This window comes from Streptomyces sp. NPDC006012 (assembly GCF_042871185.1).
Classification (GTDB): Bacteria; Actinomycetota; Actinomycetes; order Streptomycetales; family Streptomycetaceae; genus Streptomyces.
Map to the genome: position 1 here is coordinate 85,439 of NZ_JBIAIE010000002.1, position 113,546 is coordinate 198,984.

At 69.9% G+C, this 113,546-nt stretch carries 98 protein-coding genes, 2 tRNA genes and 3 pseudogenes (1 of these 103 cut by a window edge); 34 read left to right on the forward strand and 69 right to left on the reverse strand.

What is annotated here, in order from left to right; all coding sequences use genetic code 11:
• Positions 1-130 precede the first annotated feature (130 nt).
• The 4 genes and pseudogenes from ACFYPJ_RS04535 to ACFYPJ_RS04550 all read right to left on the reverse strand — a co-directional run.
• Positions 131-463, reverse strand: a pseudogene (locus tag ACFYPJ_RS04535) (ABC transporter permease); the annotation flags it as partial.
• Positions 464-704: 241 nt separating this feature from the next.
• The gene (locus tag ACFYPJ_RS04540) at positions 705-1,346 is read right to left on the reverse strand and encodes a PadR family transcriptional regulator (protein WP_389010380.1); all 642 of its coding nucleotides are present in this window, start codon (positions 1,344-1,346) and stop codon (positions 705-707) included.
• A 38-nt stretch (positions 1,347-1,384) separates the two neighbouring features.
• Positions 1,385-1,609 (reverse strand): DUF397 domain-containing protein, encoded by a 225-nt coding sequence (locus ACFYPJ_RS04545; protein WP_389010382.1) that lies wholly within the window; start codon positions 1,607-1,609, stop codon positions 1,385-1,387.
• Complete coding sequence (locus tag ACFYPJ_RS04550) at positions 1,602-2,396, reverse strand: helix-turn-helix domain-containing protein (RefSeq protein WP_389010388.1); 795 nt, start codon at positions 2,394-2,396, stop codon at positions 1,602-1,604. The genes ACFYPJ_RS04545 and ACFYPJ_RS04550 overlap by 8 nt, the downstream gene beginning before the upstream one ends.
• A gap of 165 nt (positions 2,397-2,561) precedes the next feature.
• Here ACFYPJ_RS04550 and ACFYPJ_RS04555 point away from each other — a divergent pair, with 165 nt between their 5' ends.
• Together ACFYPJ_RS04555 and ACFYPJ_RS04560 are read left to right on the forward strand one after the other, a co-directional pair.
• Positions 2,562-2,912, forward strand: a complete 351-nt coding sequence (locus ACFYPJ_RS04555) for a hypothetical protein (protein ID WP_389010391.1) — start codon at positions 2,562-2,564, stop codon at positions 2,910-2,912.
• On the forward strand, positions 2,909-3,079 hold the full coding sequence (locus tag ACFYPJ_RS04560) for a hypothetical protein (protein WP_389011643.1): 171 nt from the start codon (positions 2,909-2,911) through the stop codon (positions 3,077-3,079). The genes ACFYPJ_RS04555 and ACFYPJ_RS04560 overlap by 4 nt, the downstream gene beginning before the upstream one ends.
• 331 nt (positions 3,080-3,410) lie before the next feature.
• Here ACFYPJ_RS04560 and ACFYPJ_RS04565 read toward each other — a convergent pair whose 3' ends face one another.
• Together ACFYPJ_RS04565 and ACFYPJ_RS04570 are read right to left on the reverse strand one after the other, a co-directional pair.
• Complete coding sequence (locus tag ACFYPJ_RS04565) at positions 3,411-4,871, reverse strand: aldehyde dehydrogenase family protein (RefSeq protein ID WP_389010394.1); 1,461 nt, start codon at positions 4,869-4,871, stop codon at positions 3,411-3,413.
• Positions 4,872-5,060: 189 nt separating this feature from the next.
• Complete coding sequence (locus ACFYPJ_RS04570) at positions 5,061-5,885, reverse strand: helix-turn-helix domain-containing protein (protein WP_389011578.1); 825 nt, start codon at positions 5,883-5,885, stop codon at positions 5,061-5,063.
• A 335-nt stretch (positions 5,886-6,220) separates the two neighbouring features.
• On the opposite strand from ACFYPJ_RS04570, the gene ACFYPJ_RS04575 reads away from it, so the two are divergent.
• Complete coding sequence (locus ACFYPJ_RS04575; RefSeq protein ID WP_389010397.1) at positions 6,221-6,712, forward strand: ATP-binding protein; 492 nt, start codon at positions 6,221-6,223, stop codon at positions 6,710-6,712.
• 111 nt (positions 6,713-6,823) lie between these two features.
• Here ACFYPJ_RS04575 and ACFYPJ_RS04580 read toward each other — a convergent pair whose 3' ends face one another.
• The 4 genes from ACFYPJ_RS04580 to ACFYPJ_RS04595 all read right to left on the reverse strand — a co-directional run bounded on the left by ACFYPJ_RS04580 (position 6,824) and on the right by ACFYPJ_RS04595 (position 8,462).
• The gene (locus ACFYPJ_RS04580) at positions 6,824-7,042 is read right to left on the reverse strand and encodes a DUF397 domain-containing protein (protein WP_389011580.1); all 219 of its coding nucleotides are present in this window, start codon (positions 7,040-7,042) and stop codon (positions 6,824-6,826) included.
• Between the two features lie 197 nt (positions 7,043-7,239).
• On the reverse strand, positions 7,240-7,716 hold the full coding sequence (locus ACFYPJ_RS04585) for an SRPBCC domain-containing protein (protein WP_389010400.1): 477 nt from the start codon (positions 7,714-7,716) through the stop codon (positions 7,240-7,242).
• Complete coding sequence (locus ACFYPJ_RS04590) at positions 7,713-8,066, reverse strand: ArsR/SmtB family transcription factor (protein WP_389010402.1); 354 nt, start codon at positions 8,064-8,066, stop codon at positions 7,713-7,715. Before ACFYPJ_RS04590 ends, ACFYPJ_RS04585 begins: the two co-directional genes overlap by 4 nt.
• A 24-nt stretch (positions 8,067-8,090) precedes the next feature.
• A complete protein-coding gene (locus tag ACFYPJ_RS04595; RefSeq protein WP_389010405.1) occupies positions 8,091-8,462 on the reverse strand; it encodes a VOC family protein in 372 nt (123 codons plus the stop codon).
• Between the two features lie 201 nt (positions 8,463-8,663).
• Here ACFYPJ_RS04595 and ACFYPJ_RS04600 point away from each other — a divergent pair, with 201 nt between their 5' ends.
• Together ACFYPJ_RS04600 and ACFYPJ_RS04605 are read left to right on the forward strand one after the other, a co-directional pair.
• Entirely contained in the window at positions 8,664-9,155 is a 492-nt protein-coding gene (locus tag ACFYPJ_RS04600; protein WP_389010408.1) for a hypothetical protein, read from the forward strand.
• A gap of 252 nt (positions 9,156-9,407) precedes the next feature.
• Positions 9,408-9,926 (forward strand): DUF4232 domain-containing protein, encoded by a 519-nt coding sequence (locus tag ACFYPJ_RS04605; protein WP_389010411.1) that lies wholly within the window; start codon positions 9,408-9,410, stop codon positions 9,924-9,926.
• A 230-nt stretch (positions 9,927-10,156) separates the two neighbouring features.
• Here ACFYPJ_RS04605 and ACFYPJ_RS04610 read toward each other — a convergent pair whose 3' ends face one another.
• The gene (locus ACFYPJ_RS04610) at positions 10,157-11,341 is read right to left on the reverse strand and encodes a DUF2786 domain-containing protein (RefSeq protein ID WP_389010414.1); all 1,185 of its coding nucleotides are present in this window, start codon (positions 11,339-11,341) and stop codon (positions 10,157-10,159) included.
• A gap of 203 nt (positions 11,342-11,544) precedes the next feature.
• Between ACFYPJ_RS04610 and ACFYPJ_RS04615 the strand changes: the two genes are divergently transcribed.
• Together ACFYPJ_RS04615 and ACFYPJ_RS04620 are read left to right on the forward strand one after the other, a co-directional pair.
• The gene (locus ACFYPJ_RS04615; protein WP_389010417.1) at positions 11,545-12,309 is read left to right on the forward strand and encodes a Clp protease N-terminal domain-containing protein; all 765 of its coding nucleotides are present in this window, start codon (positions 11,545-11,547) and stop codon (positions 12,307-12,309) included.
• A gap of 150 nt (positions 12,310-12,459) precedes the next feature.
• A complete protein-coding gene (locus tag ACFYPJ_RS04620; RefSeq protein WP_389010420.1) occupies positions 12,460-14,145 on the forward strand; it encodes a bifunctional 3'-5' exonuclease/DNA polymerase in 1,686 nt (561 codons plus the stop codon).
• Between the two features lie 26 nt (positions 14,146-14,171).
• Here the strand turns inward: ACFYPJ_RS04620 and ACFYPJ_RS04625 are convergent, their stop codons facing one another.
• Both ACFYPJ_RS04625 and ACFYPJ_RS04630 read right to left on the reverse strand, forming a co-directional pair.
• Positions 14,172-15,065: a glycosyltransferase family 2 protein gene (locus ACFYPJ_RS04625; protein ID WP_389010422.1), complete on the reverse strand. Its 894-nt coding sequence runs from the start codon at positions 15,063-15,065 to the stop codon at positions 14,172-14,174.
• A gap of 358 nt (positions 15,066-15,423) precedes the next feature.
• A complete protein-coding gene (locus tag ACFYPJ_RS04630; protein WP_389010425.1) occupies positions 15,424-16,107 on the reverse strand; it encodes a TetR family transcriptional regulator in 684 nt (227 codons plus the stop codon).
• A gap of 151 nt (positions 16,108-16,258) precedes the next feature.
• On the opposite strand from ACFYPJ_RS04630, the gene ACFYPJ_RS04635 reads away from it, so the two are divergent.
• Positions 16,259-17,698 carry an aldehyde dehydrogenase gene (locus tag ACFYPJ_RS04635; protein WP_389010428.1) on the forward strand — a complete coding sequence of 480 codons (1,440 nt, stop codon included), beginning with the start codon at positions 16,259-16,261 and terminating at the stop codon, positions 17,696-17,698.
• Between the two features lie 113 nt (positions 17,699-17,811).
• Here ACFYPJ_RS04635 and ACFYPJ_RS04640 read toward each other — a convergent pair whose 3' ends face one another.
• Positions 17,812-18,579 (reverse strand): class I SAM-dependent methyltransferase, encoded by a 768-nt coding sequence (locus ACFYPJ_RS04640; RefSeq protein ID WP_389010431.1) that lies wholly within the window; start codon positions 18,577-18,579, stop codon positions 17,812-17,814.
• A gap of 263 nt (positions 18,580-18,842) precedes the next feature.
• Here ACFYPJ_RS04640 and ACFYPJ_RS04645 point away from each other — a divergent pair, with 263 nt between their 5' ends.
• Positions 18,843-19,868: a 6-phosphofructokinase gene (locus ACFYPJ_RS04645; protein WP_389010434.1), complete on the forward strand. Its 1,026-nt coding sequence runs from the start codon at positions 18,843-18,845 to the stop codon at positions 19,866-19,868.
• Between the two features lie 8 nt (positions 19,869-19,876).
• Here ACFYPJ_RS04645 and ACFYPJ_RS04650 read toward each other — a convergent pair whose 3' ends face one another.
• From ACFYPJ_RS04650 to ACFYPJ_RS04660, 3 genes are all read right to left on the reverse strand, one after another.
• On the reverse strand, positions 19,877-20,314 hold the full coding sequence (locus ACFYPJ_RS04650) for a hypothetical protein (protein ID WP_389010437.1): 438 nt from the start codon (positions 20,312-20,314) through the stop codon (positions 19,877-19,879).
• 314 nt (positions 20,315-20,628) lie between these two features.
• The gene (locus ACFYPJ_RS04655; RefSeq protein ID WP_389010439.1) at positions 20,629-20,907 is read right to left on the reverse strand and encodes a hypothetical protein; all 279 of its coding nucleotides are present in this window, start codon (positions 20,905-20,907) and stop codon (positions 20,629-20,631) included.
• Positions 20,908-20,989: 82 nt separating this feature from the next.
• A complete protein-coding gene (locus tag ACFYPJ_RS04660; RefSeq protein WP_389010442.1) occupies positions 20,990-21,610 on the reverse strand; it encodes a hypothetical protein in 621 nt (206 codons plus the stop codon).
• Between the two features lie 467 nt (positions 21,611-22,077).
• Between ACFYPJ_RS04660 and ACFYPJ_RS04665 the strand changes: the two genes are divergently transcribed.
• On the forward strand, positions 22,078-22,554 hold the full coding sequence (locus ACFYPJ_RS04665) for a hypothetical protein (RefSeq protein ID WP_389010444.1): 477 nt from the start codon (positions 22,078-22,080) through the stop codon (positions 22,552-22,554).
• A gap of 207 nt (positions 22,555-22,761) precedes the next feature.
• Entirely contained in the window at positions 22,762-23,049 is a 288-nt protein-coding gene (locus ACFYPJ_RS04670; RefSeq protein ID WP_389010447.1) for a hypothetical protein, read from the forward strand.
• A gap of 292 nt (positions 23,050-23,341) precedes the next feature.
• On the opposite strand, the gene ACFYPJ_RS04675 is transcribed toward ACFYPJ_RS04670, so the two are convergent.
• The 23 genes from ACFYPJ_RS04675 to bldG all read right to left on the reverse strand — a co-directional run bounded on the left by ACFYPJ_RS04675 (position 23,342) and on the right by bldG (position 50,735).
• Positions 23,342-23,686, reverse strand: a complete 345-nt coding sequence (locus ACFYPJ_RS04675; RefSeq protein WP_389010449.1) for a hypothetical protein — start codon at positions 23,684-23,686, stop codon at positions 23,342-23,344.
• 204 nt (positions 23,687-23,890) lie between these two features.
• Positions 23,891-24,169 (reverse strand): hypothetical protein, encoded by a 279-nt coding sequence (locus ACFYPJ_RS04680; RefSeq protein ID WP_389010452.1) that lies wholly within the window; start codon positions 24,167-24,169, stop codon positions 23,891-23,893.
• A 178-nt stretch (positions 24,170-24,347) separates the two neighbouring features.
• A complete protein-coding gene (locus ACFYPJ_RS04685) occupies positions 24,348-24,689 on the reverse strand; it encodes a hypothetical protein (RefSeq protein ID WP_389010454.1) in 342 nt (113 codons plus the stop codon).
• A 150-nt stretch (positions 24,690-24,839) separates the two neighbouring features.
• Positions 24,840-25,091, reverse strand: coding sequence for a hypothetical protein (locus tag ACFYPJ_RS04690; RefSeq protein ID WP_389010457.1), 252 nt, complete (start codon positions 25,089-25,091; stop codon positions 24,840-24,842).
• Between the two features lie 275 nt (positions 25,092-25,366).
• The gene (locus tag ACFYPJ_RS04695) at positions 25,367-26,779 is read right to left on the reverse strand and encodes a condensation domain-containing protein (protein WP_389010460.1); all 1,413 of its coding nucleotides are present in this window, start codon (positions 26,777-26,779) and stop codon (positions 25,367-25,369) included.
• Positions 26,780-27,270: 491 nt separating this feature from the next.
• On the reverse strand, positions 27,271-27,717 hold the full coding sequence (locus ACFYPJ_RS04700) for a DUF6924 domain-containing protein (RefSeq protein ID WP_389010463.1): 447 nt from the start codon (positions 27,715-27,717) through the stop codon (positions 27,271-27,273).
• 304 nt (positions 27,718-28,021) lie between these two features.
• Positions 28,022-29,404, reverse strand: coding sequence for a hypothetical protein (locus ACFYPJ_RS04705; protein WP_389010466.1), 1,383 nt, complete (start codon positions 29,402-29,404; stop codon positions 28,022-28,024).
• 438 nt (positions 29,405-29,842) lie between these two features.
• Positions 29,843-30,511 (reverse strand): hypothetical protein, encoded by a 669-nt coding sequence (locus ACFYPJ_RS04710; protein WP_389010470.1) that lies wholly within the window; start codon positions 30,509-30,511, stop codon positions 29,843-29,845.
• Between the two features lies 1 nt (position 30,512).
• Positions 30,513-31,178, reverse strand: a complete 666-nt coding sequence (locus ACFYPJ_RS04715) for a hypothetical protein (RefSeq protein WP_389010473.1) — start codon at positions 31,176-31,178, stop codon at positions 30,513-30,515.
• Positions 31,175-32,017, reverse strand: a complete 843-nt coding sequence (locus ACFYPJ_RS04720) for a hypothetical protein (protein WP_389010476.1) — start codon at positions 32,015-32,017, stop codon at positions 31,175-31,177. Before ACFYPJ_RS04720 ends, ACFYPJ_RS04715 begins: the two co-directional genes overlap by 4 nt.
• A 244-nt stretch (positions 32,018-32,261) precedes the next feature.
• Entirely contained in the window at positions 32,262-32,573 is a 312-nt protein-coding gene (locus tag ACFYPJ_RS04725) for a hypothetical protein (RefSeq protein WP_389010477.1), read from the reverse strand.
• A 201-nt stretch (positions 32,574-32,774) separates the two neighbouring features.
• A complete protein-coding gene (locus ACFYPJ_RS04730; protein ID WP_389010479.1) occupies positions 32,775-32,960 on the reverse strand; it encodes a hypothetical protein in 186 nt (61 codons plus the stop codon).
• A 95-nt stretch (positions 32,961-33,055) separates the two neighbouring features.
• Positions 33,056-33,129, reverse strand: a tRNA-Thr gene (locus ACFYPJ_RS04735).
• A gap of 107 nt (positions 33,130-33,236) precedes the next feature.
• Positions 33,237-34,823: an alpha/beta hydrolase gene (locus ACFYPJ_RS04740; protein ID WP_389010482.1), complete on the reverse strand. Its 1,587-nt coding sequence runs from the start codon at positions 34,821-34,823 to the stop codon at positions 33,237-33,239.
• A gap of 107 nt (positions 34,824-34,930) precedes the next feature.
• Positions 34,931-36,136, reverse strand: coding sequence for a DNA polymerase III subunit delta' (locus tag ACFYPJ_RS04745; protein WP_389010485.1), 1,206 nt, complete (start codon positions 36,134-36,136; stop codon positions 34,931-34,933).
• 447 nt (positions 36,137-36,583) lie between these two features.
• Positions 36,584-39,754 (reverse strand): dTMP kinase, encoded by a 3,171-nt coding sequence (gene tmk / locus ACFYPJ_RS04750; protein ID WP_389010488.1) that lies wholly within the window; start codon positions 39,752-39,754, stop codon positions 36,584-36,586.
• A 428-nt stretch (positions 39,755-40,182) separates the two neighbouring features.
• Positions 40,183-43,029 carry a type I DNA topoisomerase gene (gene topA, locus ACFYPJ_RS04755; protein WP_389010491.1) on the reverse strand — a complete coding sequence of 949 codons (2,847 nt, stop codon included), beginning with the start codon at positions 43,027-43,029 and terminating at the stop codon, positions 40,183-40,185.
• 245 nt (positions 43,030-43,274) lie between these two features.
• Positions 43,275-43,472, reverse strand: coding sequence for a hypothetical protein (locus tag ACFYPJ_RS04760; RefSeq protein ID WP_389010493.1), 198 nt, complete (start codon positions 43,470-43,472; stop codon positions 43,275-43,277).
• Positions 43,473-43,822: 350 nt separating this feature from the next.
• Entirely contained in the window at positions 43,823-45,421 is a 1,599-nt protein-coding gene (locus ACFYPJ_RS04765) for a methyltransferase (protein ID WP_389010496.1), read from the reverse strand.
• Positions 45,422-45,540: 119 nt separating this feature from the next.
• The gene (locus tag ACFYPJ_RS04770; RefSeq protein WP_389010499.1) at positions 45,541-46,176 is read right to left on the reverse strand and encodes a small secreted protein; all 636 of its coding nucleotides are present in this window, start codon (positions 46,174-46,176) and stop codon (positions 45,541-45,543) included.
• 212 nt (positions 46,177-46,388) lie between these two features.
• Positions 46,389-48,797: a sodium-translocating pyrophosphatase gene (locus tag ACFYPJ_RS04775; protein WP_389010501.1), complete on the reverse strand. Its 2,409-nt coding sequence runs from the start codon at positions 48,795-48,797 to the stop codon at positions 46,389-46,391.
• Between the two features lie 1,004 nt (positions 48,798-49,801).
• Complete coding sequence (locus ACFYPJ_RS04780) at positions 49,802-50,239, reverse strand: ATP-binding protein (RefSeq protein WP_389010503.1); 438 nt, start codon at positions 50,237-50,239, stop codon at positions 49,802-49,804.
• Between the two features lie 154 nt (positions 50,240-50,393).
• Positions 50,394-50,735, reverse strand: coding sequence for an anti-sigma factor antagonist BldG (gene bldG, locus ACFYPJ_RS04785; RefSeq protein ID WP_009189842.1), 342 nt, complete (start codon positions 50,733-50,735; stop codon positions 50,394-50,396).
• 82 nt (positions 50,736-50,817) lie between these two features.
• Here bldG and ACFYPJ_RS04790 point away from each other — a divergent pair, with 82 nt between their 5' ends.
• Positions 50,818-53,469: a DEAD/DEAH box helicase gene (locus tag ACFYPJ_RS04790; protein WP_389010506.1), complete on the forward strand. Its 2,652-nt coding sequence runs from the start codon at positions 50,818-50,820 to the stop codon at positions 53,467-53,469.
• Here the strand turns inward: ACFYPJ_RS04790 and ACFYPJ_RS04795 are convergent.
• The 7 genes and pseudogenes from ACFYPJ_RS04795 to ssd form a co-directional block, all read right to left on the reverse strand.
• A pseudogene (locus ACFYPJ_RS04795) lies at positions 53,408-53,770 on the reverse strand (Rv3654c family TadE-like protein); the annotation flags it as partial. The gene ACFYPJ_RS04790 and the pseudogene ACFYPJ_RS04795 sit on opposite strands and share 62 nt — an antisense overlap.
• 278 nt (positions 53,771-54,048) lie before the next feature.
• Positions 54,049-54,396 (reverse strand): TadE family type IV pilus minor pilin, encoded by a 348-nt coding sequence (locus ACFYPJ_RS04800; protein WP_389010509.1) that lies wholly within the window; start codon positions 54,394-54,396, stop codon positions 54,049-54,051.
• Between the two features lie 28 nt (positions 54,397-54,424).
• Positions 54,425-54,625, reverse strand: a complete 201-nt coding sequence (locus ACFYPJ_RS04805; RefSeq protein WP_389010511.1) for a DUF4244 domain-containing protein — start codon at positions 54,623-54,625, stop codon at positions 54,425-54,427.
• A gap of 90 nt (positions 54,626-54,715) precedes the next feature.
• Positions 54,716-55,519: a type II secretion system F family protein gene (locus tag ACFYPJ_RS04810; RefSeq protein WP_389010513.1), complete on the reverse strand. Its 804-nt coding sequence runs from the start codon at positions 55,517-55,519 to the stop codon at positions 54,716-54,718.
• Positions 55,516-56,376 carry a type II secretion system F family protein gene (locus tag ACFYPJ_RS04815; RefSeq protein WP_389010516.1) on the reverse strand — a complete coding sequence of 287 codons (861 nt, stop codon included), beginning with the start codon at positions 56,374-56,376 and terminating at the stop codon, positions 55,516-55,518. Before ACFYPJ_RS04815 ends, ACFYPJ_RS04810 begins: the two co-directional genes overlap by 4 nt.
• Complete coding sequence (locus tag ACFYPJ_RS04820) at positions 56,369-57,583, reverse strand: TadA family conjugal transfer-associated ATPase (protein WP_389010519.1); 1,215 nt, start codon at positions 57,581-57,583, stop codon at positions 56,369-56,371. Before ACFYPJ_RS04820 ends, ACFYPJ_RS04815 begins: the two co-directional genes overlap by 8 nt.
• On the reverse strand, positions 57,580-58,683 hold the full coding sequence (ssd, locus tag ACFYPJ_RS04825; protein WP_389010522.1) for a septum site-determining protein Ssd: 1,104 nt from the start codon (positions 58,681-58,683) through the stop codon (positions 57,580-57,582). Before ssd ends, ACFYPJ_RS04820 begins: the two co-directional genes overlap by 4 nt.
• 583 nt (positions 58,684-59,266) lie before the next feature.
• Here ssd and ACFYPJ_RS04830 point away from each other — a divergent pair.
• Positions 59,267-60,097, forward strand: coding sequence for an HAD family hydrolase (locus ACFYPJ_RS04830; protein WP_389010525.1), 831 nt, complete (start codon positions 59,267-59,269; stop codon positions 60,095-60,097).
• Positions 60,098-60,555: 458 nt separating this feature from the next.
• On the opposite strand, the gene ACFYPJ_RS04835 is transcribed toward ACFYPJ_RS04830, so the two are convergent.
• Complete coding sequence (locus tag ACFYPJ_RS04835; RefSeq protein WP_389010528.1) at positions 60,556-61,380, reverse strand: Fic family protein; 825 nt, start codon at positions 61,378-61,380, stop codon at positions 60,556-60,558.
• Positions 61,381-61,520: 140 nt separating this feature from the next.
• Here ACFYPJ_RS04835 and ACFYPJ_RS04840 point away from each other — a divergent pair, with 140 nt between their 5' ends.
• Positions 61,521-62,501: an ATP-binding protein gene (locus ACFYPJ_RS04840; protein ID WP_389010531.1), complete on the forward strand. Its 981-nt coding sequence runs from the start codon at positions 61,521-61,523 to the stop codon at positions 62,499-62,501.
• A 3-nt stretch (positions 62,502-62,504) separates the two neighbouring features.
• Here the strand turns inward: ACFYPJ_RS04840 and ACFYPJ_RS04845 are convergent, their stop codons facing one another.
• Positions 62,505-63,770, reverse strand: coding sequence for a hypothetical protein (locus ACFYPJ_RS04845; RefSeq protein ID WP_389010534.1), 1,266 nt, complete (start codon positions 63,768-63,770; stop codon positions 62,505-62,507).
• 330 nt (positions 63,771-64,100) lie between these two features.
• On the opposite strand from ACFYPJ_RS04845, the gene ACFYPJ_RS04850 reads away from it, so the two are divergent.
• From ACFYPJ_RS04850 to ACFYPJ_RS04875, 6 genes are all read left to right on the forward strand, one after another.
• Positions 64,101-67,334, forward strand: a complete 3,234-nt coding sequence (locus ACFYPJ_RS04850; RefSeq protein ID WP_389010537.1) for a bifunctional SulP family inorganic anion transporter/carbonic anhydrase — start codon at positions 64,101-64,103, stop codon at positions 67,332-67,334.
• A gap of 671 nt (positions 67,335-68,005) precedes the next feature.
• Positions 68,006-69,967 carry an acetate--CoA ligase gene (gene acs / locus ACFYPJ_RS04855; RefSeq protein ID WP_389010540.1) on the forward strand — a complete coding sequence of 654 codons (1,962 nt, stop codon included), beginning with the start codon at positions 68,006-68,008 and terminating at the stop codon, positions 69,965-69,967.
• A gap of 512 nt (positions 69,968-70,479) precedes the next feature.
• Positions 70,480-71,916 carry a Na+/H+ antiporter NhaA gene (gene nhaA, locus ACFYPJ_RS04860; RefSeq protein ID WP_389010542.1) on the forward strand — a complete coding sequence of 479 codons (1,437 nt, stop codon included), beginning with the start codon at positions 70,480-70,482 and terminating at the stop codon, positions 71,914-71,916.
• 90 nt (positions 71,917-72,006) lie between these two features.
• Positions 72,007-72,495, forward strand: a complete 489-nt coding sequence (locus ACFYPJ_RS04865; RefSeq protein WP_389010545.1) for a phage holin family protein — start codon at positions 72,007-72,009, stop codon at positions 72,493-72,495.
• Complete coding sequence (locus ACFYPJ_RS04870) at positions 72,492-73,415, forward strand: alpha/beta fold hydrolase (RefSeq protein ID WP_389010548.1); 924 nt, start codon at positions 72,492-72,494, stop codon at positions 73,413-73,415. The genes ACFYPJ_RS04865 and ACFYPJ_RS04870 overlap by 4 nt, the downstream gene beginning before the upstream one ends.
• Positions 73,416-73,543: 128 nt before the next feature.
• A complete protein-coding gene (locus ACFYPJ_RS04875) occupies positions 73,544-73,723 on the forward strand; it encodes a hypothetical protein (protein ID WP_389010551.1) in 180 nt (59 codons plus the stop codon).
• Between the two features lie 150 nt (positions 73,724-73,873).
• On the opposite strand, the gene ACFYPJ_RS04880 is transcribed toward ACFYPJ_RS04875, so the two are convergent.
• The 3 genes from ACFYPJ_RS04880 to nth all read right to left on the reverse strand — a co-directional run bounded on the left by ACFYPJ_RS04880 (position 73,874) and on the right by nth (position 77,447).
• The gene (locus tag ACFYPJ_RS04880) at positions 73,874-75,073 is read right to left on the reverse strand and encodes a MarP family serine protease (protein ID WP_389010554.1); all 1,200 of its coding nucleotides are present in this window, start codon (positions 75,071-75,073) and stop codon (positions 73,874-73,876) included.
• Between the two features lie 98 nt (positions 75,074-75,171).
• The gene (locus ACFYPJ_RS04885) at positions 75,172-75,852 is read right to left on the reverse strand and encodes an NUDIX hydrolase (protein WP_389010557.1); all 681 of its coding nucleotides are present in this window, start codon (positions 75,850-75,852) and stop codon (positions 75,172-75,174) included.
• A gap of 413 nt (positions 75,853-76,265) precedes the next feature.
• The gene (gene nth, locus ACFYPJ_RS04890; RefSeq protein ID WP_389010560.1) at positions 76,266-77,447 is read right to left on the reverse strand and encodes an endonuclease III; all 1,182 of its coding nucleotides are present in this window, start codon (positions 77,445-77,447) and stop codon (positions 76,266-76,268) included.
• A gap of 308 nt (positions 77,448-77,755) precedes the next feature.
• Here nth and ACFYPJ_RS04895 point away from each other — a divergent pair, with 308 nt between their 5' ends.
• Together ACFYPJ_RS04895 and ACFYPJ_RS04900 are read left to right on the forward strand one after the other, a co-directional pair.
• Positions 77,756-78,430, forward strand: coding sequence for a Crp/Fnr family transcriptional regulator (locus ACFYPJ_RS04895; protein ID WP_030734182.1), 675 nt, complete (start codon positions 77,756-77,758; stop codon positions 78,428-78,430).
• Between the two features lie 30 nt (positions 78,431-78,460).
• Entirely contained in the window at positions 78,461-79,420 is a 960-nt protein-coding gene (locus ACFYPJ_RS04900) for a nucleotidyltransferase (protein WP_389010562.1), read from the forward strand.
• Between the two features lie 176 nt (positions 79,421-79,596).
• Here ACFYPJ_RS04900 and ACFYPJ_RS04905 read toward each other — a convergent pair whose 3' ends face one another.
• Genes ACFYPJ_RS04905 through ACFYPJ_RS04920 form a run of 4 tightly spaced genes read right to left on the reverse strand, consistent with a single transcriptional unit; the run spans position 79,597 to position 81,977 of the window.
• Entirely contained in the window at positions 79,597-80,427 is an 831-nt protein-coding gene (locus tag ACFYPJ_RS04905; RefSeq protein ID WP_389010564.1) for an MBL fold metallo-hydrolase, read from the reverse strand.
• Positions 80,424-81,302, reverse strand: coding sequence for an NUDIX hydrolase (locus ACFYPJ_RS04910; protein WP_389010566.1), 879 nt, complete (start codon positions 81,300-81,302; stop codon positions 80,424-80,426). Before ACFYPJ_RS04910 ends, ACFYPJ_RS04905 begins: the two co-directional genes overlap by 4 nt.
• 55 nt (positions 81,303-81,357) lie before the next feature.
• On the reverse strand, positions 81,358-81,822 hold the full coding sequence (locus ACFYPJ_RS04915) for a RidA family protein (RefSeq protein WP_389010568.1): 465 nt from the start codon (positions 81,820-81,822) through the stop codon (positions 81,358-81,360).
• Positions 81,822-81,977: a DUF4177 domain-containing protein gene (locus tag ACFYPJ_RS04920; protein ID WP_376524819.1), complete on the reverse strand. Its 156-nt coding sequence runs from the start codon at positions 81,975-81,977 to the stop codon at positions 81,822-81,824. Before ACFYPJ_RS04920 ends, ACFYPJ_RS04915 begins: the two co-directional genes overlap by 1 nt.
• Before the next feature lie 71 nt (positions 81,978-82,048).
• Here ACFYPJ_RS04920 and ACFYPJ_RS04925 point away from each other — a divergent pair, with 71 nt between their 5' ends.
• A complete protein-coding gene (locus ACFYPJ_RS04925; protein ID WP_389010571.1) occupies positions 82,049-83,026 on the forward strand; it encodes an ArsA family ATPase in 978 nt (325 codons plus the stop codon).
• Positions 83,023-84,375 (forward strand): ArsA family ATPase, encoded by a 1,353-nt coding sequence (locus ACFYPJ_RS04930; RefSeq protein ID WP_389010573.1) that lies wholly within the window; start codon positions 83,023-83,025, stop codon positions 84,373-84,375. The genes ACFYPJ_RS04925 and ACFYPJ_RS04930 overlap by 4 nt, the downstream gene beginning before the upstream one ends.
• A 76-nt stretch (positions 84,376-84,451) precedes the next feature.
• Here ACFYPJ_RS04930 and wblA read toward each other — a convergent pair whose 3' ends face one another.
• Positions 84,452-84,790: a transcriptional regulator WblA gene (gene wblA / locus ACFYPJ_RS04935; RefSeq protein WP_389011582.1), complete on the reverse strand. Its 339-nt coding sequence runs from the start codon at positions 84,788-84,790 to the stop codon at positions 84,452-84,454.
• 1,065 nt (positions 84,791-85,855) lie between these two features.
• Between wblA and ACFYPJ_RS04940 the strand changes: the two genes are divergently transcribed.
• A complete protein-coding gene (locus ACFYPJ_RS04940) occupies positions 85,856-88,144 on the forward strand; it encodes a transglycosylase domain-containing protein (protein WP_389010576.1) in 2,289 nt (762 codons plus the stop codon).
• Between the two features lie 359 nt (positions 88,145-88,503).
• Here ACFYPJ_RS04940 and ACFYPJ_RS04945 read toward each other — a convergent pair whose 3' ends face one another.
• Positions 88,504-88,971, reverse strand: coding sequence for a GatB/YqeY domain-containing protein (locus tag ACFYPJ_RS04945; protein ID WP_389010579.1), 468 nt, complete (start codon positions 88,969-88,971; stop codon positions 88,504-88,506).
• A 96-nt stretch (positions 88,972-89,067) separates the two neighbouring features.
• On the opposite strand from ACFYPJ_RS04945, the gene ACFYPJ_RS04950 reads away from it, so the two are divergent.
• From ACFYPJ_RS04950 to ACFYPJ_RS04960, 3 genes are all read left to right on the forward strand, one after another.
• A complete protein-coding gene (locus tag ACFYPJ_RS04950) occupies positions 89,068-89,994 on the forward strand; it encodes a metallophosphoesterase (RefSeq protein WP_389010582.1) in 927 nt (308 codons plus the stop codon).
• A 279-nt stretch (positions 89,995-90,273) separates the two neighbouring features.
• Entirely contained in the window at positions 90,274-91,065 is a 792-nt protein-coding gene (locus tag ACFYPJ_RS04955) for a Pr6Pr family membrane protein (RefSeq protein ID WP_389010585.1), read from the forward strand.
• A gap of 33 nt (positions 91,066-91,098) precedes the next feature.
• A tRNA-Pro gene (locus tag ACFYPJ_RS04960) sits at positions 91,099-91,172 on the forward strand.
• A 1,797-nt stretch (positions 91,173-92,969) separates the two neighbouring features.
• Here the strand turns inward: ACFYPJ_RS04960 and ACFYPJ_RS04965 are convergent.
• On the reverse strand, positions 92,970-93,218 hold the full coding sequence (locus tag ACFYPJ_RS04965; RefSeq protein WP_389010588.1) for a hypothetical protein: 249 nt from the start codon (positions 93,216-93,218) through the stop codon (positions 92,970-92,972).
• Between the two features lie 718 nt (positions 93,219-93,936).
• On the opposite strand from ACFYPJ_RS04965, the gene ACFYPJ_RS04970 reads away from it, so the two are divergent.
• Together ACFYPJ_RS04970 and ACFYPJ_RS04975 are read left to right on the forward strand one after the other, a co-directional pair.
• Entirely contained in the window at positions 93,937-94,383 is a 447-nt protein-coding gene (locus ACFYPJ_RS04970; protein ID WP_389010590.1) for a hypothetical protein, read from the forward strand.
• Between the two features lie 454 nt (positions 94,384-94,837).
• Positions 94,838-95,386, forward strand: a complete 549-nt coding sequence (locus ACFYPJ_RS04975; protein ID WP_389010593.1) for a class IV adenylate cyclase — start codon at positions 94,838-94,840, stop codon at positions 95,384-95,386.
• A gap of 566 nt (positions 95,387-95,952) precedes the next feature.
• Here ACFYPJ_RS04975 and ACFYPJ_RS04980 read toward each other — a convergent pair.
• The 6 genes and pseudogenes from ACFYPJ_RS04980 to ACFYPJ_RS05005 all read right to left on the reverse strand — a co-directional run.
• A pseudogene (locus ACFYPJ_RS04980) lies at positions 95,953-96,347 on the reverse strand (replication initiator); the annotation flags it as partial.
• A gap of 346 nt (positions 96,348-96,693) precedes the next feature.
• The gene (locus ACFYPJ_RS04985; protein ID WP_389010596.1) at positions 96,694-98,751 is read right to left on the reverse strand and encodes a fibronectin type III domain-containing protein; all 2,058 of its coding nucleotides are present in this window, start codon (positions 98,749-98,751) and stop codon (positions 96,694-96,696) included.
• 837 nt (positions 98,752-99,588) lie between these two features.
• The gene (locus tag ACFYPJ_RS04990; RefSeq protein WP_389010599.1) at positions 99,589-99,963 is read right to left on the reverse strand and encodes a transcriptional regulator; all 375 of its coding nucleotides are present in this window, start codon (positions 99,961-99,963) and stop codon (positions 99,589-99,591) included.
• On the reverse strand, positions 99,960-100,688 hold the full coding sequence (locus ACFYPJ_RS04995; RefSeq protein WP_389010602.1) for a hypothetical protein: 729 nt from the start codon (positions 100,686-100,688) through the stop codon (positions 99,960-99,962). The genes ACFYPJ_RS04990 and ACFYPJ_RS04995 overlap by 4 nt, the downstream gene beginning before the upstream one ends.
• Positions 100,689-101,190: 502 nt before the next feature.
• Complete coding sequence (locus tag ACFYPJ_RS05000; protein ID WP_389010604.1) at positions 101,191-102,786, reverse strand: cation acetate symporter; 1,596 nt, start codon at positions 102,784-102,786, stop codon at positions 101,191-101,193.
• A complete protein-coding gene (locus ACFYPJ_RS05005) occupies positions 102,783-103,175 on the reverse strand; it encodes a DUF485 domain-containing protein (protein ID WP_389010607.1) in 393 nt (130 codons plus the stop codon). The genes ACFYPJ_RS05000 and ACFYPJ_RS05005 overlap by 4 nt, the downstream gene beginning before the upstream one ends.
• A gap of 778 nt (positions 103,176-103,953) precedes the next feature.
• Between ACFYPJ_RS05005 and ACFYPJ_RS05010 the strand changes: the two genes are divergently transcribed.
• The 4 genes from ACFYPJ_RS05010 to ACFYPJ_RS05025 all read left to right on the forward strand — a co-directional run bounded on the left by ACFYPJ_RS05010 (position 103,954) and on the right by ACFYPJ_RS05025 (position 108,568).
• Complete coding sequence (locus ACFYPJ_RS05010; RefSeq protein ID WP_389010610.1) at positions 103,954-106,869, forward strand: nitrate- and nitrite sensing domain-containing protein; 2,916 nt, start codon at positions 103,954-103,956, stop codon at positions 106,867-106,869.
• The gene (locus ACFYPJ_RS05015) at positions 106,866-107,300 is read left to right on the forward strand and encodes a roadblock/LC7 domain-containing protein (protein WP_389010613.1); all 435 of its coding nucleotides are present in this window, start codon (positions 106,866-106,868) and stop codon (positions 107,298-107,300) included. The genes ACFYPJ_RS05010 and ACFYPJ_RS05015 overlap by 4 nt, the downstream gene beginning before the upstream one ends.
• Before the next feature lie 16 nt (positions 107,301-107,316).
• Positions 107,317-107,913 (forward strand): DUF742 domain-containing protein, encoded by a 597-nt coding sequence (locus ACFYPJ_RS05020; protein ID WP_389010616.1) that lies wholly within the window; start codon positions 107,317-107,319, stop codon positions 107,911-107,913.
• A gap of 148 nt (positions 107,914-108,061) precedes the next feature.
• Complete coding sequence (locus ACFYPJ_RS05025; protein WP_389010619.1) at positions 108,062-108,568, forward strand: hypothetical protein; 507 nt, start codon at positions 108,062-108,064, stop codon at positions 108,566-108,568.
• A gap of 23 nt (positions 108,569-108,591) precedes the next feature.
• On the opposite strand, the gene ACFYPJ_RS05030 is transcribed toward ACFYPJ_RS05025, so the two are convergent.
• The 4 genes in view from ACFYPJ_RS05030 to ACFYPJ_RS05045 are tightly spaced (at most 25 nt apart) and all read right to left on the reverse strand, a layout consistent with a single transcriptional unit that may run on beyond the window.
• The gene (locus tag ACFYPJ_RS05030) at positions 108,592-110,673 is read right to left on the reverse strand and encodes a hypothetical protein (RefSeq protein ID WP_389010622.1); all 2,082 of its coding nucleotides are present in this window, start codon (positions 110,671-110,673) and stop codon (positions 108,592-108,594) included.
• Positions 110,670-111,656 (reverse strand): hypothetical protein, encoded by a 987-nt coding sequence (locus ACFYPJ_RS05035; RefSeq protein ID WP_389010625.1) that lies wholly within the window; start codon positions 111,654-111,656, stop codon positions 110,670-110,672. The genes ACFYPJ_RS05030 and ACFYPJ_RS05035 overlap by 4 nt, the downstream gene beginning before the upstream one ends.
• A 25-nt stretch (positions 111,657-111,681) precedes the next feature.
• Positions 111,682-112,680, reverse strand: coding sequence for an AAA family ATPase (locus ACFYPJ_RS05040; RefSeq protein ID WP_389010628.1), 999 nt, complete (start codon positions 112,678-112,680; stop codon positions 111,682-111,684).
• Positions 112,673-113,546: the 3' portion of a toll/interleukin-1 receptor domain-containing protein gene (locus ACFYPJ_RS05045; RefSeq protein ID WP_389010631.1), read on the reverse strand. It continues 479 nt past the right edge of the window; the window shows 874 of its 1,353 coding nt (coding positions 480-1,353); the start codon falls outside the window, past its right edge; its stop codon occupies positions 112,673-112,675. The genes ACFYPJ_RS05040 and ACFYPJ_RS05045 overlap by 8 nt, the downstream gene beginning before the upstream one ends.

Here is a 113,546-nt window from a genome sequence, read left to right on the forward strand (position 1 = left end):
GACGCTCCGCTGGGGAAAGCCGTGTTACGTCGTCGGTCGTCCGCGGCCAGCGTCGTGGCTCGTCGCGCAGTTCCCCGCGCCCCTGACGGGGCGTCGGCCCTCGCCGGAGTCGAAAGTTTCCCGGTGGGGCTCAGTGGCTGAGGCGAGTGAATCTGTGGATCGCCAGGGGGAAGAACACCGCGAGCAGGGCGAGCGGCCAGAGCGCCGCGGGCAGGGCGTGTCCGGGTTCGCCGGCCGGGCCGCCGAGGAGTTCCCGTACGGCGGTGGCCGTGTGGGACAGCGGGTTCCACCGGACGGCCGTGCCCAGCCAGCCGGGCATGGCCTCCGGCGTGGCGAAGGCGTTGGAGAGGAAGCCGACCGGCCAGACGAGGATCTGCACGGCCTGCACCAGTTCCGGTTTGCCGGCGACCAGGGCCAGGTGGATGCCGATCCACAGCATCGCGAAGCGGAGAAGGAGCAGCAGGGGCGGACATCGCGCTGCGCAGGCCGACCCTGGACGAGGTGTTCCTGCACCTCACGGGACGCGAGAACCGTACGGACCGGATGAAGGAGAACGTGTGAGCAGCCACGCCCTGGCCGACTCCTGGACCATGACCCGCCGCGAACTCGCCCACTGGGCAGGCGATTGGTCAAACTTGATTACTGCGGCGGCTGCGTCCGGGGAACAGCCGCCCCGCCGGCCGAGGCGGTCCCGGGTGGGTGCCTCAGCGTGCGTCTTCCGGATGCTGTTGGGTCGTGGCGTACGGGTTCTCCTGCCCGTCGACGAGGACGCCCACGAACGGCTCGCCCTCCCCGGCGAACGTGTAGGCACCGCTCTGGACCCGCTCGATCAGCCCGCGGGTCCACTCGGCGCCCGTGTCGGCGGCGTGCACCCAGAGGTTCATGATCTCGCCGATGTGGCCGAACTGGCCCGGACCGTCCTCGGGCGTGTAGTGCTCGACGACGGTCCTGCGCCACGCCTCGATGGCCCGTACCCGCTCCTCCAGCAGGTCGAGGGCCTCCTCGCGGCGGAGGTCGACCATGAAGCCGAGGGCCGCGGTGAGCACGTCCGGCCGCTGGTCGTAGGCCGTGAGGTAGGTCCGCAGCAGCGAGAAGTACTCCGCGGTGCCCGCCTCGGTGACCTCGTACTCGGTGCGCGGCGGCCCGCCGGCCGTGGACGGCGCGATCTCGTGCGCGAGCAGCAGGCCCTGCTTGGCCATCTGCTTCAGGGCGTGGTAGATCGAGCCGGGCTTGGCGTTGGACCACTCGTGCGCGCCCCAGTACTCCAGGTCGTTGCGCACCTGGTAACCGTGGGCCCGCCCGTGCTGGCGGACCGCGCCCAGCACGAGGAGACGGATCGCTGACATGTGATCCAGGTTATTGCCCGGCATGAACGACGCGACGGTCAGGGACGGAGCATCCCGCTCCGGACCCCGCGGACGAACGACGACCACGCCGAGCGCGGGAGCAGCAGGGCGGGGCCGTGGGGGGTCTTGGAGTCGCGGACGGGTATGCCGGAGGGGTGGTCGTCGAGGACTTCTAGGCAGCTACCGGCTTCACTCCCGCTGTAGGACGACTTGCGCCAGCCACTCAGCAGGGCGGCGTTCGGGACGGTGCGGTCGTCAGTCATGGTCTCCGTAGTCCTTCGCTGTTGTCCTGAGCAGGGTCAGCGACTCCTTCAGCGGCAGCGCGTCGCTCAGCGCGAGATCGTAGCGGCCCTGCAATTCGTGGACCACGGACGGAGAGTCGTGCAGTTTCCCCACCCGTTGTCCCTCGGCGTACCCAACAGGAGGCTGGTCCTCGAACCACATCAGCGTGAGCATGCTCTCCATCATGGGATGAATGCCCACACCGAACGGCAGTAGGTGCACTCGGATACGGTCGGTCTCGGCGAGGCGGACGATGTGCATGATCTGCTCTGCCATGACGCCCTCGCCCCCCACTGGACGGCGCAGCACCGCCTCGTCCAGCAGCGCCCAGACTACGGGTGTCAGCGGATCGTCGAGGATCTTCGCGCGCTCAAGGCGTGTGACAACGCGCCTGTCACATTCCTCTTCACCCACCGGAGGGAACGCCGAACCCAGAACCGCACGGGCGTACCTTTTCGTTTGCAGGATGCCCGGCACGAAGGACAGCGCGAACTCCCTGATCATCACCGCCTGTTGTTCGAGCGCCAGCGCCGCTCCGAAGTAGTCGGAAACCGCCGCGTCATCCTTGGGCAGAAAGCTGCTCAGCACATCCCCCGTGTTCAGAACGCTGTCGAGTCGCCGCGCATCCTCCTTCGACGGCACCCGGCGCCCGGCCTCGATGTGCGCGATGTACGAACGGGTCATCACCGCCAGGTCGGCCAGTTGCTGCTGGGTCAGGCCCGCCGACTCGCGCTGTTGTTTGAGCCAGTCCCCGTAGATGTTGCCCATCGGATCAACTCCCTTGTGACAAATGCTCTGTCACACGCTTCCCTCTGGCGAGCCTAGCCCCGACAGCTCCAGGCTGTAACCGCATCGCCACACAAAGCGAAACCCCCGCGACCGCGCGACCGGTCCGGGGGCATGGCCGCCAATGAACAGAAGGAAGTTGACGACGTGAGTCACCGTATCGCCCGCCGTCTCCTGGAACCGCTGCTTCGTCTCTTTCTGCCCGGGACGGGACGTCGACGACGGAGCAGCACGACCAGTAGGGAATGGGAGGAAGACCGTCCGGCCGTCACCGCGCCCGTCGGCGCCGGCGGGCCTGCGCCTCGCAAGGAGACCCATCCGCTGTGCGGTGAGGACCACGCTCTGGTCCGCCCCTACCTCCTCGCCCACGAGCGACGCCAGGACGCACAGCGCCAGGAAGTACGACGTCAGCGAGCCCGGCGGCGTGCGCTCTGGCTCGCCGTGCACGGCATCGACGTCGGACCGCGCGTGATCCACGGCGTGGAGGTGTCGGCATGAAGGACGGCATCGCCCGGCCGACGCGGCTGCTGCCCTGGACGGGTCCGGAGGGCAAGCCCTGCTATCTCGCGACGGACGGAACGACCCGTACCGACGGTCTCTCCCGGGTCGCCGACGCCGTCGAGAGCGTGCAGCTCGGCATGGCCGGTGACCTCCTCGGTTCCTGATCAGCGAGTTGAACCGGTCCCCCTCTCGGGCACGTTGTCCGATGCAAGGGTCACGGGGAGTTGACGGGCCGAGTTCCGGGCGGCACGTCCGGCACGCCGCGATCTCCGTCGACGTCCGTATAACCAACGGCAAGGGACAAGGAATCCGCCACCGCAACAAAACAACGGATACAACGGACACTCACCGGGCGGACCAGGTCAGCAGTCTCGCCCCGCACGCGGCCGATAACGCCATTTCTTCCGCTTTCCGAGCGGAGTTCTCGCCCGTCCCGTTCCAAACGGGCACGCTCGGAAAACGAATGGCATCTGCGACAGTTTCGGGGTCATGGGGTCAGAACGGGAACCGACTCCTGCCGTGCTGCACCGAGATCCACTTCAGGGTGGTGAAGGCGTCCAGCGTCGTCTCGCCGTTCAGCCGGCCGAGGCCGGAGTGCTTCTCGCCGCCGAAGGGCACGATCGGCTCGTCGTGCACGGTGCCGTCGTTCACGTGGAACATGCCGGTGTCGATCCGCTTGGCGAACGCCACTCCGCGCTCGATGTCGCCCGTGTGCACGGCGCCGCTGAGGCCGTACGGAGTGTCGTTGGCGATCCGGACCGCCTCCTCCTCGCCGTCGAAGGGCACGAGGAAGACGACCGGGCCGAAGATCTCCTGCTGGAGCAGGGCCGAGTCGGCGGAGAGGCCGGTGAGCACGCTGGGCTCGACCAGGTTGCCGGTGACGGCGCCGCGCACCAGGGCCGTGGCGCCCTCGGCGAGGGCCTGCTCGACGGTGGCGGACATGGCGGCGGCCTGGGTGGAGTTGATCACCGGGCCGATGACGGTCTGCGGGTCGCGCGGGTCGCCGGCCTTGAGCGTCCTGACCTTGGCGACGAACTTCTCGGTGAACTCGTCCGCGACGGAGCGGTCCACCAGGACCCGGTTCGCGGCCATGCAGACCTGGCCCTGGTGGACGAACCGGCTGAAGACCGCCGCGTCGACCGCGTAGTCGAGGTCGGCGTCGTCCAGGACCACCAGCGCGCTGTTGCCGCCCAGTTCGAGCACCGAGCGCTTGAAGTTCGCGGCGCAGACGGAGGCGACGTGCCGGCCGACCTTGTCGGAACCGGTGAAGGAGATGACCTTCGGGACCGGGTGCTCGATGAAGGCGTCGCCTATCTCCGCTATGTCGGTGATGACGACGTTGAACAGACCGCCCGGCAGCCCCGCGTCCTCGAAGATCTTCGCGAGCAGGGTGCCGCCGGCGATCGGCGTGTTCTGGTGCGGCTTGAGCACCACGCCGTTGCCCAGGGCGAGTGCCGGGGCCACCGATTTGAGCGACAGCAGGAACGGGAAGTTGAACGGGCTGATCACGCCCACCACGCCCACCGGGATCCGGTAGAGGCGATTCTCCTTGCCTTCGCCCGGCGAGGGCAGGATCCGTCCCTCGGGGCTCAGCGCCAAGTGGATCGACTCGCGCAGGAACTCCTTGGCGAGGTGCAGTTCGAAGCCCGCCTTCACCCGCGTGCCGCCCAGCTCGGCGATGATCAGGTCGGCGATCTCCTGCTCACGGTCCTCGATCAGCCTGAGCGCCCGCTCGAAGACTCCGCGACGGGTGTACGGACTGGTCTCGGCCCACTGCTTCTGGGCCCGGGCCGACGCCCGGTACGCCTGGTCGACCTCGTCGACGGTGGCCACGGTGATCGAGGCCAGCTTCGTGTCGTCGTACGGATCGAGGTCGATGACGTCCCAGGCTCCGGTGCCCGGGCGCCACTCACCGTCGATGTACTGCTGGGCCAGGTCGGTGAAGTAGGACGACATGTGATCCCTCGATCCCCTCGCTGCCGGAGCAGCCGCTCAGACACCCAATCAACTTCACGGTCTGTTCACGTTCACGGCCGGATGACACTGATCACACGTCATCGTACTTGTGTTGATTGTGAGTTGGGGTGGCGCCTGGGAACAGGATTTCCCGCGGAGGGCGGATCCGCACGGGCGGACAGGGCGGAATCAGGACAGTTGGAGCAGCCCCCGCAGCAGATCACGGCTCTCGTCCGGCCCCGGGCTGTCCTGCTGCAACTCCTTGAGCGCGTGCTCGTACTGAGTGACGTCCTCGCGCTTGTCCAGATACAGCGCGCTGGTGAGCTGCTCCAGATAGACCACGTCGGACAGATCGGACTCGGGGAAACTGAGGATGGTGAAGGCGCCGCTCTCACCGGAGTGCCCGCCGAGACTGAACGGCACGACCTGGAGACGTACGTTGGGCCGCTCGGAGATCTCGATCAGGTGCTGGAGCTGGCCGCGCATCACCTTCCGGTCGCCGTACGGGCGGCGCAGGGCGGCCTCGTCCAGGATGATGTGGAGGTCGGGCGCGCTCTCGGAGACGAGGTACTTCTGCCGCTCAAGGCGCAGCGCGACGCGCCGCTCCACGTCGGCGACGCTCGCTCCCTTCATACCGCGTCGCACGACCGCCCGGGCGTACTCCTCGGTCTGCAACAGCCCGTGCACGAACTGCACCTCGTACACCCGGATGAGGGAGGCGGCACCCTCCAGGCCCACGTAGGTGGGGAACCAGTTGGGCAGCACGTCGGAGTAGCTGTGCCACCAGCCGGCCACGTTCGCCTCCCTGGCCAGGGAGAGCAGCGACTCGCGCTCCGCCTCGTCAGTGATGCCGTACAGCGTCAACAGGTCTTCCACATCCCGTGTCTTGAAGCTCACCCGGCCCAGCTCCATCCGGCTGATCTTCGACTCCGAGGCGCGGATGGAGTACCCCGCGGCCTCGCGTGTGATGCCGCGGGACTCGCGCAGTCGCCTGAGTTGCGAGCCGAGCAGCATGCGTCGCACCACCGATCCGGGCTCTCCCGCGCTCACGTTCGCCAGCCTCCCCAGCCGTCTACAAGCCCCGAAGTCTGCCACTAAAACACTTCGAGCAGTACTCGTCCGGTTACGGAAAGGGAAAGGACATCAAAGCTTTCCCGCAGGGTGGCGCAAGAGTCAGGTGAGCCAACGTACGCGAAGGTGGCGGAAAAAATGGCCAACAAGTAGTACGTGAGGGCTCATTTCGGTCCCGTGCACGTGCATCTGCCCTTGCATCTGCTCTGCGCATCCGAAACCATGGTCCCGCGCCACCGCTGCATCGCAACGACCGCGAATTCCCGGGAGTGCCTCGCATGGGGACGAATGGATCGACCATGCTCAAGCCGCTACGGCAGGGCCTTCCTCCGCTGGACCCCGCGGCCGTGTCCAGCGCCGCTTCCTGCGCCCTGCCACCGCGGTACGAAGCCGTCCGCGAAGCCCGTCGGTTCACCCGTGGCACCCTTGACCAGTGGGACGTCGGCGACCGTTTCGACGACATATGCCTGGTCGTCTCGGAGCTGGTCACCAACGCCCTGCGGCACACGCTGCCCGGCGACCCCGGCACCGACCCGTCCGCGGCGGTGCGGCTGCACCTGATGCGCTGGACCGAGCGGCTGGTGTGCGCGGTACGCGACCCCAGCCACGAGACCCCGGTCCCGCACACCTCCGAGGACTACGTGGCCGAGTCGGGGCGCGGCCTGTTCCTCATCGAGTCCTTCAGCGACAGCTGGGGCTGGCACCCGCTCGCGGGCACCCTCAGCGGCAAGGTCGTCTGGGCGATGTTCCGGCTCCCGCCGGTCGATTGACACGACCGCGCCGCCAGAGGGCGTTCCTCTACGCGCGTTCCCAGCCGTTCACCCACACGTGTCAACACCGGCCGGCCCGGCCCTGGACGACGTCCGCGCCGGGCGCCCGTGTCAGCCCGCTATCAGGTGGTCGAACTCGCCGTTCTTGACCCCGAGCAGCATCGCCTCGATCTCCGCACGCGTGTAGACGAGCGCGGGACCGTCGGGGAAGCGCGAGTTGCGCACCGCCACGTCCCCGCCCGGCAACCGGGCGAACTCCACGCAGGAGCCCTGCGAGTTGCTGTACCTGCTCTTCTGCCACGCCACTCCGTCCAGCTGCGTGGCAGCCATGCCGTTGTACACGTCGTACCCCCCGTACACGCCGTCAACGTCGAGGTTCACAAGCTGCTCCCCGCTGGTGCACTGGCTGGTGTGGCCATTGATGCAGTGGTCAACTGACCGGGATCATAACCCTGATCATGTGCAGATGCATGGGCAGATGCACGTGCACGGAACGTGCCCTTCCGGTTACAGCTTTGACGCCCCCTTTACCGAAGCCCCTCAAGCGTGTGCCCCAGACTTCGCATGACATGCGTCCGCCAGCCCCCGCCCATGATCTTCCGCGCCAGCATCTGCGCCGGGTCGTCCGGATCGAATCCCTCGTGCACTAGGAACAGACGCGTACCGCGCCCTTCCTGTTCCAGTGTCCATGTGATGGTCCAGTCCGCGGGATTGGCGGGATCGGTGTCGACCCACCTGACGGACAGCATCCGCTCGACGTCGTAGGCGAGAACCTGCACGTCAACGACGCCGGAGAAGCGGGAATTGGGGCGCGGGACGGACGTCATCCGGTACCGGTGGCCGACTTCGAGGCGGAAGTCCTGCGAGCCGGGCATCTGCCACTGCACGAGCAGTTGGGGCTCGGTGAGGGCACGCCAGACCTTGGCGGGCGGGTGCGGAAGGAACTGGTCGACGCGGACGGTGGTGAGGTCGTCGGCGTCGCCGTCCGGGGTGTGCGCATTCATGGGCGGCCCTCGTCGGGCAGGCGGTCGAGCAGTTCACCGAGGCCCTTCAGGCGGTCGCGCCAGAACACCTCGTACGGGTGAAGCCAGTCCTGCAACTCGGCGAGCGGCGCCGCCTCCAGGCGGTAGATGCGCTGCCGGCCGGAACGCTCCTCGGAGACCAGGCCGGCCCCCCGGAGCACCTTGAGGTGTTCCGAGAGGCTGGGACGCCGTATGGCGAAGTGGTCGGCCAGGGCCTGGACGGGCTGCGGTCCGCCGTCGCGCAGCAGGCGCAGCACCTCGCGCCGGGTGGCGTTGGCGAGCGCGGCGAAGACGCGGTCCTCGGTGTCCTCACGGGCCCCGGTCGTCGTCATGCGTTCCTTCCCGTCCCTTCCCGCCTAGGACTGAGCCTCCGCGAGCAGCATCAGAGCGTTGCCGTCCGGGTCCCGGAAGGAGGCCATCCGGCCCCACGGCAGGTCGTCCGGGCCCTGCACGGCGGCGCCCGCCTCGGCGAGCCGCGCGCAGTCGGCGTCGACATCGGTCGTCACCAACATGATCCCCCGGGTCGAACCGGGTTCGAAATCGCCCATGCCCGGCCCGGAGAGCGTGAAGACGGTCTGGGCACCCTCGGGGGCGACCTGGAGCCAGCGGCCCTGCGGCATGTCCAGGTCGGCGGTGACCCGGAAGCCGAGCACACCGGTGTAGAAGCGCAGGGCCCGGTCCTGGTCGGTGACGGGGAGTGTGACGAAGGAGGCGTGTGTGATGTTCATGCACTCGATGATAGGTAGGAGATTCCCTACACGTAAACCGTAGGGAATCTCCTACGTGTTTTTATGGGGGTGTCACAGAGGTGGGCGTGTCACAGAGCAGGTGCGTCGCGGACACCTGCCCGACCTACGGGAGTCCTCCTGGTCGGTCCTGATAGCTTGCTGCGGTCGTTCGGCAGGCCGGCTACAGCTTGGGAGCTTCCAGTGACGTGGGCGACTAGGACGGTGCGGATCGCGGCCGCGGCCGCGGGGCTGACGGGGGCGCTCACGCTGACCGCGTGCAGCCGCGGCGGTGACTCCGCGAGCGGCAGCACGCCGCGGTCGGGCACATCGGCGGCCACCGGGTCCGCGTCGGCCACCGACGGCGCCAGGGCCTCGTCCGGCACCTTGCAGGGCAGTTGGCTCACCACGAGCGGCGGCAAGGCCGTGGCCCTGGTGGTCACCGGCAAACAGGCCGGTCTCTTCACGACCGGCGGGTCCGTGTGCAGCGGGACGGCCGGCGAGGAGTCGGGCATGCAGATGATCCACCTGACCTGCACCGGGGACACGAACGACCGGGAGACCGGGATGGTCGACTCGGTGGGCGGGGACACCCTGAAGGTGACCTGGTCCGGCAAGCTCGGCGCTGAGACCTACACCAAGGCGGAGGGCGGCAAGCTCCCTGAGGGGCTGCCGACGGGGAACCTCGGTTCTTGAGGGGCCCGGTCACGGGGGCCGGTCACGGGGCGCTGTCTGTTCGTGCAGATTCTCGGTCCGTGCAGGTTCTCGGTCCCTGCGGGTTCCCGGTCCGTGCGGGTACGGGTTTTTGAGAGCCTGGTTCTTCAAAGCTCGGTTTCTGATCCATGGCCGGACTCTTGCCCGCGATCCGGAGGGCCGCGTGACGAGAAGCCCGCGCCACGCGTGATGATGCTGGCTACACCGTCACGACCTCGACAGGAACCCACACACATGCGCGTCATTCCGCTCAGCGTCACCCTCCTCGCCGCTGCCCTCACCCTGACCGCCTGCAACGACGGGGGCGGCTCCACGAACAGCAAGGGCGACTCGGGCTGCAAGATCGGCGGGGTGTCCGTGCAGATCGGGTCGGCGAGTGTGGCCCCGGGCGCCGGTGACACGGGCGAGGTGCCCGTGAGCATCACCAACCAGAGCGCCCCGTGCACGCTGGACGACTTCCCCGGCGTCGAGCTGGTCACGGGCGGCAGCAAGGTCGCCGTTCCCGTCAACGAGGGCGCGAAGGCGCAGAAGCTGAAGCTCGCCAAGGGGGACTTCGCGGCCTTCACGATCACCTACGTGCGCGGTGCGGCAGGCGACGGGACCAGCCTGGCGGCGAAGACGGTGGAGATCAGCCTGCCCGGCGCGAAGGACACCGAGAGCTTCCCGTGGTCGTACGGCCCCGTCGCGGGCAAGGGCGGTTCGGACAAGGTCCCGAACGCCTCCGTCAGCGCCTTCCAGCAGAGCGGCGACTGAGACCGGCAGACGCGGGGCGGGCGGGCCCGGGCTGCATGTGGGCGCGGGCGTGACCCGGGCTGCGATCAGGCGTGGTGCGGGCTGCGAGTTCGCGTGGCGCGGGCTACGCGTAGGCGTGGCACGTGCTCGGAGGGGACGACCCGGCGAACGGAAACCGGCAGACGGAAACCGCCGGTCAGGACCCGGCGAACGTAACCCAGAACGCCCCGGACCGGCCGGATCCGCCATCCTCACTCCAGCCCGGTCCGGGCCGCGACCTGGGCCCGGTCCGCCGCCCGTCGGCCCTCCGTCCAGCCCGCCGCGTCGCTGACGCCGCGCAGACGGGTCGAGGTCGTCCGCGGGAACATGCGCTCCAGGTGCTCGCTGACCGCGACCTCCCGGGTGGCCAGGACCGGGAGCAGGTCGGGGGCGGCCTGGGTCGCGGCGGCGGCCGTGAGGCGGTCGCCGACGCGGTGCGCATAGGCCGCGAGGAACGACTGCCGGAAGGTCTTGGTCCGCTTGCGTCCGCCCGCCCGCTGCGCCGCCTCCGCCTTCGCCATCGCGCGTGTGGCCTGCACCAGGAGCGAGGTGTAGAGCAGTTCGACCGCTTCCAGGTCGGCCGCGAAACCGACGACCGTGGAGAAGCCGAGCGACTCGTCCCACACGGCACGGCAGTGGTTCGCCGTGGCGACCGCGTCCAGCAGCACCGCCTTGGCCTGCTCGTACGGCGGCTCGACGCCGATCCGCCAGGCCCCGGGCGCGTCCGGAGCGGGTGCCTCCGCCGCCAGCAGCGCTTCGTCGACGCTGTGCCGGGCCATCAGCTCCTGCGCCTTCGCGCTCAGCGCCTCCGCCTCCTCCGGAAACCCGGTCGCCTCAGCCTTGGCGAGCAGCGCGCGGATGCGGGAGAGCATGCGGGCGGCCGGGCGGCCCTGGTCCGGCGCCGCCGCCCCGTGCGGGTCCCCCGGAGTGCCCGGACCCGGACCCCGCGGAGCGCCCGGACCCCGCGGAGTGCCCGGGGGATCCGCCAGCGGCTCCAGGGCGGGCAGTCGCAGCAGCAGCCGGTACAGCTCCAGGACGGCGGTGGCATGCGAGAAGCGGTCCGTCCCGTGCTCCGGGGCGGCCGGGAGGGCGGCGAGCTGTGCCGCCCAGCGCGGACCGCGGGGACGGTCGGCCAGCGCCTGCGCCCGGATCAGTACCGCGGCCAGCCGGACGTGCGCGTCCTCCAGGTCACGCCGCACCATCCGTACGACGTCGGCGGGCTGCCAGCCGCGCCGCCAGGCCGCCGCCACGAACTCCCCGCCGCGCCGTGCGAGTTCGGCGTCCGCGGCGGGATCGGCCGCCAGGAGGGACGCGCCGGCGTCGAGGCCGGAATCGGTGCCGTCGTAGAGGGCCGCCTGGAAAGCTCGCTCCACGGTGCTGGTCGTATTGCTGCTCACCCGTCGATCGTGCCACGAGCCACCGACAGCGGGCCGCCCTGTCCACACCCTGTGGACAACTCCCGCCGCCCGGCCTCCGGTTCACCTCACGACCACCCGGAAACCCAGAAGCGAACCCGTAGGTGTCAGTAGACCCCGGCAGGGCCCGGAAAGAGTGTCAACTCGAAGTTGACACCCCCTCTCTGTCAACCTACGGTTGACACATGACGACCAATTCCGCGGGCAGCACGCCCATCCGTCTCGACGACCTCATCGACGCCATCAAGAAGGTGCACAGCGAACCCCTCGACCAGCTCCAGGACGCGGTGATCGCCGCCGACCACCTCGGTGACGTGGCGGACCACCTGATCGGCCACTTCGTCGACCAGGCGCGGCGCTCGGGCGCCTCCTGGACCGAGATCGGCAAGAGCATGGGGGTGACCCGGCAGGCGGCCCAGAAGCGCTTCGTACCGAAGGAGTCGGCCGACCTCGACCCCAACCAGGGGTTCAGCCGCTACACCGTGCGCGCCCGGAACGTGGTGATGGCCGCCCACGCCAAGGCCAAGGAAGCCGGCAACACCGAGGGTCTGCCCGAACACCTCGTCCTCGGTCTGCTCACCGAGCCGGACGCCCTCGCCGCGAAGGCGATCACCACACAGGGCGTGTCGCTGGCGGCGGTCGGCGAGGCGGCGGGCGCGGCACTCCCGCCGGCCGCCGACCGGACCCCCGAGCTGATCCCCTACGGCGCGGGGGCCAAGAAGGTCCTGGAACTCACCTTCCGCGAGGCCCTGCGGCTCGGCCACAACTACATCGGCACCGAGCACATCCTGCTGGCCCTGCTGGAGCACGAGAACGGCAAGGGCGTGCTCAACGGCCTCGGCATCACCAAGGCGACGAGCGAGCAGTACATCGCCGAGGTGCTGGCGGTGCTGGTTCGGGAGCGGGCGGAACAGCAGGACGCACCGGAGACCGAACCGGAGAAGGGCTAGCCGGAGCCGAAGGACCAGACGTGCCCGAAGGGCCAGCGGGACCGAGGGATCGGTGAAGCCCGAAGGAACAGAAGGGCCAGAAGGGCCAGAAGGGCCACTGAAACCGCAGGTCGCGGTGGATTGTCAGACCTCCCTGCCACACTCTGCGACATGACCGATCGGTGGGCACTCGCTCCGGCCGAGGACGGTGGCGTGGACGTCGCCCCCCTCGGCCCGGACGGGCTGCCCGCCGGTCCGGTGCGGCGGGAGCCCGATCTCGCCGGGGCGGTGCGGGACCGCCCGGAGGTGACGCGCTGGGTGTGGCGGTCGACCCCCGAGGTGTACCCCCGTCTGCTCGCCACGGGGGTGCGAGTGGACAGGTGCTACGACATCGAGGACGCCGAAACACTCCTGCTGGGCCACGAGGGGCGGTACGGCGAACCACGCTCGGCGGCCGCCGCCCTGGCCCGGCTGCGCGGCGGTCCCGTGCCGCCCGATCCGCCGCTGCGCCCCGCCGAACCGGGCGCGCAGTCACCGCTGTTCGAGCCACAGGGCGCCCGCCTGCCGCTCGACGACCTGCTCGCGGTCTACGCCGACCAGCAGCGCCGGCACGGCAGGACCGCCCGGCCCGACCGGATGCGGCTGCTGACGGCGGCCGAGTCGGCCGGGATGCTGGTGGCCGCCGAGATGAACCACGCGGGTCTGCCCTGGCGGGCGGACGTGCACCGCGAGGTGCTGGACGGCCTGCTCGGGGAGCGGTATCCGGGCGGGGGCGAACCGCGCCGGCTGGCCGAGCTGGCGGACGAGGTGTCGGCCGCCTTCGGGCGGCGGGTGCGGGCCGATCTGCCCGCCGACGTGCTCAAGGCGTTCGCCCAGGCCGGGATCAAGGTGAAGTCCACCCGCCGCTGGGAGATCGAGTCCGTCGACCACCCTGCGGTCGCACCGCTGCTGGAGTACAAGAAGCTGTACCGCGTCTGGGTGGCGCACGGCTGGACGTGGTTGCAGGACTGGGTGCGGGAGGGGCGGTTCCGGCCCGAGTTCCTGGCGGGCGGGACAGTCACCGGGCGCTGGGTGACCAACGGCGGGGGCGCGCTGCAGATCCCCAAGGTGATCCGGCGGGCGGTGGTCGCCGATCCCGGCTGGCGGCTCGTCGTGGCCGACGCCGACCAGATGGAACCGCGCGTGCTGGCCGCGATCTCCCGCGATCCGGGCCTGATGGAGGTGGCGGGACGCCCGGCCGATCTGTACCAGTCCGTCTCCGACCACGCCTTCTCCGGCGACCGCGAACAGGCCAAGCTCGCCGTGCTCGGCGCGGTCTACGGCCAGACCTCCGGCGACGGCCTGAAGAACCTCGCCGCGCTCAGACGCCGCTTCCCCAGGGCGGTGGCGTACATCGACGAGGCGGCCCGGGCGGGTGAGGAGGGCCGGCTGGTGCGGACCTGGCTGGGACGGACCTGCCCGCCCGCGGCCGGGTCCGGGAGCGCCGAGGAGGCGGGTCTCCCCCAGGACGACGACCCGGGCGAGCAGGCCGACGAGGGCTGGGCGCCGGGGTACGCCTCCACCAACGTGCGCGCCCGGGGCCGGTTCACGCGCAACTTCGTCGTCCAGGGCAGCGCCGCCGACTGGGCTCTGCTGATGCTCGCGGCGCTCCGCAGAACCTGCGCGGGCATGGCCGCCGAACTGGTGTTCTTCCAGCACGACGAGGTGATCGTGCACTGCCCCCGGGAGGAGGCCGACACCGTCGTCGCGGCGATCGCGGAGGCGGCGGAGACGGCGGGGAAGCTGACGTTCGGCGAGACACCGGTGCGGTTTCCGTTCACGACGGCCGTGGTGGAGTGCTACGCGGACGCCAAGTGAGCGGGGGCCGGTCAAGCCGGGCCCGGTCAGATGACGGGCGGGCGGCCCAGCCGGGTCAGCCGCCACACCGTCCGCCACCGCATGGGCCGACGCTCACCGGCCGGTTGCCGCACCCCCTCGACGAACCCGCCGAACCAGGCCCGTAGCCCGGCCGCCGACCGAGTGCGGAGGAGGGTGAGCAGCGTCCACACCGCGAGATGGACCGGGATCAGCACGAGCGGCAGCCGGCGCCGGGCCAGCCAGACCCGGTTGCGGGCGGTCACCCGGTGGTAGATGGCGTGCCGGGCGGGTGAGGTCTTCGGGTGCCGCAGGAGCAGTTCGGGCGCGTAGAGGATCTCCCAGCCGGCATCGGCGGCCCGCCATGCCAGGTCCGTCTCCTCGTGTGCGAAGAAGAACTCGGCGGGCCAGTCCCCGGTCTGGGCCAGCATCGCCGTGCTCAGGGCGTGCGCGCCGCCGAGGAAACCGGTGACGTAGCCGCCGCGCATCGGATCGGAGGTACCGACCCGGGGTACGTGCCGCTGCTGGGTCTCTCCCTTCTCGTCGGCGATGCGGAAGGCGACGATGCCCAGCCGGGGGTCGGCGGCGTACAGGTCCCGCACGCGGCGCAGCACATCGGCGTCGACGAGCAGCCCGTCGTCGTCCAGTTCGACGACCACGTCGATGTCGCCGTACTCGCGCAGCCGGGCGAGCGCGACGTTGCGGCCGCCCGGGCAGCCCAGGTTCTCCTCGACGTCCACGGTGGTGACCTCGCCGGGCAGTGACAGCCGCCGTGCGAACTCGGGCAGCCGGCACCCGTTTCCGACGATCACGATCCGGGCGGGGGCGAGGTCCTGCTTGGCCACGGATTCCAGCAGGGCATCGACCTCGGCGGGGCGATTTCCCATGGTCACCACGGCGACGGCGATCCTCGGCTCCACCACGTCTCTCACCCCATCCGGCCGACGGCGGCGCCCGCGCCCGGCCGCGCGGCGCCCACCGTTCACCAAGATGTTGCCTCAGATCCTCCGATACCTCTGACCCAGCTTCACTTTCCCGCCCTTTTACTCCCCTTTTGCTGTCGATTTTCCGGCGGGGATCCTGCCGGGTTTCCAGCCGGGACCCCAGCAGATTCCCCGGCCGGAGCCCAACCGGATTTCCGGCCAGGGCCCAGCACGACTTCCCGCCGGGACTCAGCACGACCTCCGGCCGGGACTCAGCAGGGTTTCCGGCCGGGACCCAGCACTGCTTACGGCCGTGGCCCTCTGGCTCCACGACCGTCACACCCGCGCGTCGCGCCGGTCAGGGAGCCACGCGGCCCCGCAGCGCGTTGGTGAGCAGCTCGATCATGCGGCTGAAGCGGGCGGGGAAGTCGACGTGGGCGGCGAGGAGCGCGGGATCCTCCACGGCCGCGGTGACGGTGGGTCCGGGATGGGCGAGGGGCCACAGTCCCGCGATCAGTACGCTGGTCGCCGAGGCCAGTTCCTTCGCGGCCGCCGGGTCCAGGCCCGGGACACGGGCGTGGATGAGGTCGGCGAGCCGGTCGTTGTTGTCCAGCGCGTCGCGCTTGAAGGTACGGACCGTCTCCACCGAAACCGTCCGCTCCAGCACGCTGGCCAGCACACTCGCCAGCTCGCACAGCACCGGACGGGCGGCGAGCGAGGCGGCGTACGCATCGGCGAACCGTCGGGTCGCCGTCGGCCCGCCGTCCTCCGCGTCGACGGGGGCGAGGTCCGCCGGGAGCGAGTCCAGCCAGGCGCGGTACTGCCGGTTGAAGAGTTCCAGGAACACCGCCTCGCGGTTCTCGAAGTACCGCAGCACGTTCGAGGTGGCGATCCCCGCCTCCCGGCCGATGTCGCGCAGGGTGATGTCGGCGACCTGCGCCTTGCTCAGCAGGCACCCGGCCGCGTCCAGGATCGACTGCCTGCGCAGTTCCCGGTTCTCCGGGCTGCGCGCGCGAATGAACCCCTGCCCGGTCTCGCCCATGACCCTCTCTCCACGCCCCGGCTACGCCGCTCGCCGTGTCACTGCGGTCAGGATACCGGCCGCGCTCGATAAGAGAACTGCGTTCTGTTATGATCCTTGGCGTAAGAGAACGACGTTCGGCTAACTGCCCGAACCGGTTTGGGAGGACATCGTGATCACGTACGACAAGCTGCTCGTGGGCGGCGTCTGGACCACCCCGGCCACCAACGACGTCCTGCGGGTGCACTCCCCGCACGACCAGTCCCCGGTGGGCGTGGTGCCGCAGGCGTCCCGCGCCGACGTGGACCGCGCGGTGGCCGCGGCCCGTGAAGCCTTCGACCACGGGCCCTGGCCGCGGCTCTCACCCGAGGAACGCCGCGAGGTGATCGCGCGCTTCAACGAGCTGCACTCCGCGCGCGCCGACGAACTGGCCGCGCTCATCACCTCGGAGAACGGCTCGGCCACCTGGTTCACCACCTGGCTGCAGCACAGCCTGAAGGACTCCGTCGACGACTTCATCGACATCGCGGCGGGCTTCGACTGGGAGACCGGTCTGCCCGCACCGGACGGCCACCGCACCGTGGTGCGCCGCGCTCCCGTGGGGGTCGTCGCGGCGGTGATCCCGTGGAACGCTCCGCACCAGTCGGCCCTGGTCAAGATCGTCCCGGCACTGCTGGCCGGCTGCACGGTCGTCCTCAAGCCGTCGCCCGAGACCGCCGTGGACGGTCTGCGGCTCGGCGAGATCCTGGCCGCGGCGGGGTTCCCCGAGGGTGTGGTCAGCGTGCTGCCCGCCGAACGCGAGGTCAGCGAGTACCTGATCGGACACCCCGGCATCGACAAGGTCGCCTTCACCGGCTCGACCGCGGCCGGCCGCCGTATCGCCGCCGTCGCCGGCGGCCAGTTCAAGCGGGTCAGCCTGGAGCTGGGCGGCAAGTCCGCCTCCATCGTCCTGCCGGACGCGGACGTGGACCGGGTCGCGGCGGGCCTGAAGGGCCTGTCGCTGGGCAACAACGGCGAGGCGTGCATCGCCCACACCCGCATCCTGGCCCCGCGCAGCCGCTACGCCGAGGTAGTCGACGCCGTCGCCGCCATGATGAGCGGCCTCACCGTGGGCGACCCCGCGGACCCCGGCACCTGGATCGGCCCCATGGTCAAGCGGGCACAGCAGCAGCGCGTCCAGTCCTACGTCGAGGCCGGCCTCGCCGAGGGCGCCCGCGTGGTGGTCGGCGGCCCCGGCGCACCGGACACCCCGGGCCTGGAGAAGGGCTTCTACGTCCGTCCGACCCTCTTCGCCGACGTCGCCAACTCCATGAAGATCGCCCAGGAGGAGATCTTCGGCCCGGTCCTGGCGGTCATCCCGTTCGACACCGAGGACGAGGCCGTCGCCCTCGCCAACGACTCCGCCTACGGCCTGTCCGGCGGCGTGTGGACGGCCGACCCGGAGCACGGCCTTGCGGTGGCCCGCCGCATCCGCACGGGCACGTTCTCCGTCAACGGCGCGGCCCGCGACCCGCGCTCCCCCTTCGGCGGCTTCAAGGCCAGCGGCTTCGGCCGCGAGTACGGCGCGGTGGGACTGGGCGCCTACACCGAGTACCAATCGATCGCCGTGTGACCGGGGGCCCTACCGCCTACGGTCTGCCACTCCGCCTGCGACCCACCGTCTGCCACCTGTCCGTCTGCCGCCTGCCGCCTGCCGCCTACCGCCTACCGCCTACCGCCTACCGCCTACCGGTCGGCATACGCCGTGAGCACCGGCTGGAAGAAGCCTGTCTCCTCGGGCATCCGCCACACGGGGTCCATGAACCCGGCAGCGGTCACGAGACCGGCCAGCCGGTCCCGGCCGAGTGCCCAGTAGGCGGTCCGGCGGACCCGGACGCGCCACTCGCCGTCCTCCGGCAGCAGTTGGAAGTGCTCCAGGTCGTAGTGCTCGCCGTCGTCGTGCCAGTGCCAGAGCTGGAAGGTGACGGTCCGTTCTCCCCCGTCCGCGGGCTGGTGGAGTTGCGGAGGCGCCGAAGCGGGACGGGTACGCAGCAGGTCGTCGTAGGGGCGGGTGCTGATCACCAACTGCCCCGCGCTGCGCAGCACGCGGCGCATCTCCGCCAGAGCGGCACCGATGTCCTGCTCCGTCAGCAGATGGAGCAGGGAGTTGTCGGCGCAGATCACGGCGTCGAACCGGGCATCGGGGAACGGGAGCCACCGCATGTCGGCGGCGGCCGCGCGCAGCGTGACGTCGCGCCGGGCGGCCTCCCGGGCTGCGCGGGCGGCGGCACGCGGGCTCAGGTCCGTCCCGGTGACCTGGTGCCCGCGCAGCGCCAGACCGATGGCCTGGGTACCGATGCCGCAGGAGCAGTCGAGCACCGCCGCGCCGTCCCGGCCCATCAGGGCGTGCAGGGCGTTCCCCTGCCGGCGGACGCTCGCGTCCCAGTCCGCGTAGATCAGGTGGTAGTCGTCGGCCAGTTCGTCGTAGAAGCGCGCCACCGAATGCTCGGACATGGCCCGAGGCTACTGCCGCAGCACGGTTCCGCGAAGGCATCCCGCGACATCGGCGGGACGGTCCGCGCAGACCGCGGCAGGTGCTCGGTCGACGTTCTGCCGGTTCTGCCGGAGTGGACCACTCGCCGTGCCGAGCAGGTGGACGGAGGCTGGGAGGGAGGGGAGAGAGAGCCAGGCGAGCGAGGGCGACGAAGCCAGCGAGGAGGCCGCCGCAGACGGACGGGGGCCCGGCCCGATGGGTGCCTGACGCAAGGGAGAAGGCCATGAAGGTCGGCATACTGACCGGAGGCGGGGACTGCCCCGGCCTGAACGCGGTGATCCGCAGCGTCGTCCGCAAGGGCATCGAGCAGTACGCCTTCGAGTTCGTCGGACTGCGCGACGGCTGGCGCGGAGCGCTCCAGAACCGCGTCGTCCCGCTGGACGTGTCCAGCGTGCGGGGGATCCTCCCGCGCGGCGGAACCATCCTCGGGTCCTCCCGGACCAATCCGTTCCAGCACGAGGACGGAATTCGACGGGTGCAGGACACCCTCGCCGCGCACGACGTGGACGCGCTCGTCGTGATCGGCGGCGAGGACACCCTCAGCGCGGCCGCCGGGCTCAGCCGTGCGGGGATCGCCCTGGTCGGCGTGCCGAAGACCATCGACAACGACGTGTGGGGCACGGACTACACCTTCGGCTTCGACACCGCCGTAGGCATTGCGACCGAGGCCGTCGACCGGCTGCACACCACCGCCGAGTCCCATATGCGCACCCTGGTGATGGAGGTGATGGGGCGGCACTCCGGGTGGATCGCCCTGTACTCGGGCGTCGCGGGCGGCGCCAACGTCATCCTCGTGCCGGAGCGGCCGTTCGACATCGACGAGGTCTGCGGGTGGGTGAACAGCCGCTTCAGGATCAACTACGCGCCGGTCGTCGTGGTGGCCGAGGGCGCGGTCCCCAAGGAGGGGAAGATGATCCTCAAGGACGACTCGGTGGACGAGTTCGGCCACGTCCGGCTGTCCGGGGTGGGCGAGTGGCTGGCCCGGGAGATCTCGCGGCGTACGGGCACCGACGCCCGCACCACGGTGCTCGGTCACGTCCAGCGTGGCGGCACCCCGAGCGCCTTCGACCGCTGGCTGGCCACACGATTCGGGTTGCACGCGGTGGACGCGGTCAAGGACGGGGACTTCGGCGTCATGGTGGCGCTGGACGGCACGCGGATCGTCCGCGTCCCCCTCGCCGACGTCACGGGCCGGGTCAAGACGGTCGATCCGTCGCTGTACGACGAATTCGGGGTGTTCTTCGGCTGACCCGCTGCCTAGGGGGAAACAGCGGCATGCAGTTCGGTCACGGTGGCGCCGCCGCCCAGCCGGACGGCTGCCACCGCCGCCTGGTGCAGGTCGCGGCTGTGCCGTTCGGAACGGCACAGAACCGGGCTGCCGGTCATGGTCAGCCACGTCGACGTGCCCGTGTACCTGACCGTCACGTCGGCCGCCCTGCCGTGCCAGGTGGTGTGAACGGTCAGATCGCCCGTGACGATCCCCGCCTCGTCCGTACGAATGCCACCGCTGCCGGTGAAGACCCCCGGCGTCGTCCAGGATGCCCGAACCATGACACCAGCCCTTCCTGTCCGATCCCTCAGATCCGCCTGATCCCTCGGATCCTTCTGGGCCCGCTGATCCGCCCGATCCCTCCAGGCCCTCTGGGACTCTTCCTCCATGATGCCCGATTGCACCATTTTGCCCGGTTCCTTCACGGCATCCGGTTCTTCCGGTCCTTCTGGGATGTCCGGTCGCTCCATGGTGTCCGGCCGGTCGTGTCCGCGCTTGGGCCGCAGGTCCCGATTCCGGGGTACGACCGGACTCGGCGGCGTCCGCGTGACCAGGTCAGGTGCCGAGATCGGGGGCGAGGTCGAGGGGCGCGAGGTCGAGGTCAGAACACCCCGGCTCCGCCGCGCCTACCTCCGAGCCGCCCCCGGGCCGGAAGGGAACGAGGGTGGACGGGACCGGCGGACGGGGTGCGCGGCCCGGAGGCGCAAGGGGGTTCGGCGGCCGGGATCGGCGCGGCCGGTCAGAACGCCTGGCTGTTGCACCCCATGTCCGAACCGAGGTGGCTCTGCTGCGCACCCGGGGACCCTTCGCCGTTCAGCAGGTTGCCGGCCAGGCCGGTGAGGGCGCTGACCCCGCCGAGCACCTCGATGTTCATGTCGTGCGAGCGGCACTCGGTACCCTGCGTGATGTCGAACTCGTCGTGGCCACGCTCACCGCCCGCCAGGGCGGTGCCGCCGCCGAGGGTGCCGACACTGCCGAGGATGGCGCCCACGAGGACTGCCTTGTGAAACATGCGCATTGGTTCTCCGTTGGTCGAGCGGACGGCACATCCGCGTCGGATCGAATCGGGTCGGGATTGCGGAACGAGTGCGGGCGGGTCGTCAGCCGAGTCGGGGAAGCCCGAGCTGGCCGACGGGCGGCGCCGCGATTTGTCCCAGGCCGACCGGCGCCAGCCCCGGAATGCTCGGCGGCCCGACCAGCGGGTTCACCTCGGGGTTCACCTGCGGATTGAACTGCGGGTTCACCTGCGGCGCGACACGCAGCGGGGGCTCCGGGCCGAACGCCTGGGGCACCGCCACCTGCGGGGCGACCTGGGGCATGACCTGCGGCATGACCTGCGGCACCACCTGGGCCGGCGGCGCGGGGACGGCCTGCTGCGGATACACAGGGGCGGCCTGTTGCGGGTACGCAGGGGCGGGCTGCTGCGGATACGGCGACACGTACGACTGTGCCGCGCCCTGCGAGGAGGCCGAGGCGGATGCGTAACCGGTCTGCTGCGGCGCCTGCGCGACGGGTTGCGGGGCAGGTGCCGGGGCTGCCTGCACGACTGGCTGCGGAGCCTGCGCCGGGGCTGCGGCCTGGGGCGCAGGATACTCAGGAGCCGGCGCCGGAGTGGCACTGCCGCCTGCGACGGACGAGTCGGCGGCATGGCTGACGCCACCCCCGATGGACAGACCACTGGCCGCTGCCATGACGAGCGCGACCCTGTGAAGCTTGCGCATGAAACCTTCGGCCCTTCGATACCTGAAAAGGGAAATCCATTGCATTCAGTGCGGTCGCACGCGCGGTCGGTGCGATATTCGCACCGCACCACCAACAGCGGTACTCCTGAGCTGCACGCGGACGTCACTTCGGAGCCGGCAGCGAATTCCCTCATCCCTCTTCAGGTCCTACGGTCGCTGCCCTCTCCCCGTCGGAACGACGATTCCCCGGCCGCGGTCACGGCACCCGAAAACCCGTCACCCATTTGCCGCCCACCGGCCGGATATTGCGCCCCGTACGCCCTTGCGGCAAATGGGTGACCACGGTCCGGCACCCGTATCTGCGTCCGCGCGCACTTCGTTCCCCACAAGGCAAGAGCGATGGTCCAGCGCAGTCGTACGGACCAGCAAGATATGCGACAACTGCGCTGCGTCGTCAGCCATTTCACCAAGTTCCGTCACAAGGTCAATGAAGGGCCGAGGATTCCATGCGCAAGCTTCGCAGGGTCGCGCTCGTCGTCGCGGCAGCCGGCGGCCTGTCCGCCGTCGGCGCCGGCCCGAGTTCCGCCGCACCCGCCACCTACAACGGGGCTGTGCCGCCTCCCGTTTCACAGCCGGACGCCCAGGCAGCCGCGGCCTCCTCCGCCCAGGCGACCGCGCAGACCTACGGCTCGCCGGCCCAGCAGCAGGCGGCCCCGCAACGGGGCACTGAGGTCTCCCCGCAGGTCAACCCCCAGCTGAATCCGCAGATCAGCCCCCAGATCGCACCGCAGCCCCCGCAGCCGGCAGCGGGCGCCCCGGTGACCCAGAACAACTTGTTCCGCCCGTACCAGGAGTGCAGCCCGCAAACCCTGCTCGACGCGAACGTCCCGGTCGCGCTACTCGCCGCCGCCGAGACCAGGGGCGTCGACTGCACCCAGGCCAACAGCCAGTCGAACTCCCTCGCCAGCGCGCAACAGCGCTGACGGCCGGGCGCCGACAGACCGCACGGGCCCGGTGAGGATCGCGACCGACGGGCCCGGCGGTCTTCGCTACGGCTTTCGGGTGCTTCTGCCACGTGATCACAAAAGCGGCGCGTCGCTGCCCGTTTTAGGGCATTTCATACTAATCTCCCGTAATTGTAAAAAGTCGATCTGCCACAGATCGCACCCACTCACTCCACCGGAGATGACATGCGCAAGCTTCGCAACGTCGCCGTCCTGATCGCCGCGCTCGGCAGCATCGGACTCGTGGGCGGCACGGCCCACGCCGACCACGGCAAGGGCGGCGACGACGGCGGCGACAAGTTCGGCATCCAGCAGAGCTCCAACTGCAAGTCGCACGACCTGAACCTTGACCTTCTCGGCGAGGTCGGCCTGCTCAACGGCGTGCTGGGCAACGCCCTGAACGGCGAGGGCAACCCGGGCGCCCAGGCCACCGACATCGGTTCCTCGATGGACTGCAGCAACAGCGCGTTCTGAGGCGACGACCGGCGCGCAGACGCCGGTCGACAAACGGTCCCGGTATCGGCCCGCAGAACCCAAGGGCATGGTGCCGGGACCATTTGTGCGCGTGGTACGCGCCGGCAGGCCCCCGAGAGACGAAGAAGACCGAGAGGTGCTCCTTCGGGCCGGCCGCCGGCAGGGCGAAACGGCGATCCCCGGTGTCCCGGCCAGCGGTCGGGACACCGGGGATCGCCGTTTCCCCACCGGCCCGCATTCCGAAAAGCGAAGAATCGGCCGGGAATTCCGGGAGGGCATTCTCCCAGTGTGCTCAGAAATCGACGTGCGGCTTCTTGAACCCCTTGGGCAGCTTTGCCGTGTTGGAACAGTCCACTTTCTGCCCGACACTGGCGGATCCGCCGCCCATCACCTGCTCCTCCGGAAACACCACGCGCGGACGGTCGGCCATCGAGCAGTCCTGTTCCTGCTTGACGACGTGCGTGCCGTCCTTGTCGATGCGGGTCTCGCTCTTGTGAATGCAGACGGTGCCGCCCTGTTCGGTGCTCTTGCAGTCGTCCGAGGGTCCGTGCGCGTACGCGTGTCCGGCGCCGACACAGAATGCGGCGAGACTTCCGATGAGCCCCGAAACGGTGGCGATCTTCCGCGAAGTGAACATGTGCTGTATTCCTTTACGACGGAGGCCCGGGCGCCTGTGCCGTTGATCGGCGTGCGCCCGGGCCCGAGAAGGTCAGACAGAGAATGCTGCGCCGAGCCACGTCGTCAGCCGCGTCCGACGGCGGGTTTGCCGCAACCCGGACGCGCGACCTGGTGAACCGCCGCGCGTCCGGGCTGCCTTCGCCGATGAGCCCTCGGTACGTCTTTACTCGTCCTCGTCGCCCTGCTGCGGACCGTCGCCCTGCTGCGGACCGTAGCCCTGCTCGGGACCGAAGCCCTTGTGCCCGTCCGGCCCGCCGTGCGGCTGAGCGAAGAAACCGCCCCCGACGGCAACGGCGTTGGCCGACGAGTTGGCCACCGCGGTGACTGGCGCCCTGCCATCGAAACCGCCGTCGAAGCCGCCGGCGGAGCTGACCCCGGCGCCCAGGGCGGACAGCCCCGCGACGGCCACCGCTACGACTGCAGCGCGCTGAAATTTACGCATGGTTCGACCCTTTCTTGCTCAGGCGTCAATGCCTGACTTGACTACTCAACGTGAGCATAACCACACATTTCGTAGTTACTCAGGATCTCTGCGTCGCACATGGCGCGTCGGCCCCTTCTGCCGTATCGGCGCAAGGAGCCGTCGCCCGGAAGGCGGCCGCGCGCGGGACTCAAGGGGCTCAGCCCAACAGGCCGGCCGCCCCCTGCCCGCCGCCGGTGCCGCCCGGCGCCCCCGACGCCGCGGGGGAACAGGTCACCTCGGGCCCGAACCGCGTCGTCCCGTTACCCAGGGCGGCGGGCAGCGTCAGGCGCTGGACCGGCTGACAGGTCTCCTGGTGGGGAACGGCGCCGCCCGCGGGGATCCGGCCTTCGATCCGCTGGGAGCAGGTGACGTTGCCCTGGAGGTCGCGCGTGCAGGTTCCCGAACCGGCACCGACATGCGCCTGGGCGATGCCGGTGCAGGCCACGGCGAGGCCGCCGAGGAGCCCGGAGACAGCCGCGATCTTCTTCCCGCTGAACATGTATGCGTTTTCCCTTTCAGGGACGCCCGAGAACCGGCCCCGCCGGGCTCCGCCTTCGACGCTCAGGCAACCGGCCGGGAGTGCGGGACCCCTCGCGATTCGATCCGAAGGGTCCCGCGCCGAGCGTCGCGGACGATGACTCCGCGGGTCTCAGCCGTTGAAGGCGCTGTTGTACTGGCCGCAGGCGGTGTCCAGGGTGCCGGCGACACCGAGCACTCCGACCGGGATGTTGTTCTCGGACACCGTCTGCGGGCTGCACTCCTGGTAGGGGCGGAAGAGGTCGGACACCCGCGGCCCGTTGTCGGAGGGGGTGGCGGGGGCGGCGGTGGCCGTGCCGACGCCGACCGCGGAGAGGCCCCCGGCCGCCACCGCTGCGATCACGACCTGCTGAAGCTTGCGCATGGAACCCTCGGTTCTTTGCTCATCCATCAAAACTGACTGCCTAGCGTGACTGGAAAAACACTAGCAGTCGCGGCACATAGCATTCCACACAGGACATTCGACCTGAGGAGGATATAGCCCACCAGAATCAACTGACTATCCCCTAATTGCCTATATAGGGACAGGGTTGCTCGCGACGCAAGAGCGTCACCAGATGTGAACCCGCGTCAGGTGCGGCCCGGACGGACGCCCATGGCCGACTCCAACTCACGGGTGACAGGGGCCAGTTGCGTGCGTCAGGCGGACGCCGACTCCGCGACCCGCAGGCCCTCGCGTGCGGGCACGGAGGTGATCACGTCCCGCAGCCGCTCGACATACCGCCGCACGTTCCGGTACGCGATGTCCGTGTCCGGATAGCGGCAGGCGAACCACAGCCCCTCGTGCAGCCGGTTGACCCACGCACACAACTGATCGCCGTACGACACCCGCAGCAGCCCGTACGCCTTCTTCTCGGGCCAGTCGGCCGAGCCGGGAGTGGGGCGGGCATCCACGTACGAGATGATCGAGTACATGTCGGGCGAGGTCGGCCGGAAGTCCGCGTCGAGCAGGCGCAGTACGCGGGCCAGCGGAATGCGCGCCAGCGCCCGGTTGGCCCGCAGCTCGGCGCGGACCGTGGCGAGCGCGCCCTCGAAGTCCCGGGCCGCGGGCACCTCGATCGGTGCGCCGCCGACGTACCAGCCCACGGAGTCCGACCACGCGGACTTCAACCGGGTGTGGAACGGCACGACCGTGCGGTAGACCGGTTGCCCGCCGAGTTCGTGGACGATCAGGCTGGTCGCGGCCAGGACCCCCACCAGGCTGCCGCCGTAGGGCCGGCAGTACGCCTCGAACACGGCGGCGGTGTCCGCGTCGACGAGCGGTTCGCACAGCAGTTTCTGGGCGGGCAGGACGTCACCGGGCCGCAGACCGAGGTCGACGGGGAACTCCGGCAGCCGCCCGTCGCACCGGCCGATGAACTCACGCCAGCGGGCGACGATCGCGTGCGTGTCGTCGATCCCGTCCGCGTTCACCCGCTCCTGCTCGCAGAAATCGACGTAACTCCCGGCCAGCACGCCGCCGGCGGGCCGCCCGGTGACGCCCGTCATGTACAGCTCGTGGATCTCGTCCGGGATGCGCTGGAGGGAATAGGCGTCGACATTGGTGTGGTCGAAGGCCATGTACACGCTGGTGGAGTCCTCGCGTACCACCGCCGCATAGATGAGGTTCGGCCAGCCGAGCGCGTCCGCCGCGCTGTCGAATCGGTCCTGCAGATACCGGATCAGCGCATTCGTGTCGCCGAAGTCGCCGATCTCCGCCCGGTCCAACGCCACGTCGTCCTCGTCGAGCGTGAACCGGTGCATGTCCTCGCCGGCCCACCTGAAGCCGCTGCGCAGCGTCTCGTGACGCAACGTCCAGCCGCGCAAAGTCTGTTCCAGCGCGTCGAGATCGATCCGCCCCGGCAGGTCGAACGCCGTGCCGATCCAGGTCGGTACGAACAGCCCGTCCTCCCGGACCGACCGGGCCATTCTGATGTGCGACTCCTGGATGTACGCCGGCGGCCGCGGATCCGGCGGCAGTGCCGCCGCGGCCGCGATGGTCGCCGGGCTGAACGTCCACTCGACGAGCCGTCCGGGCCGGACCTCGCAGCGCTGGATATCAGAAATTCGCACAGTGGCGTCTCCTTCGCAGAAGACACCAGCTTGCTTGATCAAGGGGGAACCGTGCGCGAGCGGTGGTCGCTGTGTCGTCAGCATTTCAGCGGGACGTGTGACACCTCGAACGACGATGCGATATCTCGGGCGTGACCGGCCTCGTGCCCCGCGCCGCCGTCCCCGCCACCCTGCGCCACCCGACGGCGGCATCGCCGCCACCACGACGGTGAGAGCCCGACGTACGCCCTGGCGCGGATCAGGTCGGGATGCACGGTGAGTTCCGCGACAGCACCCCACCGAGGCCGCCGGCCGCCTCGGCCCTGCCTCCCGCGCCACTTCCCCGCCGCTTCCCCACCGCCTTCACGACCGCTTTCACGACCGCCTTCACGCTTTTACGACCGCCTTCTCTCTTTCACGACCGCCTCACCCGTGCCTTCGCCTGCCCCGCCCTGTTCACGGCGAGCGCCCGAAGCGCTTTCCGGTCAGCTGGGGAGTTCGCCCTCGAACTCCTAGAATTCTTCGAATTCCTCGAAGTCCATGTTGGCGAGGGCCAGATTGCAGTGCATGGCGTGCGGGGTCCCCAGGGCCGGTATGCGGTACGGCGCGGTCGGCTCCTCCGGGTCGGTGCTCACCGCGAGCAGCGTCGGTTCCGCCCCCGCCATGCTCGCGGCGTCGGCGAGGAAGACCACGTCCCAGCCGCACTCCGACGGTTCCTCGCCGTCCTCGGGCGCGGTGAGGGCGGCTAGGACATCGGCGAAGGTCGCCTCCGCCCACTGCGGGTCGTCCACGGACAGGATCTCCTCCTTGAGGCCGCCGCCGTCCCCGGCGTCCTCGTCGAAGACCCAGGGCTGGTCGAGCGCGGCCCGCAGCCGCAGCCAGGCCGTCTCGTCCCGGAAGTCGGTGCGGACGAGCAGGAGGGGCGGGTACTCCTCATCGGTCTTCGGCAGGACGCGCACGGGTAAATGCTCCTTCCAACAGGCGGCTGGGACAGCCACGTTGACGATGCGCCCAAAGAGTAGAGGCCGGGTCCGACAAGAGGGCCGGAGGTTCGTGTGCGGAGCCCTGGGCGCGGGGCGCAGCACGGGGGGCGCGGGACGCGGGTGCCCCGGGCCGGGGTCAGCCCTGCTGCCCGCTCCAACGGCCTTGCCCGCAAGGGCCGCCGTAGACGTGACCTGGCCGCACCTGGCGTCGATCTCGGCCTTCAAGTTTCGATACTCGCCCGGACTCTGCTGCTGTTCCATGAACGCCCCCTCGCCGTACTCACCGCTGTCCTCCGGCCCAGTACGCGGCCCGCACCTCCCCCTCCGCGAAGTCCCGGCGCGGCAGACGCAGGCCGAGGGACTCTTCCAAAGCGTGGAAGTACAACTCGAACGTGCTGGTCAGTTCGGGGTGGTCCAGCTCGGCACGGCGCACGGCACGGTTGAGGAAGTCCAGCTCGCCGCCCCGCAGATAAGGGGCACGGCCGCGCTCGTACCAGATCAACTCCAGCACACCCCGGTCATCGTCGACTCGGCGACCGTCCCGCATGTAGTCGAAGGTGTAGATGGCCTTCGCGGAGGTGGCGGACAGCCACACGCTCTCCTTGATCCCGAGCGCCGCGTACGCCTCCTTGTCGGCGAAGGACCCCGGCGGCATGTCGTGGTACAGCAGGAACGTCCACCCGCCTGCCTGCCCGAAACAGCAGCTTTCCCACGAGCGGTCCCAGTGGGCCCGGCCGCCGTCCACGGCCTGCAGGTCCTTCAGGCGCGTGCCGTCCGCGACCTGCACGGGATCTGCCCCGTACAGCAGGGCCAGCCGCTCAGCGTCGACGGTCTGTCCGGGCGCCGCGCGGAAGAAGGCGAGGGTCGTGTACGGGTCCTGCCCACGCCAGGACCCCGCTATCCAGGCGAGCCCCTCCAGCGGATCGCGCCCGCACGCCTCGACCGTCCCCGCGTCGTCCAGGCCGCCACTGCGGAACCGTCTGCCCCACACCGGATCGATCCGCTCCAGCGCGTCGGCCACCTCCTCAAGGCTGCCGCCGCGCCGACGCACCGCGTCCTCGGCGATCAGGTAAAGCGCCTGTTCGAGGACGCGGGTGGCAAAGACCTCCCGGTAGGGCCCGTGCCGGCCGCGCACCGTCCCGTCCTCGTCCAGCAGCAGCCACAGGCCGCCGTCGTCCGCCTCCTCAGCCCGCTCGGCCCACCTTTTCAGCTCGCCGGCCGAGAGAGCCAAGGGCGGCAGCCCGACCTCGTGGAGCAGGGCATGTCCGGCGGCCGTCCGCCGCCAGGCCTCCGCAAGCGTCCGCTTGGTGATCTCCATGGCGTCAGCATAAGAAGGGGCACTGACAACCGGCCGGCCCTCGCGGCGGGTCGGCACTCGGCCGCTGAGGAGAGCCAGCAGCGGTGTGAAAGCCGCCAGATCCCACTCCCACGTGGGGAACGGCAGGAGCTGCACGAAGCTGCGCCCGCCGACGCTGACGAACAGCCGAAGCAAAGCAAGCACGTCCGTGTTGTGGAGCAGCCACTGCAGTCTCTCTCCGCGCCTGATGGCCCTGCGTTCTGTCTCGCTCAGCTGCGGGTTCCTCGACTGTTCCAGCCGTTCCGACTGGAACCGGAAGGCCGCATCCCGCAACGCCTTGCTGCGGCGCAGAGCGGGCGACCCCATCCGCGGATTCTGCGAGCCGGACGATCGCACTCTCTCCCGGGCCTGCCCCACCTTCCGTTCACGGGCCGCCCCCGGGCTGGACGGTTCCTGTTTCGCAGGCCGGCGCCTCACCAGTGTGACGTCCCTGGAAGCAAAGGTGTTAGGTCACCCAGTTCGGCGCACGCACGCGTCCAGACGCCAATGTCCTGCCGCTCATCCGTGTCCCAGCGCGGCCAAAACTCCAGCCGACGGCTCGGGTTGTCGTCGAGGGCCAGGCTGAACACATGCTCGCGCTCGACGCTGGCTCGGTCATGTCCAGCTCCTCCGGAACGTCACGTCTTGGCTTTCTGAAGTGCTGCCGACAAGCGACCGTAAAGAGACACGACCTACGGCTGCTGTGCCTGGTCGGCGGCGGGGAGAGCGGAGACAGGAAGGTGCGGTCATCACGAAGATCGTTGATCAGCCGACGTCAAACGGCCACTGATCGATTCGTTCCGGCACACGCACTCCGGCACGGCGGGCACGGGCAAGGGCATCAGGGGTGGCCTCGCGCACGTCCGTGAGAAAGCGCGAGTCCTTGGTGGGGCGTTGGTACACGACAAAGAGGCGCCGAGGACCGGGAACCGCGAGGACTCCGGCGAAACGAACATCACCAGCGAACCAGATCTCGACGACCTGGGCCATCTTCTCCGGCGCGACTCCAGGGCCCAGCCGACGTCGCCACCATGGCGAGCGGACGTGGCCGTGCAGGATGACGGGGATGAGATCACCCGACTGCTCCGGGTTGGGGAACTTCAGCCAGACGTCACCGCTCTTCGCCCCCGGCACTTTCCCGATCCCGCTCTCCGGGGTCTTGTGCACCTGCCAGGGGTACTGCTTGAGGATGCGCCGGACCTGGAAGGCGTCAACGAGATAACGGCGTTGGAGGATCGATCGATAGGCGGAGTACACCAGGGGAATGAACAAAAGCCACACCGGCCATTCCGGACCCACGATCAGGAGCAGGCTGCCGAGGCAGACCAGCGGCCAGAGGATCTGGCCGAGGACGGCCCACGTGAAAAGGGTCTTCCAGGCACGGCGGTTGTCCGGGTCGCCCCAGGCAGCCGCTGCAGGTGAGGTGGAGTTCATGTCATTCCTTGTCGGATTCCGGGGAAAGCGGGTTGTCGAAACTGACCAAGAGGGCGATCTCACGGAGCAGCACCCGGTAGTGGTCCGCGCGCTGCACGGCGGGCGCCGCGAGAGTCAGGATCGCAAGCCGTTCGCCGTCCGGGTACGGGATGTACCCGCTGATCTGGAGCAACTGTTGCCCCAGACCCGAGCCCGACGGCGCGTCCACGTGTGCCTCCACCAGTGAGGCCGGCCCACAGGGCAGCTCAAGGGCCTCCATGTGTACGGCGTTTCCCGCGCCCGTCGCCACACGGGCGGCCATGATGCTGCGAGGTGCCCAGGGCATCGTCCGCCGCGCGAGAGTGAAGAGGGACGGCAGCAGGCCACCATCCCCTTCGTCATCCGTGTGAAGGCCCACAGAGCAGTGAATGACTCCGGTCTCCGCCAGCGGCTGCATCATCCGCCGGACCAGCGCGAGCACGGTCACCAGTCGCTGCTGTTCCACGGGATCCCCGCCGGCTGCCAGCAGCGAGGGAATGATGCCACCGGAGTCGGGTGTTCCGGACGCGCTCTCGGATGCCAGCAGTTCCCTCATCGGAAGCGGTGTGAACCCGGCGCGCAACGCGAACCAGATATCGGTGCCCGGCAGTCGGGCTGACGCGTCGGTGGTGAACGGACTCGTCGTCATGACACCGCCTCGGCTCCTCGGAACAGGTACTTGATGACTCCTGCCGTGCCGGTCAGGTCGATTCCAGCGGTCCTTGCCCCGTCCAGGACGCTGGTGGTCACCTTGACCTCGTCGCTGTCGAGGGCGTCGTAGACGCTTCCGGCCAGACCGGTCGCGGACGTTGCGGCGCCGAGCCAAGTCGCTGTCTTCTCCACCTTCGGCAGGATGGTGTCGGTCTGCGCGCCGAAGACCCTGAACTTCTCCAGCAGGCCAGGCACGTTGGAGATGGCCGTGGCCTCCTCCTCGACGGAGGTGCCGATCACGGAGATTCGCTGCCCGATCGAGAGAGTTCCCTCTGTTGCCTCGGCAGCCGCTCGCAGCGCTGCCGGCGCCGCCAGGCCACCCTTGGCGACCGCTCCCAGTCCCGGGGCGACTCCGAGGAGGTCACCCGTCACTCCCAGCGCGTTGCTCCAGAAATCGGCGTCGAGTTCCCCCTCGGTGACTCCTTCCCACAGCGACGCCCGGACCACCGGGTCACTCAGGCGCAGATAGAGCGCCGCTCCGCTCAGAACTGCCGCGGCAACGAGCAGGATCGCCCCCGCGATCGGCCCGAGCGCGAACAGCGCGATGACCCCAAGGACCGCCGCACACCCGCTGAGAATGTCCTCAAGATTGTCATCCACCCAGCCGGTGAACGTGTCCCACGCCCCCGGCTCGTCCGGGGCGAGCTTCCCAGTGGACTCTCGGATCATCTTGGCCCGGTGTCGGGCCGCTCGTTCGTGCTCCTCCGCGAGCGAGCGGGCCCTGCGGAGTACGTCGTCCAGGTCATGCTGAGCTGCGGTGACGGCGGTGTTCGCCATGATCAGGTCTGTACTGGCCTCGTCGGAGGCTCGCCCCTTGCCCTTGTCCAGCGCTGGTGCGTTCTTCGCTGTTTCTGCGTGCCCCTGAGCCTTCTCCAGGGCTTCACGGGCTGTCCAGGGTCCGCCTTCAGCCCCTGCGCGCGGTTTACGTACGCGAGGGTGCTCCCGTTGCGCGACTGCTCAGGGGGCAGCCCGCCGGAGCCTGTCCCGAGCCAGTGATCGGCGCCGCCCCCGACGGGAGTCGTCACTTCTTCCGCCCCTTCTCCTTGGCTTTCTCCAGAGCCTTTTCCAAGGCCACATCCACCTGGTGGAAGTCGCGCTTGGCCTGTTGCGTGATCTCCGTGAGCTTTTCGATCTGCTCGGCTATCTGCTTGGTGCCGTAGTGCCAGTCCTCCTGGAACTGATCACATGCCTCATCCAGGTCGTCCGTGCCGAGGCCGTTGACGCCCGAGTCGCGCAACGCCTTCTGAAGCGCGACGAACGAGTTCTTTGCCTTCGTCAGATCCTTGAAGAACTTGTCCGACTCCGTACCGTCGCCCTTCAGCCGCTCGGCCATGTACGCCCCTCGTCGCGTATGGGTTTTGTGTGGTCAGCGGTTGACGGACTGGAACTCCTGCACCGGTACCTCGGTAGTGGTCGCGAAGGTGCCGTTCGGCAGGTCGCCGCCCGTGCCGCCCACGCCCTCCAGACCACCGAGTCCCCCGGCCTTTACCGCGGTGAGTACACGGCGACGGCCCCGCCACCGCGACGCGTCGCGTCAGAACTGGCACCGCGCAGCTCCCCGGTCCTCGTCGAGGTCCCGGATCTGCCAGACGCCGCCCTCGTTCTTCGTGACGCCGGTGTTGTAGTGGACGTAGCTGTCCGACGTCGTCTTGGTGGGGCCGTGTCCCGGCGGGAAGCGTGGGAGGACACCCTCAAGAGCGACGTGGGCCACATCGCACACGCAAACGGCCCTCCGTGATCATCCACGGAGGGCCCTTAAACGTTCAGACAAAGAGAAAGACCAGGTCAGCTACGTCCGACCCGGGCCATCAAAAGAGCCGCTTTCGGGATTCGAACCCGAGACCTACGCATTACGAGTGCGTTGCTCTGGCCATCTGAGCTAAAGCGGCGTGTCGTACGCACTTATGGTGCGATCAGCGACGGCCGTAAGTCTACACAGTTTCCGAGGCGCTTCGTACACGCCCCGGAGGAGGGGTCTCCGGGGCGTGCTGCACGGCTATGAGCAGCGCTTTCCGTTGGTAGGCGGGGTTCCCTTCAGCAGGTATGCGTTGATCGTGGAGTCGATGCAGGTGCTGCCCCGGCCGTAGGCGGTGTGGCCGTCTCCGGCGTAGGTGAGCAGGCGGGCCGAGGAGAGTTGGCGGGAGAGGGACTCCGCCCAGGAGTACGGCGTCGCCGGGTCGCGGGTGGTGCCCACGACGACGATCGGTCCCGCGCCCCTCGCCTCGATGCGGTGCTGCCCGCCGGTGGCCCGCACCGGCCAGTACGCGCAGCTCAGGGCCGCCCAGGCGAGGCCCCTGCCGAAGACGGGGGACGCCTTCTCGAAGGCCGGGAGGTCCTTCTCGACCTGCTCCGGCGTATCGAAGGCAGGCGGGAGGTCGAGGCAGTTCACGGCCGCGTTGGCGAACATCAGGTTCGTGTAGCGGCCGTCTTCGTCCCGTTCGTAGTAGCTGTCCGCGAGTGCGAGCAGGCCGCCGCCGTCGCGCTTCTTCATCGCCGAGGTGAGGGCCTCGCGCAGCTGCGTCCAGGCCGTCTCGTCGTACATCGCCGCGATCACCCCGGTGGTGGCCAGGGCCTCGCCGACGGTCCGGCCGTCGGCGTCACCGGCCGGGATCGGGTGCTCGTCGAGCTGGTGGAAGAACGCCTTCAGGCGGTCGCCCACCTGCGCCGTCGTGGTGCCCTTGCCGCCGAGCGGGCAGTCGGTCTGCCGCACGCACTCCTTGGCGAACGCCTGGAACGCCGTCTCGAAGCCCGCCGTCTGCTGCAGGTTCAGCCGGCGCGCGGACAGCGACGGGTCCATGGCGCCGTCCAGGACCAGGCGGCCCGCCCGCTGCGGGAACAGCCCGGCGTACGTCGCCCCGAGGAACGTCCCGTACGACGCGCCCACGTAGTTCAGCTGCCGGTCCCCGAGCACCGCCCGCAGGATGTCCATGTCCCGGGCGGCCTCGACCGTGGAGACATGGCGCAACAGTTTCGGCGAGTGGGCCCCGCAGCCCTCCGCGAACTTCTTGAACTGCCCGACCAGCACGTCCGTCTCCGCGACGTCGTCCGGCGTGACGTCGGCCTGCGTGTACGCGTCCATCTGCCGCCCGCTCAGGCATTCGACGGGCTCGCTGCGGGCAACGCCGCGCGGGTCCATCGCCACCATGTCGTAGCGGGCGCGGACCTCGGCCGGGTAGCCGATCCCCGCGTAACGCTGCAGGTAGTCGACCGCGGAGCCACCCGGGCCGCCCGGGTTGACGAGGAGCGAGCCGAGCGGCTTGTTCTTGCCGGTGGTCTGCTTGCGGGCGACGGCGAGCCGTACGTCCCCCGAGCCCGGATCGGCGTAGTCGCGCGGCGCCTTCAGCGTCGCGCACTGGAAGCCCTCGACTCCGCACTTGCGCCAGGCGAGCTTCTGCCCGTAGTACGGCGCGAGCGCGGGCGGTGTCGTACGGGGCAGGGGGGCCAGCGCCGCCTCTGCCGCGTCGCTGGTCGCCGTCACCGAGCTGCCGGCGGAACACGCGGCGACGAGCACCACTGTGGTGAGGGCGGTGGCCAGGGCGCGGGCCACGGGGTTGGTCTGGCGGGGGGTTCGCCTGATGTGCATCAGGCGAGCGTAACGCTGAGCGACCGATCGGACGCTGTACGTGGCGTTCGTGGCTCTTTCGGGTGACGACGTCAACGGTGCGGCGGACCGGGCGCGGCCGGCCGCGGTCAGCCCGCTCTCAGTGCCATCGTCATCGCCTCCACCGCGAGCAGCGGTGCCACGTTGCCCTCCAGCGCTTCCCGGCACGCCGAGATCGCCTCGATACGGCGCAGGGTGGACTCCGGTGAACTGGCCCGCGCGAGCCGCTCCAGGTCCTGCTCGGCATCCATGTTGGCCAGCGCCACGCGGGAGCCGAGCTGCAGGGCGAGGACGTCGCGGTAGAAGCCGGTGAGGTCGCCCAGCGCGACGTCGAGGCTGTCGCGCTGCGTCCGGGTTCTGCGGCGCTTCTGCATGTCCTCCAGGTCTTTCATCACGCCTGCCGTGCCGCGCGGCAGGCGTCCGCCCTGGGCCGCGCCCAGCGCCGCCTTCAGCTCCTCCGTCTCCTTGCCGTCCATCTCCTCGGCGAGCTGTCTGGCGTCGTCGGTCGCCGCGTCGACCAGTTGCTGGGCCGCCTTGAGGCAGCTCCCGACCTCGTCGAGGCGCAGCGGCAGCTTGAGCACGGAGGCCCGGCGCTCCCGCGCGGCCGGGTCGGTGGCCAGGCGGCGGGCCCGTTCGACATGGCCTTGGGTGGCCCGGGCCGCCGCGGCGGCGGCGTCGCGCTCGATTCCCTCGCGGCGGACGAGCATGTCCGCGACGGCGTCCATCGACGGCGTGCGCAGGCTGAGGTGCCGGCAGCGGGAACGGATGGTGGGCAGCACGTCCTCGATCGAGGGCGCGCACAGCAGCCACACCGTGCGGGGGGCGGGCTCCTCCACGGCCTTGAGGACGGCGTTGGCGGACTTCTCGTTCAACCGCTCGGCGTCCTCGACGAGGATCACCTGCCAACGGCCGTTCGCCGGGGAAGTGAACGACTTGCGGACCGTGTCCCGCATGTCCTTGACGAGGATCTCGGTGCCGACCGCCGCGACCGTGGAGACATCCGCGTGGGTGCCGAGCAGCGCCGTATGGCAGCCGTCGCAGAATCCGCAGCCGGGGACCCCGCCCAGGGCCCGGTCGGGGCTCACGCACTGCAGGGCCGCGGCGAAGGCGCGCGCCGCCTGATTGCGGCCCGCGCCGGGCGGGCCCGTGAACAGCCACGCATGGGTCATGCTGGATGCCTCCGGCGGCGGCGCGTCCGCGGCTGATGCGGTGACGAGGGCGTCGGCGTCCCGGGCAGCCCCGGTGAGCAGTTCGCCCACCTTCTCCTGCCCGACGAGGTCGTCCCACACGGTCATGGGTCACGCCGCCCTTCCGCCACGTTGCACGTTCACCTTGCACACGTCCGCATTACACACATCAGCACCGCACACGTCCGCTCTGTACACGTCCGCACTGCGCATTCGCGTTGCGCGTTCGCCTTGCGTGATCACGGTGTGTGTTCATGATTCGTGCTCACGGTCTGCGTTCACGTCATGCGTTCACGTTGTGCGTGCCTTCACGTCGTGCGTTCACGTCGTGCGTTCACGTCGTGCGTTCACGTCGTGCGTTCACGTCGTGCGTTCACGTCGTGCGTTCACGTCGTGCGTTCACGTTGGTTGTTCCGGAATCCATTGTGCGGGCGCCCACTGACAACGGGGGCTTCGGTCGTCTCCGGTGAGCCGGCCGGGGCAAGGAACATGGGTCCCCAGCCCCAGAGCCCGTCGCCCAGCACCGGCACCCGGCACCCGGCACCCAGGCGACGATCAGCCGCGCCGCCCCCGGCCCCGCCCGTCCCGGCTCTCGTCGTGCTCCTCGTCGTACCCGCCGAGCAGTTCGTCCGCCAGCGTCGGCAGGTCGTCCAACGGCGTCTCCTCGGCCCAGTCGGGCCGTGGGCGCCGCCGCACCGTACCGTCGGCGTCCACGTCGACCTGCGGCATCTCGCGCGTACGGTCCTCGGAGCCGCCGGGCACCCGGCGCTCGTCCCGGAAGAAGTCCTGCGGCACCCGGTCCGCCGGGTCACCGGCGGGTACGGGCGGCAGCACGGCCGTCTCGTCCGCCGCGCCCGGGGCCACCGGCGGCAGCACCGTCGTCTCCTCCGCCGCGCTCGGCGGGACCGGCGGCTGCGGCAGCTTCGTCGTCACCTCGGACGCGGACTCCGGCCCGCGGGCGGGCCGGGCCTCGGCGTCCCGTTCCTCACGCGCCGGACGCAGCACTGCCGTCTCGTCCGCGCCCGGAGTCACCATGGGTGTCTCCACGGTCGTGGCCTCCGGCGTCACCCCGGGTGCCGTCGGCCGCGGTGCCACCGGCTGGCGGGCCACCGCGTCGGCCGCGATCGCCGCGTCGGCGGCCTGGCGCCTGGCCTCCTCGGCCCGCATCAGCGCCTCTTCGGCCTTGCGCTGCTTCTCCAGGCGCCGCGCCTCTTCCTCGGCGCGCAGCCTGGCCTCCTCCTCGGCCTGCTTGCGCCGCCGCTCCTCCTCGGCCTTGCGGCGGGCCTCCTCCTCGGCTCGGACCTTCTCCTCGGCGAGCAGCCGCTGCCGCTCCTCCTCCGCCCGGCGCCTGGCCTCCTCCGCCCGCTGCCTGGCCTCCTCGGCCTGCCGTTCCGCCTCGCGCCGCTGCGCCTCCTCCAGCTCGCGCTGCTTGCGCTCCTCCTCCTCGGCGCGCAGCCGGGCCAGCTGCTCCTGGCGCTCACGCTCCAGGCGCTCCTCCTCGGCCTTGCGGGCGGCCGCTTCCTCGGCCTTGCGGCGGGCCTCCTCCTCGGCGGCCCTGCGGGCCTCCTCCTGGGCCTTGATCTCTGCCTCGGACAGCGGCAGCACGGTGTCGAGCCGGTGCCGGATGACGGAGGTGACGGCCTCGGGTTCCTGGCCCGCGTCCACGACCAGGTAACGCCCCGGGTCGGCGGCGGCCAGCGTCAGGAAACCGGCCCGTACGCGCGCGTGGAACTCCGCGGGCTCCGACTCCAGCCGGTCCGGGGCCTCCGTGAACCGCTCGCGCGCGGCCTCCGGGGACACGTCCAGCAGGACGGTCAGATGCGGGACCAGGCCGTTGGTCGCCCAGCGGTTGATCCGCGCGATCTCGGTCGGGGACAGGTCGCGGCCCGCCCCCTGATAGGCCACCGAGGAGTCGATGTACCGGTCCGAGATGACGACGGCGCCCCGCTCCAGCGCGGGCCGCACGACCGTGTCGACATGCTCGGCGCGGTCGGCCGCGTACAGCAGCGCCTCAGCGCGGTGGGACAGCCCGGCCGACGACACGTCCAGCAGGATCGACCGCAGTCGCTTGCCCACGGGCGTGGCCCCCGGCTCGTGGGTGAGGACGACCTCGTGCCCCTTGGCCCGGATCCACTCGGCGAGCGCCTCGGCCTGGGTGGACTTCCCGGCGCCGTCGCCGCCCTCCAGGGCGATGAAGAAGCCGCTCGTGGCAGGCGCCTGCGCCGGATCGTCCCCGCCGAGCAGCGCGTCGCGCAGGTCGTGCCGCAGCGGCACGCCGGACCGGTCGTCGACCTTGGCAAGCACCAGCGCGGCCACCGGCAGCAGCAGCGCACCCACCAGCATCAGCGTGAAGGCGGCGCCGCCGTGCTCGAACACGAACTTGCCGCCTGCCAGGCGGTGCGGCCCGATGAGCGCCGCCACCAGGGGAGCGATCAGCGCGCCGAACGCGACGACGACCCGGACGACGGCGTGCAGGTGCTCGGTCGTGCGCGCCCGGCGGTGGTCCTCGGTCTCCTGGTCGAGCAGCGCGTGCCCGGTGTTGGCGGCCACCCCCGCGCCGACCCCGGCCAGCGCAACGATCAGCACCACACTGGTGACGTCCGGGACGAGCCCGGCGGCGAGCAGGGCCACACCGGTGAAGGCGATGGCCAGCGCCAGCAGCCGACGGCGCGAGAGCGACGGCAGGACGGCCGGGGCGGTGCGGATGCCGACGACGACGCCACCGGCCAGCCCGAGCACCAGCAGGCCGTAGAGCACCGGGCCGCCGCCCAGTTCCGTGGCGTGCAGCACCGACACGGCGACGGCGGCGGAGATCGCCCCGGCGACGGCCGCACAGGCCGCCACCAGCAGCGGGATGACGCCCGTGCGGCCCTTGTCCACGCCGGAGCCGGTCCTGGGGCGGCGCAGTCCTTCGAGCGGAGAACGCGCGCGCGGGGTGCGCACGTCGGGCAGTTCCAGGAAGGCGACCACCGAGAGGGATGCGGCGAACAGCCCGGCCGCCACGTACGAGCCGAGTGCCACCTGGTGCTGGTCGAACCAGTCGACGCCGGTGCCGAGCAGGTTGTTCAGGAGCGCCGCGACGACCAGGACGGCGGCGGCCAGCGGGATCGCCGCGAAGCTCGTACGCAGCGACAGGCGGCGCAGGGCGTCCATGTGGTCCGGCAGCGGCCGGACCGTCGCGCCCTCCGGGGGCGGGGCGGGCAGCAGCGCGGGGGCCGCGCTCTCCCGGCAGACGGTCCAGAAGCGCTCGGCGACCCCGGTGACGAAGGCGGTCACCAGGATCATGGTGAGCGCGTTGGCCGGCGTCCAGTCGATCCACAGCGGGGCGACGATCAGCAGTGCGGCCCGCAGGCCGTCGGCGCCGACCATGGTCCAGCGGCGGTCGAGCGCGCCCCCCTGGGAGATGAGGGAGGTGAGCGGGCCGAGGAGGACGGCGCCGAAGAGGAGCGTCGCGAGGACGCGCGCGGCGAAGACGGCCGCCACCGCGAACGCCACACCCCGGTAGCCACCGCCGAACGAGCTTTCGGAGACTGCCGTTTGGAGGGTGAGGACCACCAGCACCAGGAGTGCGAGGACGTCCCCGACTCCGCCGACCTGCTGTGCGCTCCACAGGCGTTTCAGCTCGGGCTGGCGCAGCAGGGCGCGGACGGCGCGCTCGCGGGAATCCGCCACGAGAGCGTCGTCGGGGTTCGTGCTGTGGGCCGTTGGCTGCTCGGCTCGCGTCATGCGTTCAGCCTATCGGCAGCCACTGACAGCGGATGGCGCGCGTCCGACCGTGCACGCGCCCTGACATCAAAGTGATGCCTGGGCGTGCCCTTTGCGGAGTCGATGCGCCTGATGTGCGACTGAATTCGGTGGGGGGGAGCGGATCGGCCCCCGGTGGTGGCGGGTCCGGGCCCGCGGATCACCGTCCGGACCGACGCTCCTCGCCTCCTCGACGCCCCCGGCGAGCCATGCCGCACGGGGAACGGAGCCGCCGGCCCGACGCGGGACGGCGGCTCCGGCGACCGGATGCGGCGCAGCTCGCCGACTCCGGCGATCCGGCCTTCACGGCTCGCGCCGCCCGCAGTGCAAACCGGCCGGCAATCCGCACTGCAACCCGCCGGCCGACGCCCCCGGGCTCGTCGCCCCGCTGGGCTCGCCGCCCTGGGCGCTCAGTCCTCCGTGGCCGCCTTCGAGGCCGTCGCCTTCTTCGCGGCGGTCTTCTTGGCCGTGGTCTTCTTCGCGGCGGTGGTCGTCTTCTTCGCCGCCGTCTTCTTGGCGGCGGTCTTCTTCGCCGGGGCAGCCTTCTTCGCGGTCGCCTTCTTCGCCGTCTTCTTGGCGGGCCCCTTCGCCCGCTTCTCGGCGAGCAGTTCGAACCCGCGCTCCGGGGTGATCGTCTCGACGCTGTCACCGGAGCGCAGGGTCGCGTTGGCCTCACCGTCGGTGACGTACGGCCCGAAGCGGCCATCCTTGACGACCACCGGCTTGCCGCTGACCGGGTCGGCGCCCAGTTCCTTCAGCGGAGGCTTGGCGGCGGCCCGGCCACGCTGCTTGGGCTGGGCGTAGATCGCCTCCGCCTCCTCCAGCGTGATGGTGAAAAGCTGGTCCTCCGCCTGCAGCGAGCGCGAGTCCGTGCCCTTCTTCAGGTACGGCCCGTAGCGCCCGTTCTGCGCGGTGATCTCCACACCGTCCGCGTCCTTGCCGACGACACGCGGCAGCGACATCAGACGCAGCGCTTCCTCCAGCGTCACCGTGTCCAGCGACATCGACTTGAAGAGGGAGGCGGTGCGCGGCTTGACGGCGTTCTTGCCCGTCTTCGGGGTGCCCTCGGGCAGGATCTCCGTGACGTAGGGGCCGTAGCGGCCGCCCTTGGCGACGATCGAACGGCCGGTCTCCGGGTCGGTGCCCAGGGGGCGCTCGCCGCTCGGCTTGGCGAGGAGTTCCTCGGCCAGGTCGACGTTCAGCTCGTCCGGGGCCAGATCCTCCGGGATGTCGGCACGCTGATGCTGCTCGGTGTCCTTCTCGCCGCGCTCGATGTACGGGCCATAGCGGCCGACCCGCAGCACGATGTCGTTGCCCACGGGGAACGACGACACCTCGCGCGCATCGATCGCGCCGAGGTCGGTCACCAGTTCCTTGAGGCCGCCGAGGTGGTCGCCGTCGCCGTTGCCGGCCTCGGCGGCGCCGCCCGGGCCGCCCGCGGCGAAGCCGCCGCCGGGCGTCGTCTCACCGAAGTAGAAGCGCTTCAGCCACGGCACGGACTGCGCCTCGCCGCGGGCGATGCGGTCGAGGTCGTCCTCCATCTTCGCGGTGAAGTCGTAGTCGACGAGCCGGCCGAAGTGCTTCTCCAGGAGGTTCACCACGGCGAAGGACAGGAAGGACGGCACCAGGGCCGTGCCCTTCTTGAACACATAGCCGCGGTCGAGGATCGTGCCGATGATCGACGCGTACGTCGACGGGCGGCCGATCTCCCGTTCCTCCAGCTCCTTGACCAGGCTGGCCTCGGTGTAGCGGGCCGGGGGCTTGGTGGAGTGCCCGTCGACCGTGATCTCCTCGGCGCTGAGGGCGTCGCCCTGGGCGACCTGCGGCAGCCGGCGCTCGCGGTCGTCCAGCTCGGCGTTCGGGTCGTCGGCGCCCTCGACGTACGCCTTGAGGAAACCGTGGAAGGTGATGGTCTTGCCGGACGCGCTGAACTCGACGTTCCGCCCGTCGGCGGCCGTGCCGCCGATCCGCACGGTGACGCTGTTGCCGGTCGCGTCCTTCATCTGGGAGGCGACCGTCCGCTTCCAGATCAGCTCGTACAGCCTGAACTGGTCGCCGGTCAGTCCGGTCTCGGCAGGGGTGCGGAACCGATCACCCGAGGGGCGGATCGCCTCGTGCGCCTCCTGCGCGTTCTTGACCTTTCCGGCGTACGTACGCGGCTGGGTCGGCAGGTAGTCGGCCCCGTACAGCTGCGTGACCTGGGCGCGGGCGGCCGTGACGGCGGTCTCGCTCAGCGTCGTGGAGTCCGTACGCATGTACGTGATGTAGCCGTTCTCGTACAGCTTCTGCGCGACCTGCATCGTCGCCTTCGCACCGAAGCCGAGTTTGCGGCTCGCCTCCTGCTGGAGCGTCGTCGTACGGAACGGGGCGTACGGGGAGCGACGGTACGGCTTGGACTCCACGGCCTGCACGGAGAACCGGGTGTTCTCCAGGGCGGCGGCGAGGGCGTGGGCGTTCGCCTCGTCGAGGTGGAGGGTGTTCGCGCTCTTGAGTTGTCCCAGGGAGTCGAAGTCGCGGCCCTGCGCGACCCGCCTGCCGTCGACGCTCTGCAGGCGGGCGACGAGCGACGACGGATCCGACGGATCCCCCGCGCGGCCGGTCGCGAAGGTACCCGTCAGGTCCCAGTACTCAGCTGAACGAAACGCGATGCGCTCGCGTTCCCGCTCGACCACGAGCCGGGTGGCGACGGACTGGACGCGGCCCGCCGACAGGCGCGGCATGACCTTCTTCCACAGGACCGGCGAGACCTCGTAGCCGTAGAGGCGGTCGAGGATGCGGCGGGTCTCCTGGGCGTCGACGAGTCGCTGGTTGAGCTGGCGCGGATTGGCGACGGCCGCGCGGATGGCGTCCTTGGTGATCTCGTGGAAGACCATCCGCTTGACCGGGATCTTCGGCTTGAGCACCTCCTGGAGGTGCCAGGCGATGGCCTCGCCCTCCCGGTCCTCATCGGTGGCGAGGAAGAGTTCGTCGGAGTCCTTCAGCAGGTCCCTGAGCTTCTTGACCTGCGCCTTTTTGTCAGCATTGATCACGTAGATGGGCTGGAAGTCGTGCTCGACGTCCACGCCGAGGCGGCGCACCTCGCCGGTGTACTTGTCCGGCACCTCGGCGGCGCCGTTGGGAAGGTCGCGGATGTGCCCGACGCTCGCTTCGACTACGTAGCCGGGGCCGAGGTAACCCTTGATCGTCTTCGCCTTGGCAGGCGACTCGACGATGACGAGTCGGCGGCCGCCCTGTGCGGTCTCGCTGGTCGGGGACAACTTCGCTCTTCTCTCCGGTCGACGCTGGGGCCTCCCCAGGTCTTCGTCCTGGGGCTGGGTGGTGGTGACGCTGCGGAGTGTGACGGTACATCCCGCCCCCGTGTCAAACGGGAAAAGCCCGCAACGGCCACTCGAACGGTAACCCGACTACCGCCATTCCTGCCGCCCGGACTGCCGGGCGACCCACCCTGCCCTTTTCGGAGGGTAACGCTCCCCTTACGCACGGGACAGCGCCCGTACCGCCTTCACATGCGGGTGAAGCAGTACGCCGCGAGGCCCAGCGCAAGCACCGAGGCGAGGCCGGCGAGGGTGGCCGATGCGACCTGACTCACACCGTGGGCGACCTGCTCACGCTGGTGCAGCCGCATCCCCGTCCATACCAGCAAAGCGCCCCCGAACAGGGCGAACACCGCTCCCGCGAAGATCGCTGGTCCGCTCTCCATGGTCTCTTGCGCCCCTTTCCCTCCGTTCGTGCGTATCCGGCGCCCGGAGACTGGCACGCGCGGGCGGCGGGTGGGCGAATCCGAGGTGAACGCGGGGCCGACGGACCACGCAAGTGACTCCGGACACCTTCCGCTCCCGGTCCCGCCGCCCGCATCTTTCCGGCCGATTTGCGCGACGCAAGGCTCACGACCCGTTCCGCACCGCGATCGCACGCCGCAGGACCGCGGCGCGGCGACCCGCTGCGGGACCGCGCCGGCCGGGACCGGAAACGCGCCAGTGGCGGAACACGCCCGGCTCGATACCGCGCCGTGCCCCGGTCAGGGCGAGGCGCCGTCACCGCGCCGTGCCGTCACCCGGCCGGTTCGAGGAACCCCTGCTCCACGAGCAGGCGGATCTGCGCCGGTGTGCGGTCACGCAGCACCACCGGGTCCTCGCCCACGAGTTGGGCGATGGCGTCCAGGATGCGGCCGGCGCTCAGCGTGCCGTCGCACACGCCGGCAAAGCCCGCGCCGACGGTGTCCACCATGGTGGCGCGGCGCATCCCCCGGTTCTGGCGCAGCACGACATGCTCCGGGTCCTCGGCGCCGGGCAGGCCGACCTGCTCCTGGACGACCTCGGCGACGAGCCGGAAGTGGCCGTCGAGCAGCGCCGCGTCATCGTGCTCCCGGAGATAGTCGAGACGGCCGAAGTGCGCCCGGACCACCTCACCGAGCGGTTGTTCGATCGGATGCGGCCATTCCTCCACGGTGACGGAGGGCTCGGCTGCGTCCGTCCTGCGCAGCGTGATCCATCCGAAGCCCACCGCCTTGACCTTGCGCGCCTCGAACTCGTCGAGCCAGGCGTCGTACCGCGCCTGGTACTCCCCGGTGTCCCCGCGGTGGTCACCGGCGTCCCTGAGCCACAGCTCGGCGTACTGGGTGACGTCCTGCACCTCGCGCTGCACGACCCAGGCGTCGCACCCGCGCGGTACCCATGACCTGATCCTGTCCTGCCAGTCCTCCCCTTCCACGTGCTGCCAGTTGGCGAGGAACTGCGCGAACCCGCCCACGTTCAGCCGTTCCCCCGCCTGTTGAACGAGCGAGCGGCACAGATCGTCCCCGCCCATCCCGCCATCCCGGTAGGTCAGCCGGGTGACCGCGGGAGCATCGCGGGGCGCGTCCGCCGAGGAGGACGACGACGGACGGGTGGGAGAGATCACGAAGGGCGGGTTCGAGACGATCAGGTCGTACGTCTCCCCGTCCTCGACCGGCTCGAACAGCGACCCTTCGCGCAGGTCAGCGACCGGCGCACCGGACAGGGCGAGCGTCAGGGCGGTGATGTGCAGGGCGCGCGGGTTGACGTCGGTCGCCGTCACGCGCGTGGCGTGCTGAGCGGCGTGCAGTGCCTGGATGCCGGACCCGGTGCCGAGGTCGAGCGCGGCGGCGACGGGCGTGCGGACGGTGATGCCGGCGAGGGTGGTGGAGGCACCGCCGACACCGAGCACGACCCCTTCGTTCCGGTTCCCGATGCCGCCCGCACCGCCGACCGCGCAGCCGAGGTCGGACACGATGAACCAGTCCTCGCCGTCCGGACCGCCGTACGGCCGTACGTCCACGCCGGCGGCGACCTCGTCACCGCCCGTACGCACCAGCCAGCCGCTCTCCAGGCACTCCGGGACGGGCAGTACGGCGGCCACGCGCGCGTACCCGACGGGCTGCTGAAGCAGGAACAGCCGCACGAGCATCTCCAGCGGCGTGTCCCCGCGGGTCGCCCGGAGCGCGGGCACGGTCTCACTGCGGGCCAGCGCCGCATAGGCCGGGGCGCCGAGCAGTTCGAGCAGTCCGTCGGCGGTGAAGGAGGCACCGAGCAGGGCCTCGCGCAGCCGGGCGGCCACGTCGGGACGGTCGGCGGCCGGCAGGGCGGTCAGGGAAGGAAAAGGGGGCACAGTGGCGTTGCTCACGCTTCCCATTGTGTCCGTACGCGTGGCCTCCGTACGCGCGGGCGGGGCCCGTGCCCGTGCTGTGTCCGCGCATGCGGGTGGCGCACGCCCCCGCAAATGCCCCCGGCGCCGGCCCTGCCACCCCGCGCTCAGCCCGCCTTCGACGAACCGGACGAGGACGAAGACGAAGACGACGAGGATGACGGCGAGGTCGCCGACGAGGACGGCGAGGACTGCGAGGCCGCTGACTTGCAGCTCTCCTGCCCGGCCATGGCCTTGCCCACGTCGCCCTCCTCCAGGTTCTTGAGCGCGTCGCTGCCGGTCTTGCTCAGCTCGGCCAGATCCGTCGCGATGTTCTTGAGGCCGTCGGCGAACTTCGCCTGGTTCTTCGTGTCCAGCTGGTCGACCTGCTTCTTCAGGGACGTGTACTGCGCCGAGAGGGCGCTCAGCTCCTTGACGGCGCCCTGCTGCTTCTTCTCGCCGTTGTCGACGCCGGGCGCACCGGCCGAGTCCACGGCGGCGCTGATCGCCTTATAGGCGTCCGACATGTCCTGGAATGCCTGCGCGTCGGTCTTCTGGACGTCCGCGGGCGCGCTGTTGTCCGAGGTCTGCTGCTGGATCGCGGCGTTGGCGGCCGCGATCTTCTTGGCCTGCGGCTGCACCGCGTCACAGACCTGCTTGGCCCAGCCGTTCAGCTTGTCGTTGCTGTCGCCGCCGCTGCATCCCGTCAGCCCCAGCACCAGTACCGCACCGCCGGACAGCGCGGCCGCGAGCTTCTTGTTCACCGGTTCGGTCCCTTTCCATGCTCTCGGCCCCCGGACCTTACACGGCGACCGTTCACATCCATGTCCCGAACGCCTATTAAGTAGCATTTAAGTGCCATTTGCTCCACAGGAGAGAAGACTCACGGTGCGGGCGCGCACGGACGCGAAACGGGCGGGCGGCGCACCAATGCGCGCCACCCGCCCGCCCGTTGAGCGAACTCCGAATGTGCGGCCTACGAAACCACCGCGGGATCAGCCGACTTGGACACCTGGCCGGCGTCCTCCTCGTCGTCCTCCACCGCGATGCCGCGCCGCTTGGAGATGTACACCGCGCCGATGATGACCGCGACCGCGAGGATCGCGATCAGGATCCGCGCGCCGATGTTCTTGTCGTCGCCGTAGGAGAACTTGATCACCGCGGGCGCGATCAGCAACGCCACCAGGTTCATCACCTTCAGCAACGGGTTGATCGCCGGGCCCGCGGTGTCCTTGAAGGGGTCGCCGACCGTGTCGCCGATCACCGTCGCCGCGTGCGCCTCACTGCCCTTGCCGCCATGGTGGCCGTCCTCCACGAGCTTCTTGGCGTTGTCCCAGGCGCCGCCGGAGTTGGCGAGGAACACGGCCATCAGGGTGCCCGCGCCGATCGCACCGGCCAGATAGGAGCCGAGCGCACCGACGCCGAGCGTGAAGCCGATGAAGATGGGCGCCATCACGGCCAGCAGGCCCGGTGTGGCCAACTCCCGCAGGGCGTCCTTGGTGCAGATGTCGACGACCCGGCCGTACTCGGGCTTCTCGCTGAAGTCCATGATCCCGGGCTTCTCACGGAACTGCCGGCGCACCTCGTACACCACGGCGCCGGCCGAACGCGACACCGCGTTGATGGCGAGCCCGGAGAAGAGGAAGACGACCGCCGCCCCGGCGATGAGACCGACCAGGTTGTTGGGCTGCGAGATGTCCATCATCAGACTCATCGGCGCGCCCGCTCCGGAGAGCTTCTCGCCGACGTCGTTCGCCCCGGTCGTGATCGCGTCGCGGTACGACCCGAACAGCGCCGAGGCCGCCAGCACCGCGGTGGCGATGGCGATGCCCTTGGTGATGGCCTTGGTGGTGTTGCCGACGGCGTCCAGGTTGGTGAGCACCTGTGCGCCCGCGCCCTCGACGTCGCCCGACATCTCGGCGATGCCCTGCGCGTTGTCGGAGACCGGGCCGAAGGTGTCCATGGCGACGATCACGCCGACCGTGGTGAGCAGGCCGGTACCGGCCAGCGCGACCGCGAACAGGGCGAGCATGATCGACGTACCGCCGAGCAGGAACGCCCCGTAGACGCCGAGTCCGATCAGCAGCGCCGTGTACACGGCGGATTCCAGACCGATCGAGATACCGGCGAGTACGACGGTGGCCGGACCGGTGAGCGAGGTCTTGCCGATGTCGCGCACGGGCCGGCGGGTCGTCTCGGTGAAGTAGCCGGTCAGCTGCTGGATCACGGCGGCGAGCAGGATGCCGATCGCCACCGCGACCAGCGCGAGGATCCGCGGATCGCCGTTCTTGCCGCTGATCGCCGCGTCCGTGATGCCGTTCAGGTCCGAGTACTTGCCGGGCAGATAGACGAAGACCGCCACGGCGACCAGGGCGAGTGAGATCACCGCGGAGATGAAGAAGCCCCGGTTGATCGCGGACATGCCGCTTCGGTCGGCCCGGCGCGGGGCGACCGCGAAGATGCCGATCATCGCGGTGATCACACCGATGGCCGGCACCAGCAGCGGGAAGGCGAGCCCGGAGTCGCCGAACGCCGCCTTGCCGAGGATCAGCGCCGCGACCAGCGTCACGGCGTACGACTCGAACAGGTCGGCCGCCATACCGGCGCAGTCGCCGACGTTGTCGCCCACATTGTCGGCGATGGTCGCGGCATTGCGCGGGTCGTCCTCCGGAATGCCCTGCTCGACCTTGCCGACCAGGTCGGCGCCGACGTCGGCGGCCTTGGTGAAGATGCCGCCGCCCACACGCATGAACATGGCGATCAGGGCGGCGCCGAGGCCGAAGCCCTCCAGCACCTTCGGCGCGTCGGCCGCGTACACCAGCACCACGCAGGAGGCGCCCAGCAGGCCGAGACCCACCGTGAACATGCCGACGACGCCGCCCGTGCGGAATGCGATCTTCATTGCTTTGTGCGAGACGGCAGTGAGATCCTTTTCCGGTTCCCCCGCCGCGGGTGTCGCTTCCCTGGCCGCCGCGGCGACGCGCACATTGCTGCGCACGGCGAGCCACATGCCGATATAACCGGTGGCCGCCGAAAAAACCGCTCCGATCAGGAAGAACACCGATCGTCCGGCACGCTGACTCCAATCGTCCGCGGGCAGCAGCATGAGCAGGAAGAACACGACGACGGCGAATACGCCGAGCGTGCGCAACTGGCGGGCCAGATACGCGTTGGCGCCTTCCTGGACCGCCGCTGCGATCTTCTTCATGCTGTCGGTGCCCTCGCCCGCCGCGAGCACCTGGCGCACCAGGATCCCGGCGACCACGAGCGCGGCCAGTGCGACGGCCACGAAGGCCGCCACCAGGACACGGTTGCCGTCGGTCAGTACTGCGGCTGCGATGGTTGTGGGTTGGCCCAACTGATGAGGGGTAGAAAGCCCCGCCATTCGTCCTCCTTGACGCTTGGGCTGAGCTCAAGATGTGGACGGATTCTAGGTACCGGAACCTGATCAAAACAGAGCGCGGTAAACGGATTTAGCCCGCACCTGCTCTACAGCAAATGATCGACATCAGATCACAGAACCCGAAAGGGGTAACGCCCCAAAGGCATTGACGCCCGCATTGACGCTTGATCAAATTATCGAGTGATTGATCGTGAATTCATTCACGAATTCTGACGGTCGCCGGAAAATAACACGAAACCCCTGCTGAGCGGGGCGCTGGAGGCGGCCGGCCGACGGCGTCCACACCTCCGGACGGCGACCAGCGCGACGACCACGACGCCTCAGCGAGACGGGCGACACGTGCGGGGTGGTGGTGATGCGGGCGGCGGTGGTGGTGATCCGGGGCGCCTGCGGTGACGCGGGCAGGCGTGGCGGCGTGATGCGGGCGTGGCGCGGTGACGCAGCCGTGGTGGCGGTGGGAGGTGGAGGTGGGGTGTCGGCTGCGTGTGGGGATGCAATGGCGGTGGCGGTGCCCAGGGCAGTGCGGCGCCCAGGGCAGTGCGGCGCCCAGGACAGTGGGGAGGCGGGAGTCGGCGGGGTTCGGGGGATGGCAGCACCGGCCGACAGGGACCTGCGAGAGGCCACAGAGGTGGCAAAGACAGAGGTGGCAAAGGTGGCAGGGGCGAGGGGGGATGACAGAAACGGCCGGATGGGGCGCGTGGGACACAGGGGGCACGCGTGGGACACAAGGCGCAGTGGGCAGGAGCACATCAGCAGTCCCGGAGAGGTCCCGACGAACAGGGAGTACGAGGAAACCGCCCGTAACCGACACCGAAGCCCCCGGTGATCCGGAAGCGCTATGAAGCCATTGGAGCCCGTTGAGGCCGCCCGAAGACGCCGAAGACGCCGAGCGAAGAAGGCGAAGAAGGTGATGAAGTCGGCAGGAGGCAACGAAGCCGATGAAGGGCGACCGCCGGTGTGTCGCGGGGCGCTGCTGCGCGGCGGTCTCAGGCGAGGGCGGTGGCCGGTGGTGTGGTCGGCCAGGTCATGCGGATCAGCCCGCCGTGTTCGCCGGCGGTCACCTCGACGTCGTCGACGAGTCCGCTGATCACCGCGAGGCCCATCTCGTCCTCCTCGGCATCCGCCTCCGCATCGTGAGCGGAGCCGCCGGGCGCGCGCTCACCCGGGGCCGAACGGGGCGCCTCGTCGCCGACCTCGATGGAGAACTGTTTCTCCTCCTCGATCAGCACCACCCTCACCGGCTCGGTGATGCCGGCGCCCTGGTGCAGTCCTACGGCGCGGGAGCACGCCTCGCCGACGGCGAGCCTGACCTCGTCGAGTACGGCCTCGTCCACTCCGGCCCTGCGCGCCACCGCTGCCGCCACCAGTCGGGCGGTCCGGACATGCTCGGGCAGCGCGCTGAAGCGGAGTTCAACGGTGGCCATGCGTCCCCCTCGGAACTTCGGGCGTACGGGTCGGGGGGCCGGACCGCCGAAAGCCCGACCCCCCTGATGAACTTCTTCCGCCCGGGCGCGTCGGCCCGGACACGGTCCGACGGCTCGGGCCGGTCGGTGGCCCGAGCCCGGTCGGCGACCCGGGTCAGTCGGTGGCTGCCACCGCTTCGTCGACCGAGGTGTGGATCGGGAACACCTTGGTCAAACCGGTGATGCGGAAGATCTTGAGAATGCGCTCCTGGTTGCAGACCAGGCGCAGCGAGCCCTCATGGGCACGCACCCGCTTCAGGCCACCGACCAGCACGCCGAGCCCGGTGGAGTCGAGGAAGTCCACGCCCTCCATGTCGACGACGAGGTGGAAATTCCCGTCGTTCACCAGCTCGACCAGCTGCTCGCGCAACTTGGGCGCGGTATATACGTCGATTTCTCCACCGACCTCGACGACCGTACGATCGCCGACGGTACGGGTCGACAGGGACAGGTCCACGGATCCTCCAGCACCTTGCTAGTCGAGCGGTCGCCCCTTGGGACACCTCGGCTTGCGGCCCCCGGGACGTACGCCAGCCGCGATGGCATTCAATCACTTACCGGCAGGCGTGCACGACGCCTTGGACCCATTGTCCGTCACGCCGGTGACACACTCGGTGCCGATGGCCAAGAATCACCGATCTGATCGACTCCAGACGGACGCCGTATCCGGCTTCTCCCCGGGCACGGCGCTGCACCGGCTCGCCTCGGGGCCGAGCCGGTCTTCGCGCATCACTCATACGGAGCATTTGCCCCCGCGTGCGGGCCGTCATGCCGTCTGGCCCGACCGGATCCGCGCCGAGGTCGTGGCGGCGGTCCAGGCCGCCGGTATCGACCACCCCTGGGCCCACCAGGCCCTGGCCGCCGAGCACGCCCTGGACGGCGACTCGGTGATCGTCTCCACCGGCACGGCGTCCGGCAAGTCCCTGGCGTACCTCGTACCGGTCCTCTCGGCCCTCCTGGACAGCTCCGGGGCCCCCACGGGGGCGCAGCAGCTCAAAGCGTCTCCACAGGGCGCCGGCGGGCGAGGGGCGGGCGGTCGCGGCAGCACCGCCCTGTACCTGGCCCCGACGAAGGCGCTTGCGGCGGATCAGTGCAGATCGGTGAAAGAACTTTCACAACCGTTGGGCAACACGGTGCGCCCCGCCGTGTACGACGGCGACACGGCGTTCGAGGAACGCGAGTGGATCCGCCAGTATGCGAACTACGTCCTCACCAACCCGGACATGCTGCACCGCGGCATATTGCCCTCCCACGCCCGCTGGTCCTCCTTCCTCAAGCACCTCAAGTACGTCGTCATCGACGAGTGCCACACCTACCGCGGCGTCTTCGGCTCGCACGTCGCCCAGGTGCTGCGCCGGCTGCGCCGCATCTGCGCCCGTTACGGCGCCTCGCCCGTGTTCCTGCTGGCCTCGGCGACCGCCGCCGAGCCGTCCGTGGCGGCCCGTCGGCTCACGGGCCTGCCGGTCGTCGAGGTCGCCGACGACGCCTCCCCCAGAGGGGAACTGGTGTTCGCCCTCTGGGAGCCCCCGCTCACCGAACTGCACGGCGAGAAGGGCGCCCCCGTCCGCCGCACCGCCACCGCCGAGACCGCCGACCTGCTGACCGACCTCACCGTCCAGGGCGTGCGCTCGGTCGCCTTCGTCCGTTCCCGGCGCGGCGCCGAGCTGATCTCGGTGATCGCCCAGGAACGGCTGGCCGAGGTGGACCGCTCTCTTCCCCGGCGCGTGGCGGCCTACCGCGGCGGCTACCTGCCCGAGGAACGCCGCGCCCTGGAACGCGCCCTGCACTCCGGCGAACTGCTGGGCCTGGCCGCGACCACCGCCCTGGAACTCGGCGTGGACGTGTCCGGCCTGGACGCCGTGCTGATCGCCGGTTATCCGGGCACGCGCGCGTCCCTGTGGCAGCAGGCGGGCCGGGCCGGCCGCTCGGGCCAGGGCTCGCTGGCCGTGCTGGTCGCCCGCGACGACCCGCTGGACACCTTCCTCGTGCACCACCCCGAGGCCCTGTTCGACCAGCCCGTGGAGTCCACCGTCCTCGATCCGGACAACCCGTACGTCCTGGCTCCGCACCTGTGCGCGGCCGCCGCGGAGATCCCGCTCACCGACGCGGACCTGGACCTGTTCGGCCCCGCCTGCGCGGAGGTGCTGCCGCAACTGGAGGCCGCGAAGCTGCTGCGCCGCCGGGCCAGCGCCTGGCACTGGACGCGCCGGGAGCGGGCCGCCGACCTGACCGACATCCGTGGCGCGGGCGGCCAGCCGGTGCAGGTCGTGGAGGCCGGGACAGGACGCCTGCTGGGCACGGTCGACGCGAGCGCCGCGCACTCGACGGTGCACGAGGGCGCGGTCCATCTGCACCAGGGCCGCACCTACCTGGTGCGCTCCCTCGACCTGGAGGACTCGGTCGCCCTGGTCGAGCAGGCGGACCCGCCCTATTCGACGGTCGCCCGTGACACGACGTCCATCAGCGTCCTGGAGACGGACGTAGAGGTCCCCTGGGGCGCGGGACGGCTGTGCTACGGCTCTGTGGAAGTCACCAATCAGGTCGTCTCCTTCCTGCGTCGACGTGTCATCACCGGCGAAGTGCTCGGCGAGTCGAAGCTCGACCTCCCTCCTCGTACGCTGCGGACGCGGGCGGTGTGGTGGACGGTCACCGAGGACCAGTTGGACGAGGCCCGGATCAGTCCGGAGATCCTCGGCGGCTCCCTGCACGCCGCCGAGCACGCCTCGATCGGCATGCTCCCGCTGTTCGCCACCTGCGACCGCTGGGACATCGGAGGCGTCTCGGTCCCCCTGCACCCGGACACGCTCCTGCCGACGGTCTTCGTGTACGACGGCCACCCGGGCGGCGCAGGATTCGCCGAACGCGCCTTCCACACGGCCCGCGAATGGCTCACCGCCACCCGCGAAGCCATCGCCTCCTGCGAGTGCGACGCCGGCTGTCCGTCCTGCATCCAGTCCCCCAAGTGCGGCAACGGGAACGAGCCGTTGCACAAGAGGGGGGCGGTACGGCTTCTCACCACCCTCCTGCGCGGGGCTGCGCACCCACCGCAGCGCGAGGAGGTGCCGGCGCCCGAGCGGAAATCGCGGCAGGAGTCGGAGACGCCAGAGTCCGCGGGACCGCCGGCAGAGTCGGCGGGGACGCCGACAGGGGGCCCTGCGCGGGCGGCCCGGCAGGACCGGCCCGCGCCCTGACCTCCGCCGCGAGCGGGCCGCTGCCGGCCGCCACCGTGACGTCCGAGGTCTCCCCCACGATCACGCACCGCACCAGACGCGTGTCCTGGGCCTCGGCCACCCGCCCGGCCCGCGCGCAGGCCCCGGCCGTGCCCTCGACCCAGTGGTCCGCCGCCGCGAGAGCGGCGAGGTCCGCGCCGCCCGCCGCACGATGCCGGACCACGACGGCCTCGCCCAGGGCGAGCACCCCGCCGAACACCAGGCACAGGAGGGCGATCGCCCCGACGCACCAGACGGTGGCGGACCCCCGGTCCGAGGACCGCCCCGGCCCCCACCCGGAGAACCAGGCCCTCCCAGGGAACGAGACCCGCTCGGAGACTCCGCCCCGCCCAAGGGCGGAGGCCCACTGGGGGAAGGGAAGCTGCCCGAGGGACGGAATCCGCCCGGACCCCAAAAACCGCCCAGGGAACGCAACCCGCCCACGAACCGGAACCCACCCGAGGGTCAGGACCCGCCCAGGAACCGGAACCCGCCTGTGGAGAACCGGAATCCACCTGTGGAACAGAACCGATCCGGGGAAGCAGACCGGCGACCGGCGCCTCATGGGCTCACCTCCCCCGTCGGCGGCGGGCCCACCGTGCCCTCCGTGGCCGCCACGGCTTCCGCCCGCACCTCCAGCGGCAGGGAGCCGAGCAGCGGCGGCCTCGCCACGACCGTGACCCGCACCTGGTGCTCCTCGGAGGCAACCGTGACCTGCGCACCGCCCGGTGCCGCCGCACGGGTGATCGCGACGACCGCGTCGGCGGGGTCCTGTCGGGCCGCCGCCCGCGCGCCCGTCCGAGCCGCGTCCACGCACTGGATCTGCGTTGCCACCATGAACAGCCCCCCGACCAGGGCCATCGTGAACGCCACCAGCACGGGCAGCACCACCGCCGCCTCGGCCGTCACGAACCCCGCATCGCGCCTCCCCGCCCGCTCACATCCGCGCACTGAGGGCTCGCTTCACCATGTCCTGCAGTTCCGCGCGCACCTGTCCGCTGGTCACCACCTCGTAGAGCAACAACGCGAACCCCACCGCCGCGAGGATCCCCATCGCGTACTCGGACGTCACCATCCCCGAGTCCCGGCACCGCCGCCCCCGCAGCCACGCCCGCACCTTCTCGGCCTTCTCGTTCATCTCAACTCCCCCTGTTTCCAAGCCATGCCGACCCCGTCGGCCCTGTCAGCCTTCTCGCTTCGCCCCCGCCGTCTCACCCCCCTCGACCCGTCATCCGCCACCACCCCCTCCCACCACGCCACCCGCCAGCCCGATCACCACGGGCAGGACGCCGACGGTGACGAAGGCGGGCAGGAAGCACAGCCCCACCGGCGCGGTGACCATGACAGCCGCTCTGCGGGCCCGCACCGTGGCGGTGCGCGCCCGCCGCGCACGGGCGTCCTCGGCGAGCCGGGCGACGGGTCCCGCCGCGGGCAGCCCGGACTCGTCGGCCCGCTCCAGCAGCCGGGCGAGCGGCCGGGCGCCCGGCAGGGACGCCAACCGCCGCCATGCCTCGGCCGGTTCGCCGCCCAGCCGCACCTCCGCCGCACCCCGCGCGAGCCCCTCCCCGACCGGCCCCGCCAGGGCCTCGCCGACGGCCTGTGCGGCGATCACCGGACCGGCCCCGGCCGTGATGCAGGCGGCCAGAAGGTCCGCGGCGAGCGGCAGTTGGCGAACCGCCTCCGCGGCATCGGCTTCCGCCGCCCGGCCCGCCGCCCTCTGCCGGCGCCGCCATCGCCACAGCCCCGCCCCCATTGCCAACCCCACCAGTGCCCCGGTGACCCCGCCGACGAGCGCCCACCCGGCGCACACCGCCCCGGCCACCGGCAGCCACCGGCGCCCGACGGCCCGCACCACCGGGGCGGCTCTCCGGACGGGCGGCCGTACGGCCGGAGCCCGGGCTGCCAGCAACTCGGCCAGCCGTCCGCGGACCCGGCGCTCACGCCGTCGTACCGCCAGGTACCGCACCAGCCAGGCGAGGCCCAGCGCCAGTCCGGCGGCCACCCCCAGCCTGTGGACAACTTCCCCGCTCACGCCGCCTCCGCTCCCCGTACGATCCGCGCCGTCCACCACAACCCCGCGACCTCGAACAGTCCGCCGATCACCAGGCAGCCCAGTCCCGCCCCGGTGTGCAGCAGCACGCGCAGGGGGTCGGCGCCCATCGCCGTGCCCAGCAGGAGCCCGAGGACGGGCAGGGCCGCCAGCATCACCGCGGTCGCCCGCGGACCCGCCAACTGGGCGCGCAGATCGGCACGTCGGTCGCGTTCCGCGCGCAGGGCCGCGTCGAGCCGGTCGAGGCCGGCCGCGAGCCCGGCGCCCTGGTCCACGGCCACCCGCCAACATGCCGCGAGTCCCCGAAGTCCCTCCGCGCCCGGCTGCCGGGCCGCCGCGGCGAGCGCGCCCGGTACGTCACCGCCGAACCGGGCCGCGGCCACCACCGTGGCCTGCGCGTCCCCCAGCCCGCCGGAGTCACGCGCGGCACGCAGCAGCGCCTCCCCCGGCTGCCGCCCGGCGCGCACCTCTCCGGCGAGCGCCCCGCACAGGGCGATCACCGCGTCGCCGCGCTCCTCCCGGGCCTGCCGTACCGCCCTGGCCAGCCGAACCCGGCGCAGCACGGGCACCCCGGCCGCCCCCGCGACGACCGGAATCACCGAGCCGGTGAGCAGTCCGGCCAGCGCACCGACGGCGAGCGCCGACCATTCGCCCCGCAACCGGCCGCGTAGTCGTCGCAGTTCCGCCGTTGCCGGGCCCCACCCGGGCGATCCGGTCGCCACGACGCCGCCGCCCGCGAGCAGCAGCCGCGCCCGCCGTGCGCCACGGTGCCGCTCGCCGAGCAGCCACACGGCCACCGCGACGCACACCCCCGCGGCCCCCATCGGCATCTCACCCATCGCACGCGTCACCCCCATGGCCCGCTTCGCTTCCATCACCGCGGAGCAGCCCGCGCAGCCGCTCCCATCCCCGCTCCGGCGTGAACGCCCGCGCATCCCAGCGCAGCGCCGGAACGGTCCGCACCAGGCCCGCCGGATCCCGCTCCAGGACGTGCACCTCGGCGATCCGGCGCCGTCCGGTACCGTCCCGGACGAGGTGCAGCACCACCGACAACGCGGCCGCCAACTGGCTGTGCAGGGCCGCCCGGTCGAGCCCGGCGGCGGTTCCCAGGGCCTCCAGGCGGGCTGGGACGTCCGCCGCGGCGTTGGCGTGCACGGTTCCGCAACCGCCTTCATGGCCGGTGTTGAGGGCGGCCAGCAGGTGCACGACCTCGGGGCCGCGCACCTCGCCCACGACCAGCCGGTCGGGGCGCATCCGCAGCGCCTGGCGCACCAGGTTCTCCAGGGTGACCAGGCCGGCGCCCTCCTGGTTTTCGGGTCTGGTCTCCAGCCGTACGACATGTGGATGCTCCGGCCGCAGTTCCGCCGAGTCCTCGGCGAGCACGATCCGTTCGCCGGGGCCGACCAGTCCGAGCAGCGCGCTCAGCAAGGTCGTCTTGCCGCTGCCGGTCCCGCCGCTGATCAGGAAGGACAGCCGCGCCCTCAGCAGTGCCCGCAGGAACCGGTCCCCGCCGGGGGGCACCGTGCCCGCCGCCACGAGTTCGCCGAGGGTGAACGCCCGGGGTCGTACGACGCGCAGCGAGAGGCAGGTGCAGCCGACGGCCACCGGCGGCAGGACGGCGTGCAGCCGGGTCCCGTCGGGAAGCCTGGCGTCGGCCCAGGGCCGTGCGTCGTCGAGCCGGCGTCCGGCCACCGAGGCGAGCCGCTGCGCGAGACGTCGTACCGCCGCCGCGTCCGGGAAGGTCACCGGGGTCAGCTCCAGCCCGCCGCCCCGGTCCACCCACACCCGGTCCGGGGCCGACACCAGGACGTCGGTGACCGAGGGATCGGCGAGCAGGGGTTCCAGGGGGCCGCTGCCGACCAGTTCGGAGCGCAGCAGGGCGGCCGCGCCGAGGACTTCGGCGTCGCCGAGGACCCGGCCCTGTTCGCGTAGCGCCTGTGCCACGCGCGCGGGGGTCGGTTCGGCGCCGCTCTCGGCGAGCCGGCGCCGCACACCGTCGAGCAGCCGCGCGCCGTCCGCCGGTTCGAGCCCGGGAATCGTCCTCATGTGCCACCTGCTTCGACGAGCGTCCGGCCCCAGAGGTCCTTGCAGAACCGGGCCAGGGGTCCGCGGGCCGCGGCTCCGGGTGGTTTTCCGCCCTCGTGGGGGCGCAGCAGCCCCGGTTCGACGGGTACTTCGCCGGCCAGGGGGAGTCCGAGCAGGCGGGCCACCTCGCGGTCGTCGAGTCCCGGTGTGTACGGCCCGCGTACCGCCACGCGCAGGTCGCGCAGGACCATGCCGACGGCGGCGGCCACCCGGCCGGCCGCCGCGACGGCGCGCAGTTCGGCGGGGACGACGAGAAGCGCGAGGTCGAGTTGGGCAAGGACCTCGGCGACGCCGTCGTCCAGGCGCCTGGGCAGGTCGACGACGACCGTGCCGCCGCGCCGCCGGGCGGCGGCCAGCACCGCCCGCACGGCCTGGGGCGGGACGGCGACGCAGTCGCCGCGGTCCCAGCTGAGCACCCTCAGGGAGTGCAGCCGGGGCAGCGACTCCTCCAGCGCACCGCCGCCGACCCGGCCGCGCGAGGCCGCGAAGGCGGGCCAGCGCAGCCCTTCGGCCGTCTCGCCGCCGAGGAGCACGTCGAGCCCGCCGCCGAGCGGGTCGGCGTCCACGAGCAGGGTGCGCGCTCCGCGCTGCGCCGAGGTGACGGCCAGCGCACACGCGAGCGTGGAGGCTCCTGCCCCGCCCCGGCCTCCGATGACGCCTACGGTGAACGCGGGCCGCCCGACGCCCTCGGCGACGTCGGCGATGCGGTCGACCAGCCACTGTTCCCCGTCGGGCAGCATGAGGACGTGGTCGGCACCGATCTGGACGGCCCGTTTCCAGACTCCGGGGTCGTCCTGGTCGCGGCCGATCAGCACCACTCCGCGTCGGCGCGCGGCCCCGCGCACGCGCCGCGCGGCGTCGTCGCCGACCAGGACGAGCGGGGCCGCCTCCCAGCGTTCTCTGCGCTCCGGTACCCCGTGGTGGACCTCGGGCGTCGCGCCCGCCGCCGCGCACAGGCGCAACAGGTCGTCGAGGAGTCCGGTGTCCTCCGTGACGATCAGCGGCCGTCCCGGCCTGCCTCCGGTGGCAGGCGGCGGATCGTGGGTGACAGTTCCGGCCATGTGTGCTCCCCCTTCGCTGCATCTCCCGCGCGGCCCTCTGCGGCCACGCGATTCCCAAGCGTGTGAAGAACCGGCGACCGGCCTTCATATGAACGGCCGATACGTATCGGCCGAACGCGCGTTGACAATCGCCAGCCGGCCATGAACTCGCGGCGGACGGAACGCGTGGGAATCACAGTGCAGCGATCCCGGAAATCATGTGGATCTTGGTGGAGAACTGTGGACAACTCAGTGGTTGTGAATATCGCCGTCACCCATACCGGTGAGCCCGCACGAGCCGCCGTACGACTCCCACAGAGCACCCCTTCGACTACCCATCGTAATCAATCATGAGCATGACAATTCACTCTTCACACACACCCGCTCGTGATCTCACAGCCGGACGAAGAAGCGAAAACCCACCTGGACATGCGACGACCCCCGCCGGGGGGGAGAGCGGGGGTCGTCCCCACGGCCGACTCGGGGGGGGGAGGAGTCGGACCGGGTTAGCACGGTCGCGAACGATCCGTGACTTCCATGGTGTACCCGAGAGCCATCTCAGGCAAACCCACGCGCCCCACCTTACGCCGAATGGTGGGCGCCTATGCTCGGAGTCGTGGAAAACCACTCCTTGCACCGCACAGCAGCCTTCTTTGACCTGGACAAGACGGTCATTGCGAAGTCGAGCACCCTCACGTTCAGCAAGTCGTTCTACCAAGGCGGACTGATCAACCGCAGGACCGCACTGCGTACCGCATACGCACAGTTCGTCTTCTTGGTCGGCGGCTTGGACCACGACCAGATGGAGCGGATGCGCGAGTATCTGTCCGCCCTGTGCCGCGGCTGGAACGTCCAGCAGGTGAAGGAGATCGTCGCCGAGACCCTGCACGACCTGATCGACCCGATCATCTACGACGAGGCTGCCTCCCTCATCGAGGAACACCACACGGCCGGGCGCGACGTGGTGATCGTGTCCACGTCGGGCGCCGAGGTGGTCGAGCCGATCGGCGAACTGCTCGGCGCCGACCGGGTGGTGGCCACCCGCATGGTCGTGGGCGACGACGGCTGCTTCACCGGGGAGGTGGAGTACTACGCGTACGGGCCGACCAAGGCCGAGGCGATCAAGGAACTGGCTGAGTCCGAGGGGTACGACCTCGCCCGCTGCTACGCCTACAGCGACTCGGCGACCGACCTGCCGATGCTCGGAACGGTCGGGCACCCGCACGCCGTCAATCCCGACCGGACACTGCGCCGCGAGGCACTCGCGCGCGGGTGGCCGGTTCTGGACTTCCATCGGCCGGTGCGGCTCAAGCAGCGGCTGCCCTCACTGTCGGCGCCGCCGCGTCCGGTCCTGGTCGCGGCGGCGATAGGCGCGGCGGCGGCCACCGCGGGGCTGATGTGGTACGCGAACCGGCGCCGCGGCTCGGTCGCCTGACCTGCTGCCCGGTCCGTAGGCATTTGAACCTAAAAGTAAAGAACCCCGGCTGGGGGTTCCACTGGCTTCAGGTGTGCAGTACAAAGGATTAAACGGCCCGCGAGACCAAAGGGCATCCATAAAGGATCACCTTTAAAACGCATTCGGCCCCACGGACCGAGCATGAACACTGGGCACCCACGCGACGTCGACCCGTCGATTACGGGCCAGCCGCACCAGGTGACGGGCGAAGTTCCCGGCCTGATGGGCAGCATTTCGAGGACGCCTGGTAACCCGGTGGACATGCCAGCGGCGGTACGAGGACTCGTACCGCCGCATTTCTGTGAGCGACCCTGCGGCCACCGAACAGCCCCGTGGCGGCCGGACAGCACCCTGGGCGGATGAGCGAGCCTGCGGCGGACGAGCGACCCCGTAGGGGCTGAGGCGCCTCGTGGCGGCTCCCGGGCTCCGCGCCGTTCTCAGGCGGCTCCGCGCTGCAGCGCCTCGCACACCGCCGTCGACTCGCGTACCCCCAGTTCGACCGCCCTGCCGCAATGGGCGATCCAGCCGGACATGCCCGCCGGGGTGCCGGAGAGGTAGCCGTCGAGGGCCGCCAGGTAGGCCGCGCGGCCCAGTTCCGCGTGGCCGACCTCGGCAGGGCAGACCGACTTGGGGTCGAGGCCGCTGCCGACCAGGACGATCCGCCCGGCCGCGCGCGCGACCAGGCCGTTGTGGGAGGTGAAGGGGCGCAGCGCGAGCAGTTCGCCGTGCACGACGGCCGCCGTCACCAGCGCGGGCGCGGTGCTCCCCGCGACGATCAGCTCCGCGAGTCCCTCCATGCGGCCGGAAACCTCGTCCGCGCGGGGCAGCGGCAGTTCGATCAGCGGCTCGTCGACGGACTCGCCGTCCTGCCGCGGCCGGCCCACCGCGTCCGCGCGGCCCGCGGCGGCGACCAGGTGCAGCCGGGCCAGCACCCGCAGCGGCGACTGCCGCCAGATGGACAGCAGTTGTCCCGTCTCCGCGGTCAGCCTGAGGGCCGCGCCCAGCATGCGCGCCTCGTCGTCGGCGCTGAAGTCGGTGCGCCGCCGCACCTCCTCCAGGGCCCAGTCGGCACCGGACAGCGCGGCGGAGCCGCGGGCACCGCGCAGCGCCGCCTCGGAGGTGATCTCGTTGCTGCGGCGGCGCATGATCCGGTGCCCGTAGACGCGGTCCACGGCCTTGCGTACGGACTCCACGGACTCGGGCACACCGGGCAGCGCGCCCAGGGTCGCGAGCGGATCGGTGGTCGCGCCTGTCGTACTCATGAGTACGACACTACGCGCCCGCCATACCCCGGCCGCCGCCCCTGAGACTTCGCACCCCCTTCGATCACCACCCCACGAAGGAGTGGTCTTCTCCCCACAGCATGCCCCGTACAGTGATCGCATCACTACGCTTCGTGAACATGAAAATTGCTTTCGTCGGGAAGGGGGGAAGCGGCAAGACCACGCTCTCCTCCCTCTTCGTCCGCCATCTCGCGGCCACGGGCGCACCGGTCCTCGCCATCGACGCCGACATCAACCAGCACCTGGGCGCCGCCCTCGGCCTCGACGAGGCGGAAGCGGCCGCACTGCCCGCGATGGGCGGACAGCTGCCACTGATCAAGAACCATCTGCGTGGTGCGAACCCGCGCATCACCTCAGCCGAGACGATGATCAAGACGACCCCGCCCGGCGAGGGCTCACGGCTGGTCCGGGTGCGCGAACCCAACCCGGTCTACGACGCCTGTGCGCGACCGGTGGAACTCGACGGCGGCGCCGTCCGTTTGATGGTCACCGGGCCCTTCACGGACGCCGACCTGGGGGTCGCCTGCTACCACTCCAAGACCGGAGCGGTGGAGCTGTTCCTCAACCACCTCGTCGACGGCCGCGACGAGTACGTCGTGGTCGACATGACCGCCGGTTCGGACTCCTTCGCCTCCGGGATGTTCACCCGCTTCGACATCACGTTCCTCGTCGCCGAACCGACCCGGAAGGGAGTCTCCGTCTATCGCCAGTACAAGGAGTACGCCCGCGACTTCGGCGTCGCACTGCGAGTCGTCGGCAACAAGGTGCAGGGCCAGGACGACCTCGACTTCCTCCGCGCGGAGGTCGGCGACGACCTGCTCGTCACCGTCGGGCATTCGGACTGGGTGCGCGCCATGGAGAAAGGCCGACCGCCCCGGTTCGAACTGCTGGAGGACGCCAACCGCCACGCCCTGGGCGCACTCCGGACCGCCGCCGACGCGAGGTACGAGCTGCGGGACTGGGAGCACTACACCCGCCAGATGGTGCACTTCCATCTGAAGAACGCCGAGGCCTGGGCGAACGAGCGCACCGGGGCCGACCTGGCCGCGCAGGTCGACCCCGCCTTCGTGCTCGGCGAGGGCGTGGCCGCCCCCGCGTGAGGCCTACTGCTTCGCCGCCGGCGCCCCGGGCGCTCCCTTCGGGGCCGGGGCGGGGCGGGCAGAGAGGAAGGACGCCCAGCCCTGTTTGGGCGCCTGGCCCACCTCCAGGGTGCGCAGCTTGGCCAGCGTCTGCGGGTCCTGAGCGTCCAGCCAGTCGGCCAGTTGCCGGAAGGACACGCAGCGCACCTCCGGCTTGTTGCACACCTGCTCGACGACCTCGTCGATGGCACGCATGTAGGTGCCACCGTTCCAGGACTCGAAGTGGTTGCCGATCACGAGAGGGGCGCGGTTGCCGTTGTAGGCCCGCTGGAAGCCCTGGAGCAGGCCGTCCCGCATCTGATCGCCCCAGTAGTCGTGCTTGTCTGGGTCGCCCTGGGTCGAGGTGCCGGACTGGCTGATCATGAAGTTGTAGTCCATGGTCAGTTGCTCGTAGGTGTGGCCGGGGAAGGGCACGAGCTGCATCGACAGGTCCCACAGCCCCTCCTTCTTCTTGGGCCAGACCTGGTCGTCGACACCGCTGGTGTCGTAGCGGAAGCCCAGTTCACGGGCCGCCTTCATGAAGTTCTTCTGACCTTCGAGGCAAGGGGTGCGGGCGCCGATCAGTTCCTTGTCGTAGTCGAAGGGCAGCGGCGCCGACTTCGTCAGTCCGCTGTTGGTCTTCCAGTTCTTCACGAACTGCTTGGCCTGGGCGATCTCGCTCTTCCAGTCCTCCACCGACCACTCGCCGACCCCGCCGTCGGGACCGCAGAAGTGGCCGTTGAAGTGGGTGCCGATCTCGTTGCCCTCCAACCAGGCGAGGCGCAGCTGCTTGATGGTGTCGGTGATTCCCTGTTCGTCGTTGAAGCCGATGTCGGAGCGGCCCGGTGAGTGCTGCGGGGGTCGGTAGAGGTCGCGTTTCTCCTCCGGCAGCATGTACACGCCGCTGAGGAAGAACGTCATGGACGCATTGTTGGCCTTGGCGACCTTGCGGAAGTGGGAGAACAGCTTCTGGCTGTCCTCGCCGGCGCCGTCCCAGGAGAACACCACGAACTGCGGCGGCTTCTCGCCGGACTTGAGGCGTTCGGGTCTGGGCAGGTGGGGCTGCACCCCGGTGTAGGCGGTGGATCCGTCGCCGATGAGACGGAGCACACTGTTGGGCGCCGGCGCCCCCTGCTGCGGGCCGGACGCCCCCTCCTTCGAACGCCCGGAGCCGGTCGCGCAACCGGCGAGCGACGCGGCACACGCCGCGGCGACCATGGCGCCCACGACGATCTTCTGGGGGGTGGCCATGTTCCGCCCACCTTCTTCCTTCTCTCAGGCAAACGCTGGTCAGGCGTTTTCTGGCGATGTGCCGGGGTGTACCGACAGCGCCGCCAAGGTCGCACGGGACCGAGAAGGAATTAATACGACAAGCCGATAAGCAGCGCGCTTCACCTCAATAGGTGAAGCCATGCCCCATTTGCACAGAAAATACATGCATGACCTTTACTCTGAATTACGATTCGTTTACCCAACGTTGGTTCATGCCGCCGCTGCACGCCGTATCCCACGGCCACGCCCGCCCCCGTCGTCGACGGGACCCCCTTCCGCGACCACGCTGCCCCGGAGGAGACGGGAAACATGTCAGCCTGCGTCCACACCCAGCCCGAGCACCTGCACGAACCACACAGCCCGCCGCCGGGCCCGGCCCGCCGGTTCCGGCTCGCCGGTGCCGACCTGTCCGCATCGATCGCGGTGTTCCTGATCGCCCTCCCGCTGTCGCTCGGCATCGCCCTCGCCACCGGCGCCCCGCTCCAGGCCGGACTGGTCGCCGCCGCCGTCGGCGGGATCGTCGCCGGACGGCTCGGCGGCAGCCCGCTCCAGGTCAGCGGCCCGGCCGCCGGACTCACGGTCGTCACCGCCGACCTGATCCACCGCTACGGATGGCGTACGACGTGCGCCATCACCGTCCTCGCCGGCCTCGCTCAACTGGGCCTGGGCTGCCTGCACGTGGCCCGGACCGCCCTTGCCGTCAGCCCTGCCGTGGTGCACGGCATGCTCGCCGGCATCGGCGTGACCATCGCCATCGCCCAGCTGCACGTCGTACTGGGGGGCACTCCGCAGAGCGCCGTCATCGACAACATCCTCGCGCTGCCCGCCCAGTTGGCCGGGCTGCATCCCGGCGCGGTGTCGATGAGCGCCCTGACGCTTGTCCTGCTCCTGACCTGGCCACGGCTGCCTGGCAGGCCGGGCCGGCTGCTGCGCAGAATTCCGGCCGCCCTCGTGGCCGTCACCGGCGCCACCGCGACCGCCTCCTTCACCGGCCTTGTCCTGCCCACGGTCGACCTGCCGTCCTGGAGCAGCCACGCCCTGGCCGGACTGCCCGAGGGGCCGGTGCTCGGCCTGGCCGCCGCCGTCTTCACCACCACGCTGGTGTGCAGCGTGCAGTCATTGCTCGGCGCGGTCGCCGTGGACAAGATGGCCGCCGCCCGCCGCGGGCCGAAGCCTCACGTCGGCCGTTCCGACCTGAACCGGGAACTCCTCGGACAGGGCTCAGCCAACATCGTCTCCGGGGCACTCGGCGGGCTGCCGGTGGCAGGCGTCGCGGTGCGCAGTTCGGCGAATGTGCAATCCGGTGCCGTGAGCCGGAACTCCACGATGCTGCACGGCGTTTTCGTAGTAGTCGCCGCGCTGCTGATGGTTCCGGTCCTGGACCTCATCCCGCTCGCCTCACTCGCCGCCCTGGTGATGGCCATCGGCATCCAGATGGTGTCGCTGCACCACATTCGCACGGTGACCCGCCACAGAGAAGTGCTGGTGTACGCCGTCACCACACTCGGCGTGGTGTTCCTGGGCGTCCTGGAGGGCGTGGTGCTCGGCGTCGCCGTGGCCGTCGCCGTCGCCATGCACCGCCTGGCGCGCACTCGTATCACGCATGAAGAGAAGGGAGGAGTCCATCACGTACACGTACGCGGACAGTTGACGTTCCTGGCGGTGCCCCGACTCAGCCGGGCCCTGCATCTCGTACCCCAAGGCGCGCGCGCCGTGGTGGAGTTGGACGGTTCGTTCATGGACCATGCGGCGTACGAGTCACTGCAGGACTGGCGGGCCTCGCACACCGGGCAGGGCGGCACCGCCGAGCTGACCGGCTGTCGCACGGGGCTGCGGTCCAGTACCCGGACCGCCTCCGCCCAATGCCACTGCCGACCCTGGACACCTTGGCGCAACCATCAGTGCGTCATGCCGTCCGACGGTCAGGGCGGGCAGGGCATGCGGGGCAGGCAGGACGATCGGGGGCGCCTGTCTGGTGGTGACGGCGACGGGGGCCGGGCTCCTGATGAGGCCGGGGCGCTGGGCGGCAGCGGCAACGGGGGCTCGGCTTCTGACGGGGTCGGGCAGGGGGGAGGCAGCAGCTTCGGGTACCTGGCCACTGACGGTGTCGGGCAGGGGGACAGCACTGACAGAGCGGGGGGTGGTTTCGGCAGTGGGGGCGGCGTCGGTGACGGAAGAGATGGCTCGGCTGGGGGCGATAGCGACGGAGGCAGCGATTCCGGCGCTAGCACGGGCCTGGCCCTCGCCGGCTCCGGCTTTGGTTCCGGCTCCGGGCTGGGCTCGACAGCGTCCGGCACCGGTATCGGTACGGGGTCAGATACCGGTGTGGGCCCGGGAAGCGATCTGGACTCGGGGCGCCGTGCGGAGCCGCGTTCGGGCTCGGGCTCGGCCACAGGGGCGGGCGCGGTATCGGATTCCGGCTCAGCAGCCGGGGCGGGTTCGGGCTCCGTAGCTGGGTCGGGCTCCGGCTCAGTAGCCGGTTCGGCAGCGGGTTCCCGTGGGGCAGCTGGTTCGCCGGCGGAGGCAGCAGGCACGGGCGCGGGGACAGACACGGGTACGGGTACGGGCATCGGCGCGGGTATGGGCTTCGGTCCAGCCACGGGCTCCGGCTGCCGGTCGGGCTCGATCCACGGTTCGGGCTTGCGCCCAGTCACGGCCTTCGACTCCGGCTCCGGTTCCGGCCGGGTCCAGGGTCCCGCCTCGGGCTCGCTCGCCGGAACCGACCGTGGCACCTGTACCGGTGGTCACACACGCACCGGCGCCCACATCAGCAACGGTGACCACACCGGCACCGACACGGAAACGGGTACGGGTGCCGAAAGGGATATCGGCGTGGGCAGCATTGCCGACGCTGCCCACAGTTCCGGTGGGCGTGAACTGGCACGTGGGATCGGCGCGTTCCAGCGCAACACCGCACCTCTGGTACGGAGCGAACTGGCGCGCCTGGCGCGGGAGGGGCAGTGTCCGTCCCAACTCTTCCTCACCTGCGCCGACTCGCGGCTCGTCACGTCGATGATCACCTCCAGTGGTCCCGGCGACCTCTTCGTCGTCCGCAACGTCGGCAACCTGGTACCGCTGCCTGGCGCGGAGGGCGGCGACGACTCGGTGGCGGCCGCGATCGAGTACGCGGTGGATGTGCTGAAGGTGCGCTCCATCACGGTGTGCGGGCACTCCGGGTGCGGAGCCATGCAGGCGCTGCTCGACTCCGCCCAGGAGAACGGGCGGTCGCCGCTCGGCCGGTGGCTGCGTCACGGGCAGCCGAGCCTGCAGAGGATGGCAGACGGCAGCCGTCCTCAGGCGCGGCTGGCCGGGCAAGCAGCGGCCGACGCGCTGGAACAGCTCTGCCTGACCAATGTGGTCCAGCAACTAAAGCATCTGCAGGCCCATGACTCGGTGGCGCGGGCACGGACCGCGGGTGCGTTGGAGCTGCACGGGATGTATTTCCATGTGGGCGAGGCACAGGCGTATCTGCTGGGTGGCGCGGTCGAGGAGGAGGTGTTCCAGCGCGTGCCCGGCACGGAGGAGTTGCCCGGCCCCGTGTGACCGGGGCGAAGGGCCGGGCAATGTCAGCGGGGCGGGCCGAGGCGCCTCGAAATCGACCGGCCGGCGCCGGAGGCGCAGTGAATGGGGCAGAAACGCGAGGGGCGGGAGGGGGCGGGGCGGGTGGGAGGGGGAGGGGAAAGGGAAGAATGACGGGAAAGAAAGCAACATGCAATCACAGGCGTCATAGGCATCACAGACGTCACACGCGCCACGCACGCCCCGCGCCCCGATGCACAACGTCAACACTCTGAACTGGCGTACCTCCTCCCACAGCGGCGCTAAAAGCGCTGCGCCGAGGACGCACGGACGGGTGTCGGCGTGTTCCGGGACCCAAGGCCACCCCGCGGGGCGAGGCGCCCGCCTCGCCTCGCCCCGCCCCGCCTCGCCCCGACCCCGCCCGCCCCGGTCCGGTGCGGCCAGCCCCGCCCCGACGCCGCCCGCCCCGGCCCGGAAAGCTTTCCTCAGCGCGATGAAGGCGGGCGCATCCGGCGCCTGACTGCCGGCACGGGGCGGAGCCTCAGCCGGACACCACCGGTCGAGGCTTTCTCATGCCTGCCCGGAAGTGCCAGGATCAGAGAGGTTGACCAGGAAGCCGCCACGGCCGGATGATGCCAAACGACAATTGGTCTAAACCACATGACAAAACAGTCGGCGTGTTGGGAGTCCCGGAAATGAGCAACGAGCGTCCGTCCATCGCCAACATGTTGAAGGAGGAGCGACGCTTCGCGCCGCCCGCTGACCTGGCCGCGCACGCCAACGTCACGGCTGAGGCGTACGAACAGGCCAAGGCCGACAGGCTCGGCTTCTGGGCCGAGCAAGCCCGCCGACTGTCCTGGGCCGTGCAGCCCGCGGAGACGTTGGACTGGTCGAACCCGCCGTTCGCCAAGTGGTTCAAGGACGGCCGGCTGAACGTCGCGTACAACTGCGTGGACCGCCATGTCGAGGCGGGGCACGGCGACCGCGTCGCCATCCATTTCGAGGGCGAGCCCGGCGACAGCCGCGCGATCACCTACGCCGAACTGAAGGACGAGGTCTCCAAGGCCGCCAACGCGCTGCTGGAGTTGGGGGTCCGCGCGGGTGACCGGGTCGCCATCTACATGCCGATGATCCCGGAGACCGCGATCGCGATGCTGGCCTCGGCCCGTATCGGCGCCGCGCACTCGGTCGTCTTCGGCGGCTTCTCGGCGGAAGCCCTCGCCACCCGCATCCAGGATGCTGACGCCAAGGTCGTCATCACCTCCGACGGCGGCTGGCGGCGCGGCAAGCCGTCCGCGCTCAAGCCGGCCGTGGACGACGCGGTCGAGCGCGTGGACAACGTGGAGCACGTACTGGTCGTCCGCCGCACCGGCCAGGAGGTCGCCTGGCACGACGAGCGCGATGTGTGGTGGCACGAGATCGTCGAGCGGCAGTCCGCCGAGCACACGCCGGAGGCGTTCGAGGCGGAGCACCCGCTGTTCATCCTCTACACGTCCGGCACGACGGGTAAGCCGAAGGGCATCCTGCACACCTCAGGCGGCTACCTCACGCAGGCGGCGTACACCCATCACGCCGTCTTCGACCTCAAGCCGGAGACGGACGTGTACTGGTGCACGGCCGACGTCGGCTGGGTGACCGGGCATTCCTACATCGTCTACGGGCCGCTGGCCAACGGCGCCACCGAAGTCATGTACGAGGGCACGCCGGACACCCCGCACCAGGGCCGGTTCTGGGAGATCGTGCAGAAGTACGGGGTGACGATCCTGTACACGGCGCCGACCGCCATCCGCACGTTCATGAAGTGGGGCGACGACATCCCCGCGAAGTTCGATCTCAGCAGCCTGCGCGTGCTGGGGTCCGTGGGCGAGCCGATCAACCCCGAGGCCTGGGTCTGGTACCGCAAGCACATCGGCGCCGACCGGACCCCGGTCGTGGACACCTGGTGGCAGACCGAGACCGGCGCGATGATGATCTCCCCGCTGCCCGGCGTCACCGAGGCCAAGCCGGGCTCCGCGCAGCGACCGCTGCCCGGCATCTCCGCCACGGTCGTGGACGACGAGGCGAACGAGGTGCCCAACGGCGGTGGTGGCTACCTCGTGCTCACCGAGCCGTGGCCGTCGATGCTGCGCACCATCTGGGGTGACGACCAGCGGTTCCTGGACACCTACTGGTCGCGGTTCGAGGGCAAGTACTTCGCCGGTGACGGGGCGAAGAAGGACGAGGACGGGGACATCTGGCTCCTCGGCCGCGTCGACGACGTGATGCTCGTGTCCGGGCACAACATCTCGACGACCGAGGTCGAGTCCGCGCTGGTCTCCCACCCGTCGGTCGCCGAGGCGGCCGTGGTCGGCGCGGCGGACGAGACGACGGGACAGGCGATCGTCGCCTTCGTGATCCTGCGCGGTACGGCGTCCGAGGACGAGAACCTGGTCAACGACCTGCGCAATCACGTCGGCGCCACGCTCGGCCCCATCGCCAAGCCGAAGCGGATCCTGCCGGTGGCGGAACTGCCGAAGACCCGCTCCGGGAAGATCATGCGCCGTCTGCTGCGCGACGTCGCGGAGAACCGCCAGCTCGGCGACGTCACCACGCTGACGGACTCGACCGTCATGGACTTCATCCAGCAGAAGCTCCCGGCAGCACCGAGCGAGGACTGAGCACCTGGCAGAAGCGCCACGGAAGCACCACGGCCAAGGAAGGCCGCCACCGGCAGGGGCGTCCCGAGAAAGGGGCGTCCCTGCCGCGTACGTACGTGCCGCGAACAGCCCGCCACACGAACAGTTCGCCACACGTACGGCTCGCTGCCCATACGGCTGGACGTTCGTACAACTCAAGCCCATACGGCTTGACGCAGGTACCGCTCGCCCACCCGTACGACTTGGCGCCCGTACAGCTCGCTACCCGCACATCTCGCGGCCCGTCCATCTCGCGGCCCGCACCTCTCGCCGCCCACGGCTCGACATATGAGACTTACCGTGCCGTACAGCTCATACATCTCACACACGAAAAATCGCCCTGCCCAAGGACCAAAACGGCGTTAACCCGAAAGATCCATGCAGCGCGTCGAGTAAAATATGGAAAGCGTCAAGATTCGAAAAGGTTTTCAAGGTGCGCCGGGAAGTCTGGTCGGCATGTGTTCTGCCGTGCCCACCCACCGGAGGTCTCCCCCGTGACCGCGCCCCGCACCGTCACCGCTCGCAAGGTCCTCGGCCGGCTGTCGCTGCCCGAGCGGAGGTTCGTCGCGGACGCCCTGCGGACCGAGACGGTGGGCGGCGTACTGCTGCTGGCCGCCGCGATCACCGCGCTGATCTGGGCGAACATTCCGGCGCTGGGGCACAGCTATACGAGCGTCAGCCACTTCCGCCTGGGACTCGCGCCCCTCGGTCTGAACCTCTCCGTCGCCCACTGGGCCGCCGACGGACTGCTCGCGGTCTTCTTCTTCGTCGCCGGTATCGAACTCAAACGTGAACTCGTCGCCGGTGACCTGCGGGACCGGAAAGCCGCCGTGCTGCCCGTCATCGCGGCGCTGTGCGGGATGGCCGCGCCGGCCCTCGTCTACACCCTCACCAATCTGGCCGACGGCGGCTCGCTCCGGGGCTGGGCCGTGCCGACCGCCACCGACATCGCGTTCGCGCTGGCCGTACTCGCGGTCATCGGCACCTCCCTGCCGAGCGCCCTGCGTGCCTTCCTGCTGACGCTCGCCGTCGTCGACGACCTGTTCGCGATCCTGATCATTGCCGTCTTCTACACCAGTCGGCTCGACTACACGGCGCTCGGCGGCGCGGTGGCCGGACTCGTCGTCTACTGGGTGCTGCTGCGCAAGGGAGTGCGCGGCTGGTACGTGTACGTACCGCTCGCGGTCGTGATCTGGGCCCTGATGTACAACAGCGGCGTCCACGCGACCATCGCGGGTGTGGCGATGGGCCTGATGCTGCGTTGCACCACCCACGCGGGTGAAGACCGGTCACCCGGTGAGCGGATCGAACACCTCGTGCGCCCGCTGTCGGCAGGGCTCGCCGTGCCGCTGTTCGCGTTGTTCAGCGCCGGCGTGTCCGTCTCGGCGCGCGCGCTCGGGGACGTGTTCACCCAGCCGGAGACCCTGGGGGTGGTGCTCGGCCTGGTCGTCGGCAAGACGGTCGGCATCTTCGGCGGCACCTGGCTGACCGCGCGCTTCACCCGGGCCTCGCTCAGCGACGACCTCGCCTGGGCCGACGTGTTCGCGCTCGCCTGCCTCGCCGGCATCGGCTTCACCGTGTCGCTGCTCATCGGGGAACTCGCCTTCGCCGGCGACGCAGTGCTGACCGACGAGGTCAAGGCGGCCGTACTGAGCGGATCGCTGATCGCAGCCCTGGGTGCGACGGTGCTGCTGAAGATCCGCAACGCCAAGTACCGTCGGCTGTGCGCGGAGGAGGAGCGGGACGAGGACAGCGACGGCATCCCGGACGTCTACGAGGAGGACGACCCCGCCTACCACCTGCGCATGGCCGCCATCCACGAGCGCAAGGCGGCCGAGCACCGGCGCCTGGCCAAGGAGATGACCGACGCACGCCACAGGCCGTCCGAAGTACCGGGCGGGGCAGGCGAGGAGAACGACCGTCCGGCATGATCTGACGAGACGGTACAAATGACGGGACCGTACGCAGTCAGGCAGAAGACGGATCCGTACGCGCGGCGTACGCAGGAGAGGGAGACCGCGATGAGCGCACCCGACGGCAGCCCGGTCGGCGCCGAACGCAGCATCGGCCAGCTGGTCGCCTCGGCGACCGCCGAGATGTCGGCCCTGGTGCACGACGAGATCGCGCTGGCCAAGGCTCAGCTCAAGCAGGACGTCAAGCGCGGCGGCGTGGGCACGGGCGCGCTCACGGTGGCCGCCCTGCTCCTGCTGTTCTCGTTGCCGATGCTCAACTTCGCGCTCGCGTACGGCATTCGGACCTGGACCGGCTGGAACCTCGCCCTCTGCTTCCTGCTGTCCTTCGCCGCGAACGTACTGGTCGCCGCCTTCCTCGCGCTGCTCAGCACCTACTTCTTCAAGAAGGCCAAGAAGGGCAAGGGCCCGCAGAAGGTGGCCGCGTCCATGAAGCAGACGGCGGGCGTCCTGCAGAACGCCAAGCCGCACCCGCGCCCGGAGCTGCCGCACGAGCGGGTGCCCGAGGCCATCGAGGCTGTGGCACGCTCGTCGTCATGACGGACCCCGCCGCTTATTCGGCCGTACGGATCGAAGGTCCCTGGACGCACCGGGACGTCGCCGCGAACGGCGCCCGCTTCCACATGGCGGAACTGGGTGACGGTCCGCTGGTGCTGCTGCTGCACGGCTTCCCGCAGTTCTGGTGGACCTGGCGGCAGCAACTCGTCGCGCTCGCCGACGCGGGCTTCCGTGCAGTGGCCATGGATCTGCGGGGCGTGGGCGGCAGTGACCGCACCCCGCGCGGTTACGATCCCGCGAACCTCGCCCTCGACGTCACCGGCGTGATCCGTTCCCTGGGCGAGCCGGACGCCGCGCTGGTCGGTCACGACCTGGGCGGCTATCTGGCGTGGACGGCCGCCGCGATGCGTCCCAAGCTGGTCAGGCGGCTGGCGGTCGTCTCGATGCCGCACCCGCGGCGCTGGCGTTCCGCGATGCTGCGGGATGCCCGGCAGACGGTCGCCGGTTCCTACATCTGGGGCTTCCAGCGGCCGTGGGTCCCCGAACGGCAGCTCACCGCCGACGACGGCGCGCTGGTGGGCCGGCTGATCCGGGACTGGTCCGGGCCGCAGCCCCCGGACGAGCAGGCGGTGGAGACGTATCAGCGCGCGATGTGCATCCCCTCCACCGCGCACTGCACGATCGAGCCGTACCGCTGGATGGTGCGGTCGCTGGCCCGCCCGGACGGTATCCAGTTCAACCGCCGGATGAAGCGGCCGGTGCGCGTGCCCACCCTGCATCTGCACGGCTCGCTGGACCCGGTGCTGCGCACCCGTAGCGCGGCGGGCTCGGGCGAGTACGTCGAAGCGCCCTACCGCTGGCGGCTGTTCGACGGGCTGGGACACTTCCCGCACGAGGAGGATCCAGCCGGTTTCTCCGCCGAACTCGTCAATTGGCTGAAAGATCCCGAACCCGATCGGTGACCGCGCCGATGCGCCCGGTATCCGAACCCGAACCTCTGTCCCAGCGGACGGCCACATGCCTGGCGCATAGGCCGATTGAGGGTCTTCGGGGCGGTTATCGACCTTGGGGCAAGGGCAGACGTCCCGGTATGGGATGGACGCACGACTACAGTGACGCACCCCGCAGCCGCCGATCGGCGAGTGGCCATGACCACCGCCGGCCGGGCACGCCACAGGCGTCGGACGCGGACCCGCGGGTGGGAATCCCGCGTATTCTGCGCCGCCGGGCCCGCTGGGTCTCGGTACGCCTGCGTCACTCCCGCAGCTGACCGTCCCGCGAGGTCCCGTCGGGCAGAGTCGCCGGTGTCCTGAAGGGCACGGTGACCGGTGTCCGGCAGGAGGGGCCGGTGACCGGCTTCCGGCAAGAGGGGCCGGTCACGACCCCCGATGCCCGGCAGGGAACGGGCGCCACCGGTGTCCTACAGGGCACAGTTGTCGGTTCCCACCTGCTGTTTCGCCGTGAGCCCCCGGGTGATGTCCGGCTGGATCTCGTCCGCCGTGAGCGCGTACCCGGTGTCGGCGTCGTCGAGGGACTTCGCGAACACCACGCCGTACACCTTGCCGTCCGGCGTGAGCATCGGGCCGCCGGAGTTGCCCTGGCGGACGGTCGCGTACAGGGAATAGATGTCGCGGCGGACCGTCCCGCGGTGGTAGATGTCCGGACCGTTGGCCGTGATGCGGCCACGCACGCGCGCGGCACGGACGTCGTACGACCCGTTCTCCGGGAAGCCCGCGACGATCGCGCTGTCGCTGCTCACCGCGTCCTGGGAGGTGAACCGCAGGGCGGGGGCGTCGAGGTCCGGTACGTCGAGTACGGCGATGTCGCGCCGCCAGTCGTAGAGGACGACCTTCGCGTCGTACCTGCGGCCGACCCCGCCTATCTGCACGGTGGGCTCGTCGACGCCGCCGACGACATGCGCGTTCGTCATGACGCGGCGGTCGGCGAAGACGAAGCCCGTGCCCTCCAGGACCTTGCCGCAGCTCTGGGCGGTGCCCATCACCTTCACGATGGAGCGCTGGGCGCGGGTGGCCACGGGACTGCCCGCCAGCGCCGGGTCGGGCGGCTGGACGTCGGTGATCGGTTCGTTCGAGAACGGGCTGAAGACCTGCGGAAAGCCGTTCTGCGCGAGGACCGTGGAGAAGTCGGCGAACCAGGTGTCGGCCTGCGTGGGCAGCGCCCGGGAGACGCCGAGCAGCACCTTGGAGTTGCGGACCTCCTTGCCGAGCGTCGGCAGCGTCGTACCCGCGAGGGCCGAGCCGATCAGCCAGGCGACCAGCAGCATCGCGACGACGTTGACGAGCGCGCCGCCCGTCGCGTCCAGGGCGCGGGCCGGGGACCACGTGATGTACCGGCGCAGCTTGTTGCCGAGGTGGGTGGTCAGGGCCTGTCCGACGGAGGCGCAGACGATGACGACGACCACCGCGACGACGGCCGCGGTCGTATTGACCTCGGCGTGGTCCGTGAGGGCGGCCCAGATCACGGGCAGCACATAGACCGCGACGAGACCGCCGCCGAGGAAGCCGATCACCGACAGGATGCCGACGACGAAGCCCTGGCGATAGCCCACGATCGCGAACCACACGGCAGCGACCAGCAGCAGGATGTCCAGCACATTCACTTGTTCAGGAACCTCGCCTCGTCACGCTCCGGTCCGACCGGCACGGCCGGAGTGCCGAGGGGAGCCCCCCGGGAAAACACAGCACGGGGGCCACCCTGTCATGACCACCGGTCGAGCGGGACCTGCCTGTCCTCGTCCCAGGGCCGCTCCCAGCCCGCGTAGTGCAGCAGGCGGTCGATGACTCCGGCGGTGAACCCCCAGACCAGCGTCGATTCGACCAGGAATGCCGGACCTCGGTGGCCGCTCGGGTGGACCGTGGTGGCTCTGTTGGCCGGGTCCGTGAGATCCGCCACGGGGACCGTGAAGACCCGCGCGGTCTCGTTCGGGTCGACGACACCGACCGGGCTGGGCTCGCGCCACCAGCCGAGCACCGGCGTCACGACGAATCTGCTGACCGGGATGTACAGCCTGGGCAGCACACCGAAGATCTGGACGCCCGAGGGATCGAGCCCGGTCTCCTCCTCGGCCTCGCGGAGAGCGGCCCGCAGCGGCCCGTCGGCCGTCGGGTCGCCGTCCTCGGGGTCGAGGGCGCCACCGGGGAAGGCGGGCTGGCCGGCGTGCGAGCGCAGCGAACTCGCCCGCTCCATGAGCAGCAGCTCAGGGCCCCGCCGTCCCTCGCCGAAAAGGATCAGTACGGCCGACTGTCGTCCGGCCCCGTTCCGCGGCGGCAGGAAGCGGCTGAGCTGCAACGGCTCGACCGTCTCGACGACGTGCACCACCGGGTCCAGCCAGTCGGGCAGCCCGTCCTTGCTGGGCGTTCCCGGCGCCTGCGGCGTCACGTGCGGCCCCCGCGACCTGCCCGCACGCGTCCCGTCCGTATCCGATCCGCCCGAATCCGGTCCGCCTGTATCCGGTCCGCCTGTATCCGGTCCGCCTGTATCCGATCCGCCTGTATCCGGTCCCTGCGCATTCGATCCGTTCGCATTCGATCCGTTCGCCCGCGTCCTCACCGGCGCAGACCGCATCCCCGCCGGCTGCGCCGTCGTGGCTTGTGCCTTTGTGGTTTCTGGCGTTGTGGTTTCTGTCTTTGTGGTCTGCGTCGTCGCCGTCTGCGTCGTTGCCGTCTGCCTCTTGCTGGTGTGCGTCATGGCCGCCCCCGTTCTGCCGAATCCAACGCCCCGCGGGTCCGAGATCGTTCCAGCCGGTCAATGTCGGGTTGACCGACCCTCATCCGGGTCGGGTTGACCGAGCCTCATCCGGCCGCCGGCGGAGGCGCCGGCCTGCCCCCGGCGTCGAGGTAGGACTGCGGAGGCTTGAGCCGCTGGCCGGGGAAGCCGCCCTTCTCGTACTTCAGCAGCTTCTTCGCCTTCTCCGGGTCGGTCTCGCCCTCGCCGTACGCCGGGCAGAGCGGGGCGATGGGGCAGGCGCCGCAGGCGGGCTTGCGGGCGTGGCAGATGCGGCGGCCGTGCCAGATGACGTGGTGCGACAGGTCCGTCCACTCGCTCCTGGGGAACAGCGCGCCGACCGCCGCCTCGATCTTGTCGGGGTCGGTCTCCTCGGTCCACTGCCAGCGCCGCACCAGCCGCTGGAAGTGGGTGTCCACGGTGATCCCGGGCCGTCCGAAGGCGTTGCCGAGGACCACGAAGGCGGTCTTGCGGCCGACTCCGGGCAGCTTGACGAGGTCTTCCAGGCGGCCGGGGACCTCGCCGCCGAACTCCTCCGTCAGCGCGGCGGACAGCCCTATGACCGACCTGGTCTTGGCCCGGAAGAAGCCGCACGGCCGGAGGATCTCCTCGACCTCCTCCGGGTTGGCGACGGCCAGGTCCTCAGGCGTGGGGTACTTGGCGAAAAGCACGGGGGTGGTCTGGTTGACCCTGAGGTCGGTGGTCTGAGCGGACAGGACCGTGGCGACCAGCAACTGGAAGGGGTTCTCGAAGTCCAGCTCGGGGTGGGCGTACGGGTACACCTCGCCGAGTTCGCGGTTGATCCGGCGGGCCCGGCGGACGAGCGCGGTGTGCGACTCGTGCCTCGGCGGTTTCGCGACGGGGGCTTTCCCGACGGCGGGTTTCCCGGCAGCCGTCTTCTTCCCGGCCGCGTTCTTCACCGCCGTCTTCTTTGTGGCTGCCGTCTTCACAGCTGCCTTCTTCGGCACAGCCTTCTTCGCAACTGCCGTCTTCTCTGCTGCTTTCTTGACGGTGGCCTTCTTTACGGGAGTGACTTTCTTCACTGAGGCCACATTCTTCGCGGATGGAACGGCCTTCTCCACGGAAGGAACCTTCTCCGTAGAAGCAGCTCCCTCCGCGGACGCGGCCTTCTTCGCGGACGCGGCCTTCTTCGCGGACGCGGCTGTCTTACCAGGCGCGGCCTCCTCAGCCTGCTTTGCCACAGTCGCCCCCTCCGCCCCCGAAGACGCCTTTTCTCCCGTTTTCAGCATTTCTCTACCATCATTCGGGCCCTGTTCGCCCAAAGCGGAATTGCGATGTACATCCACCCGCTCAGCCCCCTTGGCCTGTGCTCTCACCGGCGATTTGGACACCCGGCCAGCCTAGAGCCCGGCACCGGTATCCGCCTCGGCCCCCGGGGATCAGCCCTCGATCGGCCCCCTGCCGCTTACCTCGGTACACCTGTGCGGCATCCTTGTGACAGATCACACTGTTTGGACCGTCCGGCAAAATGGGAAGCACGGTCCCCTGGTACACCGGGGAGCAAGATCCCCTGAGCAGGTCGACAAGGAGAGAACTCGTGGACGACGTTCTGCGGCGCAACCCGCTCTTCGCGGCTCTCGACGACGAGCAGGCCGCGGAGCTGCGTGCCTCCATGAGTGAGGTGACCCTGGCGCGCGGCGACTCCCTCTTCCACGAGGGCGACCCGGGCGACCGGCTCTACGTGGTCACCGAGGGCAAGGTCAAGCTGCACCGCACCTCCCCCGACGGCCGCGAGAACATGCTCGCCGTCGTCGGTCCCGGTGAGCTGATCGGCGAGCTGTCGCTGTTCGACCCGGGCCCGCGGACGGCGACAGCGACCGCGCTGACCGAGGTCAAGCTGCTCGGCCTCGGCCACGGCGACCTGCAGCCCTGGCTGAACGTACGCCCCGAGGTGGCCGGCGCCCTGCTGCGCGCCGTCGCCCGTCGGCTGCGCAAGACCAACGACGCCATGTCGGACCTGGTCTTCTCCGACGTACCCGGCCGCGTGGCGCGCGCTCTGCTGGACCTCTCCCGCCGCTTCGGCGTGCAGTCCGAGGAGGGCATCCACGTCGTCCACGACCTCACGCAGGAGGAGCTGGCCCAGTTGGTCGGCGCGTCCCGGGAGACCGTGAACAAGGCGCTCGCCGACTTCGCCCAGCGCGGCTGGCTCCGCTTGGAGGCACGCGCCGTCATCCTGCTGGACGTCGAGCGGCTCGCGAAGCGTTCGCGCTGATCCGGCTCGGTCCGCTCTGCTGCCGACCGGATGGAGACCGGGCCCGAACCCGCCGAGGGCGTACATCGTGAGGGCCTCGGCCCCGAGGACGTACGACGCCCGGGTGTCGTACCCAGGGACGTACGTCGCCCGGGTGTCGACCCCGAGGTGGTGCAGCACAAGAACCTCGTCCCCGAGGCGGTACGGCGCAAGGGCCTCGACCCGGAGGGCCGTCTCGTGCGCGAAGGCTCCCTCGCGCGCGTGCAGCCTGCTTTCCGCCCCGTCGTGGCTGCCGCGCGTGCCCGGCTGCCCGAGGCGTTCGGAGCACGGCTGCACAGCGCGTACCTCTACGGGTCGATCCCCCGCGGCACCGCGCGCGTGGGGCGCAGCGACCTCGACCTGCTGGTGGCGCTGGCGGCCGAACCGGACGACCAGGACCGGGCCGCGGCCCGGGCGCTGGGCGCGGCGATCGACGCCGAGTTCCCCCAGATCGACGGGGTGGGCACGCTGTTGTTCGGCCGGGAACGGCTGCTGAGCGACCTGGAGCGGCACGATCTGGGCTGGTTCGTGGCCTGTCTGTGCACCCCGTTGCTCGGGGAGGATCTGGCCGGACATCTGCCCCGCTACCGGCCCGACCCCCTGCTGGCCCGTGAGACCAACGGCGACCTCGCCCTCCTCCTCCCCCGCTGGCGGGAGCGCATCGCCACCGTGGACGAGACGGCGGCGGCCCGGCGGCCCCTCGTCCGGTTCATGTCACGGCACCTCGTCCGGACCGCCTTCACCCTCGTCATGCCGCGCTGGAACGGCTGGACCAGCGACCTGCACGAGATGGCCGAGGCGTTCGGCGCGTACTACCCGCGGCGGGCGGCCCAGCTGCGGACCGCGGCCGGGTACGGCTATGAGCCGGTCGGCGACCCCGCCGTACTGCGGGCATACGTCGACGACATCGGACCGTGGCTCGCGCACGAGTACGCGCGCGTGCACGGTGTGAAGACCCCAAGACCCCGCTGACCCCAAGAACCCACTGGCCCGAAGCCGCACCGACCGGCCGAAGCCGGACCCGATCCCGGACCGGATCGTCACACCCCACGACCGGCACCATGCCGCAGCGTCACGCCCCCGAACCGGCACCCGCCCCGCCCCCACCCGCACCCCGGCAGAACGTGCGCCCGGACCGCCGCGCCCTTTCAGAGCAGCCCGTGCTCGCGCAGGTACTCCAGTTGCGCCCGGACCGACAGTTCCGCCGCCGGCCACAGGGAGCGGTCCACGTCGGCGTAGACGTGGGCGACGACCTCGGCGGGCGTGCGGTGGCCGTCCTCGACGGCGGTCTCGATCTGGGCGAGCCGGTGGGCCCGGTGGGCGAGATAGAACTCGACGGCGCCCTGGGCGTCCTCCAGGACCGGCCCGTGGCCCGGCAGGACGGTCTGGACGCCGTCGTCGACCGCCAGGGACCGCAGCCGGCGCAGGGAGTCCAGATAGTCGCCGAGGCGGCCGTCAGGGTGCGCCACGACCGTCGTACCCCGGCCGAGGACCGTGTCCCCGGTGAGCACCGCCCGGTCGGCCGGGAGGTGGAAGGACAGCGAGTCGGCGGTGTGGCCGGGGGTGGGGACGACCCACAGCTCCAGGCCGCCGGTGGTGATCACGTCCCCCGCGGCCAGCCCCTCGTCGCCGAGCCGCAGCGCCGGGTCCAGCGCACGCACCTGGGTGCGGGTCAGTTCGGCGAAGCGGGCGGCGCCCTCCGCGTGGTCGGGGTGGCCGTGGGTGAGCAGGGTCAGCGCGACGCGTCTGCCCGCCCGCTCGGCCGCGTCGACGACCGCGCGGAGGTGGCCTTCGTCCAGCGGGCCCGGGTCGACGACCACGGCGAGATCGGAGTCGGGCTCCGCGACGATCCAGGTGTTGGTGCCGTCCAGGGTCATCGCGGACGGGTTGGGCGCCAGCACGTTGACGGTCCGCGCGGTGGCGGGACCCGATATGACTCCGCCCCGGGGCCGGCCGGGCAGGGCTGCCGCGTCGGTCATGCGGGACCTCCCCCGGCGGGGGCGGTCGGAATGTGCTTGGTGAACTCGTCGTGCCCCGGCCAGGCCAGCTCGATCCCGTCGTCGGCCAGCCGCGCACGGGCCAGGACGGGCGTCATGTCGCGCGCGGGCGCGGCGGCGAACGCCTCGGCGGCGGTGACGTACGGGCCCAGCTGCCGCAGGATCGCGATGGTGGGCGGCAGCATCAGCAGCTCGCCCCGGTCGTATCCGGCCGCGGCCTCGGCGGGCCGGGTCCACACCGTGCGGTCGGCCTCCGTGGAGAGGTTACGGGTGCGCTGGCCCTGCGGGAGGGCCGCCACGAAGAACCAGGTGTCGTAGCGGCGGGCCTCGAACTCCGGGGTGATCCAGCGGGCCCAGGCGGTCAGCAGGTCGGAACGCAGCACCAGACCTCGGCGGTCCAGGAACTCGGCGAAGGACAGTTCGTGGGCGGCCAGGGCGGCGCGGTCCGCCTCCCAGTCCTCGCCGGTGGTGTCGCCGGTCACGGAGTCGGGCGTCGGTCCGGCGAGCAGGACACCCGCCTCCTCGTACGTCTCCCTCACGGCCGCGCAGACGACCGCCTGGGCTCCCGTCTCGTCGATGCCGAGCCGATCGGCCCACCACGCGCGCGTGGGGCCCGCCCAGCGGACCTGGAGGTCGTCGTCGCGGGGGTCCACACCGCCGCCCGGATACGCGTACGCGCCTCCGGCGAAGGCCATGGAGGCGCGTCTGCGCAGCATGTGGACGGCCGGACCGGCCGGGGTGTCCTTCAGGAGCAGCACCGTGGCCGCGCGCTTCGGGCGCACCGGTGTGAGGGTGCCTTCGGCGAGCGCCCGGATGCGGTCCGGCCACTCCGGTGGGTACCACTGCCCATTCGCCATGGGCGGAGGCTATCCCGGCGCAGGCGAATCTTCGAGGGGTCCCCGGGGCCCGGCCTCAGGGCACCAGCTCGACCTGAATCTCCACCTCCACGGGTGCGTCCAGCGGCAGCACGGCGACGCCGACGGCGCTGCGCGCGTGCACGCCCTTGTCACCCAGGACCGCGGCGAACAGCTCGCTGGCGCCGTTGACGACCCCGGGCTGCCCGGTGAAGTCCGCGGCCGAGGCGACAAAGCCGACGACCTTCACCACGCGCGCGATGCGGTCCAGGTCGCCCGTGACGGACTTGACGGCCGCCAGGGCGTTGAGCGCGCAGGTGCGGGCCAGCTCCTTGGCCTCCTCGGCGGTCACCTCGGCACCCACCTTGCCGGTGACCGGAAGCTTGCCCTCCACCATCGGCAGCTGGCCGGCGGTGTAGACGTACGGTCCGGAGACCACGGCCGGCTGGTAGGCGGCCAGTGGCGGTACGACCTCGGGCAGGGTCAGACCGAGTTCGCCGAGCCGGTCCTCGACGGCGCCCATTACGCCTTCTCCCGCTTCAGGTAGGCCACGAGCTGCTCGGGGTTGGGTCCGGGCACGACCTGGACCAGCTCCCAGCCGTCCTGGCCCCAGGTGTCCAGAATCTGCTTGGTGGCGTGTACGAGCAGCGGCACGGTGGCGTATTCCCACTTCGTCATGCGCTGACTGTAGCGGCTGTTATCCACAGCCTCCCGCGTAGGTGTCGGGCGGACTGGTTAGTCTCGAAGACGTGAGCAGGCTCCAGGTCGTCAGCGGCAAGGGCGGGACCGGAAAGACGACGGTCGCCGCCTCCCTCGCGCTGGCCCTCGCCACCGAGGGAAAGCGGACGCTTCTCGTGGAGGTGGAGGGCAGACAGGGTATCGCGCAGCTGTTCGAGACAGAGGCGCTGCCCTACGAGGAGCGGAAGATCGCCGTCGCTCCGGGGGGCGGCGCGGTGTACGCCCTGGCCATCGATCCCGAACTGGCCCTGCTGGACTACCTCCAGATGTTCTACAAGCTGGGCGGGGCCGGCCGCGCCCTGAAGAAGCTCGGTGCCATCGACTTCGCCACCACCGTCGCGCCCGGTCTGCGGGACGTCCTGCTGACCGGAAAGGCGTGCGAGGCGGTGCGCCGCAAGGACCGGAACGGCCGCTTCACGTACGACTACGTCGTCATGGACGCACCGCCCACCGGACGCATCACCCGTTTCCTGAACGTCAACGACGAGGTGGCCGGACTGGCGAAGATCGGCCCGATACACAACCAGGCCCAGGCCGTGATGCGGGTGCTGAAGTCCCGGGAGACCGCCGTGCACCTGGTCACCCTCCTGGAAGAGATGCCCGTGCAGGAGACCGCGGACGGCATCGCCGAACTGCGGGCGGCGGGGCTGCCGGTCGGCCGGGTCATCGTGAACATGGTGCGGCCCGAGGTACTGGACGCGGCCGGCCTGGACCTCGTGCAGGCGGTGCCGCACGCCGCCGTGGCCCGTTCGCTGTCGGCCGCCGGCCTGGGCGGGGCGCGGCGCGGCGGGAACGCCGAGCGGCTGGTGGACCCGCTGCTGCAACAGGCCGCCGAGTACGCCGAGCGGCACGCGCTGGAGCAGGAGCAGCGCGCGGTCCTGGGCGAGCTGGGACTGCCGCTGCACGAACTGCCGCTGCTCGCCGAGGGCATGGACCTGGCGGGCCTGTACGAACTCGCATCCGAGCTGCAGAACCAGGGGTTGTCATGAGTCCGGACCCGGCCCACGCGCAGGACACCGCCCGGCACCGGCTCTCCCCCACGCGCGTGCTCGACGTCGATCCGCTGCTCGACGACCCCGAGACGCGGATCGTGGTGTGCTGCGGCTCGGGCGGGGTCGGCAAGACCACGACCGCGGCGGCGCTGGGGCTGCGGGCCGCCGAGCGGGGCCGGAAGGTGGTCGTCCTCACCATCGACCCGGCCCGACGGCTGGCCCAGTCGATGGGCATCGACTCGCTGGACAACGTGCCGCGCCGGGTGAAGGGCACCGAGGGCGCCGGCGAGCTGCACGCCATGATGCTCGACATGAAGCGCACCTTCGACGAGGTCGTCGAGGCGCACGCGGACCCCGAGCGGGCCGCCGCGATCCTGGCCAACCCGTTCTACCAGTCGCTCTCGGCGGGCTTCGCGGGCACGCAGGAGTACATGGCGATGGAGAAGCTGGGCCAGCTGCGGGCGAGGGACGAGTGGGACCTCATCGTCGTCGACACCCCGCCGTCCCGCTCCGCGCTGGACTTCCTGGACGCACCCAAGCGGCTGGGTTCGTTCCTGGACGGCCGGCTGATCCGGCTGCTGACGGCGCCGGCGAAGCTGGGCGGCCGGGCGGGGATGAAGTTCCTCAACGTCGGCATGTCGATGATGACCGGCACCCTGGGCAAGCTGCTGGGCGGTCAGCTGCTCAAGGACGTACAGACGTTCGTGGCGGCGATGGACACCACCTTCGGCGGCTTCCGTACGCGCGCGGACGCCACGTACAAGCTGCTCCAGGCGCCCGGCACGGCGTTCCTGGTGGTGGCGGCCCCGGAGCGGGACGCGCTGCGCGAGGCCGCGTACTTCGTTCAGCGGCTGGCGGCCGAGGACATGCCGCTGGTCGGCCTGGTGCTCAACCGTGTCCACGGCAGCGGCGCCGTCCGGCTGTCGGCCGAGCGTGCGCTCACCGCCGCCGAAAATCTTGAAGATCCCCGCATTGTGGATCAGGGTGACGGGAAAGCTGGACTTCGTAACTCTCCCGACACGTACGACAGTTCAGGTTCCCCCGCCGCTTCGCCCGCTGCCCCCTCAGCACCCGCGTCCGAGCCCCGCCCCCCGGGCGCGGAACCGGACGTCGACCAGTTGACCGCGAGTCTGCTGAGGCTGCACGCCGACCGCATGCAACTGCTCTCCCGCGAGCAGCGCACGCGCGACCGCTTCACCGCACGCCATCCCGAGGTGGCCGTGGTGGAGGTGGCCGCACTCCCCGGCGATGTGCACGACCTCGCGGGGCTGCGGGACATCGGCGACCGGCTCGCGGCCAGGCGGCCGGAGCTGCCCGAAACACGCGCGGACGCGGACGACGAGTGAGCGTTCGACGAGTACGCGCGGTGCGAGTACGCGTGCTGCGAGCGCGCCTACGGAGCGACCCTGCGGCGGGACGCCCTCAGCCGACCGCCGCGTAGTTCTCGTACACCTCGTCGCTGTCGAGGGACACGATCCCGGCCCCCCGTTCGTACTCCGAACGCGCGGTCTCCAGGAGCCGGCGCCAGGAGGTCACGGTGGGGCGCCTGCGCAGCAGTGCGCGGCGCTCGCGCTCCGTCATGCCCCCCCACACCCCGAATTCCACACGATTGTCCAGCGCATCGGCCAGACATTCGGTGCGTACCGGACATCCGGTGCACACCGCCTTGGCCCTGTTCTGCGCTGCTCCCTGAACGAACAGTTCATCCGGATCGGTAGTGCGGCAGGCAGCCTGCGCACTCCAGTCGGTTACCCAGCCCATACCGGCGCCGTCCTCTCCCGAATCGAGGCTCCCCCACGGCGGCAGCGGCATATTCACCGCCGCCAGTTGAGGACGTTACGGAAGGCGGACACAGCGCAACACCCCCTTCGGGCCCAATCTTGGATGGCCCGAACGGACTATGGGTAAGCGGCAGATCACCCGCGGGAGTGAGCTGACGACATAGGTGATCATGCTGGCAAAACGGGACAGCTATGGTGCGTCACAACGGACACCGAGTGACACACGAGGCGGATTCGGACACGCCACCACCGTGCCTCGACACACCCGGCGGAGGAGCCCGTCGAACGAGGCCGGGAAAGTCCGGAACGATTCGGGGTCGCCGGACGTATTGATACATGGCCGCGCTGCTGTGACAGTTGAGAGCAGCTTAGGCCAAGGCATGTACGCGTGTCCGGCGAATGAGAACGTAGACACCTCGCGTTGCTATGCCGTCAAGCGGCACCGGTGCAGCGTTCGATAGTTGAGCTGGCAGAAGGTGTCTTCCATGGCTCCCTCGCGCCTGTAAGGATCACCTGCATGCCCGAGGCCAACTGCCCCTTCATCGAGGGAACTGGACTGCTGTCCCGGCCCGGTCACTCACCGGGCTTGATCTTGCTGACCCAAGGGTGCCTGCGCCACGTCCTGACGGCCGTGAGACTGCTCGCCGCGTGCTCGCTGAAGTCAACGCAGCCTCGCGCATGCAGCACACAGACCGCATAGACGATCTCTGATCGCCTCAACCCGCTTCAGCCAACAGAAGGGCGGGGAAGGCCGCCTGTTCGTCGAACGGCTTGCGGTACTGGAGACAGTGGCAGAGCTGTCCGATCATGCGATTGAAGGGGTTGCGCTGGGCCGCGGCGTGCCATAGGCCTCTCGGGCCGGGCGCGTACGAAACGTCCGTCCGGCGCCCACGTGACCGCCGCCACTCCCGCCAGACCGCGCACCGATCTGCGGTGAGGCCTCCGTGGGGCCCGGCTGCACCTGGATGTCACGGTCTGGTACTCGAACGCTCCGAGAAGCCCCTGCTCCTGCGGATCGCTCATAACTACGGATTAGGCTGCCCCTATGCCAAAGAAGCGCTCGGGTGGTGGCCTGTCGCCTACGCAGCAGGCCGCCAAGTTCCTCGGTGTCAGTGTCCTCGCGGGAGCCGTCATGGCCGGCATCGCGCTGCCCGCGGCAGGCGCGCTGGGCCTCGCGGCCAAGGGCTCGGTCAAGGGATTCGACGAGATCCCGGACAACCTCAAGAGCCCCCAGCTCAGTCAGCGGACGACGATCCTGGACAACCGGGGCCAGCAGATCGCCACGGTCTACTCCCGCGACCGCACGGTGGTGGACATCAAGGACATCTCGCCGTACATGCAGAAGGCGATCGTCGCGATCGAGGACTCCCGCTTCTACCAGCACGGCGCGATCGACCTGAAGGGCGTGCTGCGCGCGGTCAACAAGAACGCGCAGAGCGGCGGCGTCGCCCAGGGCGCCTCCACGCTCACCCAGCAGCTGGTGAAGAACTACTTCATCGAGGAGGCCGGCGACGACCCGACGAAGGTCGCCCAGGCCACCCAGCAGACCCTGGGCCGCAAGATCAAGGAACTGAAGTACGCGATCCAGCTCGAAGAGAAGCTGGGCAAGAAGAAGATCCTTGAGAACTACCTGAACATCACGTTCTTCGGCGAGCAGGCGTACGGCATCGAGGCGGCCTCCGAGCGTTACTTCTCCAAGCACGCCAAGGACCTCAAGCTCCAGGAGGCGGCACTCCTCGCGGGCATCGTGCAGTCCCCGAGCCGCTACGACCCGGTCAACGACGAGGCCGAGGCCACCAAGCGGCGCAACACCGTGCTCCAGCGCATGACCGAGGTCGGCGACATCTCCCGGCAGGAGGCGGACAGGGCGATGAAGGCCCCGCTCGGCCTGCACGTCAGCCAGCCGAAGAACGGCTGCATCACCGCGGTCAAGGGCGCCAGTTTCTTCTGCAAGTACGTCGAGCACGTCTTCCTCAGCAACTCGGTCTTCGGCAAGACCAAGGAGGACCGCGCCAAGATCTGGAACCGCGGTGGCCTGACGATCCGTACCACCCTCGACCCGCAGGCCCAGGAGTCGGTCCAGAGCTCGCTCAAGGACCACGTCAACCAGTCGGACAAGGTCGCCGCGGCCGCCACCCTGGTCCAGCCGGGCACCGGCAAGATCCTCGGCATGGGCCAGTCCAGGCCGTACGGCTACGGGAAGAACGAGACCGAGTACAACTACTCGGTCGACCGCGACATGGGCGGGTCGAACTACGGCTTCCCGACCGGTTCGACCTTCAAGCCGTTCGTGGCCGCGGCGGCGGTCGAGGGCGGCAAGCCGGCCACGCAGGAGTACTCGTCGCCGTACAAGATGAAGTACCCGAGCCCGGTGCAGCGGTGCGAGAGCCAGCCGTACACCAACACCAAGGGCGAGACCGTCGAGAACGAGAACAAGTCGGAGGTCGGCCCGTTCCGGATGAAGGAAGCGATGGCCAAGTCGGTCAACACGTACTTCGTCCAGTTGATCTCCGACATCGGGCTGTGCCCGGTGGTGAACATGACCAACTCGCTGCACGTGGTCCAGGGCAACGGCGACAGGCTGCCCGAGCAGCCCGCCATCGCCCTCGGCTCGGTGGGTCTGTCCCCGCTGACCATGGCGAGCGCGTACGCCGCCTTCGCCTCCGACGGCACGTACTGCACGCCGGTCGCCATCGAGTCGATCAGCCAGAAGATCGGCAACGAGCAGAAGTCGCTCGCGGTGCCGAAGACGACCTGCACGCGCGCGATGAACCAGAAGACCGCCGACACGGTCAACACCCTGCTGCGCGGCGTGGTCGACTCCGGTACCGGTAAGGAGGCCGGCCTCACGGACCGCGAGAGCGCCGGTAAGACGGGTACGACGGACGAGCGCAAGAACGCCTGGTTCGTCGGCTACACCCCGAACCTGTCCGGCGCCGTCTGGGTCGGCAGCCCCCAGCAGAGCGTCGAGATGAAGAACATCAGCATCGGCGGCGTCTACCGCCCGCTGGTCTACGGTGGCGAGGTCCCGGGCCCGATCTGGAAGGACGCCATGACCGGCGCCCTGCAGGGCAAGCCCGTCCAGAACTTCAACCTGGTCGACATCCCGGACGACAACGGCGACAACAACGGGAACGGCAACGGCAACGACCACGGCCAGGGCGACGGACACGGCCACGGGAACAACGGCGGCGGCGACAACGGCGGCCTGCCGGGCGGCCTGCCGGGCGGCAACGACACCGGCGGCACCAACCCGAACCCCACGTTCTCCTTCCCGGGCAACTTCATCCAGGGGCAGAGCAACGGTGGGCGGAACGGGGGCCCGCGGGGCTGAGGACGGGGTCGGCGGGCGGACGGCCTGTCGGCCGGACAGGCGGACGGCGAACGGACGGCCTGTTGGCCGGACGATCCGGCTGAGGCGCGAATACTCCCCGAGAGGCAAACGGCGGGGCCGCACCCATGACGGCCTGAAGAGGGTGCGGCCCCGTTTTGCGGCCCGGATGCCCGTTGAGCGGGCGGTTCGCGCGGGTGGCGGTTCGGGTGGGACGGCTCGCATGTGCGGCGAACCGAGCGGCAATCCCGCCCTCGCGGCGCATCGAAACGCACCCGGTCACCATGGGACCCGGACGGTCACCGCGAGGCCCGGCGATCACCGTGAGTCCCTGGCGATCACCGCGAATACAAGATCCGTACTCAGCCCTGAAGCAGCTTCTTGACCACGGCGGCGACCCGGCCGCCCTCGGCCTGACCTGCCACCTTCGGGTTCACGATCTTCATCACGGCGCCCATGGCCCGCGGCCCCTCCGCACCGGCGGCCTTCGCCTCCGCCACGGCCTGGGCGACGATCTCGTTCAGCTCCTCGTCGGACATCTGCTGGGGCAGGTATGCGGCGAGCACCACGCCCTCCGCCTTCTCCCGCTCGGCCTGCTCGGGCCGGCCACCCTGCGCGAAAGCCTCGGCCGCCTCCCGGCGCTTCTTGGCCTCCTTGGTGATCACCTTCAGAACCTCGTCGTCGGAGAGCTCACGCTTCTCCTTGCCCGCGACCTCCTCCTTGGTGATCGCGGAGAGCGTCAGCCGCAACGTCGAGGAGCGCAGCTCGTCCCGCTCCTTGATCGCGGCGTTGAGATCGTCGTGCAGCTTCGACTTGAGCGTGGTGGTCATGGGTCCGATTGTCGCAGGTACGCGCGCCCGGCCGCGCACCGATTTCCGGGGCGGCCGCGGTCTGTGCGGGCCTTCGGGTTCTGACACGATGGTCATATGCGCGCGCTATACGGAGTACCCCTGGGAATCATGGCGGCAGGCGCCGCCGGTGTGGCCTACGCGGCGGCGTTCGAGGTCCGCTCCTTCCGGCTCCGACGGGTGACGGTCCCGGTCCTGCCGCCGGGCATGCGGCCGCTGCGCATGCTCCAGGTCTCCGACATCCACATGGTGAGCGGCCAGCGCAAGAAGCAGCGCTGGCTGCGCTCGCTGGCGGGTCTGCGCCCGGACTTCGTGATCAACACGGGCGACAACCTGTCCGACCCGGAGGGCATCCCGGAGGCGCTGGACGCCCTCGGCCCGCTGATGGAGTTCCCGGGCGCGTACGTCTTCGGTTCCAATGACTACTACGGCCCCAAACTCCGCAACCCCGCCCGCTACTTGCTGGAGAAGGCCAGCGGCCGCTACGGCCTGAACGGCAACCCGCCGGCCGTCGGCGCGATCCACAACCCGTGGGAGGAACTACGGGACGGCTTCGACGCGGCGGGCTGGCTGAACCTGACGAACACCCGGGGCGTACTGAAGATCGAGGGCATCTCGGTGGAGATGACCGGCCTGGACGACCCGCACATCAAGCGCGACCGCTACGCGCACGTGGCCGGCGGCCCGTCGAGCGGCGCGGACTTCTCGATGGGCGTGGTGCACGCCCCGTACCTGCGCGTGCTGGACGCGTACACGGCGGACGCCTACCCCCTGATCCTGGCCGGCCACACGCACGGCGGGCAGCTCTGCATCCCCTTCTACGGCGCCCTGGTCACCAACTGCGACCTGGACGCGGACCGCGTGAAGGGCCTGTCCACGCACACCGCGGAGGGCCGCACTTCCTATCTGCACGTCTCCGCGGGCTGCGGCACCAACCGTTACACACCGGTACGGTTCGCCTGCCCGCCGGAGGCGACGTTGTTGACCTTGGTCGGCCGGGAGTAGCGGACGGGCCGGCGGGGCGGACACACTTCGGCGGGGCGCGCGCCCCGCCAAGGAACCCGGCCAACCGAAATTCACCGAATTCCCCTGCCCCACAGCCGGCCCCTCGCCTGACTCCAGCCAGTCCCCCCTTGAGCCAACCCACTGGGCCTAGCGCCCTGCAACCAACCACCCGGAACCAACCCATCGGGATTAATCCATCGGAATTAATCCACTCGAAAATTAACTCGCCCAGCCCACTCCATATCGCCCATTTCACCCATTCTGCTTAGCGTAATGGGCATGACGGCCCCGATACCCAGGGACATCCCGGACCTGCCTGCGGTCCAGGGCACTCCCGTACTGATGCCCTCGTACGTCCCGGCCACGGCAGTGGTGGCCCCGGTCCGCCGCCCGCTGGCGGCGCGGTACCGCCTCCTCGTCGCCCTGGCGGCCATCGCGGGCGTCACGCTGGAATTACTGCTCGGCTCCGCCGCCCGCACCCTGAGCTACTTCGGCGTCCAGAGCAACGCCTTACTCGCCGTGGTCATGACGATTTCGGCGCACCGGGCATGGGCGGCCCGCCGCCCCCTCCCGCCGGCCCTCACAGGCGCCGCGCTGCTGTACATCCTGACCACGGGCCTCGTCTACCACCTGCTCCTCGGGCACACGACGCCCCCGTTCTCCATGACGGACACGACGACGCCGCCCACCGCCTGGCACGGCCAGTGGACAGCCCTCCAACTCCTCCACACCGTGACCCCAGCCGCGGCGCTCCTGGACTGGCTCCTGCTCACCGCACCCTGCCGCCTACGCCTCCGCCAGACCGCCACCTGGCTCCTCTATCCCCTGTCCTACCTGGCCTTCTACCTGGGCCGAGCCGAACTCCTCAGCCCCGGCACAGCGGGCCGCTACCTCTACTCCTTCCTCGACGTCGACCAGCACGGCTACCGAGGCGTCCTCGCCAACGCCCTGCTCGCCGGCCTCTGCGTCTACGCCCTGGCAGTCCTCCTGGTCACCCTCGACCACACCCGCCCGAACCCGATCCGCCGCCGCGGCAGAATCGGATTTCGTCTCCGGCCACCGGTGGGCTAAAGTAAACGACGTCACCGCGACAGGCAGTGACATCGGGGTGTAGCGCAGCTTGGCAGCGCGCTTCGTTCGGGACGAAGAGGTCGTGGGTTCAAATCCCGCCACCCCGACAGCTGTAACACCAGGTCAGGCCCGGTGCTGAGAGATCAGCACCGGGCCTGATTTGCTTTGCGGGACCGTTTTGGGAGCCGTTTGGGAGCCGACTTCGGGGAGCGGCTCCCCGGTGGCTCCCAGCGAGAGGTGTTCCGCCTTCGAGCGCGCCATGCGCCTCGTGTGCCTCGCAAGAGTCACCCCACACTTGTGCCGAGGAGACCACAGACGGTACGACGATCGACATGCACCGATGGTCTCCGTGAAATGACCGGCAGCTCGCACTCCTCACCCGCATCGGGGACGGAGCCGACCCCGTCACATCGGACAGCCCCGAGTTCGCTCTCACCGCCCGCGCTCTAAAGGAGCGGCGCCTGATCACCATGCCCAAGCAGGATGGAAAGTGGCAGGCGGAGATCACTGACGCGGGGCGCTTCTACCTGGAACACGGCCATCACCCGGACCAGCCGGAACCAGCTCAGCGCAGGAAGCGGTCAACAAACCGGTCAACGGACGCGATCAGCCCCTCCCCCGCAGAAGCAAGTCAAAGCCGGCACCGCAGCGCGCCGCCAAACCCCCACAACCGTCGCCGGCGGAAGTCGGAGCCGCTTTGATCGCGGAGGTACAGCAGGCTGGACGGTTCCTCCGGATCCCGAACCCCAACGACGAGGAGCGAGCCCGCTACCGCAGGGCGTTCGACGCAGCCCGGCAGTGCGCCCCGCGGTGCTATCACCTGCCCGCGGTGCTATCACCTGAAGGACAGCGGGCGGGCGAAGGGGGACTTCTTTCTCGGCCTGCTCCGGGTGACCGGCGAGGACGAGACCGAGTGGAACCGTATCCGGCTGGCGTGCGGCCGTGTGATCACCGATGTCGAGGACGTGATCGCCGCAGTCAGCGCGGATCACAGTGCCTTCGAGATCTCGGAGGAGGTCCTCCCCCGGGTGCTCTCGCTGCTGCGGCTCCTCGCTGAGCAAGCCCTTGCACGCCACGGCGAAACCGCGGTGTCGAAGAAGCGCAGGCAGCCGAGGCCACTGCTCACCGTCCACGGCAGGACGTACGAGGTCAGCTTCCGCGAACGGCGGAAGCCGGTCCGGTACGTCCCCAAGCAGCCGGGCCGTCATACGTACGACTGGCAGCGTGTCACCCCTGCCCAGAAATGCGAGCCGCCCGGCGAACTGGAGCTGCTGGTCAGCCAGCGATCTGGCTACAGCTACGGCTGGAAGAAGGAATGGGCTGACACGGCCAAGAAGCCATTGGAGGATCAGGTCGGTTCAGTCTTCCGGGCGTTGAAGGCGCGCGCGGAGGAGCACGGGCTCGACTGGAACGTGAGGCGGAACAGCAGCGCCTGCGGGAGGAGCGGCAGGAGGCCGAGCGCCGGCGCCTGGAAGCGAAGCGGGAGGAGCGCGAGCGGCGGAAGTGGGAGGCCGCTGTCAGCGTGGCTTCGATCAAGGCGGTTCACGCGGTACGGGCCGAGCGCTTCGGCACGGCCCTTGAGCAGTGGCAGGCTGCGGGGGAGATCCGGGATGTTCTGTGCAGCGCTGGATGAAGCCGCCGCCGCGTCGGAAGACGCCCTCGAAACCGAGAGGCTGCGAGAGAATGGTCGGCATGGGGGAAGACGGAGGCCGACCGGCTCGACCCCACCCTTAGCGGCAAGTGCCAGGCTTCCCTCAACTTCCATGGGGAGCCGATGGGAGATCAACTGCGGCCGTTCCTCTGGATCCTGGGCCCACCCGGCTGAGACGTACCTTGTCTCTCCACGGAGGTCGCCCCGGCCGCCAGACAGTGGGAGTCCGGCGGCTGGGGTCCGCGAACGTTCCCTACTTCTGGATGCTGACACCCCTTCCCGCGGCTCCGGCACTGATGAGGGCGATGCCTGCTTCCTCGTGGCCGGTCAGGGACAGCACCACACCGGTGGTGCAGAAGGCTGCGGACAGTCCGGTCGTGGTCCAGGCGAGGGCGTTCCGTGCCTGCGGCTGTTCCTCTGAGGGGTTGTCCGGCGTGTGCGGCTCGGTCGGCGGCGTTCCATGCGACTGCGCGTCATCCGGAATGCTGTTTGTAGTGGACATGGCAAACCTTCGCTTCTTGTGCGTGCGACAGCACGTGGTGAATGGGGTTGAAAGGAGCATGGACTGGCGGGGAGTTAGCCGTGCAAGTCCGCTGATCCGCGTCCGGTGGCGCCCTCGGGCGCGGGAGACTGCACTGCCAGGGAGCCGATCCCAGTTCTCGTGTTTCTGCGGGCAACTGCTGCGCTGCCCCACACACTGGTCTATCCGCCGAGCCAATTGACGGCTTCTGACCTGCGACTTTGCGGGCCCGGCTGTTGAAGCTGCGGCGCGACGCCGCTATGAACGCTGAGTTTGGTGACTGTTCGGATCAGCTCGGCCTCTGCTGATACGTCTGTCGGCCATAGAGCGTCGCCCCAGTCGTGCGAGTCCGCTTCAGCGCGGTTCGCCAAGTGGAGGTCGTTCGAGTGGGCGGCCCTGGACGAAGTGGCTGGATCCACGTGCGTTTTCTCGTAGGCGATGCCGCCGGTCTGCAGGAGTGGGTCAGTTCCGGCTCTCTCGTAGCCCCGTGGGCGGATGTCGATACGTTCCGAGCAGACGACGCGGCGGAGCTGGCACTGGTGGAGTCCTCTCGTCATGTCCGAGGCAGTACCGAGTTCGAGGCCGCCCGCATGATCCTCGGATTCGTCCGCCCGAAGAACAGGCTGCGACTTCGCCGAACGGTGGCGGACGCAGGCATCCTGGAGCTGAACGCCTCGACGAGACGGCGCCGCTCATCGGCATGGACGCCGCCGAACTCCGCGCCGATGCCATGGTGTACGAGAACCGCCACGGCATGTGCCTGGCCGGGTGGCCGGTCACCGAGCGCATCGCCCGGCACGTGGCCGAACGCCTCGCCGACGAGATCCTTCCGGAGGCGGACCGCAAACAGCAGGACATCGAGCAGGAGCGTGCCCAGTCCTCCTGGTACTCCTACAGCTGGCGTGACGAGCGCAAGTTGGACGCGGAGGCGGCAGTCCTTCGAACCGTCCGAGCGTGGTGCGGCCAGGACAAGGCTGACCGCTACAACGAGTTGGTTGCGCTGCGCGCCAAGGTCATCCGACTCGGAGAGCTGGTCGAGAAGGCGGCCAAGGCCCTACGCGACCGCGGCCACGGCGCCATCGCCTCCACCATTGAGCGCGACCTGGGCGTCCATATCTCCAGCCTTGATCCTGACATGCATCGATGAGACCGCGCCACGGATCTGGCTCCGCCTTGGGCGGCGCCGACTGAGTAGCGGGCTTCTTCTCCTTCCGTCATCGACATCCTCCTCGACGAGCTCGGCGCCGAACTCGAAGAGGTTCGCCTCATCGCGGGCACCTCGGGCTTCCGCATGTTCTACCGGCTACCCAACGGCCGTCCGCTCGTGGTCAAGCACATACGGACCACCAGGTTGCCGACAACCTGCGCCAACCGTCGGTTCAACAACAGCACCGACTGCGAGGAGGGCTACTACGGCGTGCGCCTGTACCGAGACACCCAGGGCCGATTCCACGTAGGAGTCTGCATTCAACGCATGGACCTCTGCCAGCCCGTGGAAGAGTTCGTAACAAGCGACGCCTGCGACGAGGTCGTCAGATTGCGGGAGAGCGACCTCCGAGACACCACCCCCTAGAAACCGATCACCAGGAGCACAGACAGCGATGGCCCAGTACGAGTATGAGGCGAAGTTCCTCAGCATCGACGTCGAAGGGGTACGCGACCGACTCCGCGCCGCGGGTGCACAACTAGCCTTCGACAAAACCATGTTCACCCGCCTCATCTTCGAGAACGACGCTGTCCAAGGCGAACAGTGGCTGCGTCTGAGGGACGAGGGGGGCAAAAAGACCCTCACCCTGAAGCAGGTCAGCGACGCCACCACCATCAACGGCACCACCGAAATCGAGATCGAGGTCAACGACCTCGACAAGACAGCCGAGCTCCTCGCCGCCCTCGGACTGCGCCAGGTCCGATACCAGCAGAACTACCGCGAGGAATGGCAGCTCGGCGACATCACCTACGATCTCGATACCTGGCCCGACCTCCCCACCTTCATCGAGATCGAAGGCCCCTCGGAAGAGGCAGTCCGCAAGGCCGTGGCCGCACTCGGCTTCGACTACGAGCAGGCCCGCTACGGCAGCATCGACCTCATCTACAAGAGTGAACTGGACCGGGACATCCTCGCCGAGCCAACGCTGCTCTTCGCGGAGTAACCGACATGCAGCGAAGGCCGTCGTCCTTGGAAGGTGACGGCCCACGTGCATGTCCCAGACCCAGGCCGAGGCTCCGCACCAATCCTTCCCGCCTCTGAGCAGGGCATGGATGTGGAGAGTGCACCCCTCCAAAAAACGCCGCTCCCCGAGAACAGCACGCACTGGCCGTACCAGGAAGTCCACGCACTTCGGCGACCATCGGAGAACCGACGCACCGGCGGTCGACCATGGCTGATTTCAAGGTCCCAACAGCGACTGCTGTCCGGTACCGCGATCCCGGGACTGCCTGCGGCGCATCCTGGTGGCGAGATTCTGTCGTGCCCCCGGGCGTGATTGCGTCGCGGCAGCATGGCGACGAGTCGCACAGAAGCAAAAGCATGCCCGACTCGTTCTCCGCGATGTAAAGGTTCAGCGGCATACGGGAGGCACCACGGCTGCCAGTTATCGGCGCTGGTCGACGGCACACTCCCACCTTCAAAGAAGGAAGGCGCCGGGTGCGGGTCAGCTCGTAGATCTTGGTCCGGCCGGCCTTGAGCAGAGCCATGGTCTCGGGCACGGTGAGCAGTTCAGGCCTGGCGGTCATTTGAGGTTCCTTCCAGGCTGAGCAGTGCGGGAAGTTCTTCGCGGGCGGTTGTGCGGTTCTCGCGGATGTTTCGGGCGATAAAGGCCGCGAGCCACGATTCGCCGGGGGTGTGGCCGTGGCCGGCATAAGTCCATAGAGCGAGGACGAACGTGGAACCCTCCGCATCGGCGGGGTCCTCGGGAAGACCTCGTTCTCGGTGCTCCTGGCGTGCGGACCTGGCGGCCTTCGGCGAAGGTCGAGGAGTAGCGGCGGGACTTGGTGAGGAAGGTGGCCGCAGAAGCCGGGCATGTGGGCCCAGGCCCAGAGTTTGCGGTCCGGGTAGTGCTCGTCGAGGTCGTGGCAGGCGTGAATCAGGCGCCGGGTGTGGTCGGGCAGGTCGGGCAGCCTGGCCTCTGGGAGTAGACGCCTTTGGCGCACGAAAACCCGCGCCCGTCCTCCAAGCCCCCGCGTCGGTCTGTCAGAGTGTCGTCCAGGTCGCAAAGCGTCAGCACGGAGCGACGGCACGCGATGGGCATGCCGTCTCAGTTTCCATCTCACCCTCCGTCTCCGGATGGTCCGGGCCAGGCCGTCCGCTCACGCATCGCTCACACGGCGGGCGATGTTCGTCGGGCGCTCGATCTTGAAGGCGCCGATGACCGCCGGGCACTTGCCACCCGCCAGCGGTCAGTGGCTCCCGGTGCGGCCAGGTACGGCCGGGCGCGCCTTGGCGCCCGGCCGTGTTCTGTCATTCCCAGCCGGTGGACGTTGCCGAGCCGGTGGCGGGCTCGGACTCGTTGCCGTGGATGTCCACTGCGGTGATCGCGTAGTAGTAGGTGACGCCGGGCTCGATGTAGTGGTCCACCAGGTGGACGGGGGCGGGGCCGCTGTACTCGAAGATCGTGTCCGGTGAGTACACCTCGATGATGTTCCCCTTCACTGGCATGCTGTTGAGCCGGTACTCGGGGGCGACGCGGACATCGGGGCTGGTGGATCGGTACATGTTGAAGCCCTTGAGGTCGGCTTCGCCGCCGCTGGTCCAACTCACGTGCGTCTCACGGACACCGTCGCTCGCCGTGAGGGCCCTGGGGACGGCGGGGGTGTCGCGGACGCTGGTGACGAACGCGGGGGCGGACGCGGTGCCGACGCCGTTGACCCGTACGAGCTTGTAGGTGAGCGGGACGTTCAGCGGCGCCGTGGTGTCCACGTAGTACGTCGCGAAGAGCGACAGCCGGGCGACCGGCTCGTACGTTCCGCCCTCGCCTGCCGCGCGGTACAGCATCTGGTGGTCGTACCGTCCTACGGCGGAGCCGTTGGGCGGCTGGAAGGGGTCCCAGAACAGTTCGATGCCGCCCGTGTTCTCACGGGCCAGCAGTCCCTCCGGTGCCGGCCAGGGGCCGGTGCCGGATCCGTCGAGCCGGGTGGCCGACGCGATGGCCGACGGGAGGGACTCGGCTCCGGAGGCGTCCACAGCCGTGACGTAGTACTGCGACGGCACGCCCGTGGGCGCGGTGGGGTGGTGGAGGCTGGTGGAAGTCAGCGGCGTGGACGTCAACTTCGTCCAGTCCAGGTCCGCGGCGGACTTGAAGTAGACGTGGTACCCGGTCGGTGTGGCTCCCGCGGGCCGCTTCCAGGTGACGGTGTTGCCGTCGTACCAGTCGTCGGCGGTCACCCCGGTGGGCGCGGGAGCGGCATCGGCGCCGGCGGCCGGGCGCGCGGCGCTGACGGCCGCCGAGAACGCGGAGAGATTGCCCAAGCGGTCGGACGCGCGCACCTTGTACCAGTAGGTGACGCCTGGCTCGGCAGACGCGTCAGTGTAGGCCGGAATGACGACATCCCCTGAGCCCAGGCTGGTGAAGGTACCGGTGGGCGAGGTGGCCCGGTAGACCCAGTAGCCGGGGTAGTAGGGGTTGTCGTCGGTGGCGTCGGGATACCACGTCAGCGTGACGGCCGGCGGGGTGCCTTTCGCCTTGACGCCGGTCGGCGCGGCCGGCCCCGTCTTGTCCACCGAGGTCACCGTCTGGGCGGCGGAACGGGCGGTCTCGTTACCGGCCTTGTCCACGGCGGTGACGGCGTAGCCGTACGCGTCGCCGGTGGCGGGCGGGGTGTCGAGGTACGACGGCGAGGTGACCAGGCCCGTGCCGCTGATCCTGGTCCAGGTGGTGGAGGTGCCGGTGCGGCGGTAGACGCGATACCCCGCCAGGTCCATCTCGACGTTCTTCGTCCAGGTGAGGCTGGTTTTGAGGGTGCTGATGCTGTAGGCGGCCTTCAGACCGGTGGGGGTCAGCGGCTTGAACTTGTCGACGCTCGCGCTGGTGACCGGGGCGTACGTGAACTTCACGTTGGCCTTGCCGGTGAAGGCGGCGAAGTCGACACGGATGGTGTGGGTGCCCTTGGGAATCGTCACGCGGACGCTCTTGCCGCGCGTCGCGGAGACGTTCGACCACAGGTCGATCTTGCGGACCCCGTCGAGGTAGACCCGGATGCCGTCCTGAGCGGCGGCGGAGATGGTGAACGGCCCGCCGGAACCGAAGTCGCGGCTCACGGTCCAGCGGACGCCAAAGTTGTCACGCGGCAGCGCAACGCCCGCCGGGTCACCGGTGCCGTAATTCTCGTTGATCGCCGTGTCGCAGGTGGTCTTCTTCGGCGTGCCGCTGAACGAGGTGTTCGCGTAGTACTTCGCCGTCCACACACCGGAGGCACAAGGCGTGGCCGCGTGCGCGGTGGACGCGGCCAGAGTCGCCACACCTGTGGCGGGCAAGAGCAAACCGAGCGCGGCGCAGACCGCGCGTCTGTTGATGTGCATGTGAAAGTCCCCTCCCTGGGGGAATCTTTGCAAAGCCGCAGTAATGAAGAAAGCCTTCCGGTGAGGAAGGCTCGGCGTGCACACCCGCTCACATCTGGCGCTTCGCGCCCCCGGACGCTCAGGCTTGAGCAGACCTGCCCGCCCGTCGGATGACCAGCATGGACGAGCACCTACAGAGCCTGGGCGTGGTGACGGACGTCGTCTTTCCGGACTGTGCGAGGGCGATCCGGGGCACCCCGGGCAGCTACTTGTGGTTCCAAGGCGATTGAAGCCCAAGAGGCGTTCCGGGGGCCGTCACGAGCTGCGTGGCACAGCTAGCACAGCTGGAAGCAAACCCGGGTGGTGTCCCGACCGGCCTCCCCGCGCAACGCGCGGCCCCGCTTGTGACGCGCACCCTGAGGTTGTACTTCAGCGACGAAGGACGGTCCGTGGAGACGGCGGATATTGCGGTGCCACCGCTCACTTCGAGATCCCTCTATGAGTTTCCGATCAACCGGTGGCCCCGTCTAGGGTTCGCTGTATGGTCGCCGACGGTCCGTCCTGTCCCGAGTGCGGGAAGCCCTTGAACTGGGGCAATTTGATGGCCGTCGAGCGGGAGGACGACGATCAGCGGAGTTGCCGGTCGCTGTGGCGGTGCACCGATCGGCACACCTGGTGGAGGTGGGCGGACCGGCCGGAGGAACCCTTGGACGTCTGCCGAGTTCCGTGGTTGTTTCGGTGACATCCAACGCTGACATCAACGAGGCCGGCCGACGGCATACAGCAACCCCGGGCGACCATAGAACCAGGCGATGACAACGCCAGGTGCGGGCGTGGACCGAGCTCCCAGAGCGGGGATCACGCCTCGGATGGGCCAGGCGCGGGGCGGGGGGTTTCCAGGCGAAGGACGAGTGCGCGAAGGGCACGAAGTTCGCGGTCCAGCGCCTGCGCGCCTTCGCGGGTGAGAGCAATCCACGTTCGGGGGCGCCGACCGGCATAACCCTTTTCCATGGTGATCAGATCCGAGTCTTCCAGCACCTTGAGATGTTGGGAGAGATTTCCGTCAGTGACGGCCAGTTGCTTCTTCAGGAAGCTGAACTCGACTCGATCGGCTTCTCGGGCGATGGTAAGGATGCCGAGTCGTACACGCTGGTGGACGGTGTCGTCCAGCGACTGGGTCGGATGGAGTCCTGCCTGTTCGTCCCACGCAGCGGTCGAGTCCTCGACTCTCATGGTGCAACCGTACCCGCATCAGCGGCGCCGGGCGTGGCTCGATGACGGGCTGCCGCCCACTCGGCCAGACCCGCGACGAGCAAGATGGCTGCGAGCAGCAGCGCCTTGGCCTGCGGTCCGTCGGTCCAGCCGGGGTGTGCGGGGTACTGCCAGGGGAGCCAGCCACTGCCCCAGGAGGCCCCGAGATATCCGGTGAGCAGCAGGGCATGTGTGGTGCCGGCGGCTGCGGTGACCCAGTTGCGTTCGGCCATTCCGAGGGCGAGCAGTCCGATGCCGACGAGATACCACGGGGAGGCGTAGCTGTTCTCCAGCAGCGCGGCCTCCCATGACTGGTTCCTGCCGAACAACAAGGCCATCAGGGCTGTCGTGATCGCTGCGGTTGCCAGGGCGGTCGTACGGATCCACACGGCGCGACGGGGAACGATACCCAGGGCCTCACCACGCACCCGGTACCAGCGCGCGCAGACGAACCAGGCCAGCGGAAGGAGCGCGAACCACACGCCCCAGGCCGCGAAGCGCAGGACAGCGCCGTCGAACTCGCCCTTCAGACAGGGGGTTCCCGGTTCATGGACGACGCACAGCCCGGTCAGTTCGGCGTAGGCGAAGGCCGGATAGGACCCGATGTAGCGGCCGTGGGCCCCGAAATTGAAGGCGTATCGGGCAATCGGTGCGGCAGCCAGCGCGAGAAGGCCGAAGCCGAACAGGGAGGCTCGCGAGCCGTTCATCTGCGCGCGAGTCCTGGCCCGGAGGTCTTTCGTTGCCGCCAGCAGGCCGGCCGCCTGCGCCCTCGGTTCGAATCCCGCGCTGCTCAATGGCGGTGTCACCACGATGTGCCCCTTGTGGTCGCGCTTCGGCTGCGTCGGCAAGCGGACTTCCAATCGGCCGCCAGCTCAACTTACTTTGCGATACAAAGTACTCGGTGGTCAAGAGGAGTTGCTGCGACTCGTGTCGGCGCGGGAAGCCGCCTGCGATCTTCGGGCTGGAGGGGAGGAGTGCGGCGTTCGGTGCGTGGCTGCAGCGCTTGCCTGGAGGAGCGTGCCGGGCGTCGCTACGCCGAGGAGATCCATCAGAGGAGGGGCTCTGGTGGCGGTGCCTCAACGCGTGGTACGGGCCGCGTCGCGCAGCCTGCGCCACGGGTGGTTCACGGACGCCAGGCCGGTGTGCTCGTCGCCAGGTCCGCTGGCCCCCAGTTCCGCGCGGCTTCCGTGTACGTCTCCGGCTGGTCGGCTACCGATCGGCCCCGATCCCCGTCAGCGCACGGACTTCCATCTCCGCCTGCTTGTCCCTGTCCGCGGGGTGTCTGCTGAACACCGTGCCGAGGTATCCGCACACGAAGGAGAGCGGAATCGACACGACGCCCGGGTTGGTGAGCGGGAACCAGTGGAAGTCGACGCTTTTGATGACCGACGTGGGGCCGCCCGAGACCGCCGGTGAGAAGAGGATGAGGACGAGGCAGGACACCAGACCGCCGTAGATGCTCCACAGCGTTCCCGAGGTGTTGAAGCGTTTCCAGTAGAGCGTGTAGAGCAACGTCGGCAGGTTGGCGGACGCGGCGAGTGCCAGGGCCAGCGACACGAGGAAGGCGACGTTCTGGCCGTCGGCCAGGATGCCGCCGATGATGGCCAGGAAGCCGATCAGGAGCGCGGTCAGCCGGGCGACCCGGATCTCGGACCGGGGGTCGGCCTTCCCGCGTCGGATCACGTTGGCGTAGACGTCGTGGGCGAAGGATGCAGAGGCGGCCAGGGTCAGGCCGGCCACGACCGCCAGGATCGTCGCGAAGGCCACCGCCGAGACGATTCCCAGAAGTACGACTCCACCGATGTGGAAGGCGAGCAGAGGCGCCGCGGAGTTCTCCCCGCCCGGGGCGTCGACAATGGCGTCGGAACCCACCAGGGCCGTGGCGCTGTAACCGACGACCAGGATTCCCAGGTAGAAGATGAACATCGACCAGGAGCACCACACCACGGAACTGCGTGCCTCTTTGGCACTGGGCACGGTGTAGACACGCATCAGGACGTGCGGCAGGCTGGAAATGCCGAGAACCAGCGAAAGAGCCAGCGACACGAAGTCGAGTTGGCTTATCCCGTTCGTGCCGTACGAGCTGCCCGGCTGAAGCAGTTTCTCGCCCAACGGGCTGTTCTGCGAGGCCTGTTCCAGGAGCGCGGAGAAGTTGAATCCGAACTTCCCGATGAGGAACACGCTGATGAAGGTCACGCAGATCAGGAGCATGCCGGCTTTGATGATCTGCACCCAGGTGGTGCCCTTCATCCCGCCCACCAGCACGTAGAAGACCATGACGATCCCCACGCCGGTGATGAGGAGCGCCTGCCCGCCCCTGGTGTGCACGTTCAGCAGCAGGGCCATCAGCCCACCGGCGCCGGCCATCTGCGCGAGCATGTAGAAGAACGTGATCACCAGGGTGGCGTTGGCCGCCGCAGCCCGCACCGGGCGCTGCCTCATGCGGAAGGCCATCACGTCGCCCATGGTGAACCGCCCGGTGTTGCGCACCCTCTCCCCGATGAGCAGGAGCGCGACCAGCCAGGCGACGAGCCATCCGACGGAGTAGAGGAATCCGTCGTACCCGTGGACCGCGATCGCTCCGGAAATTCCCAGGAAGGAAGCGGCGGAGAGGAAGTCACCGGACATCGCGATGCCGTTCTGCATACCGGTGAAGGCGCTGCCCGCGGCATAGTAGTCGGCCGTCGACTGGTTTCTGTTGGTGACCTTGTAGACGATGAACAGGGTGATGAAGACAAATATCAGGAACACGCTCAGGTTGAGCGTGGGGCTACCGATCGCCGGGGCCGCGAGCTGCGCTGTCATTCCTTGCCGACTCCTGCTAGTTCGTTGATCCTCTGCACCTCCGGATCAAGCTTCTTCCGGGCGAAACGCTGGTACGAAAGGACGATCGCGACGGTGGACGCGAACTGCGTCAGGCCCAGGACGGTGCCGGTGTTGATTTCCCCCACCAGTTTGTGACTCATGAACTCGTGCGCATAGGCGGAAAGAACGGCGAACGCCATGTACCAGAAGAAGAAGGCCATGCTCATCGGAAAGACGAACAGCCGAAGTCGCCTGCGCAGCCGGGAGAACTCCGGGCTCTGCTGAATCGCGTGGTAGTCCGGCTCGTCATCGTCACGGGGGTCGATGAACTTCGGTCCGGCCGGCCGCTCGGAAGTAACGGCGGTGGGCGACCATACCGGTTTGGTCACGTTCCCCTCCTGGGGCATCCGGGCGGGAGGCCAACCGGCGCTCCTGGAACGGGAGATGAGAAGAAGGTGAGCCGCGGCCTGTCGAGCGGGGGAAAGTGTAGTGAGGTGCCGCGTGCCGTCAAACAACGCCCCACTACGCACACGGTGCTCGCAAAATCTACACGAGACCTTTGAGGCACCCCCGAGTTCTGCGCCATTCGGCTACGTGAAGCCCGGAACGGAGCTGAATTGAAGGAGGCTTGACCTTTTGTTTGTTGTCCATTTACCATCGGATATTTGGCCGCGTGGCCCCGGCGGGCGACCGCCCCCGTAAGGCGATCCGGCAACTCAAGTAAGACGAACCTGCGAGTAAGGAAACACTCGTCGACGCCCGAGGTACAGTAGGGGCAGCTTTTTTGCCGTTCCGTTGGCCGCCCTAAACCCGCCCGTGCTACCCGCTACTTGACGAGTAGCCACATAATGGGCGGGGATCGGGTCGGCTCCGAGCAGGGGGAGGTAAAGCAGTCCATGGATTTCCCGGGGTGCACCCTCCACGTGGCCTGGCCGGCCAGACCCCCTTGGCCGAACCTCCCTTTAGCTCTCACGGCGCTCCGCCACGACCGGGCCTATGCCCGCTCCTGGATTCGGGCACCGCGGCGTGACCACGGGTAGTTGCGCCACCTCGTCGGCATCGCCCTTTACTGCCGGGCATTCCACATCCTGTTCAGGGGAAACCCAGGAGAAACGGCACTGTGATAGGTCCCTGTGAGCACGCTGCTGCGACCACGGAGCCCAGCTCGTGACCGCGGCGAGGCACGCGGTCGTACGGCCGGCCCGGCCCTCGTGGTGGGCCCCGCTCGTGCAGTGGCGGAACTGGCGGCTGCTGGTGAAGCTCGCAGCGGTACTGATCGTGCCGGCCCTGCTCGCCGTCGCCCTGGGCGTCGTCCAGATCCAGGGCGACGTCGCACGTGCCAACTCGTACGCGGACATGCAGAAGCTGGTCAAGATGCGTGCCGAGCTGCGGTCCCTGCTGGCAGCCCTGCAGATGGAACGCACCATGTCCGTCGAGCAACTGAGTGACAGCGGCGCCCTCCCGCACTCCGCGCTGCGGGAACAGACGCGGCGCGTCGACCGTGCGCAGGCCGTCGTCGCGAGCACCAGGAACCAGGAAGTCTCCCTCACGGGCGTCGCGGCGAACCGCTATCGGGACGCCACCGGCGTCCTGACCCGCCTGCCCGCGCTGCGTGCCCAGGTGGCGTCCGGCCGCATCGACTCCTGGACCGCGATCAACGACTACAGCACGATCATCAAGGGGCTGCTCAACCTCAACGAAGCGCTGTTCAGCCCGCTCAGCGTTCCCCAACTGTCCAGGTCGGCCACCACGTTGTACGACCTGGAGACGGTCGAGGAGCAGATCCACCTCCAGCACGTGATCCTGCTGCAGGCGGTCGGTCAGGACCGGTCGATGCCGCCGGCGCTGACCAAGGCCCTGCAGGATTCAGGCGTCCGCCTGCAGGACGGGCTCGCCGGCTTCCGGACCGTGGCCACCCCCGGGGAGCTGAGCGAGTACCGGCGGACGGTCACCGGCCCGGCCGTCAACCGGCGCGCCCGAGCGGTGAGCGCCGTACTGGCCGGGTCCCCCGGGCCGGATGCACAGCAGAACGTCTCCACCTCGCTGCCGGTCTCGGTCGAACAGTGGACCCACGACTCGGAAACCACCGGCATGCTCGTCGACATGGTGGGGGACGGCCTCACCCGCACGTTGCGCACGACGTCGGCCGAGTTGCAGGACCAGTCGAGCACCCGCGCGGGCGTGGCGTCCGTGACCGTCTTCGCGGGGCTGCTGCTCGCCCTCGCCATCGGACTCGCGGTCGGGCGGGACCTGCTCCGGTCGCTGGCCGTCCTGCGGACGACGGCGCTCGATGTGGCGGAGCACCGGCTGCCCGCGGCGGTCGCGAGCATGCGCGAGGGGCAGGTCGCGGACACCGCGATCGATGTCGTACCGGTCCACAGCACCGAGGAGTTCGGCCAGCTCGCCCGGGCCTTCGACACGGTGCACGCGCAGGCTGTGCGTCTGGCGGCGGAGCAGGCCGGGCTGCGCGGCGACCTCAGGAACACCCTGGTCAACCTCTCCCGGCGCAGCCAGAGCCTGGTGGACCGGCTCCTGCTGCTGATGGAACAGCTCGAACGGCGCGAGGAGGACCCGGACCAGCTGGCCAGCCTCTTCACGCTCGATCACCTGGCCACGCGGATGCGGCGCAACAACGAGAACATGATGATCCTGTGCGGCAGCTCGCTGGTGCGCTCGTTCAATCAGCGGGCCGCGCTGGACACCGTGCTGAGGGGCGCCGTCTCCGAGATCGAGCGCTACCAGCGCGTCGTCGTGCAGCCCAGCCCTTCCGTCGACGTGATCGGGTACGCGGCCGGTGACCTGGGCAGGCTCGTCGCCGAACTGCTCGACAACGCCACCGCGTTCTCCCCGCCGCACACCCAGGTGATCATCGGCGGTACCCAGGTGTCCGACGGCTCGGTGCTGATCGAGATCCAGGACGAGGGAATCGGGATGACCGAGAGCGACCTGGTCATGGCGAACCAGCGGGTGGCCGCCGAAGCCACCAGGGACACGCCCGTGTCCCGGCAGCTGGGCCTGTCCGTGGTCGGTCGCCTGGCCCACCGGCACGGCATCGCGGTCAGCCTGAACGCGCAGCCGGACCGCAGGGGGCTGCGGGTCCGGGTGCACATAGCGGCCACGCTGGTCAACGCGCAGGTGCCGAGCCCCGCCAAGCAGCCGGGCGCCAGGGCACCGCAGCCGACCGCGGCCGGCGTTCCGGGGCGGCCGAGCGGCAGCCGGACGGACGACGGCTCAACGGCAGTGCTCCCGGAGCGGGTGAGCGGCAGCCGGACCGGCGACGGCAGGACGGCACCGCTCCCGGGACGGCCGAACGGCGGCCGAACCTACGGCGGCAAAACCGCACCGCTCCCCCGACGGACGTCCGGCAGCCCGACCGACGCAGGTGGAACAGCACCCCTCCCCCGACGGACGGCCGGCGGCCCGGCCGACGGCGGCAGGGCGGCGCCGCTCCCGCGGCGACCGCTCACCGGCACGGCCCAGGGGCCCGCTTCCCCGGCGGCCGAGGCTGCTCCCCGGGGGTCCGCCGGCCCGCAGTGGTTCACGGAGGCCGGCTCGGCAACGGCAACGGGCGCTCCCGGCACCGGGAACGGCGTGGCGAACGGTACGGGGAACGGAGCGGCGGGCTCGGTACCGCCCGCCGCCGCGGGGAAGCCCGCGTCCGGGCCGCCCGGCCATGCGTTCTCGCCCGGCCCGCCCGGGTCGTCGTACTCGCCCGGATCCCCCGGCGACCGGGTACCGCCGGCAAACCGGCCGGCGCCCGCGCTTCCTGTCCGACGCCCGGCCGGGCAAGCCGCGCAGCAGCCCGCCGAGCAGCCCCCTCACACCCAGGCCGGGCTGCCCAAAAGGGTTCCGCCCACGCGAACCGATCCGCCCACCTGGTCGGAACCGTCCAGACGGTCGGATCCGCCGCCCCGTGCCGAGCGCCCGGCTGAGCGTCTGCCCGCCGAGGACGACGGGACAACCGGCTCGGGCTCAGCCGCCGGCCGTGCCCACAGTTTCCTCAGCAGCTACCAGGCGGGCCTTCGCAGGGCGCGACCCGACCAGATACAGAACCCATCGCCGACGGGCAGGAAGAAGCCATGACATCACCCCACTCCGGGGAGGTGAGCCAGTTCGGATGGCTGGTCACCAACTTCACCGAGCGCGTTCCCAACGTGGCGCACATCGTGGTGATCTCGTCCGACGGGCTGCTGCTCACCGCGTCGGACCGGCTGTCGGACGAACGTGCCGAGCAGCTCTCCACCATCGCGGCCGGTGCCATCAGCCTGATCCATGCCGCTGCCCGCTGTACCGATACCGGAGACGTGCGCAGCACGGTCATACAGATGGAGCACGGCAACATGCTGATGATGTCGATCCGGGACGGTTCGTGCATGGTGGCCCTGGCGGCTCCGGGCTGCGAGATCGGCCAGATCGCCTACGAGATGTCCGTACTCGTCGACCAGGTCGGTGAGATGCTGACCCCGGAACTCCGTACCGAACTACAGCAGTCCCGGCAGACTGCCGCCCGATAGCGCGGACGAGAAGAACATGAGCACCGGTTCAGGCCCGTCCGGGCCTCGGAGAGATCAGGATTCGGACGACGAACAGACCTACGCCGACGTGCTCAACGCGTTCAGTTTCGGCAGCGCGCGGCGCAGGCGGAAGGCGTCCGGTACTCGTGGCACGCCGCAGGACGGGCAGCACCACGAGACGGAGGGTTCCGCGCCGGCGCCTGCCGACGAGTCGTTCGGGCAGGCACCCGGGGTGGGCGACCGGCCGGCCGCCTGGGAAGCCGGGAACGCCGACCGGGACGCACCGGCCGCATCGGTCCGCGCTTACGTGTGGACGGGCGGCCGGACCAGGTCGCACCATCATTTCCAGGTCGAGACCCTGGTCACGGCCGCCGAACCGAGCAGCAGCGCCGTACCGGAGCCGTACCGCACGGCGCTTGAGCTGTGCCAGGAACCGAGGTCGGTGGCCGAGATGGCGGCGCTGCTCGCGATGCCGCTCGGGGTGGCCACGGTCCTCCTCGGCGAGATGGCGGACCACGGGATGATCATCATTCACGGGGCGGCGACCGACGACGGCGGTGCCCCGAGCCTCACCCTGATGGAAAAGGTGCTGGTCGGACTGCGCCAGCTCTGACGGGCCCGACCACGCCCGGCTGGTCGCCGTGTGCGTCCCGGCGGCATGTCCGTGGTCCCTTGTATACGGTACCTACAGGATACGAACGGTCTGCGGGCAGGCCGTCGGGACAAGGGGGCACAGATAGTGCGGGCGCCGAAGTCCGTTGATGCGGCTGAACCTGCGGGTGCTGGAGATCTCCGGCACCTGGGAGCCGAACGACGTCGAGCGGCGCGCGGCGTGGGAGGTGTATGTCGAGTTGGTGACCCGCATTTCGGTGGTGCCGCTGCGTGAGGACGACGGACTGCTGCGCGAGGCCCTGAGCAGCCTGTACTCCCTTTTCGGCTCCACCCGGGAGGTGCTGCGGAAGTACGGCCCGGACGTAGCCGAGCCGAAGAAGAACGGCCAGTACAACTTCGGCTATCTCGCTGTCGCCATGCTCAACCACGGCGTCAGGCCCCTCCTCGCCGCCTGGCATCCCGCTCTGGAGGACTGGGAGAGCCGCCGCCCCGCCGACCGTTCGCGCCGCGATCACGAACAGGCCTGGAGCCGTGCAGGTGAGCTGCGGGCCGCGCTGCGCGACACCCGCGGTGTCCTCACCGATTACGCCGACCTCCTCGCCGACGCCTGCGGGGTTCCGAACCTCGGGGCTGCCGTTCCCGGTGAGGACCGGTAGGCGCCCGCCTGGCGGCCCCCTGCTCAGGTCTCGTTCGAGGACGACTGCTGCGGGTCCTGATACGTCTTGACCAGTTCGACGATCAGCATCTGCGCGGCGGGTTCCGCACGACGCACCCGCACCCGGACCCGGGTGCCGTTGCGCAGATGCTCAAGGCCCGCTCCCGACATGGTCGCGATGGCACTCCAGGGTTCCAGGCGCACTCTCCACCGATGGTTGCGGCGCCGCTGCAGCACGCCGTCGACCTCGGAGCCGGGCCGCAGGGAGCGGAGGGTCACGGCGCCCGGGTCCTCGACGAGTTGTTTGAGCGACAGGCTGATCTCGCCGGTGAGGGAGTGAACGCCAAGGACGAGGAGTTCGCACCGGTCGCCGGGTTCGAGCGGAAACTCGCGGGCGTCGCCGCCGCCGAAGAACCAGCGCCCCTCCCAGGACAGTTCGGTGTTGAGGACGAACCCGGTGAGACCGGCGGGCAGGGCCGGGCGGCCGTCCCGGTCGGTGACGGGGATTACGCTCGCCTCGTCGAGGGAGAAGCGGACGCCTGAATAGAGCTTCTCCATGACGGTGCCGAGCAGCCGGTCGCCCACGGCCAGCCCCGCGGGGAGGCGGCCTCCTGGGACATCTCTGTCGTCGGCCAGTCTGACCGTGATCCGGTTGCCGGGCCGGATGCGGGTGATCACTACGTCGAGTTCGGTCCCGTCCTCGATGGGGTAGCTGAAAGCGCTGCGCAGCTTGGGCTTCCAGCCGACCGTGTCCGGCAGGTCCTCCGTGCGGAGCAGGCCCAGGGCGCGCTCGAACTTCGGGATGGTCAGCGCGGCCGCCTCGGTCAGGTCGAACAGCAAGCCGTTTCTGGTCCTGGCGATCAGCCGGGCGCGGTAAGGCTCGTCCGTGCGCAGCACCCCGTTGCCGGCGATGCCCTTGACGCGGCGTACGGAGACGCGCTGCCTCTCGCGATCGACCCGTGTGACGTGCACGCGCTGGACACCGTCCGGGACACGGGAGATCTGGTCCTCCGTCAGCCACGGCATGCCGGCGTCCTTGAGCGGCATGTAGGCCACGACGGAGGGTTCCTCCAGCAGGCGCACGAGATAGCCGTGCGGGCCCACGTCGAGTCGTACGGGCTGGGCGGCGAACACGCGGCGGCGCAGCCGCGCGTCGTCGAGGCGGTCGAAGACCCTGCCGCGTTCGCGGATCTCCGGGGCGATGTCGGCGGCGGGCACGGCCGCCAGGCGGACGGCTCGCCCGTCGAGACTGACGATGGTGACCGGGTCCCCTCCCGTGTGGAGCGTCCGGGTGCCGCGGTCGATGCCCTCCACGCGCACCCCGTCGGGATTGCCGGGCCACTGGACCTTCACGGTGACCGGCTGGGTGGCGGGGATGCGGATGCCGATGGGGCGCCGGGCGGAAACCGGTCCGAGCGTCAGTTTCCCTTCCTCCCGACAGAGCCCCACGACGGTCTGCGGCACGAACCGCACGATGTCCAGGAGCAGCCCCTCGTCGACGGGGCCTTCGGGCCAGCCGAGCTGGGGGTGCGGCAGGCGCTGGGCCCGGCACATCTGGGCGAGCAGCCACACCGAGGGCGTGTCGAGGAGTTCCCTGGGCAGGCGGGTCATCGCTCCCGAGGCCCACTCCAGCATGCGCAGCCGCCGCTCACGGACGACCGCTCGCACCACGGCGCCCAGTTCCCGCTCGCAGGTTCCGAGGTAGTCCGGCTGGGTGACGTACGACCACACCACGCGCTCCTCGATCCGCAGCAGCGGCGAGAGCAGTTCCAGACCGTCGTGCATGGCCTCGCGAAGCCGTGTCCCCCCGATGTCGACGCCGTCGTCGACGACCGCTTCGCGCAGCGCCCCGCGTAATGCGGCACGTGCTTCGGTGTGCAGGACAAAACCGTCGGCCGCGACGCTCTCCACCAAGGGTGATTCGCACAACCGGGCCTCCAGGGCGAACCCGGCCGACGGCATGGCGGCACCGCGGACGTCCCGCAGCAGCGGATAGGGGACGAAGGGCGCGGTACTGACCAGGGCGGCCAGGCAGGCCACGTCGGGGTCGGCCGACAGCGGCCACGGCAGGTACGCGGCCAGGGTCGCGGCCAGAGGTGTCGTCATCCCTTGTGCACCACCCACTGCTCCGGACGGCGCAGGACCGTGGCTTCGGGCAGGTCTCCGAACCAGACGGCGCGGGCGTGATGACCGTGGCGGTGCAGTGTCGCCATCAGGTGCTCGAACTCGCCCACCCTGCCGTGCGGATCAGCGCCGTACAGACCGGAGACGAGGACGACCGCGCTGGTGCGCCGGGGAATGCGGTAGTCCTGCCATTCCCATACGGGGCCGGTGCCGCAGCCGTCGGCGAGGCTGTGGCGGAAGGCGATCCGGTCCAGTCCCGGGCTCCCGGAGACCACCATCACGTCCAGGAACGCCTGGAGGTCGTAGCCGAGCGGTCCGGTGAACAGGCCGATGTCGTGCACGATCTGAATGGGCAGGGCGATCTTCGTCCGGCGCAGGAGCGGGATCTCGCGGATCGTCTCGCCCTCGGCGAGTGACCGCGCAAGTCTCACCACGTCTACGCGGTCCCCCGGCACCTTGCGCACCAGCAGTTCCCTGACCCGCCGCCCGTCCCAGGCGTCCGCGTACCGCGTGATGCGTGCGCGGACCTGCTGGGCGTTCGCCTCCGGGCTGCGGGGCCGCTCGATACTGCCGGCCTCGTCCTGGTCCGGCGGCTGGACCTGGATCTCCTCGCTGGGCAGGACGTACGGCACGAGACCGCCGTTACGGCCGAGACGCACCCGGCCGTCCCCGGAGCGTTCCTCTTCGTGCCCCCAGTCCCAGCCGATCTCTTCGCCGTCCCGATCGTCGTCGAACGGTTCGTCCCACTCCTCGTCGAGCGGGAGCAGCAGGGCTTCGGACGGTTCGGCGTCGTCCGTGTCGCCCGGTGCCTCCGGTCCGGTGCCGATCCAGAGTTCGGCCTCGCGTTCCGTCGTACTCAGGAGCGCCCGGTGGTCGAGCCGGTAGCCCAGCAGTTTCAGGGCGGCGTCGAGGTCGGACAAGTGGGCACGGGCTTTGAGAACGCGTGCCGCATCGCCGTAGCTCATGCCGGACTCCCCCCGAAGGACACCCTCACCACGACGCGAACAGATTTCTGCGCACGCTGGGCTTTTCCACGACGAGGCTCTCGACGAGGCGCCACTGATCGGATTCCATGTCGGCGTCCATCGTGATCAGTACTCCCACCAGGTCGAGGAACTCGGCGGTGCTCGCGTGTTCTTTGGCACCGGTCTCGAATCGCTGGGCGAGCACACGCACCCTTTCCCTCAGGTCCCCGTCCTCGGCGATACCCGGGAAATGGAGGCCCGCGATCTCTTCGAGACGCGCCGCGTCGGGTCCCTCGATGGCGAGCACCACGCAGCGCCGCACGAAGGCGTCCGGCAGGTCCCGTTCACCGTTGGTGGTGATGATCACCAGGGGGCTTTCGGCGGCGCGACCGGGTCCGTTCTCGACCAGGACGTCCACATCGGTCACGTGGAACTGACGGCTGCCCAGCGGAACCAGCAATCCGTTGCAGAAGGAACTCTCCGCCTTGTCGATCTCGTCGATCAACAGCACCGCGCCCTGCCGGCCGGGGGCATGGTCCTTCAGGCGGACCGGCATCCGGGAGGGCCGGGCGACGGCGGCTCCCTCCGGCGCCCCCCTCCGCGCGGCCGACGCCGGGTCCAGCGCCCACCACAGCGGGCCGGGGTCGACGTAGTCGTTGAGCGGTGGGACCTGGCTGCTGTCACGGGCGAGCTGAGCGTCCCGCAGACGGGCGATGACGTCGACTTTCCACTGGAGGTCCTGGGGCGAGGACTCGTCGTCGACGACGAACTCCAGGTAGTCGAAGCCGAGCACCCGGGCGACGAAGCCCGCCAGACTGGATTTGCCGCATCCGGGAGGACCGGACAGCAGCAACGGCCGGCCGGTGATGAGCGCCACCTTGATCGCGGTGATGATCTCAGGAGTGGGCGAGTAGACGAGTCCGTCCCGCCCGTCGCCTTTGCGCGGCTGTGGATGCTGGGGCGCGTTCGGCATGTCCGTCACGTCCTGCAGGAGGGCGGCGAGCATGGGGGATACCTCATTCATCGCTGTCCACCTCGATCTTCCGCGCACCGGACAGGTCACTCAGGTCGCTCACGAACTTCCGTACCTGCCTCTCCCGTTCAGGCGGAAAGTCCTCGAATACAGGGGAGATCATCGAACTTCCTCCACCCGGAGTCCCGGATTGGTTCAGCACCACCACGGTGATCCCCGGAAATCTGTGCTGCAACTCCCGGACGACGGCCGCGCTGGTCGCCGGGTTGACGGTGTCTGCGCGCAGAATCGCGTACACGCCTCTGTCGGGCGAGCTGCGCAGTACAGACGCGACTTCGTCGGCCGGCGCCTCCTTGGGAAAGTTCAGTTCCCTGCGCAGCGTGGCTTCGGACTGGCCGACGAGTTCTTGGATGGTGCCTTCGCCGTGCACATCCGTGAGCCGGACCACACGCGTCGTGCGGTTGCCGGCCGTCGACCGCCGGACGACGTGTTCGCCCAGCCGGTACGCGCGCGTGGCCAGGCTCACGGCGCGGTAGCTCCCGGCCGTCCCGCCTGCGACCTCTCGGACGGTGCGTGCGGCCCGCAGGTCCACCCACTGCGGAAGGACCCATTTCACGATCTTCTGTCGTTGTGCGTCGGACAGGTGGTCCGCGACGCCTTCGAGTACCTCGTAGACCGCCTGCCCGTCCGCCGACCACATGGCGGCGGCGATCTCCCACCGCCTCTCGCCCTCGGTGGACCGCTCCCAGGCCACGAGGTCGAGATCCAGCCGTGCGGCGGCTTCCCGGAGCGCGGCCTGCGAAGCACCGGTGAGGAACACGGCGACATCGTCGATCCACCGGTTGACGGGAGAGCGAATGTCGCGCTGCCATTGGGCCGACCGTTTGAGCAGCTGCTCCGTTATCTGCTCGGCTGTT

Excerpts from the sequence above, each read along its gene's own strand:
- ACFYPJ_RS04665 (WP_389010444.1), top strand. The coding sequence starts at position 22,078 with ATGCGCAAGCTTCGCAGGGTCGCGCTCGTCGTCGCGGCAGCCGGCGGC.
- ACFYPJ_RS04840 (WP_389010531.1), top strand. The coding sequence starts at position 61,521 with ATGAAAATTGCTTTCGTCGGGAAGGGGGGAAGCGGCAAGACCACGCTC.
- ACFYPJ_RS04915 (WP_389010568.1), bottom strand. The coding sequence starts at position 81,822 with ATGGGCGCCGTCGAGGACCGGCTCGGCGAACTCGGTCTGACCCTGCCC.
- ACFYPJ_RS04690 (WP_389010457.1), bottom strand. The coding sequence starts at position 25,091 with ATGCGCAAGCTTCAGCAGGTCGTGATCGCAGCGGTGGCGGCCGGGGGC.
- ACFYPJ_RS04850 (WP_389010537.1), top strand. The coding sequence starts at position 64,101 with ATGTCAGCCTGCGTCCACACCCAGCCCGAGCACCTGCACGAACCACAC.
- ACFYPJ_RS04620 (WP_389010420.1), top strand. The coding sequence starts at position 12,460 with ATGACCGATCGGTGGGCACTCGCTCCGGCCGAGGACGGTGGCGTGGAC.
- ACFYPJ_RS04685 (WP_389010454.1), bottom strand. The coding sequence starts at position 24,689 with ATGTTCAGCGGGAAGAAGATCGCGGCTGTCTCCGGGCTCCTCGGCGGC.
- ACFYPJ_RS04725 (WP_389010477.1), bottom strand. The coding sequence starts at position 32,573 with ATGGCCGAGCGGCTGAAGGGCGACGGTACGGAGTCGGACAAGTTCTTC.
- ACFYPJ_RS04930 (WP_389010573.1), top strand. The coding sequence starts at position 83,023 with ATGAGTCCGGACCCGGCCCACGCGCAGGACACCGCCCGGCACCGGCTC.
- ACFYPJ_RS04835 (WP_389010528.1), bottom strand. The coding sequence starts at position 61,380 with ATGAGTACGACAGGCGCGACCACCGATCCGCTCGCGACCCTGGGCGCG.
- ACFYPJ_RS04875 (WP_389010551.1), top strand. The coding sequence starts at position 73,544 with ATGGGATGGACGCACGACTACAGTGACGCACCCCGCAGCCGCCGATCG.
- wblA (WP_389011582.1), bottom strand. The coding sequence starts at position 84,790 with ATGGGCTGGGTAACCGACTGGAGTGCGCAGGCTGCCTGCCGCACTACC.
- ACFYPJ_RS04550 (WP_389010388.1), bottom strand. The coding sequence starts at position 2,396 with ATGGGCAACATCTACGGGGACTGGCTCAAACAACAGCGCGAGTCGGCG.
- ACFYPJ_RS04905 (WP_389010564.1), bottom strand. The coding sequence starts at position 80,427 with ATGACCGACGCGGCAGCCCTGCCCGGCCGGCCCCGGGGCGGAGTCATA.
- tmk (WP_389010488.1), bottom strand. The coding sequence starts at position 39,754 with ATGACGCGAGCCGAGCAGCCAACGGCCCACAGCACGAACCCCGACGAC.
- ACFYPJ_RS04775 (WP_389010501.1), bottom strand. The coding sequence starts at position 48,797 with ATGGCGGGGCTTTCTACCCCTCATCAGTTGGGCCAACCCACAACCATC.
- ACFYPJ_RS04715 (WP_389010473.1), bottom strand. The coding sequence starts at position 31,178 with ATGACGACGAGTCCGTTCACCACCGACGCGTCAGCCCGACTGCCGGGC.
- ACFYPJ_RS04790 (WP_389010506.1), top strand. The coding sequence starts at position 50,818 with ATGGCATTCAATCACTTACCGGCAGGCGTGCACGACGCCTTGGACCCA.
- ACFYPJ_RS04945 (WP_389010579.1), bottom strand. The coding sequence starts at position 88,971 with ATGACCACCACGCTCAAGTCGAAGCTGCACGACGATCTCAACGCCGCG.
- ACFYPJ_RS05000 (WP_389010604.1), bottom strand. The coding sequence starts at position 102,786 with ATGACAGCGCAGCTCGCGGCCCCGGCGATCGGTAGCCCCACGCTCAAC.
- ACFYPJ_RS04765 (WP_389010496.1), bottom strand. The coding sequence starts at position 45,421 with ATGGGAAGCGTGAGCAACGCCACTGTGCCCCCTTTTCCTTCCCTGACC.
- ACFYPJ_RS04805 (WP_389010511.1), bottom strand. The coding sequence starts at position 54,625 with ATGAACGAGAAGGCCGAGAAGGTGCGGGCGTGGCTGCGGGGGCGGCGG.
- ACFYPJ_RS04830 (WP_389010525.1), top strand. The coding sequence starts at position 59,267 with ATGCTCGGAGTCGTGGAAAACCACTCCTTGCACCGCACAGCAGCCTTC.
- ACFYPJ_RS04560 (WP_389011643.1), top strand. The coding sequence starts at position 2,909 with ATGAAGGACGGCATCGCCCGGCCGACGCGGCTGCTGCCCTGGACGGGT.
- ACFYPJ_RS04975 (WP_389010593.1), top strand. The coding sequence starts at position 94,838 with ATGGCCCAGTACGAGTATGAGGCGAAGTTCCTCAGCATCGACGTCGAA.
- ACFYPJ_RS04675 (WP_389010449.1), bottom strand. The coding sequence starts at position 23,686 with ATGTTCACTTCGCGGAAGATCGCCACCGTTTCGGGGCTCATCGGAAGT.
- ACFYPJ_RS04660 (WP_389010442.1), bottom strand. The coding sequence starts at position 21,610 with ATGCGCAAGCTTCACAGGGTCGCGCTCGTCATGGCAGCGGCCAGTGGT.
- ACFYPJ_RS04575 (WP_389010397.1), top strand. The coding sequence starts at position 6,221 with ATGGGGACGAATGGATCGACCATGCTCAAGCCGCTACGGCAGGGCCTT.
- ACFYPJ_RS04940 (WP_389010576.1), top strand. The coding sequence starts at position 85,856 with ATGCCAAAGAAGCGCTCGGGTGGTGGCCTGTCGCCTACGCAGCAGGCC.
- ACFYPJ_RS04580 (WP_389011580.1), bottom strand. The coding sequence starts at position 7,042 with ATGGCTGCCACGCAGCTGGACGGAGTGGCGTGGCAGAAGAGCAGGTAC.
- ACFYPJ_RS04985 (WP_389010596.1), bottom strand. The coding sequence starts at position 98,751 with ATGCACATCAACAGACGCGCGGTCTGCGCCGCGCTCGGTTTGCTCTTG.
- ACFYPJ_RS04910 (WP_389010566.1), bottom strand. The coding sequence starts at position 81,302 with ATGGCGAATGGGCAGTGGTACCCACCGGAGTGGCCGGACCGCATCCGG.
- ACFYPJ_RS05015 (WP_389010613.1), top strand. The coding sequence starts at position 106,866 with ATGACATCACCCCACTCCGGGGAGGTGAGCCAGTTCGGATGGCTGGTC.
- ACFYPJ_RS04655 (WP_389010439.1), bottom strand. The coding sequence starts at position 20,907 with ATGCGCATGTTTCACAAGGCAGTCCTCGTGGGCGCCATCCTCGGCAGT.
- ACFYPJ_RS04590 (WP_389010402.1), bottom strand. The coding sequence starts at position 8,066 with ATGACGACGACCGGGGCCCGTGAGGACACCGAGGACCGCGTCTTCGCC.
- ACFYPJ_RS04710 (WP_389010470.1), bottom strand. The coding sequence starts at position 30,511 with ATGAACTCCACCTCACCTGCAGCGGCTGCCTGGGGCGACCCGGACAAC.
- ACFYPJ_RS04680 (WP_389010452.1), bottom strand. The coding sequence starts at position 24,169 with ATGCGTAAATTTCAGCGCGCTGCAGTCGTAGCGGTGGCCGTCGCGGGG.
- ACFYPJ_RS04630 (WP_389010425.1), bottom strand. The coding sequence starts at position 16,107 with ATGGGCGAGACCGGGCAGGGGTTCATTCGCGCGCGCAGCCCGGAGAAC.
- ACFYPJ_RS04995 (WP_389010602.1), bottom strand. The coding sequence starts at position 100,688 with ATGAACGGCTCGCGAGCCTCCCTGTTCGGCTTCGGCCTTCTCGCGCTG.
- ACFYPJ_RS04645 (WP_389010434.1), top strand. The coding sequence starts at position 18,843 with ATGAAGGTCGGCATACTGACCGGAGGCGGGGACTGCCCCGGCCTGAAC.
- ACFYPJ_RS04900 (WP_389010562.1), top strand. The coding sequence starts at position 78,461 with ATGGAGACCGGGCCCGAACCCGCCGAGGGCGTACATCGTGAGGGCCTC.
- ACFYPJ_RS04990 (WP_389010599.1), bottom strand. The coding sequence starts at position 99,963 with ATGAGAGTCGAGGACTCGACCGCTGCGTGGGACGAACAGGCAGGACTC.
- ACFYPJ_RS04950 (WP_389010582.1), top strand. The coding sequence starts at position 89,068 with ATGCGCGCGCTATACGGAGTACCCCTGGGAATCATGGCGGCAGGCGCC.
- ACFYPJ_RS04740 (WP_389010482.1), bottom strand. The coding sequence starts at position 34,823 with ATGCACATCAGGCGAACCCCCCGCCAGACCAACCCCGTGGCCCGCGCC.
- ACFYPJ_RS04720 (WP_389010476.1), bottom strand. The coding sequence starts at position 32,017 with ATGGCGAACACCGCCGTCACCGCAGCTCAGCATGACCTGGACGACGTA.
- ACFYPJ_RS04565 (WP_389010394.1), bottom strand. The coding sequence starts at position 4,871 with ATGTCGTCCTACTTCACCGACCTGGCCCAGCAGTACATCGACGGTGAG.
- ACFYPJ_RS04815 (WP_389010516.1), bottom strand. The coding sequence starts at position 56,376 with ATGGGTGAGATGCCGATGGGGGCCGCGGGGGTGTGCGTCGCGGTGGCC.
- ACFYPJ_RS04605 (WP_389010411.1), top strand. The coding sequence starts at position 9,408 with ATGCGCGTCATTCCGCTCAGCGTCACCCTCCTCGCCGCTGCCCTCACC.
- ACFYPJ_RS04845 (WP_389010534.1), bottom strand. The coding sequence starts at position 63,770 with ATGGCCACCCCCCAGAAGATCGTCGTGGGCGCCATGGTCGCCGCGGCG.
- ACFYPJ_RS05035 (WP_389010625.1), bottom strand. The coding sequence starts at position 111,656 with ATGAGCTACGGCGATGCGGCACGCGTTCTCAAAGCCCGTGCCCACTTG.
- ACFYPJ_RS04570 (WP_389011578.1), bottom strand. The coding sequence starts at position 5,885 with ATGCTGCTCGGCTCGCAACTCAGGCGACTGCGCGAGTCCCGCGGCATC.
- ACFYPJ_RS04865 (WP_389010545.1), top strand. The coding sequence starts at position 72,007 with ATGAGCGCACCCGACGGCAGCCCGGTCGGCGCCGAACGCAGCATCGGC.
- ACFYPJ_RS05040 (WP_389010628.1), bottom strand. The coding sequence starts at position 112,680 with ATGAATGAGGTATCCCCCATGCTCGCCGCCCTCCTGCAGGACGTGACG.
- ACFYPJ_RS04670 (WP_389010447.1), top strand. The coding sequence starts at position 22,762 with ATGCGCAAGCTTCGCAACGTCGCCGTCCTGATCGCCGCGCTCGGCAGC.
- ACFYPJ_RS04965 (WP_389010588.1), bottom strand. The coding sequence starts at position 93,218 with ATGTCCACTACAAACAGCATTCCGGATGACGCGCAGTCGCATGGAACG.
- ACFYPJ_RS04540 (WP_389010380.1), bottom strand. The coding sequence starts at position 1,346 with ATGTCAGCGATCCGTCTCCTCGTGCTGGGCGCGGTCCGCCAGCACGGG.
- ACFYPJ_RS04615 (WP_389010417.1), top strand. The coding sequence starts at position 11,545 with ATGACGACCAATTCCGCGGGCAGCACGCCCATCCGTCTCGACGACCTC.
- nth (WP_389010560.1), bottom strand. The coding sequence starts at position 77,447 with ATGCTGAAAACGGGAGAAAAGGCGTCTTCGGGGGCGGAGGGGGCGACT.
- ACFYPJ_RS04640 (WP_389010431.1), bottom strand. The coding sequence starts at position 18,579 with ATGTCCGAGCATTCGGTGGCGCGCTTCTACGACGAACTGGCCGACGAC.
- acs (WP_389010540.1), top strand. The coding sequence starts at position 68,006 with ATGAGCAACGAGCGTCCGTCCATCGCCAACATGTTGAAGGAGGAGCGA.
- ACFYPJ_RS04545 (WP_389010382.1), bottom strand. The coding sequence starts at position 1,609 with ATGACTGACGACCGCACCGTCCCGAACGCCGCCCTGCTGAGTGGCTGG.
- ACFYPJ_RS05025 (WP_389010619.1), top strand. The coding sequence starts at position 108,062 with ATGCGGCTGAACCTGCGGGTGCTGGAGATCTCCGGCACCTGGGAGCCG.
- ACFYPJ_RS04870 (WP_389010548.1), top strand. The coding sequence starts at position 72,492 with ATGACGGACCCCGCCGCTTATTCGGCCGTACGGATCGAAGGTCCCTGG.
- ACFYPJ_RS05020 (WP_389010616.1), top strand. The coding sequence starts at position 107,317 with ATGAGCACCGGTTCAGGCCCGTCCGGGCCTCGGAGAGATCAGGATTCG.
- ACFYPJ_RS04705 (WP_389010466.1), bottom strand. The coding sequence starts at position 29,404 with ATGGGGTCGCCCGCTCTGCGCCGCAGCAAGGCGTTGCGGGATGCGGCC.
- ACFYPJ_RS04745 (WP_389010485.1), bottom strand. The coding sequence starts at position 36,136 with ATGACCGTGTGGGACGACCTCGTCGGGCAGGAGAAGGTGGGCGAACTG.
- ACFYPJ_RS04970 (WP_389010590.1), top strand. The coding sequence starts at position 93,937 with ATGGACGCCGCCGAACTCCGCGCCGATGCCATGGTGTACGAGAACCGC.
- ACFYPJ_RS04780 (WP_389010503.1), bottom strand. The coding sequence starts at position 50,239 with ATGGCCACCGTTGAACTCCGCTTCAGCGCGCTGCCCGAGCATGTCCGG.
- ssd (WP_389010522.1), bottom strand. The coding sequence starts at position 58,683 with ATGGCCGGAACTGTCACCCACGATCCGCCGCCTGCCACCGGAGGCAGG.
- ACFYPJ_RS04920 (WP_376524819.1), bottom strand. The coding sequence starts at position 81,977 with ATGACGAAGTGGGAATACGCCACCGTGCCGCTGCTCGTACACGCCACC.
- ACFYPJ_RS04595 (WP_389010405.1), bottom strand. The coding sequence starts at position 8,462 with ATGAACATCACACACGCCTCCTTCGTCACACTCCCCGTCACCGACCAG.
- ACFYPJ_RS04585 (WP_389010400.1), bottom strand. The coding sequence starts at position 7,716 with ATGAATGCGCACACCCCGGACGGCGACGCCGACGACCTCACCACCGTC.
- ACFYPJ_RS04820 (WP_389010519.1), bottom strand. The coding sequence starts at position 57,583 with ATGAGGACGATTCCCGGGCTCGAACCGGCGGACGGCGCGCGGCTGCTC.
- ACFYPJ_RS04955 (WP_389010585.1), top strand. The coding sequence starts at position 90,274 with ATGACGGCCCCGATACCCAGGGACATCCCGGACCTGCCTGCGGTCCAG.
- ACFYPJ_RS04760 (WP_389010493.1), bottom strand. The coding sequence starts at position 43,472 with ATGGAGAGCGGACCAGCGATCTTCGCGGGAGCGGTGTTCGCCCTGTTC.
- ACFYPJ_RS05030 (WP_389010622.1), bottom strand. The coding sequence starts at position 110,673 with ATGACGACACCTCTGGCCGCGACCCTGGCCGCGTACCTGCCGTGGCCG.